The organism is Streptomyces sp. NPDC038200 (assembly GCF_055600785.1).
Map to the genome: position 1 here is coordinate 115,343 of NZ_JBVJYH010000011.1, position 113,402 is coordinate 228,744.

98 protein-coding genes, 2 tRNA genes and 3 pseudogenes (1 of these 103 cut by a window edge) are annotated in these 113,402 nt (G+C 70.8%); 65 read left to right on the plus strand and 38 right to left on the minus strand.

The genetic code is table 11. The annotated features are described in order from the left end of the window. Positions 1–549 precede the first annotated feature (549 nt). Positions 550–1,776 carry a PIN domain-containing protein gene (locus ACZ7KF_RS23085; RefSeq protein ID WP_471078071.1) on the plus strand — a complete coding sequence of 409 codons (1,227 nt, stop codon included), beginning with the start codon at positions 550–552 and terminating at the stop codon, positions 1,774–1,776. Between the two features lie 409 nt (positions 1,777–2,185). Here ACZ7KF_RS23085 and ACZ7KF_RS23090 read toward each other — a convergent pair whose 3' ends face one another. Together ACZ7KF_RS23090 and ACZ7KF_RS23095 are read right to left on the minus strand one after the other, a co-directional pair. Continuing rightward, positions 2,186–3,157 carry a BsuBI/PstI family type II restriction endonuclease gene (locus ACZ7KF_RS23090; RefSeq protein ID WP_471078074.1) on the minus strand — a complete coding sequence of 324 codons (972 nt, stop codon included), beginning with the start codon at positions 3,155–3,157 and terminating at the stop codon, positions 2,186–2,188. Continuing rightward, positions 3,154–4,614 (minus strand): HsdM family class I SAM-dependent methyltransferase, encoded by a 1,461-nt coding sequence (locus tag ACZ7KF_RS23095; protein ID WP_471078077.1) that lies wholly within the window; start codon positions 4,612–4,614, stop codon positions 3,154–3,156. Before ACZ7KF_RS23095 ends, ACZ7KF_RS23090 begins: the two co-directional genes overlap by 4 nt. Positions 4,615–5,383: 769 nt before the next feature. Between ACZ7KF_RS23095 and ACZ7KF_RS23100 the strand changes: the two genes are divergently transcribed. The 14 genes from ACZ7KF_RS23100 (at position 5,384) to ACZ7KF_RS23165 (ending at position 16,654) form a co-directional block, all read left to right on the plus strand. Further along, entirely contained in the window at positions 5,384–7,087 is a 1,704-nt protein-coding gene (locus ACZ7KF_RS23100; protein WP_471078079.1) for a PIN-like domain-containing protein, read from the plus strand. 225 nt (positions 7,088–7,312) lie between these two features. Next, complete coding sequence (locus ACZ7KF_RS23105; RefSeq protein ID WP_471078082.1) at positions 7,313–8,164, plus strand: helix-turn-helix domain-containing protein; 852 nt, start codon at positions 7,313–7,315, stop codon at positions 8,162–8,164. A 93-nt stretch (positions 8,165–8,257) separates the two neighbouring features. Beyond that, positions 8,258–8,647, plus strand: coding sequence for an ATP-binding protein (locus ACZ7KF_RS23110; protein WP_471078085.1), 390 nt, complete (start codon positions 8,258–8,260; stop codon positions 8,645–8,647). Between the two features lie 178 nt (positions 8,648–8,825). Further along, positions 8,826–9,677, plus strand: a complete 852-nt coding sequence (locus ACZ7KF_RS23115; RefSeq protein ID WP_471078088.1) for a sigma factor-like helix-turn-helix DNA-binding protein — start codon at positions 8,826–8,828, stop codon at positions 9,675–9,677. Then, positions 9,674–10,495 (plus strand): integrase, encoded by an 822-nt coding sequence (locus tag ACZ7KF_RS23120; RefSeq protein WP_471078090.1) that lies wholly within the window; start codon positions 9,674–9,676, stop codon positions 10,493–10,495. Before ACZ7KF_RS23115 ends, ACZ7KF_RS23120 begins: the two co-directional genes overlap by 4 nt. A gap of 178 nt (positions 10,496–10,673) precedes the next feature. Then, on the plus strand, positions 10,674–11,021 hold the full coding sequence (locus ACZ7KF_RS23125; protein ID WP_471078094.1) for an SCO3933 family regulatory protein: 348 nt from the start codon (positions 10,674–10,676) through the stop codon (positions 11,019–11,021). A 5-nt stretch (positions 11,022–11,026) separates the two neighbouring features. Next, complete coding sequence (locus ACZ7KF_RS23130; RefSeq protein WP_471078097.1) at positions 11,027–12,394, plus strand: FtsK/SpoIIIE domain-containing protein; 1,368 nt, start codon at positions 11,027–11,029, stop codon at positions 12,392–12,394. Positions 12,395–12,481: 87 nt separating this feature from the next. After that, positions 12,482–13,177 (plus strand): DUF2637 domain-containing protein, encoded by a 696-nt coding sequence (locus tag ACZ7KF_RS23135; protein ID WP_471078101.1) that lies wholly within the window; start codon positions 12,482–12,484, stop codon positions 13,175–13,177. A 13-nt stretch (positions 13,178–13,190) separates the two neighbouring features. Then, the gene (locus ACZ7KF_RS23140; RefSeq protein WP_391973099.1) at positions 13,191–13,370 is read left to right on the plus strand and encodes a mobile element transfer protein; all 180 of its coding nucleotides are present in this window, start codon (positions 13,191–13,193) and stop codon (positions 13,368–13,370) included. A 14-nt stretch (positions 13,371–13,384) separates the two neighbouring features. Continuing rightward, positions 13,385–13,540, plus strand: coding sequence for a hypothetical protein (locus tag ACZ7KF_RS23145; RefSeq protein WP_471078104.1), 156 nt, complete (start codon positions 13,385–13,387; stop codon positions 13,538–13,540). A gap of 20 nt (positions 13,541–13,560) precedes the next feature. Beyond that, positions 13,561–13,866, plus strand: coding sequence for a SpdD-like protein (locus ACZ7KF_RS23150; protein WP_471078106.1), 306 nt, complete (start codon positions 13,561–13,563; stop codon positions 13,864–13,866). 97 nt (positions 13,867–13,963) lie between these two features. Next, the gene (locus ACZ7KF_RS23155) at positions 13,964–15,313 is read left to right on the plus strand and encodes a replication initiator (protein WP_471078109.1); all 1,350 of its coding nucleotides are present in this window, start codon (positions 13,964–13,966) and stop codon (positions 15,311–15,313) included. After that, positions 15,303–15,485: a helix-turn-helix domain-containing protein gene (locus ACZ7KF_RS23160; protein WP_471078112.1), complete on the plus strand. Its 183-nt coding sequence runs from the start codon at positions 15,303–15,305 to the stop codon at positions 15,483–15,485. Before ACZ7KF_RS23155 ends, ACZ7KF_RS23160 begins: the two co-directional genes overlap by 11 nt. Then, positions 15,485–16,654: a site-specific integrase gene (locus ACZ7KF_RS23165; protein ID WP_471078115.1), complete on the plus strand. Its 1,170-nt coding sequence runs from the start codon at positions 15,485–15,487 to the stop codon at positions 16,652–16,654. The genes ACZ7KF_RS23160 and ACZ7KF_RS23165 overlap by 1 nt, the downstream gene beginning before the upstream one ends. 97 nt (positions 16,655–16,751) lie before the next feature. Here the strand turns inward: ACZ7KF_RS23165 and ACZ7KF_RS23170 are convergent. The 3 genes from ACZ7KF_RS23170 to ACZ7KF_RS23180 form a co-directional block, all read right to left on the minus strand. Beyond that, a tRNA-Pro gene (locus ACZ7KF_RS23170) sits at positions 16,752–16,825 on the minus strand. 66 nt (positions 16,826–16,891) lie between these two features. Next, entirely contained in the window at positions 16,892–17,650 is a 759-nt protein-coding gene (locus ACZ7KF_RS23175; protein WP_471078118.1) for a Pr6Pr family membrane protein, read from the minus strand. A gap of 272 nt (positions 17,651–17,922) precedes the next feature. Continuing rightward, entirely contained in the window at positions 17,923–18,849 is a 927-nt protein-coding gene (locus ACZ7KF_RS23180; RefSeq protein ID WP_471078121.1) for a metallophosphoesterase, read from the minus strand. 94 nt (positions 18,850–18,943) lie between these two features. On the opposite strand from ACZ7KF_RS23180, the gene ACZ7KF_RS23185 reads away from it, so the two are divergent. After that, the gene (locus ACZ7KF_RS23185; protein WP_471078124.1) at positions 18,944–19,411 is read left to right on the plus strand and encodes a GatB/YqeY domain-containing protein; all 468 of its coding nucleotides are present in this window, start codon (positions 18,944–18,946) and stop codon (positions 19,409–19,411) included. Positions 19,412–19,796: 385 nt separating this feature from the next. On the opposite strand, the gene ACZ7KF_RS23190 is transcribed toward ACZ7KF_RS23185, so the two are convergent. Beyond that, entirely contained in the window at positions 19,797–22,151 is a 2,355-nt protein-coding gene (locus ACZ7KF_RS23190) for a transglycosylase domain-containing protein (RefSeq protein WP_471078128.1), read from the minus strand. A gap of 560 nt (positions 22,152–22,711) precedes the next feature. Between ACZ7KF_RS23190 and wblA the strand changes: the two genes are divergently transcribed. Then, positions 22,712–23,050: a transcriptional regulator WblA gene (wblA, locus tag ACZ7KF_RS23195; protein ID WP_201841212.1), complete on the plus strand. Its 339-nt coding sequence runs from the start codon at positions 22,712–22,714 to the stop codon at positions 23,048–23,050. Positions 23,051–23,307: 257 nt separating this feature from the next. Here the strand turns inward: wblA and bagB are convergent, their stop codons facing one another. Continuing rightward, positions 23,308–24,717, minus strand: coding sequence for an ATPase BagB (bagB, locus tag ACZ7KF_RS23200; RefSeq protein WP_471078130.1), 1,410 nt, complete (start codon positions 24,715–24,717; stop codon positions 23,308–23,310). Then, positions 24,714–25,691 (minus strand): ATPase BagA, encoded by a 978-nt coding sequence (gene bagA / locus ACZ7KF_RS23205; protein ID WP_471078133.1) that lies wholly within the window; start codon positions 25,689–25,691, stop codon positions 24,714–24,716. The genes bagB and bagA overlap by 4 nt, the downstream gene beginning before the upstream one ends. Before the next feature lie 106 nt (positions 25,692–25,797). Between bagA and ACZ7KF_RS23210 the strand changes: the two genes are divergently transcribed. The 4 genes from ACZ7KF_RS23210 (at position 25,798) to ACZ7KF_RS23225 (ending at position 28,277) form a co-directional block, all read left to right on the plus strand. Further along, the gene (locus tag ACZ7KF_RS23210; protein ID WP_009189813.1) at positions 25,798–25,956 is read left to right on the plus strand and encodes a DUF4177 domain-containing protein; all 159 of its coding nucleotides are present in this window, start codon (positions 25,798–25,800) and stop codon (positions 25,954–25,956) included. Then, positions 25,953–26,417, plus strand: a complete 465-nt coding sequence (locus ACZ7KF_RS23215; RefSeq protein ID WP_471078136.1) for a RidA family protein — start codon at positions 25,953–25,955, stop codon at positions 26,415–26,417. Before ACZ7KF_RS23210 ends, ACZ7KF_RS23215 begins: the two co-directional genes overlap by 4 nt. Before the next feature lie 67 nt (positions 26,418–26,484). After that, a complete protein-coding gene (locus ACZ7KF_RS23220) occupies positions 26,485–27,450 on the plus strand; it encodes an NUDIX hydrolase (RefSeq protein WP_471078139.1) in 966 nt (321 codons plus the stop codon). Then, positions 27,447–28,277 carry an MBL fold metallo-hydrolase gene (locus ACZ7KF_RS23225; protein ID WP_471078143.1) on the plus strand — a complete coding sequence of 277 codons (831 nt, stop codon included), beginning with the start codon at positions 27,447–27,449 and terminating at the stop codon, positions 28,275–28,277. Before ACZ7KF_RS23220 ends, ACZ7KF_RS23225 begins: the two co-directional genes overlap by 4 nt. Before the next feature lie 77 nt (positions 28,278–28,354). Here the strand turns inward: ACZ7KF_RS23225 and ACZ7KF_RS23230 are convergent, their stop codons facing one another. Together ACZ7KF_RS23230 and ACZ7KF_RS23235 are read right to left on the minus strand one after the other, a co-directional pair. Continuing rightward, positions 28,355–29,176: a nucleotidyltransferase domain-containing protein gene (locus ACZ7KF_RS23230; protein WP_471078146.1), complete on the minus strand. Its 822-nt coding sequence runs from the start codon at positions 29,174–29,176 to the stop codon at positions 28,355–28,357. Positions 29,177–29,385: 209 nt separating this feature from the next. Next, positions 29,386–30,060 (minus strand): Crp/Fnr family transcriptional regulator, encoded by a 675-nt coding sequence (locus ACZ7KF_RS23235; RefSeq protein ID WP_014674022.1) that lies wholly within the window; start codon positions 30,058–30,060, stop codon positions 29,386–29,388. Between the two features lie 251 nt (positions 30,061–30,311). Between ACZ7KF_RS23235 and nth the strand changes: the two genes are divergently transcribed. From nth to ACZ7KF_RS23250, 3 genes are all read left to right on the plus strand, one after another. Beyond that, positions 30,312–31,403, plus strand: a complete 1,092-nt coding sequence (gene nth / locus ACZ7KF_RS23240; protein ID WP_471078464.1) for an endonuclease III — start codon at positions 30,312–30,314, stop codon at positions 31,401–31,403. A gap of 55 nt (positions 31,404–31,458) precedes the next feature. After that, positions 31,459–32,154: an NUDIX hydrolase gene (locus tag ACZ7KF_RS23245; RefSeq protein ID WP_471078149.1), complete on the plus strand. Its 696-nt coding sequence runs from the start codon at positions 31,459–31,461 to the stop codon at positions 32,152–32,154. Between the two features lie 116 nt (positions 32,155–32,270). Then, a complete protein-coding gene (locus ACZ7KF_RS23250) occupies positions 32,271–33,470 on the plus strand; it encodes a MarP family serine protease (RefSeq protein WP_471078152.1) in 1,200 nt (399 codons plus the stop codon). A 15-nt stretch (positions 33,471–33,485) separates the two neighbouring features. Here ACZ7KF_RS23250 and ACZ7KF_RS23255 read toward each other — a convergent pair whose 3' ends face one another. The 6 genes from ACZ7KF_RS23255 to ACZ7KF_RS23280 all read right to left on the minus strand — a co-directional run bounded on the left by ACZ7KF_RS23255 (position 33,486) and on the right by ACZ7KF_RS23280 (position 41,388). Beyond that, on the minus strand, positions 33,486–33,665 hold the full coding sequence (locus ACZ7KF_RS23255; protein ID WP_471078155.1) for a hypothetical protein: 180 nt from the start codon (positions 33,663–33,665) through the stop codon (positions 33,486–33,488). Positions 33,666–33,804: 139 nt separating this feature from the next. Further along, a complete protein-coding gene (locus ACZ7KF_RS23260) occupies positions 33,805–34,740 on the minus strand; it encodes an alpha/beta fold hydrolase (protein ID WP_471078158.1) in 936 nt (311 codons plus the stop codon). Beyond that, complete coding sequence (locus ACZ7KF_RS23265) at positions 34,737–35,225, minus strand: phage holin family protein (protein ID WP_471078161.1); 489 nt, start codon at positions 35,223–35,225, stop codon at positions 34,737–34,739. The genes ACZ7KF_RS23260 and ACZ7KF_RS23265 overlap by 4 nt, the downstream gene beginning before the upstream one ends. Positions 35,226–35,349: 124 nt before the next feature. Continuing rightward, on the minus strand, positions 35,350–36,786 hold the full coding sequence (nhaA, locus tag ACZ7KF_RS23270; protein WP_471078164.1) for a Na+/H+ antiporter NhaA: 1,437 nt from the start codon (positions 36,784–36,786) through the stop codon (positions 35,350–35,352). A 187-nt stretch (positions 36,787–36,973) separates the two neighbouring features. Beyond that, a complete protein-coding gene (acs, locus tag ACZ7KF_RS23275) occupies positions 36,974–38,929 on the minus strand; it encodes an acetate--CoA ligase (RefSeq protein WP_471078167.1) in 1,956 nt (651 codons plus the stop codon). Between the two features lie 92 nt (positions 38,930–39,021). Next, positions 39,022–41,388, minus strand: coding sequence for a SulP family inorganic anion transporter (locus tag ACZ7KF_RS23280; protein ID WP_471078170.1), 2,367 nt, complete (start codon positions 41,386–41,388; stop codon positions 39,022–39,024). A gap of 336 nt (positions 41,389–41,724) precedes the next feature. Here ACZ7KF_RS23280 and ACZ7KF_RS23285 point away from each other — a divergent pair, with 336 nt between their 5' ends. Beyond that, positions 41,725–42,990, plus strand: coding sequence for a polysaccharide deacetylase family protein (locus ACZ7KF_RS23285; RefSeq protein WP_471078173.1), 1,266 nt, complete (start codon positions 41,725–41,727; stop codon positions 42,988–42,990). A gap of 3 nt (positions 42,991–42,993) precedes the next feature. Here ACZ7KF_RS23285 and ACZ7KF_RS23290 read toward each other — a convergent pair whose 3' ends face one another. Then, positions 42,994–43,974, minus strand: coding sequence for an ATP-binding protein (locus ACZ7KF_RS23290; protein WP_471078175.1), 981 nt, complete (start codon positions 43,972–43,974; stop codon positions 42,994–42,996). A gap of 100 nt (positions 43,975–44,074) precedes the next feature. Between ACZ7KF_RS23290 and ACZ7KF_RS23295 the strand changes: the two genes are divergently transcribed. Continuing rightward, positions 44,075–44,899: a Fic family protein gene (locus tag ACZ7KF_RS23295; protein WP_471078178.1), complete on the plus strand. Its 825-nt coding sequence runs from the start codon at positions 44,075–44,077 to the stop codon at positions 44,897–44,899. A gap of 344 nt (positions 44,900–45,243) precedes the next feature. Here ACZ7KF_RS23295 and ACZ7KF_RS23300 read toward each other — a convergent pair whose 3' ends face one another. After that, a complete protein-coding gene (locus ACZ7KF_RS23300) occupies positions 45,244–46,074 on the minus strand; it encodes an HAD family hydrolase (RefSeq protein ID WP_471078181.1) in 831 nt (276 codons plus the stop codon). A 594-nt stretch (positions 46,075–46,668) separates the two neighbouring features. On the opposite strand from ACZ7KF_RS23300, the gene ssd reads away from it, so the two are divergent. From ssd to ACZ7KF_RS23335, 7 genes are all read left to right on the plus strand, one after another. Further along, a complete protein-coding gene (gene ssd / locus ACZ7KF_RS23305; RefSeq protein ID WP_471078184.1) occupies positions 46,669–47,775 on the plus strand; it encodes a septum site-determining protein Ssd in 1,107 nt (368 codons plus the stop codon). Next, positions 47,772–48,998 carry a TadA family conjugal transfer-associated ATPase gene (locus ACZ7KF_RS23310; protein ID WP_471078187.1) on the plus strand — a complete coding sequence of 409 codons (1,227 nt, stop codon included), beginning with the start codon at positions 47,772–47,774 and terminating at the stop codon, positions 48,996–48,998. Before ssd ends, ACZ7KF_RS23310 begins: the two co-directional genes overlap by 4 nt. 7 nt (positions 48,999–49,005) lie before the next feature. Next, positions 49,006–49,851 carry a type II secretion system F family protein gene (locus tag ACZ7KF_RS23315; RefSeq protein WP_471078467.1) on the plus strand — a complete coding sequence of 282 codons (846 nt, stop codon included), beginning with the start codon at positions 49,006–49,008 and terminating at the stop codon, positions 49,849–49,851. A 133-nt stretch (positions 49,852–49,984) separates the two neighbouring features. After that, complete coding sequence (locus ACZ7KF_RS23320; protein ID WP_471078190.1) at positions 49,985–50,764, plus strand: type II secretion system F family protein; 780 nt, start codon at positions 49,985–49,987, stop codon at positions 50,762–50,764. 80 nt (positions 50,765–50,844) lie between these two features. Further along, the gene (locus tag ACZ7KF_RS23325) at positions 50,845–51,045 is read left to right on the plus strand and encodes a DUF4244 domain-containing protein (protein WP_471078193.1); all 201 of its coding nucleotides are present in this window, start codon (positions 50,845–50,847) and stop codon (positions 51,043–51,045) included. A gap of 22 nt (positions 51,046–51,067) precedes the next feature. Continuing rightward, positions 51,068–51,418, plus strand: a complete 351-nt coding sequence (locus ACZ7KF_RS23330) for a TadE family type IV pilus minor pilin (protein WP_471078196.1) — start codon at positions 51,068–51,070, stop codon at positions 51,416–51,418. A 68-nt stretch (positions 51,419–51,486) separates the two neighbouring features. Next, a complete protein-coding gene (locus ACZ7KF_RS23335; RefSeq protein WP_471078470.1) occupies positions 51,487–51,936 on the plus strand; it encodes an Rv3654c family TadE-like protein in 450 nt (149 codons plus the stop codon). A gap of 147 nt (positions 51,937–52,083) precedes the next feature. On the opposite strand, the gene ACZ7KF_RS23340 is transcribed toward ACZ7KF_RS23335, so the two are convergent. Further along, positions 52,084–54,666, minus strand: a complete 2,583-nt coding sequence (locus ACZ7KF_RS23340; protein WP_471078199.1) for a DEAD/DEAH box helicase — start codon at positions 54,664–54,666, stop codon at positions 52,084–52,086. Between the two features lie 81 nt (positions 54,667–54,747). On the opposite strand from ACZ7KF_RS23340, the gene bldG reads away from it, so the two are divergent. From bldG to ACZ7KF_RS23395, 11 genes are all read left to right on the plus strand, one after another. Beyond that, the gene (bldG, locus tag ACZ7KF_RS23345) at positions 54,748–55,089 is read left to right on the plus strand and encodes an anti-sigma factor antagonist BldG (RefSeq protein WP_010986038.1); all 342 of its coding nucleotides are present in this window, start codon (positions 54,748–54,750) and stop codon (positions 55,087–55,089) included. A 214-nt stretch (positions 55,090–55,303) separates the two neighbouring features. Further along, on the plus strand, positions 55,304–55,738 hold the full coding sequence (locus ACZ7KF_RS23350; RefSeq protein WP_471078202.1) for an ATP-binding protein: 435 nt from the start codon (positions 55,304–55,306) through the stop codon (positions 55,736–55,738). A 498-nt stretch (positions 55,739–56,236) separates the two neighbouring features. After that, on the plus strand, positions 56,237–58,645 hold the full coding sequence (locus ACZ7KF_RS23355) for a sodium-translocating pyrophosphatase (protein WP_471078205.1): 2,409 nt from the start codon (positions 56,237–56,239) through the stop codon (positions 58,643–58,645). Positions 58,646–58,859: 214 nt separating this feature from the next. Beyond that, entirely contained in the window at positions 58,860–59,474 is a 615-nt protein-coding gene (locus tag ACZ7KF_RS23360) for a small secreted protein (protein ID WP_471078208.1), read from the plus strand. A gap of 250 nt (positions 59,475–59,724) precedes the next feature. Beyond that, positions 59,725–61,245, plus strand: coding sequence for a DUF7059 domain-containing protein (locus ACZ7KF_RS23365; protein ID WP_471078211.1), 1,521 nt, complete (start codon positions 59,725–59,727; stop codon positions 61,243–61,245). A 389-nt stretch (positions 61,246–61,634) separates the two neighbouring features. After that, positions 61,635–61,832, plus strand: coding sequence for a hypothetical protein (locus tag ACZ7KF_RS23370; RefSeq protein ID WP_471078214.1), 198 nt, complete (start codon positions 61,635–61,637; stop codon positions 61,830–61,832). Positions 61,833–62,089: 257 nt separating this feature from the next. Beyond that, positions 62,090–64,924 (plus strand): type I DNA topoisomerase, encoded by a 2,835-nt coding sequence (gene topA / locus ACZ7KF_RS23375; RefSeq protein WP_471078217.1) that lies wholly within the window; start codon positions 62,090–62,092, stop codon positions 64,922–64,924. 212 nt (positions 64,925–65,136) lie between these two features. Further along, on the plus strand, positions 65,137–68,583 hold the full coding sequence (tmk, locus tag ACZ7KF_RS23380) for a dTMP kinase (protein ID WP_471078220.1): 3,447 nt from the start codon (positions 65,137–65,139) through the stop codon (positions 68,581–68,583). A 360-nt stretch (positions 68,584–68,943) separates the two neighbouring features. Beyond that, positions 68,944–70,149, plus strand: coding sequence for a DNA polymerase III subunit delta' (locus ACZ7KF_RS23385; protein ID WP_471078223.1), 1,206 nt, complete (start codon positions 68,944–68,946; stop codon positions 70,147–70,149). Positions 70,150–70,336: 187 nt separating this feature from the next. Continuing rightward, complete coding sequence (locus ACZ7KF_RS23390) at positions 70,337–71,947, plus strand: alpha/beta hydrolase (protein ID WP_471078225.1); 1,611 nt, start codon at positions 70,337–70,339, stop codon at positions 71,945–71,947. Positions 71,948–72,055: 108 nt separating this feature from the next. After that, positions 72,056–72,132 (plus strand) — tRNA-Thr (locus ACZ7KF_RS23395). A 44-nt stretch (positions 72,133–72,176) separates the two neighbouring features. Here ACZ7KF_RS23395 and ACZ7KF_RS23400 read toward each other — a convergent pair. Beyond that, positions 72,177–72,323: pseudogene (locus ACZ7KF_RS23400) on the minus strand (tyrosine-type recombinase/integrase); the annotation flags it as partial. 359 nt (positions 72,324–72,682) lie between these two features. On the opposite strand from ACZ7KF_RS23400, the gene ACZ7KF_RS23405 reads away from it, so the two are divergent. The 3 genes from ACZ7KF_RS23405 to ACZ7KF_RS23415 all read left to right on the plus strand — a co-directional run bounded on the left by ACZ7KF_RS23405 (position 72,683) and on the right by ACZ7KF_RS23415 (position 75,424). Continuing rightward, a complete protein-coding gene (locus ACZ7KF_RS23405) occupies positions 72,683–73,102 on the plus strand; it encodes a hypothetical protein (protein ID WP_471078228.1) in 420 nt (139 codons plus the stop codon). A gap of 218 nt (positions 73,103–73,320) precedes the next feature. After that, positions 73,321–74,133 carry a DUF5819 family protein gene (locus tag ACZ7KF_RS23410; protein WP_471078230.1) on the plus strand — a complete coding sequence of 271 codons (813 nt, stop codon included), beginning with the start codon at positions 73,321–73,323 and terminating at the stop codon, positions 74,131–74,133. A 1-nt stretch (position 74,134) separates the two neighbouring features. Then, positions 74,135–75,424, plus strand: a complete 1,290-nt coding sequence (locus tag ACZ7KF_RS23415; RefSeq protein WP_471078233.1) for an HTTM domain-containing protein — start codon at positions 74,135–74,137, stop codon at positions 75,422–75,424. Positions 75,425–75,566: 142 nt separating this feature from the next. Here the strand turns inward: ACZ7KF_RS23415 and ACZ7KF_RS23420 are convergent, their stop codons facing one another. Both ACZ7KF_RS23420 and ACZ7KF_RS23425 read right to left on the minus strand, forming a co-directional pair. Next, a complete protein-coding gene (locus ACZ7KF_RS23420) occupies positions 75,567–76,970 on the minus strand; it encodes an isopeptide-forming domain-containing fimbrial protein (protein ID WP_471078236.1) in 1,404 nt (467 codons plus the stop codon). A 495-nt stretch (positions 76,971–77,465) separates the two neighbouring features. Next, positions 77,466–78,194, minus strand: a complete 729-nt coding sequence (locus ACZ7KF_RS23425) for a hypothetical protein (RefSeq protein WP_471078239.1) — start codon at positions 78,192–78,194, stop codon at positions 77,466–77,468. Between the two features lie 584 nt (positions 78,195–78,778). On the opposite strand from ACZ7KF_RS23425, the gene ACZ7KF_RS23430 reads away from it, so the two are divergent. Together ACZ7KF_RS23430 and ACZ7KF_RS23435 are read left to right on the plus strand one after the other, a co-directional pair. After that, on the plus strand, positions 78,779–79,708 hold the full coding sequence (locus tag ACZ7KF_RS23430; RefSeq protein ID WP_471078473.1) for a glycosyltransferase family 2 protein: 930 nt from the start codon (positions 78,779–78,781) through the stop codon (positions 79,706–79,708). 613 nt (positions 79,709–80,321) lie between these two features. Continuing rightward, positions 80,322–83,978 (plus strand): AfsR/SARP family transcriptional regulator, encoded by a 3,657-nt coding sequence (locus ACZ7KF_RS23435; protein WP_471078476.1) that lies wholly within the window; start codon positions 80,322–80,324, stop codon positions 83,976–83,978. A gap of 61 nt (positions 83,979–84,039) precedes the next feature. On the opposite strand, the gene ACZ7KF_RS23440 is transcribed toward ACZ7KF_RS23435, so the two are convergent. The 3 genes from ACZ7KF_RS23440 to ACZ7KF_RS23450 form a co-directional block, all read right to left on the minus strand. Continuing rightward, positions 84,040–85,731 (minus strand): bifunctional 3'-5' exonuclease/DNA polymerase, encoded by a 1,692-nt coding sequence (locus ACZ7KF_RS23440; RefSeq protein WP_471078242.1) that lies wholly within the window; start codon positions 85,729–85,731, stop codon positions 84,040–84,042. 246 nt (positions 85,732–85,977) lie between these two features. Then, positions 85,978–86,739 carry a Clp protease N-terminal domain-containing protein gene (locus ACZ7KF_RS23445; RefSeq protein ID WP_471078245.1) on the minus strand — a complete coding sequence of 254 codons (762 nt, stop codon included), beginning with the start codon at positions 86,737–86,739 and terminating at the stop codon, positions 85,978–85,980. A 103-nt stretch (positions 86,740–86,842) separates the two neighbouring features. Next, positions 86,843–87,469, minus strand: coding sequence for a LysE family translocator (locus ACZ7KF_RS23450; RefSeq protein WP_471078248.1), 627 nt, complete (start codon positions 87,467–87,469; stop codon positions 86,843–86,845). A gap of 156 nt (positions 87,470–87,625) precedes the next feature. Between ACZ7KF_RS23450 and ACZ7KF_RS23455 the strand changes: the two genes are divergently transcribed. After that, positions 87,626–88,735: a DUF2786 domain-containing protein gene (locus tag ACZ7KF_RS23455; RefSeq protein ID WP_471078251.1), complete on the plus strand. Its 1,110-nt coding sequence runs from the start codon at positions 87,626–87,628 to the stop codon at positions 88,733–88,735. 3 nt (positions 88,736–88,738) lie between these two features. On the opposite strand, the gene ACZ7KF_RS23460 is transcribed toward ACZ7KF_RS23455, so the two are convergent. The 4 genes and pseudogenes from ACZ7KF_RS23460 to ACZ7KF_RS23475 form a co-directional block, all read right to left on the minus strand. Further along, positions 88,739–89,254 carry a DUF4232 domain-containing protein gene (locus tag ACZ7KF_RS23460; RefSeq protein WP_471078254.1) on the minus strand — a complete coding sequence of 172 codons (516 nt, stop codon included), beginning with the start codon at positions 89,252–89,254 and terminating at the stop codon, positions 88,739–88,741. A gap of 250 nt (positions 89,255–89,504) precedes the next feature. After that, the gene (locus tag ACZ7KF_RS23465) at positions 89,505–89,960 is read right to left on the minus strand and encodes a hypothetical protein (protein ID WP_471078256.1); all 456 of its coding nucleotides are present in this window, start codon (positions 89,958–89,960) and stop codon (positions 89,505–89,507) included. A gap of 102 nt (positions 89,961–90,062) precedes the next feature. Then, positions 90,063–90,374: a 30S ribosomal protein S14 gene (gene rpsN, locus ACZ7KF_RS23470; protein ID WP_471078260.1), complete on the minus strand. Its 312-nt coding sequence runs from the start codon at positions 90,372–90,374 to the stop codon at positions 90,063–90,065. Beyond that, positions 90,374–90,502: pseudogene (locus ACZ7KF_RS23475) on the minus strand (50S ribosomal protein L28); the annotation flags it as partial. The pseudogene ACZ7KF_RS23475 and the gene rpsN, both read right to left, overlap by 1 nt. Here ACZ7KF_RS23475 and ACZ7KF_RS23480 point away from each other — a divergent pair. The 3 genes and pseudogenes from ACZ7KF_RS23480 to ACZ7KF_RS23490 form a co-directional block, all read left to right on the plus strand. Next, positions 90,448–90,639: pseudogene (locus tag ACZ7KF_RS23480) on the plus strand (cobalamin biosynthesis protein CobW); the annotation flags it as partial. The pseudogenes ACZ7KF_RS23475 and ACZ7KF_RS23480 sit on opposite strands and share 55 nt — an antisense overlap. Beyond that, positions 90,639–90,896 (plus strand): 30S ribosomal protein S18, encoded by a 258-nt coding sequence (rpsR, locus tag ACZ7KF_RS23485; RefSeq protein ID WP_471078263.1) that lies wholly within the window; start codon positions 90,639–90,641, stop codon positions 90,894–90,896. The pseudogene ACZ7KF_RS23480 and the gene rpsR, both read left to right, overlap by 1 nt. Positions 90,897–91,335: 439 nt before the next feature. Further along, the gene (locus ACZ7KF_RS23490; RefSeq protein WP_420803409.1) at positions 91,336–91,605 is read left to right on the plus strand and encodes a DUF397 domain-containing protein; all 270 of its coding nucleotides are present in this window, start codon (positions 91,336–91,338) and stop codon (positions 91,603–91,605) included. 107 nt (positions 91,606–91,712) lie between these two features. Here the strand turns inward: ACZ7KF_RS23490 and ACZ7KF_RS23495 are convergent, their stop codons facing one another. Then, positions 91,713–92,189 (minus strand): ATP-binding protein, encoded by a 477-nt coding sequence (locus ACZ7KF_RS23495; RefSeq protein ID WP_471078267.1) that lies wholly within the window; start codon positions 92,187–92,189, stop codon positions 91,713–91,715. A gap of 366 nt (positions 92,190–92,555) precedes the next feature. Between ACZ7KF_RS23495 and ACZ7KF_RS23500 the strand changes: the two genes are divergently transcribed. The 4 genes from ACZ7KF_RS23500 (at position 92,556) to ACZ7KF_RS23515 (ending at position 96,301) form a co-directional block, all read left to right on the plus strand. Further along, entirely contained in the window at positions 92,556–93,380 is an 825-nt protein-coding gene (locus ACZ7KF_RS23500) for a helix-turn-helix domain-containing protein (protein ID WP_471078479.1), read from the plus strand. Positions 93,381–93,449: 69 nt separating this feature from the next. Beyond that, positions 93,450–94,910 carry an aldehyde dehydrogenase family protein gene (locus ACZ7KF_RS23505; protein WP_471078270.1) on the plus strand — a complete coding sequence of 487 codons (1,461 nt, stop codon included), beginning with the start codon at positions 93,450–93,452 and terminating at the stop codon, positions 94,908–94,910. Positions 94,911–95,088: 178 nt separating this feature from the next. After that, the gene (locus ACZ7KF_RS23510; protein WP_471078273.1) at positions 95,089–95,637 is read left to right on the plus strand and encodes a DinB family protein; all 549 of its coding nucleotides are present in this window, start codon (positions 95,089–95,091) and stop codon (positions 95,635–95,637) included. Between the two features lie 22 nt (positions 95,638–95,659). After that, positions 95,660–96,301, plus strand: a complete 642-nt coding sequence (locus tag ACZ7KF_RS23515; protein ID WP_471078276.1) for a PadR family transcriptional regulator — start codon at positions 95,660–95,662, stop codon at positions 96,299–96,301. Here ACZ7KF_RS23515 and ACZ7KF_RS23520 read toward each other — a convergent pair. Next, on the minus strand, positions 96,298–97,704 hold the full coding sequence (locus ACZ7KF_RS23520) for a glutamate decarboxylase (RefSeq protein ID WP_471078279.1): 1,407 nt from the start codon (positions 97,702–97,704) through the stop codon (positions 96,298–96,300). The genes ACZ7KF_RS23515 and ACZ7KF_RS23520 overlap by 4 nt on opposite strands. Positions 97,705–97,732: 28 nt before the next feature. Continuing rightward, a complete protein-coding gene (locus tag ACZ7KF_RS23525; RefSeq protein ID WP_471078282.1) occupies positions 97,733–99,019 on the minus strand; it encodes an ion channel protein in 1,287 nt (428 codons plus the stop codon). Positions 99,020–99,129: 110 nt separating this feature from the next. Between ACZ7KF_RS23525 and ACZ7KF_RS23530 the strand changes: the two genes are divergently transcribed. Both ACZ7KF_RS23530 and ACZ7KF_RS23535 read left to right on the plus strand, forming a co-directional pair. Continuing rightward, positions 99,130–99,894: a MerR family transcriptional regulator gene (locus ACZ7KF_RS23530; RefSeq protein ID WP_471078285.1), complete on the plus strand. Its 765-nt coding sequence runs from the start codon at positions 99,130–99,132 to the stop codon at positions 99,892–99,894. 212 nt (positions 99,895–100,106) lie between these two features. Further along, positions 100,107–101,192 carry a DedA family protein gene (locus ACZ7KF_RS23535; protein WP_471078288.1) on the plus strand — a complete coding sequence of 362 codons (1,086 nt, stop codon included), beginning with the start codon at positions 100,107–100,109 and terminating at the stop codon, positions 101,190–101,192. Positions 101,193–101,232: 40 nt separating this feature from the next. Here the strand turns inward: ACZ7KF_RS23535 and ACZ7KF_RS23540 are convergent, their stop codons facing one another. Both ACZ7KF_RS23540 and ACZ7KF_RS23545 read right to left on the minus strand, forming a co-directional pair. Further along, complete coding sequence (locus ACZ7KF_RS23540) at positions 101,233–102,888, minus strand: threonine/serine exporter family protein (RefSeq protein ID WP_471078291.1); 1,656 nt, start codon at positions 102,886–102,888, stop codon at positions 101,233–101,235. Between the two features lie 134 nt (positions 102,889–103,022). Further along, positions 103,023–103,514 (minus strand): inorganic diphosphatase, encoded by a 492-nt coding sequence (locus ACZ7KF_RS23545; RefSeq protein ID WP_046730908.1) that lies wholly within the window; start codon positions 103,512–103,514, stop codon positions 103,023–103,025. Between the two features lie 124 nt (positions 103,515–103,638). Between ACZ7KF_RS23545 and dacB the strand changes: the two genes are divergently transcribed. The 6 genes from dacB to folE all read left to right on the plus strand — a co-directional run bounded on the left by dacB (position 103,639) and on the right by folE (position 111,271). Further along, the gene (gene dacB, locus ACZ7KF_RS23550) at positions 103,639–105,219 is read left to right on the plus strand and encodes a D-alanyl-D-alanine carboxypeptidase/D-alanyl-D-alanine endopeptidase (protein WP_471078294.1); all 1,581 of its coding nucleotides are present in this window, start codon (positions 103,639–103,641) and stop codon (positions 105,217–105,219) included. A gap of 76 nt (positions 105,220–105,295) precedes the next feature. Beyond that, a complete protein-coding gene (locus ACZ7KF_RS23555; protein WP_471078297.1) occupies positions 105,296–106,429 on the plus strand; it encodes a zinc-dependent metalloprotease in 1,134 nt (377 codons plus the stop codon). 191 nt (positions 106,430–106,620) lie between these two features. Next, positions 106,621–107,628: a tRNA lysidine(34) synthetase TilS gene (gene tilS / locus ACZ7KF_RS23560; RefSeq protein WP_471078300.1), complete on the plus strand. Its 1,008-nt coding sequence runs from the start codon at positions 106,621–106,623 to the stop codon at positions 107,626–107,628. Between the two features lie 112 nt (positions 107,629–107,740). Then, positions 107,741–108,301 carry a hypoxanthine phosphoribosyltransferase gene (gene hpt / locus ACZ7KF_RS23565; protein WP_471078303.1) on the plus strand — a complete coding sequence of 187 codons (561 nt, stop codon included), beginning with the start codon at positions 107,741–107,743 and terminating at the stop codon, positions 108,299–108,301. 195 nt (positions 108,302–108,496) lie between these two features. Further along, a complete protein-coding gene (gene ftsH / locus ACZ7KF_RS23570) occupies positions 108,497–110,536 on the plus strand; it encodes an ATP-dependent zinc metalloprotease FtsH (protein ID WP_471078306.1) in 2,040 nt (679 codons plus the stop codon). A 129-nt stretch (positions 110,537–110,665) separates the two neighbouring features. After that, positions 110,666–111,271 carry a GTP cyclohydrolase I FolE gene (gene folE, locus ACZ7KF_RS23575; RefSeq protein WP_471078309.1) on the plus strand — a complete coding sequence of 202 codons (606 nt, stop codon included), beginning with the start codon at positions 110,666–110,668 and terminating at the stop codon, positions 111,269–111,271. A 25-nt stretch (positions 111,272–111,296) separates the two neighbouring features. Here folE and ACZ7KF_RS23580 read toward each other — a convergent pair whose 3' ends face one another. From ACZ7KF_RS23580 to ACZ7KF_RS23595, 4 genes are all read right to left on the minus strand, one after another. Then, positions 111,297–111,785, minus strand: a complete 489-nt coding sequence (locus ACZ7KF_RS23580; protein ID WP_471078312.1) for a DUF3180 domain-containing protein — start codon at positions 111,783–111,785, stop codon at positions 111,297–111,299. 73 nt (positions 111,786–111,858) lie between these two features. Next, positions 111,859–112,470 (minus strand): 2-amino-4-hydroxy-6-hydroxymethyldihydropteridine diphosphokinase, encoded by a 612-nt coding sequence (gene folK, locus ACZ7KF_RS23585; protein ID WP_471078315.1) that lies wholly within the window; start codon positions 112,468–112,470, stop codon positions 111,859–111,861. Continuing rightward, on the minus strand, positions 112,467–112,826 hold the full coding sequence (gene folB / locus ACZ7KF_RS23590; RefSeq protein WP_225824906.1) for a dihydroneopterin aldolase: 360 nt from the start codon (positions 112,824–112,826) through the stop codon (positions 112,467–112,469). Before folB ends, folK begins: the two co-directional genes overlap by 4 nt. Before the next feature lie 225 nt (positions 112,827–113,051). Further along, positions 113,052–113,402, minus strand: the 3' portion of a protein-coding gene (locus tag ACZ7KF_RS23595; protein WP_471078318.1) for a nuclear transport factor 2 family protein. It continues 186 nt past the right edge of the window; only the last 351 of its 537 coding nucleotides appear in the window; the start codon falls outside the window, past its right edge; it ends in the stop codon at positions 113,052–113,054.

A 113,402-nucleotide genomic window follows, 5' to 3' on the forward strand; every position in this document is an offset into this window, starting at 1 on the left:
AACCACACTTGCCCTGCTTCCACTCACCCACGGTCCTTCCCCCTCCCGCTGGTCCGTCTTGAGTTCGGGCATCCAGCCTGGAGCACTTTTCCTAGGCAGGGCAGGGCGCATGGCCGATGACATCAGGCGACCTGGGCGCACGCCGGTCAGCACGTCGAACCTCACAGGTCTGCTACTGACCACCGCTTTAGGAGAGAGGCTGGGTGATCTTGCGCCTGAACTGCGACTTCTCTGGCCAAGGCCGCAGGCGGGTACGCGACCGCGGGTCACCGGTGCTGACCGTGGCTGACCCCTGCATCTGGCACGGTTGTGGCACGAACCACAGCCGACGACAGGCAGCTACGACAGGGGCGCGCCGACGGACTACGCGCGCGTGTGCCTCGCTGCTCCCCGTCGGCCTCAGCCACGATGCCGGCGCCGTTTTCTAGACCCGCGGTGTCATCGAGCAAGGGCTGCCGAGACGAGGGCTGCGGGGGAGAAAACTCCTGCACGCCGCACTCGCCTCTCTGGGACCCTTGATCGGAACCAGCACCGGGGAGGGGAAGCCGCGTGATTATCTTGGATACCAACATCCTTTGGGGCATGTCGCTGCGAGATAGCAGCGCTGAGCTGCTGCGTGCGATCAGTGCGTCCAACGTGGAGCGTGTGGCCGTACCGGGGCTCGTGATGGAGGAGCTGGCAGCGAAGCAGGCGCTGGCTTACCAGGAGAAGTACGAAGCGGCAGATAAAGCTCTGCGAGACCTTAAGCGGGCCACGCCATGGGGTGGCGTGCAAGGACCCGGAAAACATGACCTTGAGCGAGTGCGCGCGCACTGGCGGCAAGAGTATGGACACCTCGTGGACATCCTCCCGATGAAGGAGGGCGCCTACCGCGAGGGCGCCTACCGCGAGGCTAACCAGATCGCCCCCTGCAGAACTGTCCGCAGCAACGGCAAGAACTACAAGATCGGCGCACGCGACGCAGCAATCTGGCTGACCGCCATCGACTACGCCGAGAACCACGACGACGAGTTGGTTTACTTCGTTAGCGGGAATACGACCGACTTCGGAGATGGAACGTATTTGCCGGACGCGATGTTCGGCGACATCGTCAACTTCGCGGACCGGTTCGAGGTCCTGACGTCTTTGGACGAGGTGATCTCAAGGTTCACGAAGCCAGCCGAGGCCGATGCCGAACAGGTGGAGGATGTCCTTCGTACACCCAGCAGCTTGGCGGCAGTTACGGAGTACGCGGCGTCTACGACGGCGTTCACGCACCCGTTCATGTGCAACACGGCTCCTCACCGTAGTGCCGGCATAGGATCCGACTCCATCGCGGACCAGTGGCTTGGCCCTCCGTCAGTCGCACTCGACTCCGTGCGGGACGTCAGCGCCCACCGCATCGGCAGCCACGTGTGGTGCACGGCTACGGTTCGATGGTTGCTCCACGGCTTCGGGGCGCTCTACCGCTCACCGGACTACGCCGTAATCGGCGTAGCGTGGGAAACGCGAGTGCTCCTCTCTCCCACGGATGCTGAGCCTAAGCTCACGTTCCTTCGTCATACAGGGCCGAGGCTTCTGCGCCCTGACGACGTTGCCCGCCTTCCCTCTCTCTGGGCGGAGGTATCGGACTCGGAAGCCGGCGAACCTGGGCCGGAGAAATCGGAACTTCTGCTGCAACTACTGGCCAGCGATGCAGGCGCGCGCAGTTTGCGGGAGTTGCAGCTCAAGCGCTGGATGTGGGACTGGCACACCACCTGGCGAGGCCAGGGCCGCCATAACCCCTCCGCAGAGTGAAGGGTGCCCTGCCGCTAGTGCGGCAGGGCTTGTACGGCAAGGCGTTGCAGACAGTTCGGCGGACGTGAATGAGCGCAGAGCGAGGAATGCCGCCAGCGTGCACAGCCTTTCGGTCACGCCCGGCCAAGCGTGGTGCCACGGGCCAATCAACCCGAATACGGCGGGTGCACTGCCACAGTCGGTGCGAATCCGCTGACATCGACGTCGCCGTCAGTGGTTGCCGTGCCCGGGGCACCGCCGCACCGACTGGCGTCACCCCCAGCGAGCTGGTGCTCTGCTTTTGCTGCAGCGTCCACGGCACCGGAGGGCCCTTGAGTCTGATGCAATGCCGCTGGTCGGGCCTCGCGGATGCTCAGTTTTCTAGGAGTCGTCCACAGGTAGTCTACGGAAGCCCGACCACTGCTTTAGGTCACCCTTCGTAAGGGCCTAGGAAGCGCGAGCCGTTTAGGTGAATCAGATGACCAGGATTGTCCGATACCCATGCCTCAGTCTCCCAAGCGAGCTCGGGGAGCCACTGGCGCATCGCCTCACGGTTTTCGAAGCAATTTACAAAAACAAGCCCCGCTACAGGGGTCGCAAAAAGTTCTCGTAGGGTACGGTGGCGCTCGTCATCGAACGGACCCTTGCTTTTTACAGCTTCCATAAGGAAGAGCCACTTACGTGCTTCGTCGTGAAGGACGAGATCTGGCATTCGCCCATGGGGATCGAAAGTTAGCCCAAGCGTCTGCTCGAAGATCCTTTTCTCGAAGAGGGTGTGCTTCCCTCGGGTGTCCCCGAGGTAGAGCACTTTCGCGCCGGGCGCAAAACGCGGCACAAACTCCTCGACCATTTTTTTCAGCAACGGATTTTGCCCAGCGGGAGAGAGTAGGAACTCACCCCCGTCAGGAAGATCAACAGAGATCATCGCGGCGTGGAGGGCTTCCGCTCGCGCTCTAACTGCCTCCGATGCTTTATCAAGAAAGTTCATAAGAGTGTTCTCGAAAGCGTCCGTGCCATACGACCGGACTGCTTGAACTGCCTCATCGGACAGGCAATACTCGTTCAGCTGCGAGTTTGTGGCGATATTCAAGTTATCTGGGTTGAGGATCGCGAATCCGTTATCGACCCACTGGCGTAGGGTCTTCTTACGGAAATCTTCCCGGCTACCGGTGGCGTAAGGCTTGGCCCAATGCGCGCCAGACCAGTCCATTATCTTCTGCACGCCAAGACGCGGGGTGGTCGAGTCGGCCCAGTGGTCTCCAGGCTTCAGGCCGGCAAGAGCGAGCAGCGTCACGGCGCTACGGACGTTGTGTCGCTGTGCGTCGAACCCGAAGTTTTTCAGCAGCGCCCGTGCGGTGTCGATGGCCGCTATCGTGTCGTCGATGTCGTTGCTGGTGGTCACGCGGTGGAGTCTGGCATCTCCGAGAAGAGTTTGGCTACCACGGCATCCAACGCCTCCTGGTCGGGCAGGCCGTCGGGCGCAGTCTTGGCGAGAAGAATTAGGTCCTCGCGGGAGGGGAACGGGAGTCGGCGTAGGTCGCCCGCGTTGACCTGAGTGTGGCCCGAGAATGCTCGGAAGTAATGATCCAATACAGTCGAGTTTAGCCAAAGCATGAGACCGCGGGCGAGGTTCCTCTCAAGCGGTTTATTTGATTCATGTAGATAGTTCGTCTTGTTATCGAATGCGACCTTACTGGGCCCATCCCAAAGAGCAGCAATGACGCGTCGGCGGTCCTCCTTCGCAGTTTGACGCTTCACGACAACATACGGACCTTGAGGGAGGAGTTGGCGGATTGCAGCGTCGTCGACGGCGATGAATCCCTGGGGTTTCCTCGCGTTCGCTTGCGGCCATTCGACCCCACCGGAACGAACGTTCGACTGGTAAATCATTGGAGTGACGCCGGGGATACTAAGATTATCGGTCAGGTATTGGCGGTTTCGAAAATCGACTACCTTTCCCGTACTGACGCCGATGCCGAGGTCGGCCAGAGTGAATCTCGCTGCCGAGGGGACCGATACACCGTCGGCGAAGTGTACGATTTTTTCATCGTCTTCAGCTTGGACGATCGTGGAGAATGGCACGGAGCGCTTGATAGGCTCTTCCCCGTGCGCAATCGATTTCGAGAGGATCACATTGGAAACTTGAGGCCTCAAAGTAAAGGCAACAATGACGTTTTCCTGCTTTACTTTCGTATCCGCGAATACCTTGGTGCGGCTTTCGAATTCGTGGAGCACGTCAAGACTGGCGGTCGACAATAGCCAACGGCGGAATAGACGATAATAGGGCCCGCTTGCCCATGAGCGGGGAACGATAAAAACTCCCTGCCCGTCCTTCTTAAGTGAAGCGACTGCCCGCGCCCAGAAGGCAACGTAGACGTTTGGAGTGTCGACGGCGCGCGCTGCCGTTGCAAGCCTTGTGGGCGAATCTGAGGCGAGCTTTCCGTATGGCGGATTGGCGATCACGAGGTCGAACGGACCGTCCAATTTGGCACCTTCGCCAAGCAGGTAGTCACCCTGGACCAGGTCGTAGGAGATACCGTAGGCGGCCTGGCACTCCTCGAGAGTGGCGCGCAGGTAAGGCGTGAGGAAAGGGTCGGTTTCCACGGCCACGACGTGCACCGCAACGTCGGGGCGCTCGGTATGCAGTCGATCGACGATGGCGGCGCTCAGAGACCCCGTACCAGCTCCTGGATCGAGTACTCGGACCGTGCCACTGAGGTCGTCGACTCGAAGCATTGAAGCCATCAGCGTGGCCGCTTCCACGGGAGTGAAGAACTGCCCTAGCACCGCTTGCGTACTCGGGTCTAGTTCGCCGAGAGCAGCTTGGCGCCGGGTCTCAGTGTTGGCGATCGGATCCACGCAGAGAGACTAACGGCTCAAGCACGGTGCCTGAGCCCTCAGCTTGGGAAGCCGAGGCGATCTAGAGCTTGCCGCGGAGCTGACCTGCGTCGGCAGGACGTCGCCCGACTGTGACACATCCGCTGCTTCCCCGGTGTTCCCCATGGTTCCCCGCACGATCTGGCACGCGTGTGGCACGACTACTTGGTTGGGGCAGGCAGCCCTGGGCGCCAGGCGCTTAGAAGATGCGGGCAAAACCTTGGACCTTCCGCATGGTCGGCATCGTGGCCGTGACCGACTGCCGGTGGCCACCGCCGTCCGCCGTCGTTGCCGTCAGCACTGCCGTTGACGCGTACGGCTCGGAGGCGTCCAGTGGTGCGGCCTGCACTCGGCTGCCGATGGGTGCCTCCGACATGCCCGCTCGAACCTCAGCCGACGACAGCCAGCCACGACGGAGAGTGCGCCGACCACGGGCGGGTGTGTCTCGCGGTACCACGGGCGGCATCAGCCACGCTGTCGGGTCTGTCGTCGACCAGAGCACCTAACGCCGGCAGACCCGTACGGATAGTGCGGGGTCGTTTCCTTGTAGAGCGCTGGGGTGGACCTGTTGCGCGTCGGCGTTTACCCGTGAGTACTCGCTGCATCTAGCGCGGGTAGCGCTAACCCCGACTCCTTCATTCGAACTTCTATGACGGAGGCTGGGCTCACCGACCTCAGTCAGCCGTAGTCACCTGCTGCGAGAGTCTGCAATCCCCTGCCTTGTCGGTCACTGCGGCGCTAGGATGCCGCCGTGGCAGACGAAGAGACGAGTGAAGTCCGAAGCTTCGAAGACTCGGGCGAGCGCGGAATATTCGATGGGTTCTCAGGCTACACGACCCCAACTGAAGATGACTGGAAGCGTGTTCTGAGTGATGGGCTGATAGTTGTAGACACTAATGTCCTGCTGAACCTCTATCGGTACAACCAGGATGCACGGAGCTCTCTTCTAGCTACACTGCAGGCATTTAATACGCGCCTTTGGGTGCCGCATCAGGTAATGGACGAGTTTTGGCGCAATCGCGAGAGTGCCCTTGAGGATCCAGAAAGGCAGCTTCAGCAGTCCATCTCTGCTCTCAGGTCCGGCCTAGAGAAGCCCATTTCTGATTTGCGTCACTGGGTAAACCGAGTCTCCTTGGATCGGCCAAGCGCAATCGAGCTTGAATCGAAACTGACGAACGCGCTCGAAGATGTAATCGGCAGCATGGAGGCCGTGGTTGACAGTAGCGGAACTGAGATGGAGGCTGATACGTCAAAAGATGCAGTAGTAGCAAATCTTACCGCCCTGCTGCAAGGAAAAGTCGGCGAACCTCTCGACATGGAGGATCACGAGGCTGCGATAATCGAAGGAAAGCGACGCATTGAGAAAGAGGTGCCACCCGGTTATAAGGACAAAAAGAAACAATCGCGAGGCGATGATACGGAGGTGGGTGACTATCTTGTATGGCTTCAACTGATACGTGAGGCAAAACAGAGAGCCAAAGATGTTCTTTTGGTGACCGGCGATACAAAGGAAGACTGGTGGCGCACTCGAAACCGGATCCCTTTGGGGCCTCGTAACGAACTCGCCGAAGAGCTGCTCCGAGAGGCTGGCGTCCGGCTATACATGCTGAAGCCGGATCGTCTACTTACCTACGCCCGAGACTTCCTGCATGTCGCCGTTAGCGAGGACTCGGTGCAAAACGTGGAAATGGTAAGCGCTCAGTCGGAAACCGACGAACTGTTTCAGCATTTGGGGCGATTGGCGGAATCGAATGCCGCCCATGCTGTCGTCAGCACCTGGGTTGAGGTTGAAAAGGCGCTGCGAAGAATGTACCCGAACGATTCATTGCAGCATCGCCGGACCACGGCGATGCACGTGATCGGGGAGTTGGCGAACCAAGGGCTCATCTCTCAAGAAATGGCGCGATCCGCCAAAGAGTTGAATCAAATTAGAAATCTCACCGCACATACAGGGGAGTCAGATCTAACGCGAGAAGGCGCGCTTGCGTTCGTTTCTGCGGCCAAAAATCTCATAGAAGCTTTGGCTGTGGCGTCCACTCCTGCAGCGCAAGGGTTGCGGCTTGAGCAAGCAGTAATTGAGCTAATTCGCACCGCCGGATTCAATATCACATCTGCGGATCTTATGCCTGACCGAGGTTACAGTTTTCGTGTTGCGCATCGATCCCGGCCGGAGTCGTTCGTTGCGATCCAGGTTAAGTATTATTCGAGCGGTCTGTTCAGTGTAAAGGATCTCCAGCGGCAGCAAAAGGAACTATCCTTGATATCAGGCGATGTGACCTCCATGCTTGTGGTGACTAATGCCGCCCTTGCGGGTCCCGTGCAAGAATTCAATGCCTCCGCAATTGGCGAAAGCCCATTCGCACTGGGAGGGCGTCGGTATATGGAGGTTGTGCAGTGGAGAAACTCGGAAGATGATCACCTCGTGGTGCGCGCTCTGATGAGGGCAATGATTTAAAGATCAATGCGTCCAGGTGATGACTGTGGTGGGCGCGGCACGGGCGCCGGCCGGGCTGGAGCGGGGCGGAGACAGGAGCGCAGGCGCGGCCGGGGGCCGGGCCGCGCGCGGGGAGCGGAGCGAGCCGCCTTGAACCAGTAGAGAAAGTTTGAATCATGCTCGGGTTGCTGATCGTTGTGGCTGGCAGTACCGGCGCCTGTCGACTAGTGGTGTAGAACCCTGGGCATGGGGAGTGAGCGGCGGGAGCTGATGAAGTCGCTGGGAGCGCGTCTTCGTGTGCTTCGTGCGAAGGCAGGTGTGACCGGTGCTGTGCTGGCGCAGCGTGCCGGTGTGGGGCAGCCGACCGTGTCCAAGGTCGAGACCGGTCGTATGGTTCCCAGCCTGGACGTGCTCGACAGGCTGTCCCGGGCTCTCGGCTTGGACGAGTCGACCAGTCGCGAGCTACGTGACCTCCTGGCCGCCGTAATGGCAGCCACCGACTCTGGTTCGACCGCGGATGACTCAACGGGGGCCGGTGCGACGGTTGATGAAGCGGTCCGGTCCGCGCGGCTGGTGCGCTCCTTCCAGTGCGTCGTCCTGCCGGCCATGTTGCAGAGCGCGGAGTACGCCCGGCACGTCTTCGAGAGTGCACCCCGGTCGACGCCCGAGGCTATTGGTCGGGCTGTCGCCGCCCGCGTGGACCGGCAGAGCGTGTTGTACGAGCCGGGGCGTGAATCGGTGTTCGTGCTCACGGAGGCCGTGTTGCGGACCTGGCCGGGCACCCCGGCACTGATGCTCGCTCAGTTGGACCGGCTCCTAGCCGTCGAGAGTCTGAGCACGGTACGGCTCGGGGTCATCCCCTGGCGCCGCCCTGTGCCGGTTTTGCCGCGCCATGGCTTCACCCTGTGTGACCAGGGGGCGGTCGTAGTCGAGACGTTCGACAGCGAACGCGTGTCCAACGATGCCGCAGAACTGGCCGCCTACCAGGAGACCTTCGCTCGCTTCGAGCGTGCTGCGGTCTTCGGCGATGAGGTGCGGGAGCTGCTGTTGCGCTTGATGAAGGAGTTCCGCGACTTGGGAGACACCCTCACCCCTTAGAGGAATAATTCCTCAAGATGCCTAGCTGATGTCATGTGATGGGAATACTCTGCCGTTGCGCTGTCTAGTCCCCTAGACGAACGGAGGAGTCCCATGCTCATCAAGTGGTGCCGTGCCTTCCCTGGCCTGCCGGAAGAGGTGCCTCACGCCCGACACTTCGTCGCCTCCCTGCTGACCGATCGTGGGCCGGTGGAAGACGCCGTGCTTGTCGTGAGTGAGCTGGCGACCAACGCCCTGCGGCACACGCGAAGCGGCTCCGCCGGTGGCTCCTTCTTCGTAGTCGTCGGGCTCAGTGACGATCTCGTGCGGATCGAAGTGGTCGACCAAGGCGGCGAACTCGTGCCTCATCTGTGCCACGCCACCAGCCGTGAAGAGGGGGGCCGCGGGCTGCGACTCATCGCGGCCTTCTCCAAGAACTGGGGTTACACGGTCCGGCCCGACGGGCGTTCCGTGTGGGCCGAGCTGGCGCGAGCGAGTGCGTGAACGCGTCAGCTCTCATGAGTTCGGTGGGCCCCTTCGCTGGTGGTGACGAGTGAGTCCGCGGGGTGTGCCTCGGCGGAGGTCCCGTTTTTATGTGATCGGAGTGCGTTCCGGGCGGCGCCTGCCGCCCATACCGTCTAGGGCCCTAGACTCCTGGGTACTGCTGCTGGGAGGTGAGGTCATGTCGGACGAACTGCAACGGATCATGGCGATTGACGATCCGTATCTGCTCCTGCGCGAGGTCACGACCCGGTTGGCGGACGCACAGCAGGAGGTGACCGAGTTGGCCCGCCTTCGCCGGCGGGTGGTGCAAGACCTGCATGCGCAAGGGCTGTCGTACGCACAGATCGCCGCAAAGGCGGGCCTGAGCCGCGGCCGGATCCACCAGATCCGGCACACCGGCCCTGCGCCGGAAGGGGCCTTCCTCGGTCGGGGTGCCGTCACTGTTGCCACACCGCTGCGGCGCGACGACGAGCGCGGTCGCACGGTCGTCGCCGTGGATGACGTCAGTTCCGGCAAGCGGCTGGAGGAGCTGGCGCGGACGTACGGGCTCGACGTCACCTCGGAGCACGTGCCGGTGAGTGGTGAGATCGACCTCAACCGCGACGGTCTGATCGTCGTCTGCGGTCCGCGCATGTCCCAGGCGATGTGGGACACGTATGCCCAGGACCCCGTGTTGCAGTGGCAGCGTGCGGAAGACGGGCCTTGGACGGTGGTGGACCGGCAGACCGGTACCGTGCACCGCTCCGGTCAGGACAGCGATCCGGCCCGGCCGTACGACGTCGGATACCTCGGCCGCCTCTCGCGCCCGGATGGAAACGGCTCGCTGCTCGCCATTGCCGGTATCCACACCCAGGGTTCCCTCGGTGTCGTGCAGATGCTCGCTAACGACCTGAACACTCTGTGGGGGCAGGTCGGCGATCACCAGTTCTCCACGCTGGTGGGTGTCGAGTACGACCCGGAGACCAGCGAACCGCAGTCCGTAGAACTGCTCTGCCCCCTGTACCGGCACGATGAGGAAGCGGCGGCGTGAGAATCGACCTCGCCACGCTGTCGGCCGACCCCGGTCGCGAAAACGAGGACTTCGCCGCCGCCGCTCCTGGCGCGGCCGTACTGCTCGACGGTGCCGGCGTCGCCGGGGCCGAGACCGGGTGCACACACGGGGTCGCCTGGTTCTCCGGGACGTTGGGCGGCCTGCTGTTGCGCAGCATCACCGCGCACCCCGCCCGGTCCCTCGCCGAGTGCCTCGCCGACTCGATTCGCCTCGTCCGATCCCTGCACGAGGACAGCTGCGACCTGGCTTATCGAGCCAGTCCGACCAGTACCGTCGTCGCCACGCGGGTCGGCCTCGGGGAACTGGAATACCTCGTCCTCGGTGACTCCTCCCTGCTCCTGGCGGACAAGGGCGACGGCGCGACTATCATCACCGACCGGCGCCTGGACGAGGTCGGCAAGCGGCTACGCGGACCGGTTGACGCACTGCCGACCGGCACACCCGAGCACTCCGCCGCACTCGCCGAGTATCGGGACGCCTTGACGGGGCTCCGTAACCGGCCGGACGGCTTCTGGATCGCCGGCCCCGACCCGCAGGCTGCCGAGCATGCCCTGACAGGGACGGTGCCCCTCGATTCGCTGGCGTCGGTGACGCTGCTGAGCGATGGGGCAACGCGACTTGTCGACCGCTTCGAACTCGCAGACTGGGAAGAGACGTTGGCTGTCCTGAGTACCTGCGGGCCGGATGAATTGATTCGCCGTGTTCGCGAGGCCGAGGACGGTGACCTGCACGGTCGTCGCTGGCCGCGTGGGAAGGCACACGACGACGCGACCGTCCTTCACTGGGCCTTGCTGTAGCGCGTTAGCACGAGCAGCAGCCACCCCGTATACCCCCCTAGACAGTTGATGGGTCGTCCACTACCTTTGCTGTCGACCCCCCTAGACAGTTGGGCGGTCGCCCCCTGGGTTGTCTAGGGGGGTATTCAGTCCGTTCGGCGTCGATGTCGAGGGCGCCAGACAACTCAGTGAGGTACTGATGCGAGTCATTCCCGTAGACACCTCGGCCGCCACGCTGCTCGTCACCAAGCTGCCCGAGGTGAAGGTCAGGGACCGGCAGACGGGCGAGGTCGCCGTGGACCCGGTGACCAATCAGCGGCTCATGACGCTGGAGCTGGTGTTCATCGCGGCCGGCGGTTCGGACATGATCAAGGTCACCGTCCCGGAGCAGGGCATCGGGGACGGTCTGGTCATGGGAGCGCCGGTCATCCTGTCGGGACTGGTGGCCCGGCCCTGGGAGAGCGAGTTCGGTGGGCGGACCCGTCACGGCATCGCCTATCGGGCCGACGCCGTCATGGTCAACGCGCCGGTCGGGGCGCAGGGTTGATCGCTATGGCCGACACAGTGCGAGTGCTGTTACCGGTCCTGCTGGTCCTGGTCGTGCTCCTGGTGGTGCGTCGCCGCATGCCGGTGGTGTTCTGGTGGCTGGTCGGATATCCGATCGTCGCGCTGCGCTTGCTCATCTCGTACCGGGCGACGATGGACGCGTGTGGCCTGACGGTCCCGGCCTCGGCCGTCCGCCGGGCCACTGCCCGGATGATGGGACGGCAGGCGGCGCCCGTACCGCCCCGGCGGACGTTCCCACTGCCGACCGGGTCCGGCCTCGTGATGCGGCTGCGTATGGCGACAGGACAGGCACCCGAGGACTTCACTGCCTCGGCCGATCGGCTGCGGCACGCCTGGGGAGCCCATGCCGTGTACGTGCGCCCCACGAAACCGGGATGGCTCGAAGTGCGGCTGGTCGGCTGGGACGTGCTCGCCGAGGTACGCCCCGCCCGCCGTCGGGTGTCGGCCGGCCCCCTCTGTCTGCCCTTGGCCCTACGAGAGGACGGCCGTTGGCACGTACGCGACTTCCGCGCCGTGCCGCACGAACTGATCCTGGGCGCTACACAGTCCGGCAAGTCCGTGTACCTGCGCAACCTGCTGTGCGGACTGGCCCGGCAACGGGTCGTGCTCGTCGGCATCGACTGCAAATGGGGCGTTGAACTGGCTCCATTTGCACCCCGGTTGTCAGCGCTCGCCGACGACCCGGACCGCGCGAACGAACTCCTGGACGTGTTGGTGGAAGAGATGGAGGCACGGTTCCGACTCATCGGCCTCAGTGGCGGGGCTGGTCCGGACACCGTCCTCACCTCGGACGTGTGGGGGCTGCCGGAAACGGTGCGGCCGGTGCCGGTCGTGGTCGTCGTCGACGAGGTGGCGGAACTCTTCCTCGCCGCGAACAAGGATGACGAGAAGCGGCGGGACGCCATGGTCACCAAGCTCATCCGCCTCGCCCAGCTCGGCCGTGCGGCCGGTATCTACCTTGAAGTCTGTGGGCAGCGCTTCGGAGCCGAACTCGGCAAGGGCGCGACCATGCTGCGAGCTCAGCTGACCGGCCGCGTCTGCCACCGCGTCAACGACGAAGCCTCGGCGAACATGGCGCTGGCCGACATCTCGCCTGAGGCTGCGCTGGCCGCCACTTCCATCCCTGCCGAACGGCCTGGTATCGCGGTCGTCGGCGACTCCTCCGGTGGCTGGTCCCGCGTCCGCTCGCCCCATCTCACCCTCGCCGACGCGGCGGTCGTCTGCCGCGACACCTCGGCCCTGGTCCCGGAACTGCCCCGGCTCGACTCCTTCCGGCCCGCCGTTGCCGTCGAATCCGCCGGACCGTCTTCCGCCACCGCTGTCGCGCCCACCGCGCGTCCGGTGACCGAGTAGCCCGCTCCATCACCTCACGGCCGGCGTGACCGCCTCGCGCCATGTCCCTACCCCTCCCATGCCCAAAGCAGGAAGGAACCGGAGCCGATGCGTGCCCACCTGGTCCGCGTGGACGCCGTTGTCGTCCAAGCAGTCATCGCGGGCGCCCTGTCCTTCTCCCACCTGCACGACCTCGCCGCGGCGGCCGGACAGGGCGGCTGGAAGGCTTGGGCCTATCCCGTCAGCGTGGACCTGCTGCTCGTCGCCGCTTGGCGACGGATGCGCCAGTTGCAGCGAGCGGGGCAGGTAGCCGGCAGCCCGCGGCTGTGGTTCTTGGTGGCACTGGCCGCATCTCTCGGCGCCAACGTCGCCACCGCCGGGCTCCTCGACCTGGACCACGTCCCCGCGTCGCTCCGCGTCGTCGTCGCGGGCTGGCCCGCCATCGCCTTCTTCGGCGGCACCCTCCTGGCCCACACACCGCACGGCCAAGACACGTCGGCGGTCCCGGAAGCGCCCGCGGCTGACCCTCCCCAGGGCCAGGCCAGCTCACCGGCCGCCGTCGATGCTCCCGTGCCGGATGCACTACCGGCACCGGCTCCCGAGCCCGCCGCCCCTGAGCCGGAAACCGTCCCGGCTCCGCCGCCCAGCTCCGCCGTGGCGCTGCCTCCCGTCCTCATCGACCGTGTCCGGGCCCTGGTCGACGAACACCGCTTGGCCACCGGCCGCCCCGCCGACCCCGACGCCGTCCGCGCCCGGCTCGGCCTGCCCCCGTCCATGACCGCCTCCGTCGCCGCCCACCTGTGAGAGGAGCACCGCCATGAACCGCCGTTTCCGCAACGTCCGCCGTATCGGCCCCGTGAACGTGGCCTCCTACGTCGATCGGGGCAGGCATCGCCACCTGGCCGCCTGCACCGCGCCCCGCTGCGACTTCTCGGCCGAGTACGACTCCCGCGCCGCCGCCGAACTCGCCGCCCGCACCCACCGCTGCTCGGCCTGACAGGAGACCACCCCATGGACGTTCCGCTCTGGCTCGCCCTGCTCGTCGTCGGCGTCCTCGGCGTCAAGCTCATCCGCCCGCCCTGGTGGCTCATCGCCGTACTCCTCCTCGGCGGCTACCTCCTCGCCGACAGCCAGCTGGCCCCCGTCATCAACTCCCTCGTCAAGTAGCCCGCGAAAGGAGATCCCTCATGTTCCGGCCGAAGATCCCGACCATGCCGCAGCCGACTGGCCTGGTCACCCGTTCCACCGCCATCGAGCCGGCCACGGTCACCCCGGCCCCCTCAGCCACGCCGCCGGCCTCCCCGGCTCCAGCCGCACCTCGCCCGGCCGTCCAGCTCACCCCCGCCACCGTTCTCGCCCTGGTCGGCGGTGGCACCGCCGTGGTCCTGGTCGTCGGTGCCGTCCTCGTCTCCATGCTCCTCGCCGTCGCACTGACCGCCACCTCGGTCGCCGTCTGTGCCGTCGTCACCCGCTCTCTGCTCACCCGCCGCTGAATCGACGGCTGCTTCCGTCCGGCTTGCCGTTGCTGTCTAGCCCCCTCGACAGGCAGGCCGGGCGGCCACCCCAGACCACTCAAGGAGGAACCCGCACATGCGCCTGCCGGCTCCCCTGGGAGCCATCCGTCACCTGGCCGCCCTCGCCCGGCACGGCGACGTGAGTGCTTACGCCCGGCAGATCCAGCGTCTCGGCGGCTGTGAGCGGCCCGTCCGAATGGAGGGCCACCGGCTTGACGTCCACGCCGCCACGGGCGAGATCGTCCGCGAAGTCATCGACCGCGACCTGCCTGCCGGACAGCTCCTCATCCGCTGCAACAACCGCCGCGCCACCCGGTGCGCCGCCTGCGCCGAGACGTACCGCAAGGACACGTTCCACCTGGTCACAGCGGGTCTGAGCGGCGGCAAGGGCATTAGTCCTGCCGTCGCGCAACACCCCCGCGTGTTCGCCACGTTCACTGCCCCTTCCTTCGGCCCCGTCCACAACCGCCCCGCCGGTGGACGCTGCCGCTGCGGACGCTCCCACCCGGAGGACGACCGCGCCCTGGGCACGCCGCTGAACGCGGAGCGGTACGACTACCGGGCAGCCGTCCTCTGGAATGCCCACGCCGGTGCCCTCTGGGCCCGTTTCACCACCTACTTGCGCCAGCAGCTAGCTTCTCGCGCGGGCGTCACCCGGACCGCGCTGCGCGACTGCCTCAAGGTCTCGTACGCCAAGGTCGCCGAGTACCAGCGGCGCGGTGCCGTCCACTTCCACGCCGTCATCCGCCTCGACGGCCCGGACGGTGCCGAGTCCACCCCACCGGCCTGGGCCACGACCGAACTCCTCACCGACGCGATCCGCACTGCGACCCGTCTCGCCGAGGCACCCGGCCCCGCCCTCGACGGCCACGCCTACACCTTCCGCTTCGGTGACCAGCTCGACATCCGCCCCATCCGCTCCGCCGACTTCGCGGGCAGCTCGGAGCTGTCCAGCCGGGCCATGGCGGCCTACATCGCCAAGTACGCCACCAAGGGCGCCGAGTCCGCCGGCACCCTGGACCGTCCCGTCCGCAACCCGATCACGGACCTGATCGGCTCCGGCGTCACCGACCACGCGCGGCGGATGATCCTCACCTGCTGGCACCTCGGTGGGTTCCCCGAACTTGGAGCCCTGCGCCTGCGCAAGTGGGCTCACATGCTCGGGTTCCGCGGCCACTTCTCCACCAAGTCCCGGGCCTACTCCGTGACCCTCGGCGCCCTCCGCCAGGAACGCGTCGACCACAACGAAGCCTTGACCCGCGCACGCGCCGCCGAGGCGGGTCACCCGCTGCCCGACCCGGACACCGTCCTCGTCCTCTCCCACTGGCGCTTCGCCGGAACCGGACTGACAGACGCGGAAGCCGTCCTCTCTCCCTCTCGATCAGACGTTCTTTACGCACAAGGAGAACCCGACCGTGCACGATGACGAACTTCTGACCGTTGCCGAGGTGATGGCCCGTCTGCGGCTCGGCCGATCCAAGGTGTACGACCTGATCCGCACGCGACGCCTGCCCTCAATCACCATCGGCCGGTGCCGGCGCATCCCCGCATCCGCCCTGGGCGACTTCATCGCCGGACAGATGGAGCGAGCGGCCTGATGACCAAGCGTCGGAGCCGCGGTGACGGCGGCCTGCACTGGGACGAGAAGCGGCAACGGTGGATCGCCACGGCGAACCTGGGTTTTGATCCGAGCGGCAAGCGGATCGTGAAGCGAGGGAGCGGCAAAACCAAGACGGAGGCGAAGAACAAGCTCAAGGAGGTGTTGCGGGACCACGAAGACGGCCTTGCGATCGCACCCACCAACTACACGGTCAAGGACGCCGTGACGGACTGGTTGACGTACGGCTTGGCGGGCCTCGATCCCAGCACCGTCGACACCGTGACACTCCTGAGCGAGAAACATGTGATCTCCTCGCTCGGCGCTCGCAAGCTGCGGGAGCTGAGCGCTGAAGACGTAGATCGCTGGCTGGCCACCAAGGCGAAGACGCTCAGCACGCGCACGCTCCAGGGAATCCACTCCTGTCTCAACCGCGCGGTCAAGCGGGCCATGGCGCGGGACAAGGTGAAGCGCAACGTCGTCGAGCTGTGCTCGGTGCCTCAGGGCCAGGCGGGGCGTCCGTCCAAGGCGCTCACCTTCGCCCAGGCCGAGGCTGTGCTCAAGGGCGCCGAGGGGACCTCGATGTACGCGTACATTGTCGTCGCCCTGCTGACCGGGGCCCGCACCGAGGAGCTGCGGGCCCTTACCTGGGACCACGTCTTCCTGAAAGGCCGGCCGGACCTCGACCCGCCGCAGCCTCCGCACATCGCCGTCTGGCGGTCGGTCCGGAGGAGTGGGGACACGAAGACTCGGAAGTCCCGGCGCACGCTCGCCCTGCCGGCGCGCTGCGTGGACGCCCTCTGGCAGCAGTTCGAGGATCAGGGGTGGGATCGGCTCGCCGCTGATGAGGAGTGGGAGGAACACGGCCTGGTCTTCTCGTCGGCCGTCGGCAAGCCGCTCGATGCCGCCAACGTTCGCCGTGCCTTCCGCCAGGCGCTCAAGGGCATCGACGGGATCACCCCGGAGGAGTGGACGCCGAGGGAGCTGCGGCACAGCTTCGTGTCCCTGCTCTCCGACCGGGGTGTGCCACTGGAGGAGATCTCCCGGCTCGTCGGGCACTCGGGGACGGCCGTGACCGAGGAGGTCTACCGGAAGCAGATCCGGCCCGTGATCCAGACCGGTGCCGTGGTCATGGACGGCATCTTTGGCGCGCAAGAGCGGCGGCCGTAGACACACGGAAAGCGTTAGTCACGCAGATAGACACGCACGCAGAAACAGATCAGGCAGGTACTGAAGTCAGTACCTGCCTGATCTGCTACTTCGGCTGTCGGGGTGGCGGGATTTGAACCCACGACCTCTTCGTCCCGAACGAAGCGCGCTGCCAAGCTGCGCTACACCCCGGTGTCGCTGCTTCTCGCGGCGACGTCGTTTACTTTAGCCCACCGGTGGCTGTAGACGAAATCCGCTTTAGACGGGGTGGCGGAACGGGGTCGGGCGGGTGTGGTCCAGGGCCACCAGGAGGACGGCCAGGGCGTAGATCGCGAGGCCCAGGAGGAGGGCGTTGGCCAGGGTGCTGCGGTAGCCGTGGGCCGTCACGTCCAGGAAGGGATAGAGGTAGCGGGCCGGGTTCGAGGGGGCGAGGAAGGCGGCTCGGATGAAGGAGAAGGCCAGGTACGCCAGGGGGTAGAGGAGCCAGGACGCGGCCTGGCGGAGCCGCAGGCGTGCCGCGGGGGTGAGGAACAGCCAGTCCAGCACCACTGCCGTCGGGACCAGGACGTGGAGGACCTGGAGGACCGCCCACTGGGCGTGCCAGCGCTCCGGGGCCGTCGTCGCGCCGGTCATGGAGAACGGGGGCGTCGAGTGGTCCAGGAGCAGGTGGTAGACCAGCGCCGTGATCACGGCGTAGAGGAGCGTGGCGCCTGTCACGGCGGACGGCAGTGCGCGGCGGGCCCGCCAGGCCCTTCCCGCCGACAGGAGCATGACCAGGGCCACCAGGATGTTGGCCTGGACGCTGAAGTAGCTCAGGGCGCGGGCCGGCGTGCTGAGCAGCAGTTCCAGCGCGACGCCTCCGGCCGCCACCACGGCGATCGCCAGGCGGAGCGCCGCGGCCGTGGGACGGCGGATCGGGGCCACCACCGCCGTGGCCGGTACCGGGGCGGGCAGCAGCAGGGGCGGGCCCGGGATCGCGGGCAGGTCCGGGATGTCCCTGGGTATCGGGGCGGTCATGCCTTCACGCTAGGAGCGGGGGAGGGGCCCGGCCAGGTGGATTGCGCCGTGTGGGTTACCCCGGCTCCGGGGTTCCGGCTCCCGGTTTCCGCGGCTCCCGGTTTCGGCGGTTTCCGGTCTCCGGTCTCCGCGGCTCCCGGCTAGCCGCTTGCCGACCTCCCGGTTCGTTGTTGCCGGCCCCTGGATTCCCGGTTGTCCGGTTCCCCCCGCTTCCCCCGATTGTCCGGTTCCCCCGATTGTCCGGTTCCCCCGGTGTCCGACCCCCGCGCTCTCTACTCCCTGCCCACCAGCGTCAGCAGCGTCGCCTCCGGCGGGCAGGCGAAGCGGACCGGGGTGTAGCGGTTGGTGCCGCAGCCCGCCGACACGTGGAGGTAGGACGTACGGCCCTCCGCCGTGTGCGTGGACAGGCCCTTCACGCGGTCCGTGTCCAGGTCGCAGTTGGTGACCAGGGCGCCGTAGAAGGGGATGCAGAGCTGGCCGCCGTGCGTGTGGCCGGCCAGGATCAGGGGATAGGCGTCCGCCGTGAACGCGTCCAGCACCCGCAGGTAGGGGGCGTGGACCACGGCCAGGGAGAAGTCGTACGACTCCGACGGCCCCCCGGCCACCCGGGCGTAGCGGTCGCGCTTGATGTGCGGGTCGTCCAGGCCGGTCAGCTCGATGGAAGCGCCCTCGATCTTGAGGGCGCCCCTGGTGTTCGTCAGGTTCAGCCAGCCCGCCGCGTCGAAGCCGTCCCGCAGGTCCTCCCACGGGTTGTGGATCGCGGCCACCGCCGGCGGGTTGCCGTTCAGGCCGTGGCGTCCGCTCGCCTTCTCCAGCAGGTAGCGGGCGGGGTTGCGGAGCTTGGGGCCGTAGTAGTCGTTGGAGCCGAAGACGTACGCGCCCGGGAACTCCATCAGCGGACCCAGGGCGTCCAGCACCTCGGGGACGCCCTCCGGGTCCGACAGGTTGTCGCCCGTGTTGATCACGAAGTCGGGGCGCAGGCCCGCCAGCGACTGCAGCCAGCGCTGCTTCTTGCGCTGTCCGCTCACCATGTGGATGTCGGAGACCTGCAGCACGCGCAGCGGGCGCATGCCCGGGGGCAGGACGGGGACGGTGATCCGTCGGAGGCGGAAGGAACGGGCCTCGAAGCCCGCCGCATACACCAGGCCGGCGGCGCCGGCCGCCACGATTCCCAGGGGAACTCCGTATCGCGCGCGCATACGCCCATCGTGTCAGACCGGTTGACGACGATGAGACCGGCGGTCGGATAAATGAGCGGGCGTAGCCGACGGTGCACCTGCGACAATCGTGGTCATGACCACCACGCTCAAGTCGAAGCTGCACGACGACCTCAACGCCGCGATCAAGGAGCGCGACGAGCTCCGCTCCTCGACGCTCCGGCTGACCCTCGCCGCGATCACCAAGGAGGAGGTCGCGGGCAAGGAGAAGCGGGAGCTCTCCGACGACGAGGTCCTCAAGGTGATCACCCGTGAGGCGAAGAAGCGCCGTGAGGCGGCCGATGCCTTCGCGCAGGGTGGTCGTGCGGAGTCGGCCGAGCGGGAGAAGGCGGAGGGCGAGGTGCTCGCCGAGTACCTGCCCAAGCAGCTGTCCGACGAGGAGCTGAACGCGATCGTCGCCCAGGCCGTGGAGGAGGCGAAGGCCGCCGGTGCCGAGGGGCCGCGGGCCATGGGCGCCGTCATGAAGATCGTGAACCCGAAGGTGGCCGGCCTGGCGGAGGGCGGCCGGGTCGCCGCGGTGGTGAAGAAGCTGCTCCAGGGCTGACGCAGCCGGCTTCCCGCAGCCGCCGGCAGGGCAACGACGGAATCCAATCCGCCAGCCCCGCCAGCCCCGGCGCCCCTCGGTGCCATACGGCTGACACGGCAGTTCGGAAGCACGGCAGTACAGCCGATCCGGCTGACACGCCGACACGGCTGACAGCCCGACACGGACGGCGCGGCGGCACAGCCGATGCCGCCGGTACGTCGATCGACGGGGCCGCACCCCCTCCCGGAGGTGCGGCCCCGTCGGCGTACCGCTCTCGTGCTGTTCGCCGTACGGCTGCCGCGACTGCCGCGACTACCACGGCTGCCGCGACTACCACGGCGGCCACGGCTGCCGTGACTGACTGCCGTGGCCGCCGTGGCCGCCGTACCGCGAACGGAACCCGTCAGCCCCGGCGGCCCCCGATGCCGTGGCCGTTCCCGCCGTTCCCCTGGCCCTCGATGAAGCCCTCGGGGATGGAGAACGTCGGCGTCGGGAACGTCCCGCCGGTGTTGCCGCCGGGCGTGCCACCCGTGGTGTCGCCGCCCGTGGTGCCGCCGTCAGTGGCGCCCCCGTCGGTCAGGCCGCCGATCAGTCCCCCGATGACCCTTCCCGTCGTGTCCCCGTTGTTCCCGTCGTTGTCCCCCCGATCGCCTTTTCCCTGATCATCACCCTCGTGGGTGTCGTCGGGGATGTCGACCAGGTTGAAGTCGGGAGCGGGCTTGCCCTCCAGCGCGCCGCTCATCATGTCGCGCCAGATCGGTCCCGGGACCTCACCGCCGTAGACCTTGTCGTGCGGGACGCCGCCGATGGTGATGCTGGTCATCTTGCGCTTGTGCTGCGGGTCGCCGACCCAGACCGCGCCCGCCATGTTCGGGGTGTAGCCCACGAACCAGGCCGCGTAGCGCTCGTCCGTGGTACCCGTCTTGCCCGCGCTCGGGCGGCTGCCGAGACCGGCCTCCTGACCCGTGCCGTCCTCGACCACGCCCTTGAGCAGCGTGCTGACCGTGTCGGCGGTCTTCTCCGACATCGCCCGCGAGCAGGTCGACTTCGGCACCGCCAGGGACTTCCGCTCGCTGCCGACCTTCTGCGTGATCGACGCGATGGCGACCGGCGTGCAGTACATGCCGCGCGAGGCGAAGGCGGCGTACGCGCTCGCCATCGTCAGCGGGGACATCTCCTGGGTGCCGAGCGCGATGGAGGGCGCCTGCCGGATCTGACGGCCGTCCGCGCGCTGCACGCCCATCTTCTTGGCCATGTCGACGACCGGGCAGATGCCGATGTCGCTGATCAGCTGCACGTAGTAGGTGTTGACCGACTTCGCGGTCGCCTCCTTCATGCCGTACGGGCCGTGCTCCTCCTCGTTCTCGTTGGTCAGCTTGGTGGGCTTGCGGGGGTCGTCGCGCCACACCTTGCCGTCGCACGCGGACACCGGGCTCGGGTACGTCATCTCGTACGGCGACGAGTACTCCTGGGTCGGGGGCTTCCCGCCCTCGATGGCCGCCGCGGCGACGATCGGCTTGAACGTCGAACCGGGCTGGTAGCCGACGCCGCCACCCATGTCGTGGTTGACGGACAGGTTGATCGTCGTCTCGTCGTTCCGGATGTTGACGCCGTACGGGCGGGACTGGCCCATGGCGAGGATCTTGCCGGTGCCGGGCTCGACGATGGTCGCGGCGGTCGCCACGGCGTCGCTCTTGTAGACGTGGTCCTTGATGGACTCCTGCGCGGACTGCTGCGCCTGCGGGTCGAGCGTCGTACGGATCGTCAGGCCGCCGCGGTTCCAGAGCTTGGCCCGCTTCTCCTTGGTCTCGCCGAAGACCGGGTCGGTGAGGACGACCTGGCGGACGTAGTCACAGAAGAAGCCGGCGCCCTTCGCCGCGGTGATGCAGCCGTTCTTGGGGCGGCTGGTGTGCAGGCCGAGCGGCTTCTCCTTGGCCTGGTCGGCCTCCTTCTGGGAGATGTCGCCGACCTCCGCCATGCGCTGCAGGACGGTGTTGCGCCGCTTGGTGGCCTCCGCCTCGTCGTTGACCGGGTCGTAACGGCTCGGGGACTGCACGATGCCGGCCAGCAGCGCCGCTTCCTGCACGTTCAGGTCCTTGGCGTGCTTGGAGAAGTACCGCTGGGCGGCGGCCTCGACGCCGTAGGCCTGCTCGCCGAAGAAGGTGATGTTCAGATAGTTCTCGAGGATCTTCTTCTTGCCGAGCTTGTCCTCGATCTGGATCGCGTACTTCAGCTCGCGGATCTTGCGGCCCAGGGTCTGCTGGGTGGCCTCGGCGACCTTGGTCGGGTCGTCGCCGGCCTCCTCGATGAAGTAGTTCTTCACCAGCTGCTGGGTGAGCGTGGAGGCACCCTGGGCGACCCCGCCCGACTGCGCGTTCTTGTTCAGGGCGCGCAGCACGCCCTTGAGGTCGACGGCGCCGTGCTTGTAGAAGCGCGAGTCCTCGATCGCGACGATCGCCTTCTGCATGTACGGCGAGATGTCCTTGAGGTCCACCACCGTACGGTCACGGGAGTAGACGGTCGCGATCTGATGGCCCTGGTCGTCCAGGATCGTCGTGCGCTGGCTCAGCTGCGGACTCTTCAGGTTGGCCGGGATCTCGTCGAAGCCCTTGACCGAGCCCTTGGCCGCGAGGCCCAGCGCGCCGGCCGCGGGCAGCGCGATGCCCGCCATCACGGCTCCGGCGAGCACACTGACACCGAGGAACTTGGCGGCCTGCTGCATGGGCGACAGACCGCCGCCCGAGCGCTTCTTTGGCATGGGGGCAGCCTAATCCGTACTGTTGAGCGTTCCGAGGGAGCGACCGCTTCTCGGGATGTTCCGGGTGCCGGATCGTGACGTACCGCCCGAGCGGGCACCGGTGTGCGCCGGTCCGCGCCATGGCACGGTACGTCGGGGTGTCTACCTTCCCAATCGCCGGACACGCGCACAGGCCTTGGCCTAAGCTGCTCTCAACTGTCACAGCAATGCGGTCATGCATCAATACGTCCGGCGGCCCCGAATCGTTCCGGATGTAGCCCGAAATTCTCCGGGAGCGTGCCCGTTCCCTGGGGGAGACGAGCCCGGATCCGCCGTGTGTGCCACCTGGTGCCCGGTGTGACGCACCACAACCGTCCCGGTATGCCGGGATGATCACGCATGTCGCCAGCTCACTCCCGCGGGTGATCTGCCGCTTACCCATAGTCCGTTCGGGCCATTCAAGATTGGGCCCGAAGGGGGTGTTGCGCTGTCCCCACCTTCCGTAACGTCCTCAACTGGCGGCGGTGAATATGCCGCTGCCGCCGTGGGGGAGCCTCGATTCGGGAGAGGACGGCGCCGGTATGGGCTGGGTAACCGACTGGAGTGCGCAGGCTGCCTGCCGCACTACCGATCCGGATGAACTGTTCGTTCAGGGAGCAGCGCAGAACAGGGCCAAGGCGGTGTGCACCGGATGTCCGGTACGCACCGAGTGCCTGGCGGACGCGCTGGACAATCGCGTCGAGTTCGGCGTGTGGGGAGGCATGACGGAGCGGGAGCGCCGCGCACTGCTGCGCCGGCGTCCCACCGTGACCTCGTGGCGCAGATTGCTGGAAACCGCCCGCTCGGAGTACGAGCGCGGCGTTGGGATCGTGCCCCTCGACAGCGACGAGGTGTACGAGAACTACGCGGCGGTGAGCTGAGGGCACCCCCCTCCGGCGCACCCCAGGGGCACACTCCAGGGGCGCACCGCTGCGGTCTGGCCCGCCTCGTCACGGCCCGGCCGCCTCACTCCTGGCAGACGTCCCGCGCCTTGGTGCGGCGCCCGCCGAGTGTGTGGCCAGGACCGCGTGGGGCCATGGCTGCGTGTGCCGTGCGTCACGTGCGTGTCCACGTGCGCTCTGTACCTGCCTCTGCGTGCTGTCGTGCGGTGTGCTGCCGTGTGCTGCCGTGTGCGCGCCTACGGGTGCTCCGGTCGCCCGGCCGCCAGCCGGTCCCCGATGTCGCGCAGGCCCGTGAGGTCGTGGACGTCGCCGGGCAGTGCGGGCACTTCGACCACCGCCACCTCGGGATGGCGGGCGGTGAAGCGGTCGCGCGTGCGCTGCTCACGGGAGAGCAACTGCATGCGGTCGGCGTGCAGTCTCAGCAGTCCCGCGGTGAGCCGGTCGACGGAGTGCTCCGGGTCGGCGGGGGAGCCTTCTTCGGGAGCAGTGGGCGCGGTCTCGGATGCGGGAGGTTGTGAACTGCCGTACGTGTCGGGAGAGTTACGAAGTCCAGCTTTCCCGTCCCCCTGATCCACAATGCGGGGGTCCTCAAGATTTTCCGCGGCGGCGAGCGCCCGCTCGGCGGACAGCCGACCGGCGCCGCTGCCATGAACCCGGTTCAGCACCAGGCCCACCAGGGGCATCTTCTCCGCGGCCAGCCGCTCCACGAAGTACGCCGCCTCGCGCAACGCGTCCCGCTCGGGAGCCGCCACCACCAGGAACGCCGTGCCGGGAGCCTGGAGCAGCTTGTAGGTGGCGTCCGCGCGCGTACGGAAGCCGCCGAAGGTGGTGTCCATCGCGGCCACGAACGTCTGCACGTCCTTCAGCAGCTGACCGCCCAGCAGCTTGCCCAGGGTGCCGGTCATCATCGACATGCCGACGTTGAGGAAGGCCATCCCCGCGCGACCGCCGAGCTTGGCCGGAGCGGTCAGCAGGCGGATGAGCCGGCCGTCCAGGAAGGAACCGAGCCGCTTGGGCGCGTCCAGGAAGTCCAGCGCCGAACGGGACGGCGGGGTGTCGACCACGATCAGGTCCCACTCGTCCCGCGCCCGCAGCTGGCCCAGCTTCTCCATGGCCATGTACTCCTGCGTGCCCGCGAAGCCCGCCGAGAGCGACTGGTAGAAGGGATTCGCCAGGATCGCCGCGGCCCGCTCCCGGTCGGCGTGCGCCTCCACGACCTCGTCGAAGGTGCGCTTCATGTCGAGCATCATGGCGTGCAGCTCGCCGTCGCCCTCGGTGCCCTTCACCCGCCGCGGGACGTTGTCGAGGGAGTCGATGCCCATCGACTGGGCCAGCCTCCTGGCCGGGTCGATGGTCAGCACGACCACCTTGCGGCCCCGTTCGGCCGCCCGCAGCCCGAGGGCCGCCGCGGTCGTCGTCTTGCCGACCCCGCCCGAGCCGCAGCACACCACGATCCGGGTCTTCGGGTCGTCCAGCAGCGGATCGACGTCGAGCACGCGCGCGGGGGACAGCCGCCGGGGGGCCGTCTCCTGCGCCTCGCCCGTCTTCCGCCCGCCGCCCGTCTTCCGCCCGTCCGCGGTCCTCGGGGCTTCGGGGGCTTCCGGTTCCGCGGGGGCCTCCCGCGCCTCTGCTCGGTCCGGACTCATGACAACCCCTGCTTTCGCAGCTCGGTGGCGAGTTCGTACAGGCCCGCGAGGTCCATGCCCTCGGCGAACAACGGCAGTTCGTGCAGCGGCAGGTCCAGCTCGCCGAGGACCGCGCGCTGCTCCTGCTCCAGCGCGTACCGCTCGGCGTACTCCGCGGCCTGGTCCAGCAGCGGATCCACCAGCTTCTCGGCGTTCCCGCCCCGCCGGGCCCCGCCCAGTCCGGCCGCCGAGAGGGCCTGTGCGACCGAGGAACGCTCCACGGTCCGTACGAGTTCCAGATCGGCCGCGTCCAACACCTCGGGCCGGACCATGTTCACGATGACGCGGCCCACCGGCAGCCGCGCCGCGCGGAGTTCCGCGATGCCGTCGGCGGTCTCCTGGACCGGCATCTCCTCCAGCAGCGCCACCAGGTGCACCGCCGTCTCCGGTGACTTCAGCACCCGCATGACGGCCTGCGCCTGATTGTGTATCGGGCCGATCTTCGCGAGGCCCGCCACCTCGTCGTTGACATTGAGGAAACGGGTGATGCGGCCGGTCGGCGGCGCGTCCATGACGACGTAGTCGTACACGAACCGTCCGGATTTGTCCTTTCGGCGCACGGCCTCGCACGCCTTGCCGGTCAGCAAGACGTCTCTGAGGCCGGGCGCGACCGTGGTGGCGAAATCGATCGCGCCGAGCTTCTTCAAGGCCCGGCCCGCCCCGCCGAGCTTGTAGAACATCTGGAGATAGTCCAGAAGGGCCAGTTCCGGATCGATGGCGAGGGCATACACCTCACCGCCGCCCGGAGCGACCGCGATCTTCCGCTCTTCATAGGGCAACGCCTCCGTCTCGAAGAGCTGTGCGATGCCCTGCCGGCCCTCGACCTCCACGAGAAGCGTCCGCTTCCCCTCGGTCGCGAGGGCCAGCGCGAGTGCGGCGGCGACCGTCGTCTTTCCGGTCCCGCCCTTGCCGCTGACGACCTGGAGCCTGCTCACGTCTTCGAGACTAACCAGTCCGGCCGACGATCACGCGGGAGGCTGTGGATAACGGCCGCCCCGACCGTCGGCCTGTCCCGTGCGTCACAGCGGCTACAGTCGGCCCATGACCAAGTGGGAATACGCAACCGTGCCGCTGCTCGTCCATGCCACGAAGCAGATTCTGGACACCTGGGGCGAGGACGGCTGGGAGCTCGTCCAGGTCGTGCCCGGGCCCAACCCCGAGCAGCTCGTGGCCTACCTGAAGCGGGAGAAGCAGGCATGAGCGCGGTGGAGGCCAAGCTGGCCGAACTGGGCCTGACCCTGCCGGACGTCGTACCGCCGCTGGCCGCGTACCAGCCGGCCGTACGGTCCGGCGTGTACGTCTACACCGCGGGCCAGCTGCCGATGGTGGAGGGCAAGCTGCCGGTCACCGGCAAGGTGGGCGCCGAGGTCACGCCGGAGGAGGCCAAGGACCTGGCCCGCACCTGCGCGCTGAACGCGCTCGCGGCCGTCAAGTCCGTCGTCGGTGACCTGGACCGCATCGCGCGTGTCGTGAAGGTCGTCGGTTTCGTCGCCTCGGCGTCCGACTTCACCGGGCAGCCCGGCGTCATCAACGGCGCCAGCGAGCTGCTCGCCGAGGCCCTCGGCGAGAAGGGCGTGCACGCCCGCAGCGCGGTCGGTGTCGCGGTGCTGCCGCTGGACGCGCCGGTCGAGGTCGAGATCCAGGTGGAACTCGCCCACTAGACCACCGGGGTCCCGCTGACCTCGGGCACCTCTCGAACATTCGCCCTATACGGGATAGCCTCCGGCCATGGCGAACGGTCAGTGGTACCCCCCGGAGTGGCCCGACCGCATCCGCGCGCTCGCGGACGGCACGCTCACCCCGGTGTCCCCCCGGCGCGCGGCCACGGTGCTTCTCCTGAAGGACACACCGGCCGGGCCGGCCGTCCACATGCTGCGCAGACGCGCCTCCATGGCCTTCGCCGGAGGCGCGTACGCGTATCCCGGGGGCGGGGTCGACCCACGGGACGACGACCGGCAGATCCGCTGGGCGGGTCCCCCGCGCGCGTGGTGGGCGCAGCGGCTCGGCGTCGACGAGAGCGGTGCCCAGGCCGTCGTCTGCGCGGCCGTGCGCGAGACGTACGAGGAGGCGGGCGTCCTGCTCGCCGGTCCGGACGCGGACTCGGTCGTCGGCGACACCACCGGCGACGACTGGGAGGCCGACCGCGCCGCCCTGGTCGCGCGCGAACTGTCCTTCGCCGAGTTCCTCGACCGGCGCGGCCTGGTGCTGCGCTCGGACCTGCTGGGCGCCTGGACCCGCTGGATCACCCCCGAGTTCGAGTCCCGCCGCTACGACACCTGGTTCTTCGTGGCCGTCCTCCCCGAGGGGCAGCGCACCCGGAACGCCTCCACGGAGGCCGACCGCACGGTGTGGATCCGGCCCGAGGAGGCCGCGGCCGGATACGACAAGGGCGAGCTGCTGATGATGCCGCCCACCATCGCCACCCTGCGCCAGCTGCTCCGGTACGGCACCGCCGGCGAGACGCTGGCCGCGGCGCCCGCGCGCGACATGACGCCGGTGCTGGCGAAAGCCCGCCTCCAGGACGGCGAGATCGTCCTGTCCTGGCCCGGGCACGACGAGTTCACCAAGCACATTCCGACGTCGGGGCCGGCGACGGCCCCCACGGCCCCCGCAGCTCCGTCGGCCGCTCCGGCGGGCAACCCGTCGCACACCCCGACGACCACCCCGTCGACCACCGGTGGAGGCCCCGCATGACCGACGCAGCAGCCCTGCCGGGCCAGCCCCGGGGCGGGGTCCTCTCGGGGCCGGCCACCGAACGGGCGGTCAACGTCCTCGCGCCCAACGCCTCCGCGATGACCCTGGACGGCACCAACACCTGGATCGTCGCCGAGCCCGACTCCGACCTGGCCGTGGTGATCGACCCCGGGCCGCTGGACGACGGCCACCTGCGCAACGTCGTGGACACGGCGGAGAAGGCCGGCCGGCGCATAGCCCTGACCCTGCTCACCCACGGCCACGCCGACCATGCCGAGGGCGCCGCCCGGTTCGCCGAACTGACCGCCACGCGCGTGCGTGCCCTCGACCCCGCGCTGCGGCTCGGCGACGAGGGCCTGGCCGCCGGGGACGTGATCGCCGTCGGCGGCCTGGAGCTGAGGGTCGTACCGACCCCCGGGCACACCGCGGACTCGCTGTCCTTCCATCTCCCGGCCGACCGGGCCGTGCTGACCGGTGACACCGTCCTGGGGCGGGGCACGACCGTCGTGGCGCACCCCGACGGCCGGCTCGGCGAGTATCTGGACTCCCTGCGGCGGCTGAGGTCCCTGACGGTGGACGACGGCGTGCACACCGTCCTGCCTGGGCACGGGCCGGTCCTGGAGGACGCCCAGGGCGCCGTCGAGTTCTACCTCGCCCACCGGGCCCACCGGCTCGCCCAGGTGGAGACCGCCGTCGAGAACGGCTACCGCCGCCCGGCCGAGGTCGTCGCCCACGTGTACGCCGACGTGGACCGCTCGCTGTGGCCGGCGGCGGAACTCTCGGTCCGGGCCCAGCTGGACTACCTGAGCGAGCACGGGCTGATCTAGGGTCTTTCGTTTGGATCAGGCCGGATCAGGGAGCGGTGCCAGGGCCCGCGAGCCCGGCATGATCCAAACGGGAGGCCCTAGTCCGGGCGGGGCGCCTTGATGCCGTGCACGCGCGCGTACTCGCCGGCGAGCCAGGGACCGAGGTCGTCCACGTACGACCGCAGGAGCGCCGGGTCGCCGACGGGTTCGCAGCCGTACTCCGCCGCCGTGCGCATCTGTGCGGCCCGCTCGGGGTAGTACGCGCCGAACACCCCGGCCATCTCCCGCAGATCGCTGGTCCAGCCCCGCCAGCGGGGCATGACGAGGGTGAACCCCGTGCGCACCAGGTGCCGGGACATGAAGCGCACGAGCGGCCTGCGGGCCTCCTCGCTGTCCTCCGCCCCCTCGATCCGCTCCCGCCAGCGCGGCAGCCACCGGGCGAGGTCGCCGTTGGTCTCGCGGGCGAGCAGGGAGTCGGGGCGGTAGCGGGGCAGGGACGCGGCGAGGTCGTCGCCGAGCAGCGGGGTGCACAGGCAGGCGACGAACCACGCCAGGTCGTACCGCTCCAGCTCGCTCAGCAGCCGCTCCCGGCCGTGGAGAAGCGTGCCGACGCCGTCGATCTGCGGGAACCGCGCGTCCATCGCCGCACCGAGGGCCCGTACGGTGTTCCGGTCGCCGTCGGTCGGCTCCTCGCGCAGCACGACGAACAGGTCCAGGTCGCTGCGCCCCACGCGCGCGGTGCCGCGGGGGATCGAGCCGTAGAGGTACGCGCTGTGCAGCCGTGCCCCGAAGGCGTCCGGGAGCCGGTCGCGGGCGGCGGCCACGACCGGGCGGAAGGCGTCGGGCACGCGCGCGAGGGAGCCCTCGCGGGCGAGGAAGCCCTGGGCGTCGAGGCCGGGACGGTGAGCGGTTTCGCGCATGCGCCCACTGTGCCGCGCCCACCCGCCCCGAGCAGCCGATTTCCGACGCCGGGGCAGCTTCCCGAGGGGCGTTCGGCGCTTGCGCCGGGGCCGCTCACCGAGGCGGCCGGCCTTGGCGCCGGGGCCCGCTCCCGGGGACGGTCAGCCGTCGCGCCGGGGCGACTCCGGGGGGCGGTCAGCCGTCGCGCCGGGGCGGTTCCGGGGGGCGGTCAGCGCGACCTCTTGGCCAGCCGCTCCACGTCCAGCAGGATCACGGCCCGTGCCTCCAGGCGGAGCCATCCGCGCTGGGCGAAGTCGGCGAGGGCCTTGTTCACGGTCTCGCGGGAGGCGCCGACCAGCTGGGCCAGCTCCTCCTGCGTGAGGTCGTGGACGACGTGGATGCCCTCTTCGGACTGCACGCCGAAGCGGCGGGACAGGTCCAGCAGAGCGCGCGCCACGCGGCCGGGGACGTCCGAGAAGACCAGGTCGGACATCGCGTCGTTGGTCTTGCGCAGGCGGCGGGCGACGGCGCGCAGCAGGGCGCCGGCCACCTCGGGGCGGGCGTTCAGCCAGGGCTGGAGGTCGCCGTGACCGAGACCGAGCAGCTTGACCTCGGTCAGCGCGGTCGCGGTGGCCGTACGGGGGCCCGGGTCGAACAGCGACAGTTCGCCGATCAGTTCGCCGGGGCCGACGACGGCGAGCATGTTCTCGCGGCCGTCGGGGGAAGTGCGGTGCAGCTTCACCTTGCCCTCGGTGACGACGTACAGCCGGTCCCCGGGGTCGCCCTCGTGGAAGAGGGAGTCGCCGCGTGCCAGGGTCACCTCACTCATGGAGGCGCGAAGCTCCGCGGCCTGCTCGTCGTCGAGAGCCGCGAAGAGCGGGTTGCGCCGCAGAACGTCGTCCACGAGTTCTCTCCTTGTCGACCTGCTCAGGGGATCTTGCTCCCCCATGTGCCAGGGGACCGTGTTCCCCATTTTGCCGGACGGTCCAAACAGTGTGATCTGTCACAAGGATGCCGCACAGGTGTCCCGGGGTAAGCGTCAGGGGTCCAATCGGGGACCGCTTCGCGGGGTCCGGAGCGGATGCGAGTGCCGGGCTTTAGGCTGGCCGGGTGTCCAAATCGCCGGTGAGAGCACAGGACAAGGGGGCTGGGCGGGTGGTTGTACGTCGCGATTCCGCTGTGGGCGAACGCGGATCCGAAGGAAGTAATAAAACGGGCAAATCATCTAAAAGGGATACCTCGGGGGGAGGGGCGGCTTCGAAGAAGGACGGGCCCGCGAAGAAGGCCGCTTCCGCCGAGAGGCCCGCGCCCGCCGAGCAGGCCGCACCCGCCGGTAAGACGGTGAAGAAGGCGGCCGAAAAGGCCGCGAAGAAGGCGGCGCCCGCCAGGAGAGCCGTGACCACGGCCGCGTCCGTCGAGAAGCCCGCCAAGAAGGCCGCGCCCGTCAGGAAGACCGCCGTCAAGCCGCCGGCCGGCGAGTCACCCACCGCCCTGGTCCGCCGCGCCCGCCGCATCAACCGCGAACTGGCCGAGGTGTACCCGTACGCCCACCCCGAGCTGGACTTCGAGAACTCCTTCCAGCTGCTGGTGGCCACCGTGCTGTCGGCGCAGACCACCGACCTGCGCGTCAACCAGACCACCCCGGCGCTCTTCGCCAAGTACCCCACCCCCGAGGACCTCGCCGCCGCCAACCCGGAGGAGGTCGAGGAGATCCTGCGCCCCTGCGGATTCTTCCGCGCCAAGACCAGGTCGGTGATAGGGCTCTCCAAAGCCCTCGCCGAGGACTTCGGCGGCGAGGTGCCCGGCCGGCTGGCGGACCTGGTCAAGCTGCCCGGTGTGGGCCGCAAGACGGCCTTCGTCGTCCTCGGCAACGCCTTCGGCCGGCCCGGGATCACCGTGGACACCCACTTCCAGCGGCTGGTCCGGCGCTGGCAGTGGACCGACGAGACCGACCCCGACAAGATCGAGGCCGCCGTCGGCGCGCTCTTCCCGAAGAGCGACTGGACCGACCTGTCCCACCACGTCATCTGGCACGGCCGCCGCATCTGCCACGCCCGCAAGCCCGCCTGCGGGGCCTGCCCCATCGCCCCGCTCTGCCCGGCCTACGGCGAGGGCGAGACCGACCCGGAGAAGGCGAAGAAGCTCCTGAAGTACGAGAAGGGCGGCTTCCCGGGACAGCGGCTCAAGCCCCCGCAGTCCTATCTCGACGCGGGCGGTCGCCCGGCGCCGCCGCTGGGGGCCGCGTGACGGAACGATCTCGGGCCCCTCGGGCGTTGCAGAGGGCAGAGCGACGGGGGTGGCGATGACGAGGACAAGCGACACACAGGGCGGCCCGGTGGCGCTCAGCAAGGAAGGGCTGCCGGACTGGCTGGAGCCCGTCGCGCACGCCGCCGAGACGGTCCAGCCCCTCCAGCTGAGCCGCTTCCTGCCGCCGGAGAACGGCTCGGGGCGGCAGTCGGCCGTGCTCATCCTGTTCGGCGAGGGGGAGCGGGGCCCCGAGCTGCTGCTCATGGAGCGCGCGGGCACGCTGCGCTCGCATGCGGGCCAGCCGTCCTTCCCGGGCGGCGCGCTGGATGCGGAGGACGGCGATCCGCAGGGCGAGGGCCCTCTGCGCGCGGCGCTGCGCGAGGCCGAGGAGGAGACCGGGCTCGACCCCTCCGGCGTGCAGCTCTTCGGCGTGCTGCCGAGGCTGTACATCCCGGTCAGCGGTTTCGTGGTCACCCCCGTGCTCGGCTGGTGGCGCGAGCCCAGCCCGGTGGGGGTCGTCGACCCGAAGGAGACCGCGCGGGTCTTCACCGTCCCCGTGGCGGATCTCACGGACCCCGCCAACCGCGCCACCGCCGTCCACCCCCGAGGCCACAGCGGTCCGGCATTCCTGGTCGAATCGGCCCTGGTGTGGGGATTCACGGCCGGAGTGATCGACCGCCTGCTGCACTACGCCGGCTGGGAGCGCCCCTGGGACCGGGAGAAGCAGGTCCCGCTGGACTGGCACGCATGACAGGGTGATCCCCGTGCTGTCCTTTCCGGGGGCTGTGACGTCGGCGGCTGCGCCGCGGGCCCCCGGACCCCCGGCCGGGCCGCGGGGACCGGAGTGAGTAGGCGAGGCCTGAAGCAGTGAACGTGCTGGACATCCTGTTGCTCGTCGCGGCGGTGTGGTTCGCGGTGGTGGGCTACCGCCAGGGCTTCGTCGTCGGCATCCTGTCGGTGGTCGGCTTCCTGGGCGGCGGCCTCGTCGCCGTGTACGCGCTGCCCGTCATCTGGGCCGCCGTGACCGAGAACGCCGAGGTCAGCACCACTGCCGCCGTCGTCGCCGTGGTCGTCGTCATCGTCTGCGCCTCCGTGGGCCAGGCCCTGACCACCCACCTCGGCAACAAGCTGCGCCGCCACATCACCTGGTCCCCGGCCCGCGCCCTGGACGCCACCGGCGGCGCGCTGGTCAACGTCGTCGCGATGCTCCTGGTGGCCTGGCTGATCGGCTCCGCCCTGGCCGGTACGACCCTGCCGACGCTCGGCAAGGAGGTCCGCGGCTCCAAGGTGCTCCTCGGCGTCTCCCGGGCGCTGCCCGCGCAGGCCGACACCTGGTTCGCGGACTTCTCCTCCGTGCTCGCGCAGAACGGCTTCCCGCAGGTCTTCAGCCCGTTCGCGAACGAGCCGATCAAGGACGTCCAGCCGCCCGACCCGGCCCTCGCCCGCAGCCCGGTCGCCCTGCGCGCCCAGCGCTCCATCGTCAAGGTCACCGGCACCGCCCAGAGCTGCGGCAAGGTCCTGGAGGGCACCGGCTTCGTCTTCGCCGACCGCCGCGTGATGACCAACGCGCACGTGGTCGGCGGGGTCGACGCGCCGCGGGTGCAGATAGGCGGTCAGGGCCGCAAGTACGACGCGAAGGTCGTGCTGTACGACTGGAAGCGCGACATCGCCGTACTCGACGTACCGGACCTGAGGTCGACCGCGCTGCGGTTCACCGCCCAGGACGCGGTCGGCGGCGACGGTGCGATCGTCGCGGGCTTCCCGGAGAACGGCTCGTACGACGTGCGCGCCGCGCGCGTGCGCGGGCGCATCGCGGCCAACGGCCCGGACATCTACCACCGCGGCACGGTCCGCCGCGACGTCTACTCCCTGTACGCCACCGTGCGTCAGGGCAACTCCGGCGGCCCGCTGCTCACCCCGGACGGCAAGGTGTACGGCGTGGTGTTCGCCAAGTCCCTCGACGACGCGGACACCGGCTACGCCCTGACGGCGGACGAGATCCGGCCCGACATCGAACGGGGGCGTACGGCGAACGAGCAGGTGGGTACGGACAGCTGCGCCCTGTAGGACGGCGCGGCGGCGTCAGCCCCGTGTGTGACGCAGGCGTACCGAGACCCAGCGGGCCCGACGGCGCAGGATGCGCGGAATCCCCACCCGGAGGTCTCCTTCCGCGAGTTGCGAGGTACCTCGCTGTGGCGTGCTCAGCCCCGTGCTCGAGCGGCGGTTGCGGGGTGCGTCACTGTAGTCGTGCGTCCAGCCCATACCCCGACGTGTGCCCCCGCCCCAAGGTCCATAATCGCCCGCGCGCCCCCCAATTGGCCTATGCGGAAGGCATGTGGCCGTTCGGGGGACAACTGTTCAGGAACCGGATACTCCACGCATCCGGGCCGTCACCGCCGGCTCACCGGTCCGGCTCGGGGTCCTTGAGCCAGTTGACCAGCTCCGTGGAGAAGGCCGCCGGGTCCTCCTCGTGCGGGAAGTGCCCGAGGCCGTCGAACAGCCGCCAGCGGTACGGCGCTTCGACGTACTCGCCCGAACCGGCCGCGCTGCGCGTCCGGGTCACCGGGTCCAGCGAGCCGTGCAGATGCAGCGTGGGCACCCGCACCGGCCGCTTCATCCTGCGGTAGAACTGCACGCCGTCCGGCCGGGCCAGCGAACGCACCAGCCAGCGGTACGGCTCGATGGAGCAGTGTGCGGTGGACGGGATGGACATGGCCCGCTGGTACGTCTCCACGGCCGCGTCCTCCGGCAGCCGGGGCCCGGACCACTCCCGGATCAGCCGGCCCACCAGCGCGCCCCCGTCGGCGGTCAGTTGACGCTCCGGAAGCCAGGGCCGCTGGAACCCCCAGATGTAGGAGTTGGCGGCCGTCTGCCGGGCGTCCCGCAGCATCGCCGCGCGCCAGCGCCGCGGGTGCGGCATGGACACCACGGCGAGGCGCCGGACCAGCTTGGGCCGCATGGCCGCCGCCGTCCACGCCAGATAGCCGCCGAGGTCGTGACCGACCAGCGCGGCGTCCGGCTCGCCGAGGGAGCGGATCACCCCGGTGACGTCCAGGGCCAGGTTGGCGGGGTCGTACCCGCGGGGCGTGCGGTCGCTGCCGCCGACGCCCCGCAGGTCCATCGCCACCGCCCGGTAGCCCGCGTCCGCGAGCGCGGCCAGCTGGTGCCGCCAGGTCCACCAGAACTGCGGGAAGCCGTGCAGGAGCAGTACCAGGGGGCCGTCACCCAGCTCGGCGATGTGGAAGCGGGCGCCGTTGGCGGCGACATCCCGGTGCGTGACCTGCCTCCCGTCCGGGAGGTCGATCCGCACGGGCGAGGGGGCGGCGGGGTCCGTCATGACGACGAGCGTGCCACAGCCTCGATGGCCGCGGGAGCCCGGTCCTCGGGCAGCTCCGGGCGCGGGTGCGGCTTGGCGTTCTGCAGGACGCTCGCCGTCTCCTTCATCGAGGCCGCCACCTTCTGCGGACCCTGGCTCTTCTTGGCCTTCTTCGCGAACGTGACGCCGATGAGCGCGAGAAGCCCGGCGACGAGCACGTTGGCCGCGAAGGACAGCAGGAAGCAGACGGCCAGGTTCCAGCCGCTCCAGGTGCGGATGCCGTAGGCCAGGGCGAAGTTGAGCATCGGCAGGGAGAACACCAGTACCGCGCCCGCCAGCGAGAAGGCGCCGCCGCTCGCCGCGCCGCGCTTCACGTCCTGCTTCAGCTGGGCCTTGGCCAGGGCGATCTCGTCGTGCACCAGCGCCGACATTTCGGTCGTCGCCGAGGCGAACAGCTGGCCGATGCTGCGTTCGGCGCCGACCGGGCTGCCGTCGGGTGCGCTCATCGCGTTCTCCCTCAGTGGTCTCTCGTGCCGCACGTGTGCCGTGCCGGAGATCCGTCGCTCGTACGGCCGTCCGGCGCAGCCGCCGTGCGCGTGCGGCCGTCTTGTTTTGTACCGTCTCGTCAGATCATGCCGGACGGTCGCCCTCCTCGCCTGCCCCGCCCGGCACTTCCGCAAGCCCGTGGCGTGCCGCGGCCGCCCGCTCGGCGGCCAGACGCCGGTGTTCCGCGGCCTTGCGCTCATGGATCTCCGCCATGCGCAGGTGGTACGCCGGGTCGTCCTGCTCGTAGACGTCCGGGACGCCGTCGAGGTCCTCGTCGCGCTCCTCGTCCTCGCACAGTCTGCGGTATCGGGCGTTGCGCAGCTTCAGCAGCACCGTCGAGCACACCGCCGCGATCAGTGATCCGGTGAGGACGGCCGCCTTCACCTCGCCGGTGAGAAGGCTCTCGCCCGCGAAGGCCAGCTCGCCGATGAGCAGCGAGACCGTGAAGCCGATCCCCGCGAGCGACGCCACCGCGAAGACGTCGGCCCATGCCAGTTCCTCGCTGAGCCGCGCCCGGGTGAAGCGGACGGTCAGCCAGGTGCCGCCGAATATGCCCACCGTCTTGCCCACGACCAGGCCGAGCACGACGCCGAGCGTCTCGGGCTGGGTGAACACGTCCCCGAGCGCCCCGCCGGATATCGGCACCCCGGCGCTGAACAGCGCGAACAGCGGTACGGCGAGCCCGGCCGACAGGGGCCGCACCAGGTGCTCGATGTGCTCGCCCGGCGAGTGCTCCTCACCCTCCCGGGTGGTGCAGCGCAGCATCAGGCCCATCGCCACGCCGGCGACGGTCGCGTGCACGCCGCTGTTGTACATCAGCGCCCACACGACGACGGCCAGCGGCAGGTACACGTACCAGCCGCGCACGCCCTTGCGCAGCAGCAGCCAGAAGACGGCGAGCCCGGCGACGGCCCCGCCCAGGGCGGCGAAGTTCAGCCGGTCGGTGAAGAAGATCGCGATGATCAGGATCGCGAACAGGTCGTCGACGACCGCGAGAGTGAGCAGGAAGGCGCGCAGGGCACTGGGCAGCGAGGTGCCGATGACCGCGAGCACGGCGAGCGCGAAGGCGATGTCGGTGGCGGTGGGCACCGCCCAGCCCTGGAGGGAACCGCCCCCGGCGACGTTGGTGAGCGCGTAGACGAGCGCCGGTACGGCCATTCCGCACAGCGCCGCCACCACGGGCAGCACGGCCGCTCTGGGGTCGCGCAGATCGCCCGCGACCAGCTCGCGCTTGAGTTCGATGCCGGCGACGAAGAAGAACACCGCGAGCAGGCCGTCGGCGGCCCAGTGGGCGACGGACAGATGCAGGCCGAGGGCGTCGGGGCCGAGGTGGAAGTGGCCGACGCTCGCGTAGCTGTGGCGCAGGGCGGGGATGTTCGCCCAGATCAGCGCGGCCACGGCGGCGAGGAGCAGCAGGACACCGCCCACGGTCTCGGTGCGCAGCGCGTCCGCGACGAAGGTCCGCTCGGGCAGGGACAGCCGGCCGAGGACCTTGCGGGGGGTGAGGCGGGGCGCGGGCACGAGATACCTCCGGAGGCAGGCGAAATGCACATGCCGACCAGACTTCCCGGCGCACCTGACGTGCCGCTCCCTACGGCACTTTGCTTAGTTTACCTAACGTGGGGTGTGCCGGGTCCGTGATCTTCACGGTAGACGCCTCGGGGGCACCCGGCACGTTCGCCGGCCGGGTGCCCCTCGGGATGCCGTTTCAGTCCTCGCTGGGCGCCGCGGGCAGCTTGGTCTGGATGAGGTCCATGACGGTGGAGTCGGTGAGCGTGGTGACGTCGCCGAGCTGGCGGTTCTCGGCGACGTCGCGCAGCAGCCGGCGCATGATCTTGCCGGAGCGGGTCTTGGGCAGCTCCGCCACCGGCAGGATCCGCTTGGGCTTGGCGATCGGGCCGAGCGTGGCGCCGACATGGTTGCGCAGCTCGCCGACGAGCGCCTCGTCCTCCGAGGCCGTGCCGCGCAGGATGACGAACGCGACGATCGCCTGACCGGTGGTCTCGTCCGCGGCGCCGACGACGGCGGCCTCGGCGACCGACGGGTGCGAGACGAGCGCGGATTCGACCTCGGTGGTGGAGATGTTGTGCCCGGAGACGAGCATGACGTCGTCCACGCGCCCGAGCAGCCAGATGTCGCCGTCGTCGTCCTTCTTCGCGCCGTCCCCGGCGAAGTACTTGCCCTCGAAGCGGGACCAGTAGGTGTCGATGAACCGCTGGTCGTCGCCCCAGATGGTGCGCAGCATCGACGGCCACGGCTCGGTCAGCACCAGGTAGCCGCCGCCGCCGTTGGGCACCTCGTTCGCCTCGTCGTCGACGACGGTGGCGCTGATGCCGGGCAGCGGGCGCTGCGCGGAGCCGGGCTTGGCCTCGGTGACGCCGGGCAGCGGCGTGATCATCATGGCGCCGGTCTCGGTCTGCCACCAGGTGTCCACCACCGGCGTGGTGTCGGCGCCGATGTGCTTGCGGTACCAGACCCAGGCCTCGGGGTTGATGGGCTCACCCACCGAGCCCAGGACCCGCAGGCTGGACAGGTCGAACTTGGCGGGGATGTCGTCGCCCCACTTCATGAACGTCCGGATCGCGGTCGGGGCGGTGTAGAGGATCGAGACCTTGTACTTCTGCACGATCTCCCAGAACCGGCCCTGGTGCGGGGTGTCCGGCGTGCCCTCGTACATCACCTGCGTACCGCCGTTGGCCAGCGGGCCGTAGACGATGTACGAGTGCCCGGTCACCCAGCCGACGTCGGCCGTGCACCAGTAGACGTCCGTCTCCGGCTTGAGGTCGAAGACCGCCCAGTGGGTGTAGGCCGCCTGGGTGAGGTAGCCGCCGGAGGTGTGCAGGATGCCCTTCGGCTTCCCCGTCGTGCCGGAGGTGTAGAGGATGAACAGGGGGTGCTCGGCCTCGAACGCCTCCGGGGTGTGCTCGGCCGACTGGCGGGCGACGATGTCGTCCCACCACACGTCCCGGCCCTCGGTCCAGGCCACGTCCTGCCCGGTGCGGCGGACCACGAGGACGTGCTCGACGTTGTCCACCTTGCCGATCGCCTCGTCCACGGCCGGCTTGAGCGCGGACGGCTTGCCGCGCCGGTAGCCGCCGTCGGCGGTGATGACGACCTTGGCGTCCGCGTCCTGGATACGGGTCGCGAGCGCGTCGGCGGAGAAGCCGCCGAAGACGACCGAGTGCGCCGCGCCGATCCGGGCCGAGGCCAGCATCGCGATCGCGGTCTCCGGGATCATCGGCATGTAGATGGCGACCCGGTCGCCCTTCCGCACGCCCAGCTCCAGCAGGGCGTTGGCGGCCCGGGAGACCTCGTCCTTCAGCTCCGCATAGGTGATCGCGCGGCTGTCGCCGGGCTCGCCCTCGAAGTGGATGGCGACACGGTCCCCGTGCCCGGCCTCCACGTGCCGGTCCACGCAGTTGTACGCGACGTTCAGCTCGCCGTCCTTGAACCACTTCGCGAACGGCGGGTTCGACCAGTCCAGCGTCTCGGTCGGTTCCTTGGCCCAGGTCAGCCGGCGGGCCTGCTCGGCCCAGAAGCCGAGCCTGTCAGCCTTGGCCTGTTCGTACGCCTCCGCGGTGACATTGGCGTGCGCGGCCAGGTCGGCGGGCGGCGCGAACCTGCGCTCTTCCTTGAGCAGGTTGGCCAGGCTCTCGTTGCTCACGACATCTCCCATTCCAAGGGTGTCCGTTGTGTCCCAGGCCACAGCTCATCAGACGCGGGGGCCCGATGACAAGGGTCGGCAGGAAAATTGGTTTAGACCTGTCTGAAGGTCGTCGGCCGCGGGTGCCCGTGTCCCCGCTCACCTCCCTCTTCACCGACCCCGAGACCTTCCGTGGCGTCCTCGAACACGGTTCCTCTTTCCGCCCCCGCGAGCAGATACGCCTGGGCCTCGCCCACGTGGAAGTACATGCCGTGCAGTTCCAGTTCCCCCCGGGCCAGCGCCCGGGCGACCGGTCCGTGCGCCCGCAGGTGCGCCAGCTGCTGGACCACGTTGGTCAGGCACAGCAGCTCCGCCGCGTCCGCGGGGGTCCGCCCGGCCAGCCGGGGCCGGTCGCGGTGGTCGCCGGCCATCCGCGCCAGACTGGGCAGCCCGTGCCGCAGCCACCGCTGCAGCGGCGTGTCCCCCCGGCCGGCCCCGGGGGTCAGCAGCGCCTGCATCGCCCCGCACCCGGAGTGCCCGCACACCGTGAGGGAGCGCACCCCGAGCACGTCCACCGCGTACTCGATGGCGGCGGCCACCGAGTCGTCGCCGTGCTCCTCGCCCGGTGGCGGCACCAGGTTGCCGACATTGCGGACGACGAACAGGTCGCCGGGACCACTGGAAGTGATCATCGACGTGACGAGCCGGGAGTCGGCGCAGGTGAGGAAGAGCTGCGCGGGCCGCTGGCCCTCCCGGGCGAGCCGCGCCAGCTCGTCCCGCACCAGCGGCGCGGTGTTCCGCTGGAACGAGCTGATGCCACGGGCCAGTTCCCGGCCGGCCTCCTGCCCCGCCGGGGCGGCCGGGATGGCGGGGGGCCCGGCGAAGGCGAAGCAGGTCTGGTGATTGCGCCAGGGGGTCCAGGGGCGGCACCGGCACTCGGCGGCCGGGGCCCGCTCGGCGGTCCGGATTCCGCCGCGCCGGCCCGCCAGCTCGGCCGTTCCGCCCCGCGCGATGTGGCTGCTGCGCCAGTCCTGCAGCGACTCGTACGCCGCGTGGTCCATGAACGATCCGTTCAACTCCACGACGGCGTGCGCGCCTTGGGGCACGAGATGCAGGGCTCTGCTGAGCCGGGGCACCGCGAGGAACGTCAGCTGGCCCCGGACGCGTACGTGGTGGACTCCCTTCTTCTCCTCGTGCGTGATGCGGGTGTGGGCGAGGCGGTGCAGGGCGAGGGCGACCGCCACGGCGATCCCGAGGAACACGCCCTGCAGGACGCCGAGGAACACCACGCCGAGTGTGGTCATGGCGTAGACCGGCACTTCGCGGTGGCGGGTCACCGTGCGGATGTGGTGCAGGGACACCATCTGGATGCCGACGGCCATCACCAGGGCGGCGAGGGAGGCGAGCGGGATCTCCTCCAGGATCGGGACCATCAGCAGCGCGGCGACCACTACGAGAACGCCGTGCAGCATCGTGGAGTTCCGGCTGACCGCACCCGCGTGCACATTCGCCGTGCTGCGCACCGCGACACCCGCGATCGGCAGCCCGCCCAGCGCCCCCGAGACGATGTTGGCGGCACCCTGGCCCAGCAGTTCCCGGTCCAGGTCGGAGCGGCCGACGCGGGACTGCGGGCCGGGGCGGGCGGCGACCAGCTTGTCCACGGCCACCGCGCCGAGCAGGGACTGCACGCTGCACACCAGGGTGGTGGTGAGTACCGCCGCCGCGATGCCGAGCGCCGGGCCGTCGGGCAGCCCGGCCAGGGCGTGGCTGTGCCAGGACGGCAGTTCCACCCGGGGCAGGCTCAGGCCGGCGACGGCCGCGGTCGCGGCGGCGCCGGTGACGGCGACGAGGGCGGCCGGCACCCGGCGCAGCAGCCGTCCGGCGCGGCCGGGCAGCCGCGGCCAGGCCAGCAGCAGGGCCAGGGTCAGCACGCTCATCGACACGGCCGCCGGGTGCAGGTCGGCCAACTGGGCGGGCAGGTCCCGCAGATTGGCGAGGACGGAACTGTCCGGGCTGCCGCCGAGGACGATGTGCAGCTGGGCGACGGCGATGGTGATGCCGATGCCGGCGAGCATGCCGTGCACCACGGCCGGGCTGACCGCGAGCGCGCCGCGCGCCACCCGCAGACAGCCGAGGCCGAGCTGGGCGAGGCCGGCCAGGACGGTGATGCCGCAGGTGGTCCGCCAGCCGTAACGGTGGATCAGGTCCGCCGTGACCACGGTGAGTCCGGCGGCGGGCCCGCTGACCTGGAGGGGGCAGCCGGCCAGCCGGCCGGCGACGATTCCGCCCACGGCGGCGGCCACGAGGCCGGCCTGGAGCGGGGCGCCGGTGGCCAGCGCGATGCCGAGGGAGAGCGGCAGGGCGATCAGGAAGACCGCGACGGCCGCGGACAGATCGGCGCTGTCGACGGGGAAGCGGCGGCGCGCGGGTGCGGGGCCGTGCGGTGGGTGCTGGGTGTGCGGGGGTGCGCAGGCTGACATGTTCCCGTCTCCTCCGGGGCGGCGCGGTCGCGGACTGGGTGGGACCCGCGGTGATGGCGGGTTGGGTCGCGGCCGTGAGTCACGGCGTGCAGCGGCGGGATGGACCAACTCTCAGTAAAAGAAACGTAATGCGACGTAAAGGCAAAGCATAGATTTCCGGGGCAAACGGGGCAGAAGATCGCCCGCAGGAGTGAAGTAATCATTTGATCGGCTTGTCGTACTAATTCCTTCTCGGTCCCGTGAGACCTTGGCCGCGCTGTCGGGACAAACCCGGCACATCACGAGAAACGGCCCTCGTCAGCGTTTGCCTGAGAGAAGGAAGAAGGTGGGCGGAACATGGCCGCCACCCAGAGGTTCGCCGCCGGCGCGATGGTCGCCGCGGCATGTGCGGCGTCGCTCGCCGGTTGCGCGACCGACTCCAACGGCAAGAAGGAAGGCGCGTCCGGTCCGGAGCAGGGGGCGCCGGCGCCGAACAGCATGCTCCGGCTCATCGGTGACGGATCCACCGCGTACACCGGATCCCAGCCGCATCTGCCCAGGCCCGAGCGGTTGAGCCCCGGTCAGAAGCCCCCTCAGTTCGTGGTGTTCTCCTGGGACGGCGCGGGCGAGGACAGCCAGAAGCTGTTCTCGCGCTTCCGCAAGGTCGCGAAGGAGAACAACGCGACCATGACGTACTTCCTCAGCGGCGTGTACATGCTGCCGGAGGAGAAGCGTGACCTCTACGAGCCGCCGCAGCATGCGCAGGGCAGCTCGGACATCGGCTTCAACGACGAGCAGGGCATCACCGACACCCTGGAGCAGGTACGGCTGGCCTGGCTGGAGGGGAACGAGATCGGCACCCACTTCAACGGCCACTTCTGCGGTCCCGACGGCGGGGTCGGGACCTGGTCGGTGGACGAGTGGAAGAGCGAGATCGCCCAGGCCAAGAAGTTCGTGAAGTCCTGGAAGAGCAACGCCGGCCTGCACCGGACGGACCCGCTGCCCTTCGACTACGACAAGGAGCTGATCGGAGCCCGCACCCCCTGTCTGGAGGGGCAGAAGAACTTCATGAAGGCCGCCCGCCAACTGGGCTTCCGCTACGACTCCAGCGGAGTCAACGACCAGGTGTGGCCCAAGAAGAAGGAGGGTCTGTGGGACCTGTCCATGCAACTGGTGCCCTTCCCGGGGCACACCTATGAGCAGCTGACCATGGACTACAACTTCATGGTCAACCAGTCCGGCACCGAGACCCAGGGCGACCCCGACAAGTTCGACTACTGGGGCGACCAGATGCGCGACGGCCTCCTCAAGGGCTTTTACCGCGCCTACGACGGCAATCGCGCGCCTCTGATCATCGGCAACCACTTCGAGTCCTGGAACGGCGGCACCTACATGCGCGCCGTCGAGGCCGTGGTGAAGGAGGTGTGCAACAAGCCCGACGTGCGCTGCGTGTCCTTCCACCAGCTGGCCGACTGGCTGGACGCCCAGGACCCGAAGACCCTGGCGAAGCTGCGCACCCTGGAGGTGGGTGAGGCGCCCCGGCAGGGCTGGGCGTCCTTCCTGTCCGGCCGTCCGGCCCCGGCGCCCAAGGGCGTGCCCGGGGCGCCGGCGGTCAGGCAGTAGGCGTCAGGCAGGCGCCGCCACGCCCTCGCCGAGCACGAAATGGGGGTCGACCTGCGCAGCCAGGTCGGCCCCGGTGCGCTCGTTGCCCCAGGACTCGGCGTTCTTCAGATGGAAGTGCACCATCTGGCGGGTGTAGCGCTCCCAGTCCCGCTGCTCGTGGGTGGCGTCGACGGTGGCCCGAAGCGTGGCCAGGGCCTGCGCGTTGGCCTCTTCCAGGTGATCGAACCGGGGCGGACGGCCCTTCTCCATGGCACGCACCCAGTCCGAGCGCCCGACCGTCACGAGCAGGTCGTCACCGACCTCCGCGCGGAGGAAGTCGATGTCGTCCGGCTCCTGGATCTTGTTGCCGACGACCTTCAGGGCGACGCCGAAGTCGCGGGCGTACTCCTTGTACTGGCGGTAGACGGAGACCCCCTTCCGGGTCGGCTCGGCGACGAGGAACGTCATGTCGAAGCGGGTGAACATGCCGGAGGCGAAGGAGTCCGAACCGGCCGTCATGTCGACCACGACGTACTCGTCGGGACCGTCGACGAGGTGGTTCAGGAACAGCTCCACCGCTCCCGTCTTGGAGTGGTAGCAGGCGACCCCCAGGTCGGCGTCCGTGAAGGGCCCGGTGACCATCAGACGGACGGCGCCGCCGTCGAGTTCCACCGGCCGCGCGCAGGCGTCGTAGACCGGGTTGGGCTCCCGCACCCGGACCAGCCGTGAGCCCTCGCCGGGCGGGGTCGTCTTGATCATCGTCGCGGCCGAGGCGATGCGCGGGTTGTTGCCGCGCAGATAGTCCTTGATCAGCGGCAGCCGTGCGCCCATGGCGGGCAGCGCCGCCGCCTCCTCCTCGCCGAGGCCGAGTGCGGGGCCGAGGTGCTGGTTGATGTCCGCGTCGATGGCGACCACCGGGGCGCCGGTGGCGACGAGGTGGCGGATGAAGAGGGAGGAGAGCGTGGTCTTGCCGCTGCCGCCCTTCCCGACGAAAGCAATTTTCATGTTCACCAAGGGTAGTCGCGTGATAGCTGTACGTGTCACGCGACGTGAAGAAGACCACTCCTTCGTGGGGTGGGGCGGCGAGGTGCGTAGGGTCGGACTCATGAGTACGACAGGCGCGACCGCCGATCCGCTCGCGGCCCTGGGCTCGCTGCCCGGTGTGCCCGATTCCGTGGAGTCCGTGCGCAAAGCCGTGGACCGGGTCTACGGGCACCGGGTCATGCGGCGCCGCAGCAACGAGATCACCTCCGAGGCGGCCCTGCGCGGCGCCCGGGGCTCGGCGGCACTGTCCGGCGCGGACTGGGCCCTGGAGGAGGTGCGGCGGCGCACCGACTTCGGCGTGGATGCCGAGGCCCGCGTCATGGGTGCCGCCCTGCGGCTCGGGGCCGAAGCGGGACAGCTGCTGTCCATCTGGCGCCAGTCGCCCCTGCGTGTACTGGCCCGGCTGCACCTGGTGGCCGCGGCCGAGGACGGTGACCGGGTCGGCAGGCCGCGCCAGGCCGGCGAGCAGGTGGACGAGCCGCTCGTCGAGCTTCCGCTGCCGGACGCCCAGGAGGTCTCCGGCCGGCTGGAAGGGCTCGCCGACCTGATCATCGCCGGCACGTCGGCGCCCGCGCTGGTGACGGCCGCGGTCGTGCACGGCGAGCTGCTCGCGCTGCGTCCCTTCGTGTCCCACAACGGCCTGGTCGCGCGCGCGGCCGAGCGGATCGTGCTGATCGGCAGCGGACTGGACCCGAAGGCGGTCTGCCCCGCCGAGGTCGGCCACGCCGAGCTGGGCCGCGCCTCCTACCTGGCCGCCCTGGACGGGTACGTCTCGGGCACCCCCGAGGGCATGGCGGCCTGGATCGCCCACTGCGGCCGGGCGGTCGAGCTGGGCGTACGCGAGTCGACCGCGGTGTGCGAGGCGCTGCAGCGCGGCGCGGCCTGAGGAGCCCGCGGAAACGGCCCCGACACGGGTTGCGGCGGTACGAGTTCTCGTACCGCCGCTGGCATGCTCACCCGGTTACCAAGCGTCCTCGATACTTGCCCATCAGGTCGGGATGCTTTGCCCGTCACCTGGTGCGGCTGGCCCGTAATCGACGGGTCGACGTCGCGTGGGTGCCCGATGTTCATGCAGGGTCCGTGGGGCCGAGTGCGTAATGACAGGGGATCCTCTCGGATGTCCTTTGGTCTCGCGGGCCTATGTTCTTTGTACCGCGGGCCGGGAGGAAGCGGAACCCCTGCCTGCACTTCTTTACTTTCAGGATCAAACGGGGTGAAACGGGGCGTCGGTCAGGCGGTGCTGCGCCGCCGGCTGGCGTACCAGACGAGCCCGGCCGTCGCCGCCGCCGCGCCTATGGCCGCTGCCGCGACCAGGGCCGGGCGCGGCGGGACGGAGAAGGTGGGCAGCCGCTTCTTCAGCGGTACGGGGCGGCGGAACTCCAGCACCGGCCACCCGCGCGCGAGTGCCTCGCGGCGCAGCGCGCGATCCGGGTTCACCGTGTGCGGGTGCCCGACGGCCCGCAGCATCGGCAGATCGGTCGCCGAGTCGCTGTAGGCGTAGCAGCGGTCGAGGTCGTAGCCCTCGGACGCGGCCAGCTCCCTGATGGCGTCGGCCTTGGTCGGGCCGTAGGCGTAGTACTCCACCTCGCCCGTGAAGCAGCCGTCCTCGCCGACGACCATGCGGGTGGCGACCACCCGGTCCGCGCCCAGCAGCTCGCCGATCGGCTCGACCACCTCCGCGCCCGAGGTGGACACGATCACCACGTCCCGGCCGGCCGCGTGATGCTCCTCGATGAGAGAGGCGGCCTCGTCGTAGATGATCGGGTCGATCAGCTCGTGCAGTGTCTCGGCGACGATCTCCCGCACCTGCTGGACGTTCCAGCCGCGGCACAGTGCGGAGAGATACTCGCGCATACGCTCCATCTGGTCGTGGTCCAGGCCGCCGGCCAGGAAGACGAACTGGGCATAGGCGGTGCGCAGCGCGGCCCTGCGGTTGATCAGGCCGCCTTGGTAGAAGGACTTGCTGAAGGTGAGCGTGCTCGACTTCGCAATGACCGTCTTGTCCAGGTCAAAGAAGGCCGCTGCGCGGGGCAAGGAGTGGTTTTCCACGTCCCTGAGCATAGGCGCCCACCATTCGGCGTAAGGTGGGGCGTGTGGGTTTGCCTGAGAGGGCTCTCGGGTACACCATGGAAGTCACGGATCGTTCGCGACCGTGCTAACCCGGCCCGACTCCTCCCCCCCCGAGTCGGCCGTGGGGACGACCCCCGCTCTCCCCCCCGGCGGGGGTCGTCGCATGTCCGGACGGCTTTTCTCCGTTCTTCTCGTTCTTCACGCGGCCGTACGGCAGGAGCCGTGCCCTCGTTGCCGCGCACTTCAGCATGCTCATGATCGGTGACGCAGGGTAACCGAGAGGCTGCTCTGTGGAAGTCGCACACGGATCAGTACACGGGTCACCGGTATGGGTGACGGAGATATTCACAGGACCGCGGTTGTCCACAGTTTTCGACCAAGATCCACATCATTTCGCGGATCGCTGCACCGTGATTCCCACGCGCTTCGGCCACGGCGAGTTCATGGCCGGTTCCGATTGCCGGATCGCGTATGGCCGGTTCCTATCGGCCGTTCATATGGAGGCCGCTCGCCGGTTCTTCACATCTTGGGGATTCGCGTGGCCGCAGGGGCTGCGCGGCCCCCGCAGCGAAAGGGGGAACACCCGTGACCGGAACCGTCACCCACGACCCGCCGCCCGGCACCGGAGACCGGCCCGGACGGCCGCTCATCGTCACCGAGGACGCCGCGCTCCTGGACGATCTGCTGCGCCTGTGCGCGGCGGCGGGCGCCACACCCGAGGTCCACCACGGCGTACCGGAAGCCGGCGACGGCTGGGCGACGGCCCCGCTCGTACTCGTCGGCGACGATGCCGCCCGCCGGGTCGCCGGAGCGGCGCGTCGGCCCGCAGTGGTGCTCGTCGGCCGCGACCAGGACGACCCGGGGGTGTGGAAACGAGCCGTGCTGATCGGCGCCGACCACGTCCTGATGCTTCCCGACGGCGAGGCGTGGCTGGTCGACCGCATCGCCGACGTCGCCGAGGGCATCGGCCGGCCGGCCCTCACCATCGGGGTGATCGGCGGCCGGGGCGGGGCCGGAGCGTCCACGCTCGCGTGCGCGCTCGCCGTCACCTCCGCGCGCGAGGGACTGCGCACCCTCCTGGTGGACGCCGATCCGCTCGGCGGCGGACTCGACGTACTCCTCGGCGGCGAGAGCACCGAAGGACTGCGCTGGCCCGCCTTCGCCGCCTCCCGCGGCCGGGTCGGAGGCGGCGCCCTGGAGGAGTCGCTGCCCGAACTGCACTCCCTGCGCGTGCTCAGCTGGGACCGCGGCGACTGCGTCGCCGTTCCGCCACCCGCCGTGCGCGCGGTGCTGGCCGCCGCCCGCCGACGCGGCGGCACGGTCGTGGTCGACCTGCCGCGCCGTCTCGACGACGGGGTCGCCGAAGCCCTCGCCCAGCTCGACCTCGCCCTGCTCGTCGTCCCGGCCGAACTGCGGGCGGTCGCCGCCGCCGGACGCGTCGCCTCCGCCGTCGGCATGGTCGTACGCGACCTGCGGGTCGTGGTCCGCGGGCCCTACGCACCCGGCCTCGACGACCACGAGGTGGCCCGGCTGCTCGGCCTGCCGCTGGCGGGCGAAGTGCCCGTCGAACCGGCCCTGGCACGCCCGCGCGGCGGCGCGAAGCCCCCCGGCGCGAGCGGACGCGGCCCGCTCGCCCGCTTCTGCACGAACTTCTGGGAGCGCGCGCTGGTCGAGGCGGGAGGCATCCGATGACCCTGCCCGGACTCGACCGGGCCGACGGGGTGGCCCTGCTCGACGGCGTCCGCCGCCGGCTCGCCGAGAGCGGCGCCGAACCCACCCCCGCGCGCGTGGCCCAGGCGCTGCGCGAACAGGGCCGGGTCCTCGGCGACGCGGAGGTCCTCGGCGCGGCCGAACACCTGCGGTCCGAACTCGTCGGTACCGGCCCCCTGCAGCCGCTGCTCGCCGACCCGGACGTCACCGACGTCCTGGTCTCCGCCCCGGACCGGGTGTGGGTCGACCGCGGCGCCGGCCTGGAACTGACCCCGGTGACCTTCCCCGACGCGGCGGCCGTACGACGCCTCGCACAGCGGCTGGCCGCCGTGGCCGGACGCCGGCTGGACGACGCCCGGCCCTGGGCGGACGCCCGGCTGCCCGACGGCACCCGGCTGCACGCGGTGCTGCCCCCCGTCGCCGTCGGCTGCACCTGCCTGGCCCTGCGGGTGGTACGGCCGCGCGCCTTCACCGTCGAGGAACTCGCCGCGGCCGGCACCGTGCCGCCCGGCGGCGACCGGATCCTGCGGGCGCTGCTCGCGGCCCGGCTGTCCTTCCTGGTGAGCGGCGGGACCGGATGCGGCAAGACGACGTTGCTGAGCACCCTGCTCGGGCTCGTGGGGCCGGGTGAACGGATCGTGCTCGCCGAGGACTCGGCCGAGCTGCGGCCGGACCACCCGCACGTCGTCCGGCTGGAGACCCGGCCTGCCAACCAGGAGGGAGCCGGCCTGGTCACGTTGGAGGACCTCGTGCGGCAGGCGCTGCGGATGCGGCCGGACCGGCTGGTCGTCGGCGAGGTGCGCGGACCCGAGGTCGTGCATCTGCTCGCGGCCCTCAACACCGGCCACGAGGGCGGCTGCTGCACGGTCCACGCCAATGCGGCGGCGGATGTACCGGCCCGGCTGGAGGCGCTGGCCACGGCCGCCGGACTGGATCGCGCCGCGCTGCACAGCCAGCTGGCGGCGGCCCTCTCGGTGGTGGTGCACCTCGTACGGGACCGGTCCGGGCGGCGCCGGATCGCCGAGGTGCATGTGCTGGAGCGGGACGCCACCGGGCTGGTGCGGACGGTACCGGCCCTGCGCTGGGGCGCGGGGGCGTTCACGCGGGAGCGGGGGTGGGCGCGGCTGCGGCAACTGCTGGGGGCGTCGGGCGAGGTCGAAGAGGTCGAAGACGAGGGGGAGAGGGGTGAGGGAAGTGGTCGGTGAGACCTCCATGGTGGCCGCGCTGGCCTGTCTCGGCGCGCTGGTCCGGCTGCTGGGCGGGCGGCACCAGGGTATGCGGCGGGCCCGGCTCCTGCTGGCCGGTGGCGGAGTGGTGGCCGGCGGGCCGCCCGTCCCGGAGCGACTCCTCGCGGAACTGCGGCGGCTGCGAGGGCGGTGGGGAGCCGAGTGGTGGGCGCTCGTCGCCGGAGCGGTGACCGCCCTGCTGGGCGCCTCGGTGATTCCGGTCGTCGCGGGGGCGGCCGGGGTGCCGGTGCTGCGCCGCGTGCGACTGGCCCGGCGGGAACGGCGCGCCCGGGAGCGGCGGGCCGACGCGGTGATCGCCCTGTGCGGAGCGCTCGCCGGAGAGGTGCGGGCAGGGCGGCAGCCGGGGGAGGCGCTGCTGCGGGCCGCGCGGGACTCCGGCGGACTCGGCGACGCCCGGGCCGCCGTGGTGGCGGCGGCACGGTTCGGCGGAGACGTGCCCGGTGCGCTCGCCGCGGCGGCACGGCCACCGGGCGCCGAGGGCCTGCTCGGACTCGCCGCGTGCTGGCGGGTGGCCGTGGACCAGGGTGCGGGACTCGCCGCCGGCCTGGACCGGCTGGACGGGGCGCTGCGCGCCGAGCGGGACCGACGAGCCGATCTGCGGGCCCAGTTGGCGGGCGCCCGGGCCACCGCGGTGCTGCTCGCCGCGCTGCCCGTCCTCGGCCTGCTCCTCGGCACGGCCATGGGCGCGGACCCGTTGCGCGTGCTGCTGCACAGCGGGGCCGGCCTCGGCTGCCTGACGGCCGGGGCGGTGTTCGAGGCGGCGGGGATGTGGTGGGCGGTGCGGATCGTGCGAAGGGCGGAGGCGGTGTGAGGGCGACGGTGGTCGGGGCGGAGTCCGAGGCGGTCGAGAGAGGACGGGTGAACCGGTGTGCGCGGGAGAGGTGTTCGTTCCGTGACGCACGGAAGAGGCAAGCGCTTCGGGAGCTGTGGGAAGGGCCGGCGTCATGAGCTCAGAAGTCGTCCACAGGCTGGGGATGGCCGGGGTCGCGGTGCTGGCCCTGGGCTGGGCCGTCCGGCGGCTTGAGCTGGCGCGACGGCGGCGACAGGCGCGACGCCGGGTGGCCGGGCTGCTGGGGCTCGAAGCGCCCGCGGGGAGAGCGCCATGGGTGATCCCGGGTGCCGTGCGGCGGTGGCTGCCACCGGCCGGGGCGGCGCTGGGTGCCTGGGTGCTGGTCGGCGGGGTCGTCGGGGCCGCGCTGGGGCTGGGGGTCGGCGTCGCGCTCCGGCGGTGGCGGGACCGGCAGGACGAAACCGGCCAGGAGCAGGTGCGCGACGCCGCCGAGGCCGCGCGTCAACTCCCCCTCGCGGCGGACCTGCTGGCCGCCTGCATCACGGCCGGCGCCGGTCCGGTGATCGCCGCCCAGGCGGTGGGGGACGCCCTGGGCGGGCCCGTCGGGCAGGCGCTGGCGCGGGGCGCGGCGGAAGTCCGGCTCGGCGGCGCACCGGCGGACGCATGGCGGAACCTGGCCGCGCTGCCCGGCGCCGGTGCCCTGGCGCGGCTGCTGGAACGGGCCGACGAGTCCGGGCTCCCCGCCGCCGGCCCGGTCACCCGGCTCGCCTCGGACGCACGCGCGGAGTGGGCCCGTACGGCGACGGCCCGCGCACATCGGGCGGCCGTGCTGATCTCCGCTCCGGTCGGCCTGTGCTTCCTGCCCGCCTTCATCGCGGTCGGGGTGCTGCCCGTCGTGATCGGCCTGGCGGGCGGAGTGGTGGGAGGGAGGTGAGGGACACGAGAGCGGACGCGCACACAGACGTCAGCTGAGCACGGAGAAAGACAACAGATCGAAGCCTTACGGGGGTTGAGATGTTCGAAAAGATCAGGAAAGTCGCGGTCCGGATGCGCCAGGCGAGTCGCCAGGACGCCGGAATGGTGACGTCCGAGTACGCCATGGGGATCATCGCGGCCGTCGGCTTCGCGGTGCTGCTCTACCAGGTCGTCACCAGCGGCCAGGTCCAGGCGGAGCTGCAGGCCATCGTGAAGAAGGCCCTCAGTGCACGGATGTGAGCGGGGCGGGGACCGCGGGTTCGTGACCGCGGAGGCGGCCGTGGTGCTGTCCGTGCTGGTGGCGTTCACGATGGCGCTGGTCTGGGCGCTGCTCATGGTGGCGGCCCGGATCGAGTGCGTGGACGCCGCCCGCGCGGGCGCCCGGGCCGCCGCCCGGCAGGACCCCGACGGCACGGTGGTGGCAGTGGCCCGGGAAGCGGCGCCGCGGGGAGCACGGGTGACCTTGGCGCGCGAGGGCGACCGGGTCCGGGTGACGGTGGTGGCCAAGCCGCCGGTACTGAGCGGTTTGCCGTTCGAGGTACGGGAGGACGCCGTGGCACTCGCCGAGGACACCGTGGGGCCGCGGGCGGGAGCGGAAGAGGCGGGGCCGTGACGCGAGGGGGTGAGCTGAACGGCGGGCGGGAACGTGCCGACAGCGGGCGACGGGGCGGCCGGGGAGCGCTGCGTGCGAAGGTCTGGCGCCGGGGGCGCGGGTGCCTCGGCCGGCCGCGGGATGCCGACCGGGGGTCCGCCACCGTCTGGAGTCTGGGGGTGATCGCCGTGCTGTGCGTGGTGTTCGGGGCCGTGCTGGCTCTCGGGCAGGCCGTCGTCGTACGGCACCGGGCGGCCGGCGGCGCGGACCTGGCGGCGCTCGCGGCGGCGGACCACTGGGCCGAGGGCGGCACGGCCGCCTGCGCCCGGGCCGAGCGGCTGGCGGCGGCCCAGGGCGTGCGGCTGGTGCGGTGCGCGATCGTGGGCGACACCTCGGAGGTGACGGCGGCCGCAGGGCGAGGGCCGTTCACGGCGGAGGTCAGGGCGAGAGCGGGACCACCGGGTCCGGTGCCGCCCCACGCCTCGGGCAGGACTCCGGCCGGCCGGTCACCGGGCCCTCCGCAGGCTCCGCGCGCGTAGGTTCCGCTGCGGGCCCCTGCTCCCTGCCCCGAGTCGGCTCCGCTGCGGGCCCCTGCCCCGGCCTGCCCCGAGCCGGCTCCTTCACGGGCCCCTGCTCCCGCGTCCCCCGCGCAGGCCCCTGCCCCGGCCTTCCGCGGGTCCGCCCGGCTACGGCTCCTCTGTCGGGACCGATGCCGATCCCGACTCCGCCGATGCCTCCGCCGACGCCTGCCCTGGCCGCTCCTCGTTCGGCTCGTGCTGCTGCCCTGGCCGCTCCTCGTTCGGCTCCTGCCCCGGCTTCTCCTCCGGCGCCCCACGCAACAGCACCGTGAGCAGCCGTACCGCCCCCCTCTTGTGCAGCGGGTCGTTGCCGTTGCCGCACTTGGGGGACTGGATGCAGGACGGGCAGCCGGCCTCGCACTCGCAGGACGCGATGGCCTCCCGGGTGGCGGCGAGCCAGGCGCGGGCGGTGTGGAAGGCGCGCTCCGCGAAGCCAGCGCCGCCGGGATGGCCGTCGTAGACGAAGACGGTCGGGAGGAGCGTGTCGGGGTGCAGGGGGACCGAGACGCCGCCGATGTCCCAGCGGTCGCAGGTCGCGAAGAGGGGCAGCATGCCGATGGAGGCGTGCTCGGCGGCGTGCAGGGCGCCGCCGAGGATCTCCGGGATGATCCGGGCCTCGTCCAGCTGGTCGTCGGTGACCGTCCACCACACCGCGCGCGTGCGCAGCGTACGAGGAGGGAGGTCGAGTTTCGTCTCGCCCAGCACTTCGCCGGTGATGAGGCGTCTGCGGAGGTAGGAGACCACCTGGTTGGTGACTTCGACGGATCCGTAGCAGAGGCGGCCGGAGCCCCACGGGATCTCGGTGTCCGTCTCCAGGACGGAGATCGCGGTGGTGTCGCGGGCGACCGTCGAGTACGGCGGGTCGGCCTGCTCGACCAGGGCCACCGAGTCCTCCAGGTCCAGGGAGCGCACCAGGTAGGTGCGGCCCTGGTGCAGGTGTACGGCGCCCTCGTGGACCGAGGAGTGCGCGGCGCCCGCGTCGACCGTGCCCAGCAGACGCCCCGTGCCGGACTCGACGACCTGCACCGGACGGCCGCCGGCGCCGCGGATGTCGGTGAGGTCGGCGGCGCGTTCCCGGCGGGTCCAGTGCCAGGCCTTCGTGCGGCGGCGGAGCAGCTTCGCGGCCTCCAGCTGCGGCAGCACATCCGCACAGGCGGGACCGAAGAGGTCCAGGTCCTCCTCGGTCAGCGGCAGCTCCGCCGCGGCGGCGCACAGGTGCGGGGCGAGGACGTAGGGATTGTCGGGGTCGAGGACCGTCGATTCCACCGGTTGGTCGAACAGAGCCTCGGGATGGTGGACGAGGAAGGTGTCCAGCGGGTCGTCGCGGGCCACGAGGACCGCGAGGGCGCCCTGGCCGGAGCGGCCCGCACGGCCCGCCTGTTGCCACAGGGACGCGCGCGTGCCCGGGTAGCCGGAGATCACCACCGCGTCCAGGCCCGAGACGTCCACGCCCAGCTCCAGGGCCGTCGTGGCGGCCAGGCCGAGGAGTTCGCCGGAGTGCAGGGCGCGTTCCAGGGCGCGGCGCTCCTCGGGGAGGTAGCCGCCGCGGTAGGCCGCGACACGCCGGACCAGGGAGCGGTCGACGGCGGCGAGTTTCTCCTGGGCGATCACCGAGATCAGCTCGGCGCCGCGCCGGGAGCGTACGAAGGCGACCGAGCGCACGCCCTGCACGGTGAGATCGGTCAGCAGGTCGGCGGTCTCGGCGGTGGCGGTCCGCCGTACGGGGGCACCCTTCTCGCCCTGCAACTCGGTGAGCGGGGGCTCCCAGAGGGCGAAGACCAGCTCCCCGCGCGGGGAGGCGTCGTCGGCGACCTCCACGACCGGCAGACCGGTCAGCCGGCGGGCGGCGACCGCGGGCTCGGCGGCGGTCGCGGAGGCCAGCAGGAACACGGGGGAGGAGCCGTAGCGGGCGCACAGACGGCGCAGTCGGCGCAGCACCTGGGCGACATGCGAGCCGAAGACGCCCCGGTAGGTGTGGCACTCGTCGATGACGACGTACCGGAGCGCCTTCAGGAAGGAGGACCAGCGCGGGTGGGAGGGAAGTATCCCGCGGTGCAGCATGTCCGGGTTGGTGAGCACGTAGTTGCCGTACTGGCGGATCCACTCGCGTTCCTCGAACGGGGTGTCGCCGTCGTACACGGCCGGGCGCACCGATGTGCCGAGCGGTTGTGAAAGTTCCTTCACGGATCGGCACTGGTCCGCCGCGAGCGCCTTCGTGGGGGCGAGGTACAGGGCGGTGGCCCCTCGGCCGTTCGGCGCCTCGGAACCATCCAGGAGAGTGGACAGTACGGGTACGAGATACGCGAGGGATTTGCCGGAGGCGGTGCCGGTGGCGACGACCACCGAGTCGCCGTCCAGCGCGTGCTCGGCGACCAGTGCCTGGTGCGCCCAGGGGTGCTCGATGCCGCACGCCTGCACGGCCGCGATCACCTCGGACCGAATCCGGTCAGGCCAGACGGCATGGCGGCCCGCGCGCGGGGGCAAGTGCTCCGTATGAGTGATGCGCGCAGCCCGGCTCGGCCCGGAAGCGAGCCGGTCCAGAACCGTGCCCGGAGACGGGCGCGACGCCGGGCGGGCCTGGGATTGATCGGATCGGTGATTCTCGGCCATTGGCACCGAGTGTGTCACTGGAGTGACGGACAATGGAGCCAAGGCGTCGTGCACGCCTGCCGGTAAGTGATTGAATGCCATCGCGGCTGGCGAAGCGTCCCGAGGGCCGCAAGCCGAGGTGCCCGAGGGGCGACCGCTCGATAGCAAGGTGCTGGAGGATCCGTGGACCTGTCCCTGTCGACCCGTACCGTCGGCGATCGTACGGTCGTCGAGGTCGGTGGCGAAATCGACGTATATACCGCGCCCAAGCTGCGCGAGCAGCTGGTCGAGCTGGTGAACGACGGGAATTTCCACCTCGTCGTCGACATGGAGGGCGTGGACTTCCTCGACTCCACCGGGCTCGGCGTGCTGGTCGGCGGCCTGAAGCGTGTTCGAGCCCATGAGGGCTCACTGCGCCTGGTCTGCAACCAGGAGCGCATTCTGAAGATCTTCCGCATCACCGGCCTCACCAAGGTGTTCCCGATCCACACCTCGGTCGAGGAAGCGGTGGCGGCCACCGACTGATCACCGACTGATCCCGGACCGGTCGCCGGCGCCGGGCCCCGCGGGGCCCGGACGTCGGCCGGTCCCGTCCGGGCCGTCGCCCGTCCCGTGCCGGGGCGGTGAGCGGTCCGGCTCCGGTCCGTCCAGGCGGCCCGGGGCGCAGCAGTACACCGGGGGGTGCGGGCGCTCGGCGGCCCCGCCCCCGACCGCACGCCCGTAGTCGCGAGGGGGATGCATGGCCACCGTCGAACTCCGCTTCAGCGCGCTGCCCGAGCACGTCCGGACCGCCCGGTTGGTGGCGGCAGCGGTGGCACGCAGGGCCGGAGTGGACGAGGCCGTCCTGGACGAGGTGCGGCTCGCCGTGGGCGAGGCGTGCTCCCGCGCCGTCGGACTGCACCAGATCAGCGGGGTCACGGCACCGGTGAAGGTGGCGCTGATCGAGGACGAGAAACAGTTCTCCATCGAGGTCGGCGACGAGGCTCCGCATGCCACCCCGGGTGGCGACACGCCCGGCGCCGCGCAGGACGGCGAGGCGGAGGTCGAGGAGGACGAGATGGGCCTCGCGGTCATCAGCGGCCTCGTCGACGACGTGGAGGTCACCACCGGGCAGAACGGCGGCCTGATCCGCATGACCTGGCCGACCACACCGCCGGCCGTAGTCCTCCCCTGACCTTTCCGCGGCGTACCACCGAGCCGGCGTACGACCGAGCAGTCTCCAGCGCGTGTCCCGACCCGCTCACGGCTTCCCGCCGACTCGCTCACGGCTTCCCGCCGACCCGCTCACGGCTTCCCGCCGACCCGCTCCGAGCCTGCCGCCGAGTGGCTCCCGAGCCGCTCCGAGCCATCTCCGAGCCTCCCGCCGAGCCGTCTCCGAGCCGGCGTGCGCACTCCCGAGGGCCCTGCTCAGCAGGGCCCTTGTCGTATTGTCCGTCCCGCACCGGAATTCGTGAAGGAATTCACGATCAATAGCCCGATAATTTGATCAAGAGTCAATGCGGTCGTCAATGCCTTTGAGGCATTACCTCTTTCGGGTTCCCTGGTGTTATCTCGATCATTTGCTGAAGAGCAGAAGAAGGCTGATTCCGCTTACCGTCCCCTGTTTAGATCACTCGCGGGTACCTACAATCCGTCCACATCTTGAGCTCAGCCCAAGCGTCAAGGAGGACGAATGGCGGGGCTTTTTACCCCACATCAGTCGGGTCACCCCACATCCCTCGCGGCTGCGGTCCTGACCGACGACAACCGGATCATCGTGGCCGCCATCGCGGCGGTCGCCCTGGCCGCGCTGGTGGTCGCGTGGATCCTGGTGCGCCAGGTGCTGGCGGCGGGCGAGGGAACCGACAGCATGAAACGGATCGCCGAGGCGGTCCAGGAAGGAGCCAAGGCGTATCTCGCCAGGCAGTTGCGCACGCTCGGCGTATTCGCCGTCGTCGTCTTCTTCCTGCTCTTGCTGCTGCCCGCGGACGACTGGAATCAGCGGGCCGGCCGCTCGGTGTTCTTCCTGATCGGAGCGGTTTTCTCGGCGACCACCGGCTATATCGGCATGTGGCTCGCCGTGCGCAGCAACGTACGGGTCGCCGCGGCGGCCCGGGAAGCGACTCCGGGACCGGGTGAACCGGCAAAGGATCTCACTACCGTTTCGCACACCGCGATGAAGATCGCATTTCGCACGGGCGGCGTCGTCGGCATGTTCACGGTGGGTCTCGGCCTGCTGGGCGCCTCCTGTGTGGTGCTGGTGTACGCGGCCGACGCGCCGAAGGTGCTGGAGGGCTTCGGCCTCGGCGCCGCCCTGATCGCGATGTTCATGCGCGTGGGCGGCGGCATCTTCACCAAGGCCGCCGACGTCGGCGCCGACCTGGTCGGCAAGGTCGAACAGGGCATTCCGGAGGACGACCCGCGCAATGCCGCGACCATCGCCGACAACGTGGGCGACAACGTCGGCGACTGCGCGGGCATGGCGGCCGACCTCTTCGAGTCGTACGCCGTCACCCTGGTGGCCGCGCTGATCCTCGGCAAGGCCGCCTTCGGCGACTCCGGACTGGCCTTCCCGCTGCTGGTGCCCGCCATCGGCGTGCTCACGGCGATGATCGGCATCTTCGCGGTCGCCCCCCGGCGTGCCGACCGCAGCGGTATGACCGCGATCAACCGAGGGTTCTTCATCTCGGCGGTGATCTCACTGGTGCTGGTCGCGGTCGCGGTCTTCGTCTACCTGCCGTCGAAGTACTCCGACCTCGACGGCGTCACCGACGCCGCGATCAGGGGCAAGGAGGGCGACCCGCGCATCCTCGCACTGGTGGCGGTGGCCATCGGCATCCTGCTCGCCGCCGTCATCCAGCAGCTGACCGGCTACTTCACCGAGACCAACCGCCGCCCGGTGCGGGACATCGGCAAGACCTCCCTCACCGGCCCGGCCACCGTCGTGCTGTCCGGCATCTCGGTGGGTCTGGAGTCCGCCGTCTACACCGCTCTGCTCATCGGGCTCGGCGTGTACGGCGCGTTCCTGCTCGGCGGTACGTCGATCATGCTGGCACTGTTCGCGGTCGCACTGGCCGGCACCGGTCTGCTCACCACGGTCGGCGTGATCGTCGCCATGGACACCTTCGGTCCCGTCTCCGACAACGCGCAGGGCATCGCGGAGATGTCCGGCGACGTCGAGGGCGCGGGCGCGCAGGTGCTCACCAACCTGGACGCGGTCGGCAACACCACCAAGGCCATCACCAAGGGCATCGCCATCGCCACCGCCGTCCTCGCCGCGTCGGCGCTGTTCGGGTCGTACCGCGACGCGATCACCACCAACGTGCAGGACGTCGGCGCCAAGCTGAGCGGGCCGGGCTCGCCGCTGAGCCTGTCGATGGACATCTCGCAGCCCAACAACCTCGTCGGCCTCATCGCGGGCGCGGCGGTCGTCTTCCTCTTCTCCGGACTGGCCATCAACGCGGTGTCGCGGTCGGCGGGTTCGGTGGTGTTCGAGGTGCGGCGGCAGTTCCGTGAGAAGCCCGGGATCATGGACTTCACGGAGAAGCCCGAGTACGGCAAGGTCGTCGACATCTGCACCAAGGACGCCTTGCGGGAGCTGGCCACGCCCGGTCTGCTCGCCGTGCTGGCGCCCATCTTCATCGGTTTCACCCTCGGTGTCGGTGCGCTCGGCTCCTATCTCGCGGGTGCCATCGGGGCGGGCACGTTGATGGCGGTGTTCCTGGCCAACTCCGGTGGTGCCTGGGACAACGCCAAGAAGCTGGTGGAGGACGGCCACCACGGCGGCAAGGGCAGCGAGGCCCACGCGGCCACGGTGATCGGCGACACGGTCGGTGACCCCTTCAAGGACACCGCCGGGCCCGCGATCAACCCGCTGCTGAAGGTCATGAACCTGGTCTCGCTGCTCATCGCGCCGGCGGTGATCAAGTTCTCCTACGGTCAGGACAAGAGCCTCGGCGTGCGGATCGGGGTCGCGGTCCTCGCGCTGCTGGTGATCGTCGTCGCCGTGTACATCTCCAAGCGGCGCGGCATCGCCGTCGGGGACGACGAGGAGACCGCCGAGCGGGTCTCCAACTCGCCCGACGCCGCGGTGGTTTCGTAGGACAGGTTCACAGGGCCTGGTCAACGGGCGGGCGGGCGGCGCGCACTGACGTGCCGCCCGCCCGCTTACGTGTGTGCGCCCGCCCACGTCGTGAGCCTTCTCTCCCGTGGTGCGAAAGCTCACAAAATCCTACTTATAGGCCGTTCGGTCGGGGGAGGGGGTGTGTCCGCCGTGTAGATTCCGGGGGCCGAGAGCCATGGAAGGGACCGATCCGGTGAACAAGAAGCTCGCGGCCGCACTGTCCGGCGGTGCGGTACTCGTGATGGCGGTGTCCGGGTGCACCAGCGGCGGCGGTGACAAGGGGCCCGACCCCAAGCTGGTGTCCTGGGCCAAGACCGTGTGCGACGCGGTGCCCTCGCAGGACGCCAAGATCAGGTCGGCCAACGCGTCGATCAAGTCCATCGCCACGGACAGCAACCTGCCGCCGAAGAGCGCCCAGAAGACCTACGCGCAGGCCTTCCAGGACACGGCCGACGGCTACAAGGCGCTCGCCGACGCCCTCGGCAAGGCGGGGGCGCCCCCCGGCATCGACGACGGCGCCAAGCGGCAGCGGGACGCCGTCAAGAGCCTCGCCGGCCTCTCCGCGTCGTACGCCGACCTGAAGAAGCAGGTCGACGGGCTCGACACCAAGGACCAGGGCAAGTTCGCCCGGGGGCTCAAGGCCGTCGCCGCCCAGTCGAAGGAAGTCGGCGAGCAGGGCGTCTCCGGCACGGCGGCGCTGAAGCGGCTGGAGCAGGACGACGTCAAGAAGGCGATGGCCGAGCAGCCCAGCTGCAAGGTCGCCGCGTCCGCGACCGCGTCCCCGAGCGCACCGGCCTCGGCCGGCTGACACCGGCGGACGACCGGCCCGGAGCCGGCTCGCGCGCGACCGTGCCGGTAGCCGGTGCCGGTCGGCCGGCATCGGCGGGCGGCCCGCGGAGCCGGCTCGTGCGTGCCCGCGCTGGGCGCGGCCGGACGGCGTCCGCGGTGGTCTGTGTGCGGCCGGCTCGTGCGTGACCGGCCGGGGAGGGGTGTCCGGCGGCGGCGGGCGGCCCGCGCGGGGTCGGTCCCAGGCTGCCGTCCCGGGCCACAATGGGGGCGTGACTGACTCCGGACCCGCTCCCCTGCCCGCTTCCGACCGGCCCGAGATCGCCGCGCGTCTGAGGGACGCGCTGCTGGCCGCGTCCTTCACCGCCGACGGGCTGCTCGACCTGCTCGGCGCCGCCGCCTACGCGGCGCTGGCCCGCAGCGAGACCGTGCCCGCCCTGCGGGCGACCCGTGGCGACACGCCGCTGGAGACGCTCGTACGGCTCTTCCTGCTCCAGCAGCCGGTGTCCCACGCGCGCGTGGCGGCCGTTCTCCCGGTCGAGGAGGCCCTGGAGGCCGGCTGGCTCACACGCGTGCGCGGCGACGAGGTGGCCGCCACCGTGGACGTACGGCCGTACGGCGGTCCCGGCGGCGAGGACTGGTTCATCGTCTCCGACCTCGGCTGCGCGGTCGGCGGCGCGGGCGGCATCGGGCAGCGCGACGAGGGCGTCGTCCTGGGCGTCGGCGGCGCCTCCACGACCCTGGCCGGCATCACCGTCCGCACCCCCGTCGGCTCCGCCCTGGACCTCGGCACCGGCTCCGGCATCCAGGCGCTGCACGCCGCCCAGCACGCCACGCGCGTGACGGCGACCGACCTCAACCCGCGCGCGCTGCATGTCACGGCGCTCACGCTGGCGCTCTCCGGCGCGCCCGCCGCCGAGCTGCGCGAGGGTTCGCTCTTCGAGCCGGTCCGGGACGACGAGACGTTCGACCTGATCGTGTCCAACCCGCCGTTCGTGATCTCCCCGCGGGCCCGGCTGACGTACCGGGACGGTGGCATGGGCGGGGACGATCTGTGCCGCTCGCTCGTTCAGGAGGCGGGGGAACGGCTGAACGAGGGCGGGTTCGCGCAGTTCCTCGCGAACTGGCAGCACGTGGCGGGGGAGGACTGGCAGGACCGACTCAGGTCGTGGGTGCCGCGCGGGTGCGATGCCTGGATCGTGCAGCGCGAGGTGCAGGACGTCACGCAGTACGCCGAGCTGTGGCTCAGGGACGCCGGTGACCACCGCGAGGACCCGGCGGACTACCAGGCGCGCTACGACGCCTGGCTCGACGAGTTCGAGGCGCGCAAGGTCAAGGCGATCGGCTTCGGCTGGATCACCCTGCGCAGGACCGGTTCCGCGGAGCCGGTCGTCACCGTGGAGGAGTGGCCGCACCCGGTCGAGCAGCCGCTCGGGGAGACGATCCGGGCGCACTTCGAACGTCTCGACTATCTCCGGGAGCACGACGACGCGGCGCTGCTGGACAGTCACTTCAAGCTCGTCGCCGAAGTGGTCCAGGAGCAGGTCGGGCTGCCCGGCGCCGAGGATCCGGAGCATGTGGTGCTGCGCCAGCACCGCGGGATGCGCCGGGCGACGAAGGTGGACACGGTCGGTGCCGGGTTCGCCGGCGTGTGCGACGGCACGCTGAGCGCGGGCCGCATCCTGGACGCCATCGCGCAGCTCGTCGGCGAGGACCCGGTGCGGCTCCGCGACCGCACCCCCGCGCAGATCCGGCTGCTGGTGGAGCAGGGCTTCCTGGAGCCGACGGTCTGAGCGGACGGTCTGAGCCGACTGTCTGAGCCGCCGGTCCGAGCCGAAGGTCGGACCCGTCGGTCCGAGCCGAAGGTGTGCGCCGACGGCCCGAGCCGCCCGCTCGCGTCGCCGGGGCGAGCCGTCGGCCGGATCGTCCTCCGGCCGCGGCGGAGCGTCGTCGTATGCCAGGGGCACGGGCCCGGCGCGGGTGCCGGGAGGACGGACGGCCGACCCGCTTCCGGAAAACGGCCGGAAAAATATTGAGAAAGAGGTCCGGGCCGCCTTTGTTCGAGCATGTGTTCGACTGCACGGAGACCTTCCGTTCACCCCGTCGTCGCCCGCCCGTCTCCCGCGCGTGCCACCCTCCCGGCGCTGGGCGGAGCCGACGGCAGGGAAGGGGTGGGCGGGCGATGGAGAGCGGGCCGGCGATCTTCGCGGGAGTGGTGTTCGCCCTGTTCGGGGCCGGTCTGCTGGCATGGACGGGGACGCGTCTGCGGCGTGGGGAAGCGGTGGCCTTCGGTGTGAGTCGGATCGCATCGGCGGCCCTCGCGAGCGGGTCGGGAGTGGTCGCGCTGACCCTGGGCGTGTACTGCCTGACTCGGCTCTGAGGCCGGTCGGTGCCGTGTCCACGGGGTAAGGGGAGCGTCACGCTCCGGACAGGGGTGCGGGTGCGACCGGGCGGTCCGGGCGGCAGGAAAGGCGGTAGTCGGGTTACCGTTCGAGTGGCCGTTGTGGGCTTTTCCCGTTTGACACGGGGGCGGGATGTAGCGTCACACTCCGCAGCGTCACACGAGCCAGCAGTACGCCGCGACCCCGGGACCACGGCCTGGGGAGGCCCCAGCGTCGACCGGAGAGAAGAGCCAAGTTGTCCCCGACCAGCGAGACCGCACAGGGCGGTCGCCGACTCGTCATCGTCGAGTCGCCTGCCAAGGCGAAGACGATCAAGGGCTACCTCGGCCCCGGCTACACCGTCGAGGCGAGCGTCGGGCACATCCGCGACCTTCCCAACGGCGCCGCGGAGGTGCCGGAGAAGTACACCGGCGAGGTACGTCGCCTCGGTGTGGACGTCGAACACGACTTCGAGCCGATCTATGTCGTCAACGCCGACAAGAAGGCCCAGGTCAAGAAGCTCAAGGACCTGCTCAAGGACTCCGACGAACTCTTCCTCGCCACCGATGAGGACCGCGAGGGCGAGGCCATCGCGTGGCACCTCCTGGAGGTCCTGAAGCCCAAGGTCCCGGTCAAGCGGATGGTCTTCCACGAGATCACCAAGGACGCGATCCGCGAGGCCGTCGCCAACCCGCGCGACCTCAACCAGCGCATGGTCGACGCCCAGGAGACCCGCCGCATCCTCGACCGTCTCTACGGCTACGAGGTCTCCCCGGTGCTGTGGAAGAAGGTCATGCCCCGGCTGTCGGCCGGCCGCGTGCAGTCCGTCGCCACGCGGCTCGTCGTGGAGCGGGAGCGCGAGCGCATCGCTTTCCGTTCCGCCGAGTACTGGGACCTGACGGGCACCTTCGCGACCGGCCGCGCGGGAGACTCCTCGGACCCGTCGTCGCTCGTCGCCCGCCTGCAGACCGTCGACGGCAGGCGCGTCGCGCAGGGCCGTGACTTCGACTCCCTGGGGCGGATCAAGAGCGAGAACACCCTCCACCTCGACGAGGCGAACGCCCGCGCTCTCGCCGCCGCCCTGGAGAACACCCGCTTCTCCGTGCGCTCCGTCGAGTCCAAGCCGTACCGCCGCTCGCCGTACGCCCCGTTCCGTACGACGACGCTGCAGCAGGAGGCCAGCCGCAAGCTCGGCTTCGGCGCGAAGGCCACCATGCAGATCGCGCAGAAGCTGTACGAGAACGGCTACATCACGTACATGCGTACGGACTCCACGACGCTGAGCGAGACGGCGATCACCGCCGCCCGCACCCAGGTCACGCAGCTGTACGGGGCCGACTACCTGCCGCCGCAGCCGCGCACCTACGCGGCCAAGGTCAAGAACGCCCAGGAGGCGCACGAGGCGATCCGTCCGTCGGGTGATCGTTTCCGCACGCCCGCGGAGACCGGCCTGTCCGGCGACCAGTTCAAGCTCTACGAGCTGATCTGGAAGCGGACCGTCGCCTCCCAGATGAAGGACGCCACGGGCAACTCCGTCACCGTGAAGATCGGTGGCGCCGCCGCCGACGGCCGGGACGTCGAGTTCAGCGCCTCCGGCAAGACGATCACCTTCCACGGCTTCCTGAAGGCCTACGTCGAGGGTGCCGACGACCCGAACGCCGAGCTGGACGACCGCGAGCGCCGGCTGCCGCAGGTCGCCGAGGGCGACGCGCTGTCCGCCGAGGAGATCACGGTCGACGGCCACGCGACCAAGCCCCCGGCCCGCTACACCGAGGCCTCCCTGGTCAAGGAGCTGGAAGAGCGCGAGATCGGTCGCCCGTCGACGTACGCGTCGATCATCGGCACGATCCTGGACCGCGGTTACGTCTTCAAGAAGGGCACGGCCCTGGTGCCGTCCTTCCTGTCCTTCGCCGTGGTGAACCTCCTGGAGAAGCACTTCGGTCGGCTCGTCGACTACGACTTCACCGCCAGGATGGAAGACGACCTCGACCGCATCGCCGCGGGTGAGGCGAAGGCCGTGCCGTGGCTGAAGCGCTTCTACTTCGGCGAGGGCACCGCCACGGGCGGCGCGGCCGACGCCGGCAACGGCGACGGCGACCACCTCGGTGGCCTCAAGGAACTGGTGACCGACCTGGGCGCGATCGACGCCCGCGAGGTCTCGTCGTTCCCGGTGGGCAACGACATCGTGCTCCGCGTCGGCCGCTACGGCCCGTACATCGAGCGCGGCGAGAAGGACACCGAGCAGCACCAGCGCGCCGACATCCCGGACGACCTGGCGCCGGACGAGCTGTCCATCGAGCTGGCCGAGGAACTGCTGGCCAAGCCCAGCGGCGACTTCGAACTGGGCGCCGACCCGGAGACGGGCCACCAGATCGTCGCCAAGGACGGCCGCTACGGCCCGTACGTCACGGAGATCCTCCCCGAGGGCACCCCGAAGACCGGCAAGAACGCGGTCAAGCCGCGGACGGCCTCGCTCTTCAAGTCCATGTCGCTCGACACGGTGACGCTCGCGGACGCGCTGAAGCTGATGTCGCTGCCGCGCGTCGTGGGCACGGACGCCGACGGCGTGGAGATCACCGCGCAGAACGGCCGCTACGGCCCGTACCTGAAGAAGGGCACGGACTCGCGGTCCCTGCAGGCCGAGGACCAGATCTTCACGATCACGCTGGAGGAGGCGCAGGCGATCTACGCCCAGCCGAAGCAGCGTGGCCGGGCCGCCGCCAAGCCGCCGCTGAAGGAGCTGGGCGAGGACCCGGTCTCCGGCAAGCCGGTCGTGGTCAAGGACGGCCGCTTCGGCCCGTACGTCACCGACGGCGAGACCAACGCGACCCTCCGCTCCGGCGACAGTGTCGAAACGATCACTCCTGAGCGTGGTTTCGAGCTGCTCGCCGAGAAGCGGGCGAAGGGCCCCGCCAAGAAGACGACCGCGAAGAAGGCGGCGGCCAAGAAGACCGCTCCGGCGAAGAAGACCGCCGCCAAGAAGACGGCCGCGAAGAAGACGACGGCTGCCGCGAAGAAGACGACCGCCAAGAAGACCACCGCGAAGAAGGTGACGGCTTCGAAGACGGCGGCTTCGGGCTCGGAGGACTGACGCTTCGGGCTTGTAGGACTGAAGCTTCGGGCTCGGAGGACTGACGTTTCGGGCTCCTGGGACCGATGATTCGGGCCCGGAACGACTGTTCGGGCCCGGACGCCCGCGGCTTCGCGCAACGCACGCGCGCCCCGGCACCACTGCGGTGCCGGGGCGCGCGCACGTCCGGACACGCGAGGTGTGCTGTCAGTCGCTGCGGATAGGCTGAACGCATGACGCGAGCCGAGCAGCCGACGGCCCACCCCACAGCACCGGACGACGAACTCGTCGCGGACTCCCGCGAGCGCGCCGTCCGTTCCCTGCTGCGCCGACCGCAGCTGAGGCGCCTGTGGAGCGCGCAGCTGGTGAGTGGCGTCGGCGATGCCCTGTCCCTTCTCGTACTGGTCCTGCTGGTCCTCCAGGCGGCGATCGCCGAGGGGGCCTTCGGCGGTGGTTACCGAGGCGTGGCGTTCGCAGTGGCGACGATCTTCGGTGTGCGCATCCTCGCCACGCTGCTGTTCGGCGCCGTCCTCCTCGGCCCGCTGACCTCGCTCACCGCCCAGGAGGGCCCGCTCGACCGCCGCTGGACCATGGTCGGTGCCGACGGCCTCCGCGCCGCGCTGCTGATCGTCGCGCCCCTGTGGATCGACTGGACCCCGGACAACGCGCTCGCCGTCCTGCTGGTCACCGCCTTCGTCACCGGCGTCGCCGAGCGGCTGTGGACCGTGTGCCGGGAGAGCGCCGCCCCCGCCCTGCTGCCGGCCCCGCCCCCGGAAGGCGCGACCGTACGGCCGCTCCCGGACCACCTGGACGCCCTGCGCCGCCTCGCGCTGCGCACCGGCTTCCTCGCGGTCCCGCTGGCCGCCGCCACCCTGGCCGTCGCCTCCCTGCTGAACAACCTCCTGGGTACCGGCGTGGCCTGGTTCGACCAGCACCAGGCGGCCCTCGCGGCGTATGTGGCGGCCGGGCTGTTCGCCGCCTCCCTGTCCGTGCTGACCGTCCTGGAGCTGCCTGATACGCGCACCCCGCGCGCGCGGTCCCCGCTGGAGGGTCTGCGCCGCCCGCGCACCGGCACCGGCGTCGACAAGGGCCGTACGGGCGCCGTCCCGCTGCTCGTCCCGGCCTGTGCCGGTGTCGCCGGGGCGATCGCCGCGGCCGTCGCGGTGTGCGTACTGCACGCCAAGGACCTGGGCGGTGGCCCGGTCCTGTACGGCCTGCTGGTACTGGGTCTGACCGGCGGTGTCGCCGTCGGCATCCGGACCGCCCCCGCGCTGCTGCCCTCGCTCTCCCGGCGCCGTCTGCTGGCCCTGGCGATCGCCTTCACCGGCATCGCCCTGCTGGCCGCCGGACTGGTCCCGGACGTCACCACCGTCCTGCTGATCGTCACTCTGGCCGGCGCCGCCGCGGGCGTCGCCGCCAACACCGGGCACACCCTGCTCGACCAGGAGACCGAGGACTACCGCCGGGCGCGCACCACCGAGCACCTGCACGCCGTGGTCCGCGTCTTCATAGCGCTCGGCGCCCTGGTCGCACCCCTGGTCGCCGCGCTGATCGGCCCGCACCGGCTGGAGAACGGGAAGTTCGTCTTCGCGCACGGCGGGGCGGCCTTCACGCTGATGCTGGTCGGCGCGCTGCTGCTGCCGGTGGCCGCGCTGGTCCTCGCCAAGGTCGACGACCGGTCCGGTGTACCCCTGCGCCAAGACCTCAAGGACGCGCTGCTCGGCGGCGACGACCCGCTGCAGGCCCCCACGGCGAACGGCTTCTTCATCGCCCTGGAGGGCGGCGACGGCGCCGGCAAGTCCACCCAGGCCGAGGCCCTCGCCGAGTGGATCCGCGCCAAGGGCCACGAGGTCGTGCTCACCCGCGAGCCCGGCGCCACCCCGGTGGGCAAGCGGCTGCGCTCGATCCTGCTGGACGTGTCCTCGGCGGGGCTGTCGCACCGCGCGGAGGCGCTGCTGTACGCGGCCGACCGCGCGGAGCACGTCGACACGGTCGTACGCCCCGCCCTGGAGCGTGGCGCGGTGGTGATCTCCGACCGCTACACCGACTCCTCCGTCGCCTACCAGGGCGCCGGCCGTGATCTGTCCCCGACCGAGATCGCCCGCATCAACCGCTGGGCCACCAACGGGCTCGTCCCGCACCTCACCGTTCTGCTGGACGTCTCCCCGGCGACCGCCCGCGAGCGGTTCACCGAGGCGCCGGACCGGCTGGAGTCGGAGCCGGCGGAGTTCCACGCGCGCGTACGGTCCGGTTTCCTCACACTGGCCGCCTCCGACCCCGGCCGCTACCTGGTCGTGGACGCCGGCCAGGAACCCGAGGCCGTCACCACCGTGATCCGGCACCGGCTCGACACCGTGCTGCCGATGTCCGAGGCCGAGATCAAGGCCCAGGAAGAGGCCCGGAAGAAGGCCGAGGAGGAGGCCCGCCGCAAGGCCGAGGAAGAGGCCGCCCGCAAGGCCGAGGAGGAGCGCCTGCAGCGCGAGCGCGAGGAGCAGCTCGCCCGCCTGCGTGCCGAGGAGGAGGAGCGCAAGCGGCGCGAGCTGGAGGAGGCGCAGCGGCGCGAGGCCGAACGCCAGGCGGAGGAGGCGCGGCAGCGGGCCGAGGAAGCCCGCCGGCGCGCGGAGGAGGAGCGCCAGCGGCTGCTCGCCGAGGAGAAGGCGCGCGCCGAGGAGGAGGCCCGCCGCAAGGCCGAGGAGGAGCGGCGCCGCAAGCAGGCCGAGGAGGAGGCCCGGCTGCGCGCCGAGGAAGAGGCCCGGCAGGCTCGGCTGCGCGCCGAGGAGGACGCGCGGCGCCTGGAGGCCCAGCGCAAGGCGGAGGACGCGCTGCTGCGGGCCGAGGAAGCCCGTCGACAGGCCGCCGAGGCCGCGGCCGCGGCCGACGCCGCGGCCCGCAGGCCGAGCGCGCCCCGGCCGACGGCACCGGGCGTGGTCTCCGACGCGGCCACCGCCCCCACTCCGGCGGTGTCCCCGGGCACGTCCCGGGCCGCCGACGAGACCGTCCCGACACCGGTGGTGTCGCCGGACGCGAAGGCGCCGGGTGCGGGCAGCCGGGCCACGGACGACACGACCGTGCTGCGGCCGGTGCGCGAGGACCGCCGCGACCCCGCGTCCGACTCCGTATCCAACTCCGCGTCCGACCCCGTGTCCGACTCCGCCCGGGGCGCCCGGCGCTCCCTCGCGGACTCCGAGGTGACCACCGAGCTGCCTCAGCCGCCGGTCGCCTCCGGACCGGCGGACGAGACGGCCGTACTGCCGCCGGTGTCGGCCGACGAGACGGCCGTACTGCCGCGCGTCTCCGACGACGAGACGGCCCAGCTGCCGTCGGTGGCTCCGGGCGCGGCGGACGAGACCGCCGTACTGCCGCCCGTACGGGGTGCCGACCCGGCGGACCGGGTACCGCCCGGCTTCTTCCGGGACGAGCGGCCCGCCGCGGACCCCGACGGCTCCGAGCCGCGCACGCGTGAGATGCCCCAGCTCGACGCCGACGGCACGCCCCGCCGCCGCCCGCGCTCCGACTGGGCCGAGGAGACCCCGCTGGACGACCTGCCGTCGCTCGCCGACGAGCTGCTGGGTTCGTACGACGAGCGGGACTACGCCGACCGGGGCGACCGCGGCGACGGCGACCGCGCTGACAGCGAGCAGCCGGGCCGCAAGGGCCGTGGCCGGGGCCGACGCGGCTGACCGGCGCCTTGACGGGCAAGGGGCTCCGGAGTGGCTGACCGGCGCCCCGTACGCGGGCATGGGTGCCCTGAGCGTGGCTGACCGGCGCTTTCAGGCATGGGCAAGGGCATGGGCATGGGTGCCCCGGGGGTCGGCGCGGGCCGGTGTCCTCGGAGCGCTGATGCGCCCCAGGACACGTCGCACTTCCGGGGCGCTCCCGCGTCGCTCCGGGACGCTCCCGCGTTGCCAGGGGACCCCCGGGGCGCTCCCGAAGTCCTTCTCCTTGGTCGCTCCCGTCTCCCCCGGTGGGCCACCGTTGTCAGTGCACACCCGCACAATGGATGGCGGAACGCGCAGTGTGACGGAAGGGCGGCGTGACCCGTGACCGTGTGGGACGACCTCGTCGGGCAGGAGAAGGTGAGCGCGGTGCTCGACGGCGCCGCGCGGGACGCCGACGCCCTCGTCACGGCCGCCGCGGCGGCCGAGCCGCTGCCCGAGGCGTCGAGGATGACCCACGCCTGGCTGTTCACGGGCCCGCCCGGCGCGGGCCGGAACCAGGCGGCGCGGGCTTTCGCCGCGGCCCTGCAGTGCGTGAGCCCGGACCGCGCGCTCGGCGGCACCCCCGGCTGCGGCTTCTGCGACGGCTGCCACACCGCGCTGCTCGGCACCCACGCGGACGTCACGACCGTGGCGGCCGTCGGCTCCGAGATCCTGGTCAAGGACATGCGGGACACGGTCCGCAAGTCGTTCACCGCCCCGGCGAACGGCCGCTGGCAGATCATCCTGGTCGAGGACGCCGAGCGGCTGAACGAGAAGTCGGCCAACGCCGTCCTCAAGGCCGTCGAGGAGCCCGCCCCGCGCACGGTCTGGCTGCTCTGCGCGCCCTCCATCGAGGACGTCCTGCCGACCATCCGCTCCCGCTGCCGCCACCTGAACCTGCGCACGCCGTCCGTCGAGGCGGTCGCCGACATGCTCGTGCGGCGCGACGGCATCGAGCCCGAGGTCGCCGTGTCCGCCGCGCGCGCCACCCAGGGCCATGTGGACCGGGCCCGCCGTCTGGCCACCGACCCGGCGGCCCGTGAGCGCCGGGCCTCCGTGCTGAGGCTGCCGCTCCGGCTGGACGAGGTCGGTGCCTGCCTCAAGGCCGCCCAGGAGCTGGTCGACGCCGCCGCCGAGGATGCCAAGCAGCTCGCCGAGGAGATGGACGGCAAGGAGACCGAGGAGCTGAAGACGGCGCTCGGCGCGGCCCAGGGCGGCCGGCTGCCGCGGGGCACGGCGGGGGTGATGAAGGACCTGGAGGACATGCAGAAGCGGCGCAGAACCCGTACGCAGCGCGACAGCCTGGACGTCGCCCTCGGCGACCTCACCGCCTTCTACCGCGACGTCCTCGCCCTCCAGCTCGGCACGCGCGTGGCGCTCGCCAACGCCGACGCCGAGGACGCCCTGGAGCGGCTCGCCCGCGGCAGCACCCCGGAGTCCACCCTCCGCCGCATCGAGGCGATCTCCGCGTGCCGGGAAGCCCTGGACCGCAACGTGGCTCCGCTGCTGGCGGTGGAGGCGATGACGATGGCGCTCCGGGCGGGGTGAGCCCGCGCGGGCGCCGAACCGATCGAGGGACAGGCGCCCGAGGGGGTCCTAGGGGGAGAGGCCCGGGTGGGAGGGGCCCGAAGCTGATGGGGGACCGAAGGGGGTGGTCCCCGCGCCTGTGTCCCCCTTAGGAGGCACAAGAGCCACGGACCGCACTCAACACATCGCGCAGCGTTACGCTCGCTTGATGCACACCAGGCCATCCCCCCGCCCCCGCCGGACCCGGGGCACCCGCACCCGGACGACGGCCCGTCTCACGGCCACCTTCCTCACGGCCGCCGCCCTGCTCGTGTCCGCCTGCTCCTCCGGGACCTCGACCACGTCGGCGGGCGGGACGGTGGAGGCGGCGCTCGCCGCGCTGCCGCGTTCGACACCGTCGGCGCTGACGCCGTACTACGACCAGCGGCTGCGGTGGCGCGACTGCGGTACCGCCGGATTCCAGTGCGCGACGATGAAGGCCCCGCTGGACTACGCGAACCCGGACGCGGGCACCGTCCGGCTCGCCGTCGCCCGCAAGAAGGCCACCGGCAAGGCCAAGCCGCTCGGCTCGCTGCTGGTCAACCCGGGCGGTCCGGGCGGTTCGGCGGTCGGGTACCTCCAGCAGTTCGCGGGCATCGGCTACCCCGCGGAGGTCCGCGCCCGCTACGACATGGTGGCGGTGGATCCGCGGGGCGTCGCCCGCAGCGAGCCCGTCGAATGCCTCGACGGCCGGCAGATGGACACGTACACCCAGACGGACGTGACCCCCGACGACCAGGCGGAGCGGAAAGCGCTGGTCACGGCGGACCGGAAGTTCGCGGAGAGCTGCGGGGCCCGGTCGGCGCGGCTGCTGCGGCATGTGTCCACCGTCGAGGCGGCGCGGGACATGGACATCCTGCGGGCGGTGCTCGGGGACGGGAAGCTGCACTACGTCGGGGCGTCGTACGGCACGTTCCTCGGGGCGACGTACGCCGGACTGTTCCCCGGGCGGGTCGGCCGGATGGTCCTGGACGGGGCGATGGACCCGTCCCTGGACGCACGCAGGCTGAACCTGGACCAGACGGCGGGCTTCGAGACCGCGTTCCAGGCGTTCGCGAAGGACTGCGTACGGCACTCCGACTGTCCGCTCGGCGGGAAGGGGACGACGCCCGCGCAGGTCGGCGCCCACCTGCAGGCGTTCTTCCGCAAGCTGGACGCCCACCCCGTCCCGGCGGGCGACACGGACGGCCGCAAGCTGGGGGAGTCGCTGGCCACCACCGGGGTGATCGCGTCGATGTACGACGAGGGGTCCTGGGGGCAGTTGCGCGAGGCGCTGACCTCGGCGATGAAGGAGCGCGACGGCGCGGGCCTGCTGGCCCTCGCCGACAGCTACTACGAGCGGGACGGGAACGGCCACTACAGCAACCTGATGATGGCCAACGCCGCCGTGAACTGCCTGGACCTGCCGGCGGCCTTCTCCGGCCCCGAGGGGGTCGAGAAGGCGCTGTCCGTGTTCGAGAAGGCGTCCCCGGTCTTCGGCCCCGGCCTCGCCTGGACCGCACTGAACTGCACGTACTGGCCGGTGCGGGCCACGGGGGAGCCGCACCGCATCGAGGCGAAGGGGGCGGCTCCGATCGTGGTGGTCGGCACGGTCCGTGACCCGGCGACGCCGTACCGCTGGGCCCGTTCCCTGGCCGGGCAGCTCTCCTCGGCCCGCCTGCTGACCTACAACGGCGACGGCCACACGGCGTACGGGCGCGGCAGCGCCTGCATCGACTCGGCGATCGACACCTACCTCCTCCGGGGCACCCCGCCGGCCGCCGGAAAGCGCTGCTCGTAACCCCTGACACCCACCCCGTGCCCACCCGCTCCGGGGTGGGTACGAAGCACCCCCGGAAACTGTGTAGACTTACCGACGTTGCTGATCGCACCATGGTGCGGGCGACGCGCCGCTTTAGCTCAGATGGCCAGAGCAACGCACTCGTAATGCGTAGGTCTCGGGTTCGAATCCCGAAAGCGGCTCCATCGGAAAGACCAGCTAGGAACGTTCCTAGCTGGTCTTTCGTCGTTCAGCGCACGCGGCGACGGCGCCGGGCGCGGGCCGCACGGCTGTCGCCGGTCTCACTTCTGGTCTCAGTCGCGGGTTCCGGGCGGGGCAGGAAGGCGTCGCCCATGCGGCGCATCGCGTCCTTCGAGAGGTGCGAGCGCCCCTTCACGCCCGGCTTCCGCCGGCAGCTCGTTGACCGTCTCCGACACGATCCGCCCCAGCCCGTCCCGTTCCAGGGTCGATTCGGTATCCGCGTTGGCTGCGCGGCACAGGTCACCGCCCCCGGGCAGAACCGAGCAGACCTGGTCCATGTGTGGTCGACGGGACGGGAGCGAGGGTGAGTGGTGGGTTGCTGCAGGTCCCGTGAAGCGTGGCGCTGGTCGATATAAGCCCGAGCGGGTGAATATCTGGGCGCCATTGCGGCATTTGGGCCACCTTTCCCTGCGTGTTTCGCTACCTATGTCCTACCAAAAGGCTGCAGGATCCGGAGAGTCCTCTGATCCATCCACAGCGAAAGGTAGTTCACCGATGAAGGCTTTCCGGGGCCTCGTTGTAGGGCTTGTGACCGGCGCCCTGTCTTTGGGCGGCGTGGCGCTCGCCAATCCGTCCGTTCTCCCCGCTCACCGAGTGATCACTTCCATCACTCACTCCGTCGGCTACAGCAGCAAAGGCACGGACGCCGGGGGCGGCTCCTTGTCCCTGAACTTGGACCACAACTGCAAGGGCGGCACTTTCGGGTACTGCACCCAGAACGCGACGTTCAACCCGACGGTTACGTTGACCCTCATTCCCGTTGGCCTCATCGGGGGCTCCAACGGAACGAACAACCCGACCAATGCCAACAACGGCAACAACGGCAACAACGGCAACAATGGCAACAACGGGAACAACGGCAACAACGGCAACAACGGGAACAACGGGAACAACGGCAACAACGCGAACGGCTGACCGGGTCGCCCGACGCACGTCGGCGCCTGCGGTGTCCCTGGTCGGTAACTGCAGCCGAGTCCTCGGCCTGATGACGTAGAGGCGCCGGCAAGGGCACGGTATCCCGGCGTCACCCGGACGGGCGACGCCGGGATACCCGCGGTACGTGAAGCACCGAAGTGGCGCACGGCTCTCCGCCGATGCACATGCCGGTGAAGCCGCAGATTACGAGGATCATCATGGAGCAGTTCACGAAGACAACGGGTGACTCCGCGCCGCCCGGAAGCTCCGACCCGCTGGTGGGCCCGCCCAGGGCGTCAGAGGAGGCCGGCTCGACAGCGGAGTGGGTCGAACCGTCCGGCCTTCCCGACACGCATGCTGCCGACGACGCGCTCCCCGCCGATGGGAGCCGGCGAGATACCGCAATGCGCGTTCGGTTCACGACCTCTCTGGCGGTGTCGGCGGTGACGGGCACCGTCCTGCTCGGTGCTGTCTTGTGGCACCTCGGCATGGTGTTCCTGACTCTCGCGCCGGCCAGTTCCGTGACGAACAAATATCAACAGACACTCAACGGATACATCTATCCAGAATTCGGCCAGAACTGGCAGATGTTCGCACCCAACCCGCTGGCCCAGAATGTGTCGATCGGCGCGCGGGCCCAGACGCTTGGGCGTGACGGAACACGGCACACATGGGAATGGAACAACCTTTCCTTCCCGCACTTGGAGGCCATGAAGCACAATCTGGTTCCCAGTCATCTGGACCAGAACGTGCTGCGCCGATCCTGGGACTTCTATACGGAAACGCACGACCTGAAGGACAAGCCGACGAACGGCATGCGCAGCACACTCTCCACCGAGTACCTGACGCGGATCGCACTCGGGCATTTCGGCCGCCAGTGGAACGGCGAGCGGATCGTCCGTATCCAACTCGCCAGCCGGACCAACGCCGTCGCCCCTCCGAAGTGGACGGGACAGAAGGCGCCGAACACGACGGCCTACAGAATCCTGCCGTGGTGGCCGGTCAAGGAGAAGTTCTACAAGGAGCTGTGACGTGTACGAGAACCGCAACGCGGCGACGGTCGCCGTTCCGGCGCCCCAGTCTCCCGCGGACGGCGTCACCGCACCCCCGCTTCCACGGGCCCCGGCGTCACAGCCGTCGACGACCGAGTCTCCTGCCACTCGGGTCCCCGTGCGCGAACGCGCCGTAAAGCAGCTGTCGCGATGCAGCGCTTTCGCCGGCCGCACCCACTCCCCGTACCAGGCCGCTGTCATCCGGATCGGCTACGGGTTCTTCTTCACCTGCTACCTGCTCCGGGAGTGGCCGAACCGCCGCGTGCTGTTCGGTGACCACAACCCCTGGTCGCTGACCATGGCCAGGGCCCTTATCACCGACACCCACGCGTTCACCGTGCTCACCTGGTCGAGTGGCCGGTGGTGGTTCGAACTCGTCTATCACGGGGCGATCGCAGCCGCCGTACTGCTCATGCTGGGTTGGCGCACCCGCGCCACCTCGGTGCTCTTCCTCGTGGGAGTGCTCGCGATCGAGAACCGCAGTCCTTTCGCGGGCGACGCCGGCGACGACATCATCCGCATCATGGCGGTGTACTTGGCCTTCACTCGCTGTGGCCAGGTCTGGTCGCTGGACGCGCGCCGCCGTGGACCGCGGGCCGGCGACACACGACACGACCGGGCCGGGGCGGCGCTGTGGCTCGCGCTCGGTCCGCCGCTGCTGTGGGCTTCATGCACCCACTGGGACGGCTGGCTGGGGGTCTTCTGGGTGATGTGGGGCCTTCAGGGCCTCTGGTACGTGCTGGAGCAGTGGGCTCCTCGGCACGCGCTGCGCTCGCTGCTCGACTCGGGCGCGGCCATGCTGCACAACTGCGCGATGCTGGTCATCGCCGCTCAGGTCTGTTTCATCTACGCGTCAGCGGGCCTCTACAAGAGCCAAGGGACGAAGTGGCAGGACGGCAGCGCCGTCTACTACGCGATGCACCTGGATCTCTTCCGTCCGTGGCCGGGGCTGGCCGACCTCGTTTCGGCGAACATGCTGCTGGTCTTCCTGCTGTGCTACGGCACGGTCCTCATGCAGATCTCCTTCCCCTTCACACTCATGTACCGCAAGGTCAAGAACGCGCTGCTGGCCTTCATGATCATCGAACACGTGGGGATCGCGGTCATCCTGGGCATCCCCTTCCTGTCGCTCGCCATGATCATCAGTGACTCGGTCTTCCTGCCCACATCCCTCCTCATCTGGGCCGGCGGCCGGTCGGCGGCGCTGGCGCGGCGGATCCGCGAGCGACACCAGCGGTCCGTGGGCGGACACTGCCTCGGAGGGTCGTGAAGGTCGGAGGGCGCCGGCGGCGAGGGTAAATCGTCATGCGTAGGTCTCGGGTTCGAATCCCGAAAGCGGCTCCACTGGAACCCCAGGTCAGGATGCTGGCCTGGGGTTTTCTGTTGCCCGGGGTGGGCGCGTGTCCGGGGAGCTACTGCTCGGTGGAGCAGGGGTTGCAGCAGGAGGGGGCGGGTTCGACGCAGACGGTGACCGTGTCGGTGTTGTTGGTGGTGTCGGGGTCCTTTTCGGTGCCGGTGACGGTGGCGCTGTTGCTGATCCGGCCGGCCTGGGTGGCCTTGGCCCGCAGCACGAGGGTGGCAGTGCTGTCGGCGGCCAGCTCGCCCACGGCCCACTGCCCGGTGGCCTGGTCGTAGCTCCCGGTCGTGCCGTCGGCCGACAGCAGGACGAGGCCGTCGGGGAGTCGGTCGGTGACGGTGACGCCGGTGGCGTCGTTCGGGCCGGTGTTGTGGACGGCGATGCGGTAGGTGACCGTTTGGCCGACGGTCACGGTGGTCGCGTCGGCCGCCTTCGCCACGGTCAGGTCGGCAGCCGGTTTGACCTGCGTGACCTGCTCGTTGGAGGTGGACGTCAGGGTCTCCGGCCGGTCGCCGAGCCGGTTCTCGTAGGAGGCGGTCGCGGTGTTGCTGATCTGCTTGCCGCCGGCGGCCCGATCGATGGTGACCCGGTATTCCACCGTGGTCCCCGCGGGCTGCGTCTCGGTGCTGGGCAGGCTGCCCCCTGCCACGGCGGAAGCGTTGTTGCCGAGGTGGAAGACGACCTGGTTCGCGGCGGCGTCGTAGTACGCCTGATCATCGCCCTTCACATCGCTCTTCGCCCCGGCGTTCGGGCCGTCCACGATCCGCAGGGAACCGGGCAGATACGTCGTGCCCTCCGGGACGACGTCGGTCAGGACGAGGTTCTCGGCCCCGCCACCGCCCTCGTTCTTGGCGGTGATCCGGTAGGTGACGACGTCGCCCACCTCCAGCGGACCCGCCGGAACCGCGCTCTTGGCGAGCAGCACGTAAGGAGCGGTGCCGAAGAAGATGCCGTCCAGGAAGTTGCCGGTGCCGCGGTTGCCGCCGGCGGCGGAGATGGAACGGAAGGCGAAGCGCGTCAGCGTCTGGCCCGCCGGGACGGTGTAGGTGCCGGTGTAGTAGCCCCAGGCGGTGTTGCCGTCGGTGAAGCGCCTCTGCTCCACCGCGGAGCCCGGCGCGCCGATGTCCAGCGCCATGGTGTCCTGCCCTTGCCGGCCGCGGTGATACAGCCGCCAGTACAGCTTGGTGCCGGGCGTGGTCGCCAGGTCCTGGTAGAGCGTGGAGACCTCGTTCGCGTTGAGCTCGGCGAACTGGAGACCGTCGGCTGACGGAACACCGTTGAAGCCCGATCGCCACAGCTCGACCATGTGGTCGGTGGCCGTCGTGAGCCAGCCCGGCACCCGCTTGGGCGCCTGCGTCTGCGAGGCGTCCGGCAGGATCTCGAAGTTGCTGACAGCGGGCTGTTCGAAGCTGCCGTTGACCAGGGCAACCCTGAGCGGAGCAGCAGGAGGTGTGGCCATGGTTCGTCCCCTCGCGTCGACACTGCTGAAATGCACCGCCGACGGGCCGCACTGTCGCGAGCCGGAGCGGAGCCAAAACAGTGAGTAGCGAAGCGTCCCCCCGTGAACACGTAAAGTGACGACCAGGTGGTGATCGGCCAACCCCGCGGAGCCGGTTTGCGAAATCCTTCCCCGGCGCACGGTCTCCCGCGCCGGATCGGTGCATCACTCCCGTCACACCCGCCTCAGGGCTTCCTCCCGTCCAACGGGTCATGGCCGAATGCCCCCGCCGTACCTCCTGGGCTCACCCCTGCTCAGGGTGAATCGGCGCATGCGGAGTTGACGCTTCGGGCGCGGTGACCACGCCGTACGACGGTCGGCAGGCGACGGCCCGGTATGCGACGGCCGGCAGCGGCTCGGGGTGTTCCCTGTGCGTCGGCCGGTGGCGCGCCGACCGACCGACGCGTCACGTCGTCGTACCGCTACCTGAGTGGTCCCGCTGCCCGAGCCGTTCCGCTACCCGAGAACCGAGGACGAGTCGCAGCCGAGACTCGCGCGGTCGGCGACGGCGAAGGAGATGCTTCCGGTGTTCTCCCAGAGGTTGTTGATGTTGGTGAACAGCCACCTCGTCGTGAGGCTGTGGTCAGCCGATGAGAGGGTCGCCGTCCGTCCCTCCGTCCCCGGCCTGATCCGGAACCTCACCACGGTGTCGCCCAGCTTCTGCGGCGGCGTCTCCTGGGCGCTCAGCGTCGTCCCGGCGAAACTGCCCGGCCCCGTCACCGACTCCACATCGGCCACCGCCAGGACCGATGCCAGATCGACCCGGTGGATGTGGAACTGCGCCCCCACGGGGTTGCGCGTGGTCTCGGGACGCCACCTGAAGGTGAACGTCGACCCCGGCGCGATCCGGCCGCCGAACGGGTTGGGCGACGACGACTCGTGGATCACACCCTCGCCCAGCCGGGCACCGAACACGTTTCGCCAGTAGAACCGGGGGTTGAGCCACGCGTTCCCCGGCTGGATGCACTCCAGCGCACGCGTTGCCGTGGCCTGCGCCGCCACGGCGGGCTGCCGCTGCGCTGCCGCGGCGTTTCCGGGCAGGGACGCCCCCAGCAGCATCGCCGCGACAAGCGCCCCCAGTCCCCATGTCCCCCGTGCCGCCCGCCGCATCCGCGGCACCGGCCTGGCGGCGTCCCCGCTGTCGTCGTCGCTGTGGTCCGCCGGTGTGTTTCCTGCTTCGTACACGCTTCAGCCTTTCTCTGTCTGCTGCGGATCCCGCCGGTGGCTCCGGGCCGAGTCGGCGCGAAACCACCGTCGGGACGGTCTGCCAGGAGGCGAGGGATCTGTCCTCTGGGCGTCGAGTGCACGGCCCTTGGTGAGGTCGAGGGCGGTGTCACATTTCGAAAGCTAACGCACAGTCTTTGGGTAATCACAATCTGTAACGTTCAGTTGAGTGACATGGGTGCACAGAAACGTTCACCTCTGCATTCGGGGTTTGAAAACGCACAGGTGCACCGGGTGCTGACGATGTGTCACGGGCGGTGCGAGTTGGTCCGGCCGGTCCGGTCGTCGGCATGGGGACCGCCGGTCCTCGGTCGTACTTCCGGCCGGCCGCAGACTGACGCCCGTCCGCCGGTGTGCCGACTCCGCTCGACTCCGATTCCGATTCCGCTCGATCCGCTCGATCCGCTCGGCCCCTCGGCTCCGCTCCAGCGGAGGCAAACGGGGCGACAAAGGTGGATCAAAGACGCCGCAAAGTGAATCGGCGTCAGGTGAACCAGCGGACCCGAGGCAACATCTTGGTGAACGGCGGGCAGCGCGTGGTCGGGATGCGCCGCCGCCGTCGGCCGGATGAGGTGAGGGACGTGCTGGAGCCGAGGATCGCCGTGGCCGTGGTGACCATGGGCAACCGGCCCGAGGAGGTCGACGCCCTGCTGGAGTCCGTGGCCAAGCAGGACCTCGCCCCCGCCCGCATCGTGATCGTCGGCAACGGCTGCCGGCTGCCGGAGTTCGCTCGCCGGCTCTCTCTGCCCGGCGAGGTCACCACCGTCGACGTCGAGGACAACCTCGGCTGCCCGGGCGGCCGGAACGTCGCCCTCGCCCGCCTGCGGGAGTTCGGGGACATCGACGTCGTCGTGGAGCTGGACGACGACGGGCTGCTCGTCGACCCCGACGTGCTGCGCCGGGTGCGCGACCTGTACGCCGCCGAACCCCGCCTCGGCATCGTCGGCTTCCGTATCGCCGACGAGCACGGCGAGACCCAGCAGCGGCATGTGCCCCGGGTGGGCAAGTCCGATCCACTGCGCGGCGGTTACGTCACCGGCTTCCTCGGCGGCGGGCACGCCCTGCGCATGGCGATGCTGGCCGAGACCGGGGACTGGCCCGCCGAGTTCTTCTTCGCGCACGAGGAGACCGACCTCGCCTGGCGGGCCGTGGACGCCGGCTGGAGGATCCGGTACGCCCCCGAGCTGCTCCTCCGGCATCCCAAGACCTCACCGGCCCGGCACGCCGTCTACTACCGGGTCAACGCCCGCAACCGCGTCTGGCTCGTCCGGCGCAGACTGCCGCTGCCGCTCGTCCCGGTCCACCTCGGGGCGTGGATCCTCGTCACCCTCGCCCGCACCCGCTCCCTGGCCGGGCTCAGGGCGTGGTTCGGCGGATTCGCGGAAGGGCTGCGGGAGCCGGCCGGCGAACGGCGCCCGATGCGTTGGAGAACGGTCTGGCGGCTCACCCGGCTGGGGCGCCCGCCGGTGATCTGAGAGAGGTGGCGGGGCGCGGAGGGCGCCCGTGCCCGGGGCGGGCTCCGGGCAGCAGGGTCGGGCTCGGGGCGGAAAGCCAGGAGCAGGCCATCGGGCCGGAGACGGACGGCCGGGAACAGAGCCGCGGTCCGTGCAGAGCCGCGGTCCGTGCAGAGCCGCGGTCCGTGCAGAGCCGCGGTCCGTGTGAGGCCGCGGTCCGTGTGAAGCCGTGCCGGGAACGGAAAAACGGGACGGGACCCCGGTCGTTCACCTCCGACGGCCGGGGCCCTTGTCGTCCCCGGATCCAGCCTGCGGCGACACTCCCCCGAGTAACGCGACAATACGCGCGCGCCGTCGGGCCAGATCCGATGGAATGATCACATCAGGATTCGCCAACGGATCGCTAACATGTGGCCAACGGTTCGTCGGCGGGTCGCGGATCGGCTGGCCGGAAGTCGTCCGGCGGCAACGGGAACAGCCCTGCGGGCAGGGGGATTCCGGCGCTGGACCGGTAGGCAGAAGGTGGCGGGAAACCGTTGTGGACAGGGCGGGAATGCGCCAGAGGACAGCGGGTACACACCCGCCGCGGAGCACGGTCGACCCCGGCCGTGTGGGAAGGCAGTGGAACGGCGTGATGCGGCGGTGCGAGCTGCGCTTCGGACTGCTGGGACCACCGGTCCTCTACGACCGACCGCCGTACGGGATGTCGTACGACACCTCTTCCGGAACCGTCGGCGTCTCTCCGGCGGGCGTCTCCGGTGCGCCCTCTCCCGGAGCCTCCGGTGAGTCCTCGTCCGACGACCCGGCCGAGAAAGCCGGCGACGACACCTGCGGCGACGCGTCCGGCGACGCCCTCGGAAGCGCCCCTGATCGCGTCCCCGACGGCACCCCTGACAACACCCACGACGACGGCGTCCGGGCCATCGGCAGCCCCAAAGTCCGCACTCTGCTCGCCGCTCTGCTGCTGGAGTCCGGCCGGGTCGTGTCGGTCGAGTCGCTGAAGGACGCGCTGTGGGGCGGTGCGCCGCCCGTCTCCGCGCAGGCCTCCCTGCACAACCACGTCACCCGGCTGCGTCGGCTCCTGGACGATCCCGAGCGGCTCAGGGCCGTACCGCCGGGCTATGTGCTGCGGGTCGACCACGGCGAGCTGGACGTGCACGTCTTCGACGCCCGGGTCGCCGAGGCGCGGGCCGCGCACGCCCGGCGGGACTGGTCGGTCGTCGTACGGGCCTGTGCCGCAGCGCTCGTGCTGTGGCGCGGCGCCCCGCTCAGCGGGCTCCCCGCCGACCTCGGCGGCTACGCCCTCGTGCAGCGCCTGGAGGAGGCCCGGCTGCACCTGCTCGAATGGCGCTACGAGGCCGAACTCGCCCTGGGCGGCGCACGCCTGGCCGCGCTGGTGCCCGAGCTGGCGGCCCTGGTCGCCGAGCACCCGCTGCGCGAGGCGTTCCACCGGCAGCTGATGCTCGCCCTGCACCGCACCGGCCGGCAGGCCGAGGCCCTCGCCGTCCACCGTGACCTGCGCGCCCACCTGGTGGAGGAACTCGGCATCGAACCCGGTCCGGCGATCCGCGAGGCGCATGTCGAGGTGCTGCGGGGGAGTCGCGAGGGGCAGCGGTGGACCGGGACGCACGCCGGTGCGCGACCGACCGGGCCGGACGGACCACCACCACGGGAACCCACCTCACCCGCCGGCGCTCCCGGCAGGACCAGGCTTGCCGGGGACACCGGGGACACCGGGGACAGGGACATCAGGGATACGAGGGATACGAGGGATGCCAGGGACGCCGGGGCTCCCACGGCCCCTGCGGCCCCTACGGCACCCACGCACCCTGACTCCGGGGCCACTTCCGCGTACCCCGGGGCCGCCCCCGCGCACCCTGGCCTCGGCGCCACCTCCGCGTACCCCGAGGCCGGCCCCACTTCCCCTACGGCTCCCGCACCTTCCGCGGCCACCGCACCCTCCGAGCCCGCAGCCTCCCCCGCACCCCTTGCTTCCGCACCCCCCGCCTCAGCGCCCGCCGCCTCCGCGCGGGCCGGGCGGCAGACCCCGCGTCCGGCCCAGTTGCCGGCCCCGCCCGCCCACTTCACCGGCCGTTCCGACGTGCGGCGCGAGCTGAGCCGCGCGGTGACCGAGCCACCCGCCCCGGCCCCCGCCGTCGCGGTGATCAGCGGCATGGCCGGGGTCGGCAAGAGCGCGCTGGCCCTGCACGTCGCGCATGAGTTGAGGGAACGTTTCACCGACGGTCAGCTCTACGTCAACCTGCACGGCGCCACCCCCGGCATGACCCCGCTCACCGCCGCTCAGGCGCTCACCGCCCTGCTGCGCGACCTCGGCGCCGAGCCCCGGAACATCCCCGAACACCCGGATGCCGCCGCCGCGCTGCTCCGCTCGCTGCTCGCACCCGCCCGCATCCTGCTGGTGCTGGACGACGCGGCGAACGCGGCCCAGGTACGGCCCCTGCTGCCGGCCGGGCCCGGCTGCGCGGTGATCGTCACCAGCCGCTCGCCGCTGACCGCGCTCGACGGCGCGCGCCGCTTCCCGCTCTCGCCGCTGACCGGCGAGGACAGTGCGGCTCTGCTACGCGCGGTGAGCGGGCGCCCGGGGCTGGACGCGCACCACGCGCTGGTCGAGCTGACCGGCCGGCTCCCGCTGGCGCTGCGCGTGGTCGCCGCCCGGCTCGCCGCCCGCAGTGCTCTCACCCCGGACGTCCTGGCCGGACAACTGGCGGAGACCGGAGGCCGGTTGCGCCACCTGGAGTACGACGACCTGAGTGTCCGCCGCTCCCTGGCCGTCGCCCACGACGCGCTCGCCGCCGCCGGGCGCGAGGCCGACCGGGACGCGGCCCGCGCCCTGCGCCACATCGGCGCGCTCGATCTGCCGACGTACGGCGCTCCGCTGATCGCCCGCCTCACCGGCACCGACGAGCGCCGCGCCGAGGCCGCCCTGGACCGCCTGGTCGACGTCGCCCTCCTGGAGGAGACGGCGTACGGCCGCTACACACCCCACGACCTGGTCCGCGACTTCGCCCGCGAACTGGCCGACGCCGGCCCCCGCACCGCCGCACCCACGGCCGACCCCGAGACCCCCGGCCCCACCGGCCCTGTCGACCCCACCGGCCCTGTCGACCCCACCAGTCCTGTCGACCCCGCCGATCTCACCGCGCTGCGCTGGTACGCCGCCGTGGCCGAGCGGGTGTTGACGGCGATCGTGGGGCCCGGGCTCGATCAGGACGACCGGCGGCGGCCGACCGCCGCGCACCCGGCGGAGCACGCGGCGGACGTGGCTGCTCTGGCGCACTTCGAGTCGGCCGACGAGGCCTGCGCCTGGGGCGAGACGGAGCTGGAGAACGTCGTCGCCCTGGTGGCTCGGAACGCGGACACCGGCGACACGCGCACGGCCGCCCCGCTCTCGGTGCTCGTACGGCTGCTCTTCCCTTACGTGCAGCGCAGCGGACGGGTCGCCGAGATGGAGGTGCTGGGGCAGGCCGCGCTCGCTGCGGCGCGGCGGCTCGACGACCCGGCGGCCGAGGCGTACGCGCTCGGTGACCTCGCGGGCCTGCACTTCCTGACCGGCCGGCAGAACGACGCCCTCGTCCTCACCGACCGGGCCCTGGAGATCTGGGAGCGGCTGGGCAGGGCCTCCCGCATCCGGCGCTGCCTGAACAACCGCGGGCTGCTGCTGGAGGGGCTCGGGCGGTTCGAGGAGTCGGGGGAGGCGCTGCGGCAGAGCCTCGCCTACTCGCGGCTGCTGAACGACCCCTACGGCGAGGCCGTCACCCGCAGCCACCTCGGCAACCTCTACGAGCACACCGACCCGCGCGCCGCCATCGAGCAGCACCGGCACTCGCTGGCGATCGGGGACACGATCGACGCGGTCATCGTGCGGCACTCGGCGCACTGCAACATCGGCTACGCCCATCTCACCCTCGCCGAACCGGCCGCCGCCGCCCGGCACTTCGAGGAGAGCCTGCGCATCCTCGGCGGCTACAGCGACTGGCACGGCGAGTCCCAGACCCGGCTCGGCCTGGTCCGCGCGCTGCGCCAGCTGGGGCAGACCGAGCGGGCGGCCGGTGAGTGCGCCGAGCTGCTGCGCCGGGCCGACGCCCGCGCCGACCGTTACATGGGCGGGCTGGCCCTGCACCAGCACGGGTTCCTGCTGCGCGAGCAGGGGCGCCGGGCGGAGGCGTACGCCGCGTGGCGATCGGCCCACGCGGCGCTGGACGGCACGGACGAGCAGACCGTCCTGGCGGAGCTGCGGGAGCTGCTGGACGACAGCCCGGCCTCCGAGTGAACCCGGCGGCACCCGGACCGCCGGGCGCCCCGGTCACCGTCCGATCGCCGCGTGGAGCGGCCTACTTGGCGTCCGCATAGCAGTCCACCACCGCGGTCGTGAACGGGAACCGTACCGGGGTCTCCCCGAAGGTGAGCCGGCCGGCGAGGGCGGCGGAGTCGCGGATGGCCCGGGCGACGGTGTCGGCCTCCTCCGCGGGGCAGTGCACGATCACCTCGTCGTGCTGGAAGAAGACCAGCTCGGCCGCCAGCCCCGCGCAGGCCCGGCGCAGCGCGGCGAGCAGCAGCAGGGCCCAGTCGGCGGCACTGCCCTGCACGACGAAGTTCCGCGCGAAGCGGCCCCGCGCACGGGAGTTGCCGGACGCGTACCCCGGGACCCAGCCGGTCTGGGTCTCCGGCTCCTCCTCGCCGGCGACCGGGATGCCGGCCTCCTCCCCGGCGTCCTCGCCCGATCCCGCGGCGGGCGGGCAGGTACGGCCCAGCCAGGTGCGCACAAGCCGGCCCTCCTCGCCCGCGCGGGCCGCCTCGTCGACGTAGGCGACGGCCCTGGGGAAGCGGCGGCGCAGTGCGGCGAGGTTCTTCAGGCCGTCGCCGGAGGTCTGGCCGTAGACCGCGCCGAGCACGGCGATCTTGGCCTGGTCCCGGTCGCCGGCGAAGGCGCGGTCGGAGACGGACTGGTAGAGGTCGCTCTCGCGGCCGGCCACCTCCATCAGGCCGGGGTCGCGGGAGATGGCGGCCAGCACGCGCGGCTCCATCTGGTCGGCGTCGGCCACCACCAGCCGCCAGCCGGGGTCGGCGACCACGGCCCGGCGGATCACCTTGGGGATCTGCAGCCCGCCCCCGCCGTTCGTCACCCAGCGCCCGGTGACCGTACCGCCGGCCAGGAACTCGGGGCGGAACCGGCCGTCGCGCACCCAGTCCTGAAGCCAGGACCAGCCGTGCGCCACCCAGATGCGGTACAGCTTCTTGTACTCCAGCAGCGGCTCGACCGCCGGGTGGTCGATGGACTGGATCTCCCAGCGGCGGGTGGACTTCACCTTGATTCCCGCCTGCGCGAAAGCCTTGATCACGTCGGCGGGCAGATCCGGCCGCACCCGGCGTCCGAAGGCCGCGGACACCGCGTCGGCCAGTTCGGCCAGGCGGCGGGGCTCGCCGCCGCCCGCGTACCGCTCGCCGAGGAGGGTGTGCAGGAGCTCGCGGTGGACCTCGGCGCTCCACGGCAGGCCGGCGTGGTTCAACTCGGCGGCCACCAGCATCCCGGCCGACTCGGCGGCGGTCAGCAGCCGCATCCGGTCGGGGTGGGCGGTCTTCTCGTGCCGGCGCAGCTGGTCGGCGTAGACGGCGAGCAGGTCCGGCAGGGGCAGGCGGATGCCGTCGGGCTCGAACAGCGGGGACTGGGCGCCCGGTTCGGCCGCGCGCTGCGGCGGGTCCGGCGGGACGGGGCCGCCGCGGAGGCGGGCCAGGGCGGCGGCGGCCGAGCGTGGCTCGCCGTACCGGCCTTCGTGGCCCAGCAGCAGGGTCTCGGCGTCCTCGATGTCGTAGCACCGCTCCACTCGCACCCCCGTGGCGAGCAGACGCGGGTAGACCTCGGGGGTCGACCGCCACACCCAGCGTGTCACCTCCGGGCGGCTCCGCACCGCCTCGGCGAGATCGCTCTCCCGCCGCACCGGCCCGGCGGGCAGCCCGTCCGGGCCGAGGGGGGCGACGTCCACGCCTCCGTCCTCGGCCGGTGCGAGCGCCCACCGGTCGGTCATGACTGCGAGTGTGGCAGGGGGGTCTGACAATCGCCCTGACCTGCGCCGATTCTCCCGAGAGCCCTACTCCCGAGGGCCCTACCCCCGGAAGCCCTACTCCCGGGAGTGCCACCCCCAAGAGCACCCGGGAGCGCCACCCCCTGGAGCGCCCGGGAGCGCCACCCCCCTCGGAGCGCCCCCAGGAGCGCCACCTCCCGAGAGCGCCGCCCCCCGAGCGTCGACCTCAGTGCCGTGCTCCCGCGCGGCTCACGGCTGCGTGCCCTCCTCCGTCGAGCCGCCGGCCTCGGCCTGCTGCTCCAGCAGCAGCGCCAGCGCCTTGACGAGGTACTCCTCGGTGGCCGCCTTGGTGATGCCGAGGCCGTTGAGGACGCCCTGGCCGTTCTCGTGCTCCAGCAGGGCCAGCAGGAGGTGTTCGGTGCCGATGTAGTTGTGGCCGAGCCGGAGGGCCTCGCGGAAGGTGAGTTCGAGGACCTTCTTGGCCTCCGGCCCGTACGGGACGAGGTCGGGGACGTCGTCCGCGGCGGGCGGCAGGGCCGCGGTCGCGGCCTGCCGCACGGCGTCCAGGAGGACGCCCTGCGCGGTGATCGCCTTTCCGGCCAGGCCGTCGGGCTCCGTCAGCAGGCCGAGGACCAGGTGCTCGGGGCGGCCCTCGGCGTTGCGGGCGGCCAGTGCCTCGTTGTGCGCGGCCATGACCACGTTCCGCGCGCGGGGGGTGTAGCGGCTGAAGCCCTGGCTGGGGTCGAGGTCGGCGGACTCCTTGGGCACGAACCGCTTCTGCGCCGCCTGCCGGGTCACGCCCATGCTCCGGCCGATGTCGGTCCAGGACGCGCCCGAGCGACGGGCCTGGTCGACGAAGTGGCCGATCAGATGGTCGGCCACGTCGCCGAGGTGATCGGCTGCGATCACCGCGTCCTCGAGCTGGTCGAGGGGTTCGACGTGGACCTTCTTGATGGCCTCGATGAGGTCGTCGAGGCGTACGGATGCCGTGATGTTCGGGTTGGTCGCCATAGTGTCAACCGTAGGTTGCCCCCTGGCGACTGTCAACCGATGGTTGACAGTCGCTCCCGAGCGGCCTGTCGACCGATCGTTCTCTTCGCGGCGCCTCTCCGGCCTACTTGGGCGTGGCCGCCAGCCGTACCGCGAGCCCGGCGAACACCGTCCCGCTGAAATAGTCCAGGCCCCGTGCCACCCGCCGGCTGCGCCGCAGCAGCGAGGCGAGCTTGCCGGAGAGCAGTCCCACCGAGCCGTCCACCAGGAGGCCCATCACCGTGATCGTGCAGCCCAGGACGAGGAACTGCTCCCGCACGTGCCCCAAGCCGGGGTTCACGAACTGCGGCAGGAAGGAGACGTTGAAGAGGATCACCTTCGGGTTGAGGAGATTGGTGACGGCGCCGCGCCAGAAGGCCCGCCGACGCCCCTTCGCCGGCTCCGGGTCGGCGCCGGCCGGCTCACCGTCGCCCCGGAACGCCCTGACCGCGAGGAACAGCAGATAGGCCGCGCCGGCCCAGCGCAGCACGTGGTAGAGCGCGGGCAGGGTCAGGAACAGCGCGGACAGCCCGAGCGCCGCAGCGACGGCGTGCACGAACATCGCGCAGGCCACCCCGGCGGCGGCCGTCATCCCGGTCACCGGGCCACCCCGGCCGCCCACCGCCACGATGAACATCATGTCGGGGCCAGGGGTGATGCAGAGCGCGAACGCGGCGACGAGGAACGCCGCGTAGAGAGACGGGTCCATCATGCCGCCATGCTCGGTGGCCGCCCGCGCGCGAAGGGCGGAATTCCGGGGAGTGAGACGCGCTGTGCGGGCCGGGCCGCGGACCCGCGCGCTCCCGGCTGTCCACAGGGTGTGGACAGCCGCGGCCCGCTGTCGGTGCCGCGTGGCACGATCGTCAGCGTGACCAGTGCTGCCAGTACCGTCGAGCGGGCCTTCCGGGCCGCTCTCTACGACGCCACCGACGCCGGCCTCGACACGGGAGCGTCCCTGCTCGCCGCCGACCCGGCCGCCGACGCCGAACTCGCCCGCCGCGGTGAGGACTTCGTCGCGACGGCCTGGCAGCGTGGCTGGCAGCCCGCCGATGTCGTACGCCTGGTGCGGCGCGAGCTGGAGGACGCGCACGTCCGGCTGGCCGCCGGGCTGATCCGGGCGCAGGCCGGGCGGGACCGCCCGCGCGGGCGCCGCTGGGCCGACCAGCTGGCGGCGCTGCCCGCCGGCCCCGAACGCACCGCCGACCGCTTCTCGCACGCCACGGCCGCCCTGGAGCTGTACCGCCTGCTGCTGCGCCTGCCCGCCCTGGAGCCTCTGGAGGAGGAGTCCCGCCGTGCCCCCGGCCCGGCCGCCTCCCGCATGCTCACCCGTATCCGCGCCCTGCTCGCCAAGGCGGAGGCGACCGGCTATCCGGAGGAGGCGGAGGCGCTCAGCGCCAAGGCGCAGGAGCTGATGGCCCGCCACAGCGTCGACGAGGCGCTGCTCGCCGCCGAGGCACCCGCGCCGGACGCGCCCGGTGCCTGCCGCATCGGGGTCGAGCCGCCGTACGAACAGGCCAAGGCCGTCCTGCTGGACGCGGTGGCCACGGCGAACCACTGCCGCGCGGTGTGGAACGAACCGTTCGGCTTCTCCACGGTCGTCGGCTTCGAGGCGGACCTGGCGGCGGTCGAGCTGCTCTACACCTCGCTGCTGGTGCAGGCCACGCACGCGATGACCAGGGCCGAAGCCGCCCAGCGGGCCGGTGGACGAAAGCGGACCAAGACTTTCCGGCAGTCGTTCCTCGCGGCCTACGCGCATCGCGTCGGCGACCGGCTCGCCGCTGCCGCCGAGACCCAGGTGACCCAGGACCTGCTGCCGGTGCTGGCCACGCGCGCGATAGCCGTCACCGGCCGGCTGGAGCGCATGTTCCCGGAGACCACCACGACCCGGCTGCGCGGTGTGAGCGACGCGGAGGGGTGGACCGAGGGCGCCCGTGCGGCGGACCGGGCGCAGGTGAGGGCCCGCCCGCGGCTGGAGTGAGGGTCAGTCGCCGACCTGCTGGAAGGCGCTCACGGAGGCGTCCGGCCCGCTTCCGTCGGCCTTGCCGGCGACCGGGCCGTAGGACCACGGGAAGCTCCGGCTGGTGGCGGAGCCGGGCAGACCGATCTTCACGGTCTTCGCCGCCAGGGCGTTCTTGTCGCCGTCCTTGCCGCGCACGTAGCTGATGGAGAAGGTCGCGGAGTCGCCCTTGGCGAGCTTCAGCTGCTGCGCCTTCGCGCCCTTGAGCACCGGCACGGCCTGCTCGCCGCTGCCGGTGATCAGGAAGACGCCCGCGAAGTGGTCCAGGGTGCAGGGGGCGCTCTGGTTGGTGATGCTGACCGGGATCTCGCCGGTGTCCCCGGCGGCCGGTGCCACGCTCGCCGACCCGATCTGCACGGAGACACCGCCGATCTGGCAGGCGGAGCTGCTCTTGCCGTTCTTGCCCCCGCCGCTGTCGTTGCAGGCGGTCAGCAGCAGAGCGGCGGCGAGAGCGGTGACGGTGAGCGGAATGGCGCGCATGAGCAGGTTCCCATCGAGTCGTGACGGTCTCCTCGCATCATGGCCCCTGCGTCCGGGGCGCGATCACCCGCCCCGGACGGATTCACCGCTTCAGGGGGGCCCGCATCCCTTCACGGCGCCACCGCTGCCGTCACTGCTGCACGGGTGCCGACGGCAGCTTCGAGGGTGCCGTCACCGCTGCACGGGTGCCGGCGGCAGCTTCGAGTTGCCGATACCGCTGCACGGGTGCCGTCGGCAGGTGCGGGTGCCGTCACTGCTTGACGGGGACCGTCGGCAGCCCCGACGGCAGCTTGCCGCCCTCGGCCTTGGTGTACGTCTCCTGGCCAGCCTTGCCCGACCAGGTCACCTTCAGCGTCGTGCCGTCCGCCGAGTCGACCATGCCGGTGGTCCGGTCCTTGCCGCCGTCGGGACAGGTCAGACGGATCATCTGCATGCCGTCCTCGGCGCCCGCGGTCCCCCTGCACACGGACCCCCCGGTGGTGAAGATCCCGGCCTGCTTCCCGTTGATCACCAGGGCCACGATCGTGCCGTCGGCGGTGGTGATCCAGCTGCCCTGGAGCTTGGCGGAGGCGCCGGTCACCGTCGGGGAGCCGGTGGCCGAGGAGGAGGCCCCGGACGCGCTCGGCGCGGACGAGGAGCCACCCTCGTCCCCGGAGCCGCCGCTGCACGCGGTCAGCGCCAGCGCGCCCGCCAGTCCCGCGGCCAAGGCCGCGCTCCGCACTTTCGCAGTCGCAGATGTCACCGAAGCCCCCAAGCGGTAGCGGCCGGCCGCCCTCGCCGGACGGCCCGCAGCGCAAGCTACCAGCAGTTACCAGGAGGACTTCCGAACACCGGGCAGGAATCCGCGCAGGGCCTGTTCCCGCAGACGGATCCGGGACAGGCCGAAGGCGCGCAGACAGCCGCGCGGGCGGCCGTCGACCCGGTCGCGGTCGCGGTTGCGCACGCGCGCGGCGCCGGCGTCCCGCGGCTGTCCGCGCAGCTCCCGCTGCGCGGCGAGCCGTTCGGCGTCCGAGGACGACGGCCGCCGGATGATCTCCTTCAGCTCGGCGCGCCGGGCGGCGTACCGGGCGACGATCTCCTTGCGCCGCTCGTTCTTGGCGATCTCGCTCTTCTTCGCCATCAGACCCGCACCCCCCGGGCCCGGATGCGGGCGACGGCCGCCTCGACGCCGAGCGCGTCCACCGCCTTGACGGCCCGCGCGCTCAGCCGCAGCCGGACGTACCGGCCCTCGCTCGGCAGCCCTCGTCTTCACCTCGCCCGCCCTCGACCGCGAGGGACTCACGCACCTGCTGGAGTCCTGCCTGCTCACCGACGCCGAGTACGCCGCCGGGCGGGACTCCTGGCGCAAGCTCCCGCCCGCCTTCGGCACCCTGCCGGAGATCTGATGCCGCCCGGAAGCGACCGCAAGCCCGCCCAGGACCGGCCGAACCCTCTGGACCGTGCCGGGATCACGTGCATCGACTACGAGGACGCCGACCTGCTGCGGAAGTCCGTCTCGGACCGAGGCGTGATCCGCGGCCGCCGGGTCACCCGGATCACCGCCCGGCAGCAGCGGCTGCCGGCCCGGGCCGTCGAGAACGCCCGCGAGACGGCGCTGCCGCCGAGGACTTCCGGCCCCAGGTCGGCCACCGGTACCGGATGACCCCCGTCCCGCGTCCGGGCGCCCGGTTCTCCGGCGCGTAGAGGAGCGGGCGCCCGCCTACGACACCGAGCGGATGCCGTCCCTCCGGTGGGCGGACGCCGATCCGGCCATCCCGCGGACCGGACCGTCACCTGAACGCTGGAACAGGAAGGGCGCGGTACGCGTCTCTTCCTAGTGCACGAGGGATTCGATCCGGACGACTCGGCTCGGACGAGCGCGCGAGATCATGGGCGGCGGCCGGCCGGAGCATGTCCTGCCTGCTCCGGGGCAAGGGCTGGAGCAGCTCGGGTAAAGCGGACGTCAAAGCTGTAACCGTGGGACCACCCCTCGTGCACGTGCATCTGCTCATGCATCTGCACGTGAACAGAGTTATGATCCGGGTCAGTTGACCACAGCATCTATGGCCACATCAGCCAAGTGCACCACCGGGGAGCGACCTGTGGACCGCGACGTTGACGGCGTGTACGGGGGGTACGACGTGTACAACGGCATGGCTGCCACGCAGCTGGACGGAGTGGCCTGGCAGAAGAGCAGGCACAGCAACTCGCAGGGTTCCTGCGTGGAGTTCGCGCGCTTGCCGGGCGGCGAGGTCGCCGTACGCAACTCGCGGTTCCCGGACGGGCCCGCGCTCGTCTACACGCGCGCGGAGATCGAGGCGATGCTCCTCGGCGTCAAGGACGGCGAGTTCGACCATCTGATCGTGAGCTGACCGTTCGGCCCGCGGGCCGGTCCGGGTGGTGGCAACGATGTCGGAGGGACCGGTGTGCGACGGGTTTACGCGCGTAGCCCCTGGGCGTCCGTCGTCCCGTGCCCGGATCAGCCGGCCGTGCGCAGCCGGAACAGCGCCCAGACGACCTTGCCGTCGAGCGCGCCCGCGAGCGGGTGCCAGCCCCAGCTGTCGGCGAAGGAGTCGACCAGGAACAGCCCGCGGCCCGACTCGGCGGAGAAGTCCTCCGAGTCCCGCGGGGCCGGGGATTCGTGGCTCGGGTCGCGTACCGCGCACACCAGCCGCTCGCTCCAGCGCAGCAGGTGCAGCCGCACGGGCGGCTGGCGTTGGTCGGCACCGGCCGGTTCGGCCGGTACCGCGTGGCGCAGCGCGTTGGTGACCAGCTCGGACACGACGAGACATATGTCGTCGAAACGGTCGCCGACGTCCCACTGTTCCAGGGTCTTCCGGGTGAAGCGCCGGGCCTCGCGCACCGCCTCGTAGCGGGCGGGGAGGGCGCAGGAGGCGGCATCGGACACGGCCGCGGGATCCAGCGGCGGAAGGCCCTGCCGTAACGGCTTGAGCATGGTCGATCCATTCGTCCCCATGCGAGGCACTCCCGGGAATTCGCGGTCGTTGCGATGCAGCGGTGGCGCGGCACCCATGGTTTCGGATGCGTAGAGCAGATGCAAGGGCAGATGCACGTGCACGCGACCGAAATGGCACTGCCCGTACCACTTCTTGGCCATTTTTTCTGCCATCTTCCTGACGGGTCCTGTCAGAGGTCCGGACCTCTTCCCGATCCGGACCCGGCGGAAACGGCCGAGGTCTTTCCGTTTCCGTAACCGGACGAGTACTGCGCGAAGCGTTTTAGTGGCAGACTTCGGGCCCTGAAGACGGTTGGGGAGGCGGCGAACGTGAGCGCGGGAGAGCCCGGATCGGTGGTGCGGCGGATGCTGCTCGGCTCGCAACTCAGGCGACTGCGTGAAGCGCGGGGGATCACGCGCGAGGCGGCGGGGTACTCCATCCGCGCCTCCGAGTCGAAGATCAGCCGGATGGAGCTGGGCCGGGTGAGCTTCAAGACGAGAGACGTGGAAGACCTGCTGACGCTCTACGGCATCACCGACGAGGCGGAGCGGGAGTCGCTCCTCTCCCTCGCCCGGGAGGCCAACGTGGCCGGCTGGTGGCACAGTTACACCGACGTCCTGCCCACCTGGTTCCCCACCTACGTGGGCCTGGAGGGCGCGGCCTCCCTGATCCGCGCGTACGAGGTGCAGTTCGTGCACGGCCTGCTCCAGACGGAGGAGTACGCCCGCGCGGTGGTCCGGCGCGGCATGAAGGGCGCGAGCGTCGCCGACGTCGAACGCCGGGTCGCCCTGCGCCTGGAGCGGCAGAAGTACCTGCTCGCCGACAACGCCCCCGAGTTCCACATCGTCCTGGACGAGGCCGCCCTGCGCCGCCCCTACGGGGACCGCGAGGTGATGCGCGGCCAGCTCCAGCACCTGATCGACATCTCCGAGCGGCCCAACGTACGGCTCCAGGTCATGCCGTTCAGCTTCGGCGGGCACTCCGGTGAGAGCGGCGCCTTCACCCTCCTCAGCTTCCCCGACGCGGACCTGTCGGACGTCGTCTACCTGGAGCAGCTGACCAGCGCCCTCTACCTGGACAAGCGCGAGGACGTCGCCCAGTACGAGCAGGCCCTGAAGGAACTGCAGCAGGACAGCCCGGGCCCGGACGAGAGCCGGGATCTTCTGCGAGGACTCCTCCAACTCTCTTGACGCGCACGTACGATGACGTGTGATCAGACCGTGACCGGGATCTGGCTCCGCTAGTGATTGAGGGATCACATGTCGTCCTACTTCAGCGACCTGGCCCAGCAGTACATCGACGGTGAATGGCGACCGGGTACCGGGTCCTGGGACGTCATCGACTTCAACCCCTACGACGACGAGAAGCTGGCCTCGATCACGGTGGCCACGGTCGACGAGGTGGACCAGGCGTACCGGGCCGCCGCCCGCGCCCAGAGGAAGTGGGCCGAGACCAATCCCTACGCCCGGCGTGCGGTCTTCGAGCGGGCGCTGCGTCTGATAGAGGACCGCGAGCAGGAGATAGCCGACCTGATCATCGCGGAACTGGGCGGCACGCGCGTCAAGGCCGGTTTCGAACTGCACCTCGCCAAGGAGTTCCTGCGCGAGTCGATCCACCTCGCGCTGCGCCCCGAGGGCAAGATCCTGCCTTCCCCGGCCGAGGGCAAGGAGAATCGCGTCTACCGGGTCCCGGTCGGTGTCGTGGGCGTGATCAGCCCCTTCAACTTCCCCTTCCTGCTGTCGCTGAAGTCGGTCGCCCCGGCCCTCGCGCTCGGCAACGGCGTGGTGCTCAAGCCGCACCAGAACACCCCGATCGCCGGCGGCACCCTGATCGCGAAGATCTTCGAGGACGCCGGGCTGCCCGGCGGCCTGCTCAACGTGGTCGTCACCGACATCGCCGAGATCGGCGACGCGTTCATCGAGCACCCGGTCCCGAAGGTCATCTCCTTCACCGGCTCCGACAAGATCGGCCGCCATGTCGCCACCGTGTGCGCCCGGAACTTCAAGCGCTCGGTCCTCGAACTGGGCGGCAACAGCGCGCTGGTGGTCCTGGACGACGCCGACCTCGACTACGCGGTGGACGCGGCCGTCTTCAGCCGGTTCGTGCACCAGGGCCAGGTCTGCATGGCCGCCAACCGGGTCCTGGTGGACGCCTCCGTCGCCGACGAGTTCACCGAGAAGTTCGTCGCCAAGGTGCGGACCCTGAAGGTCGGCGACCCGCGCGACCCGCAGACCGTGATCGGCCCGGTGATCAACTCCGCGCAGGCGGGCGCGATCTCCGGCGCCGTCGAGCAGGCGCTCGCCGAGGGCGCCACCGCCCTGGTGCACGGCGGTACGACCAACAACCTGGTCGAGCCCACCGTGCTGACCGGCATCCCCGCCGACTCCGCGCTGCTCCAGCAGGAGATCTTCGGCCCGGTCGTCTTCCTCGTCCCCTTCGACGGCGAGGAGGAGGCGGTCCGGATCGTCAACGACACCCCCTACGGCCTCAGCGGCGCCGTCCACACGGGCGACATCGAGCGCGGCGTGGCCTTCGCCAAGCGGATCGACACCGGCATGTTCCACGTGAACGACGGCACCGTCCACGACGAGCCGATCGTGCCCTTCGGCGGCGAGAAGCACTCCGGCCTCGGCCGACTCAACGGCGAGACGACGCTGGAGGCGTTCACCACGATCAAGTGGATCTCGGTGCAGCACGGCCGCAGCGGCTTCCCCTTCTAGCCGTTTCCCGCCGTACCGTCTCCAGCCGTTTCCCGCCGTACCGTCGGCCGGCGGTACGGCCCGGGCGTTTCTCCGCGAAGTGACGGGCCATTGAGGACAGGATCTGACCTCAATGGCCCGTAGCTTTCAGGTGTCGGGGAAACGCCCCCGGCGCACGGCCCGACGAAAGGCGGCAGCCATGGTCATGCACGTTCCGGCGGAGGCACAGGGCGACGAGCGGGGAGCGCTGCTCGCGTTCATCGACGAACAGCGTGGCGGGATCCGCCGGGCGCTGCTCGGGCTGACCGAGGAGCAGGCCCGGACCCGCCCCAGCGCCAGCGAGCTGTCCCTGGGGGGCCTGCTCAAGCACGTCGCCGAGGTGGAGCAGAGCTGGATCGCCCGCGCCAGGCAGGAGCCTCCGGCCGTGCACCGCGACGAGTCGAACTGGCACGAGACCTTCCAGCTGGTCGGCGACGAGACGGTCGCCTCGCAACTGGCGTACTGGGAACAGGTCGCCGCCGAGACGGAGAAGTTCATCCGCTCCGCACCCAGCCTGGACGACTCCTTCCCGCTGCCGCCCGACCCCTGGTTCCCGCCGGAGGGCCGTGTCTCGCTGCGCTGGCTGTGTCTGCACCTGATCCGCGAGACGGCTCGGCACGCCGGGCACGCCGACATCATCCGGGAGTCCCTGGACGGCAGGACCGCGTTCGAGCTGGTGGCCCAGGAGCAGGGCGGCTCCTGGGCGTGACCGGGGTCCTAACCTGGACCCCATGTCAGCGATCCGTCTCCTGGTGCTGGGCGCGGTCCGCCAGCACGGGCGGGCCCACGGCTACCAGGTCCGCACCGACCTGGAGTACTGGGGCGCGCACGAGTGGTCCCACGCCAAGCCGGGCTCCATCTACCACGCCCTGAAGCAGATGGCCCGGCAGGGACTGCTGCGCGCGCACGAGATCGCCCCGTCCACGGCCGGCGGCCCGCCCCGTACCGAGTACGAGGTCACCGAGCAGGGCACCGAGGAGTACTTCACGCTCCTGAGGGAGGCCCTGGTCGCCCGCGACCGGAGCATCGACATGCTCTCCGCGGCCATCGGCTTCATGGTCGACCTGGAGCGCGCCGAGGTGGTGGCCCTGCTCCGGGAGCGGCTGCGCAGGCTGGCCGAGTGGCGTGGTTCCGTCACCGAGCACTACATCCCCGAGGACGGCCCGGAGAAGCTCGGCCACATCGGGGAGATCATGAAGATGTGGGTCCATGCGGCCGACGGCGAGGCCGCCTGGACCCGGGGCCTGATCGAGCGCATCGACAACGGCGCGTACACCTTCGCGGGCGAGGGCGAACCGTTCGTCGGCGTGCTCGCCGAGGGCCGGGACAACCCGTACGCCACGGGGGAGCGGCACCCGGACGACTCGCGTTAGTGGTGGAAGCTCGTGGCCGCCTCCTTGTCCCGGGACAGCGGGTGCTGCTGCCGGCGCAGCTCCGGCAGCAACCGGGTCAGGTCGTCCATGAACAGGTCGGCCAGGTCGTGCGAGAAGCCGTTGCGGCACACGACCCGCAGCACCGACAGGTCCTCCCGGTTCGCCGGGAAGGTGTAGGCGGGCACCAGCCAGCCGCTCTCGCGCAGCCGCCGGGAGACGTCGAAGACGTCGTACGCCGTGACGCCCTCGGCCGTGGTCAGCGCGAACACGGGCAGCTCGTCCCCGCGGGTGAGGAGCCGGAAGTCGCCGAGCGCCTCGATCTTCCCGGCGAGCGAGGTCGCCACGTCCCGGGTGGACTGCTGCACCGCCCGGTAGCCCTCCCGGCCCAGCCGCAGGAACGTGTAGTACTGCGCCACCACCTGGGCGCCGGGCCGGGAGAAGTTCAGCGCGAAGGTCGGCATGTCCCCGCCCAGGTAGTTGACGCGGAAGACCAGTTCCTCCGGCAGTGCCTCCGCGTCCCGCCACAGGGCCCAGCCCACGCCCGGGTAGACCAGCCCGTACTTGTGCCCGGAGGTGTTGATGGAGGCCACCCGCGGCAGCCTGAAGTCCCACACCAGGTCCTCGTCCAGGAAGGGCGCCACCATCGCGCCGGACGCGCCGTCCACGTGCACCGGGACGTCGAGCCCGGTGCGCTCCTGGAGGGCGTCCAGGGCCGCGCACAGCTCGGCGACCGGCTCGTAGGAGCCGTCGAAGGTGGAGCCGAGGACCCCGACCACCCCGATGGTGTTCTCGTCGCACAGTTCGGCGGCGGCCTGCGGGTCCAGGTGGTAGCGGTCGCCCTCCATCGGCACCAGCCGGGCCTCCACCTCCCAGAAGTTGCAGAACTTCTCCCAGCACACCTGGACGTTGATGCCCATGACCAGATTGGGCCGCGCGCCCGGATACCGGTCCGCGTTCCGCTTCGTCCAGCGCCGCTTCAGCGCCATTCCGGCGAGCATGCACGCCTCGCTCGACCCGGTCGTGGAACAGCCCACCGCGGCCGACGGGTCGGGCGCGTTCCACAGGTCGGCGAGCATCGCCACGCAGCGCCGCTCCAGCTCGGCCGTGCGCGGGTACTCGTCCTTGTCGATCATGTTCTTGTCCCGGCACTCCGCCATCAGCACCCCGGCCTGCGGTTCCATCCAGGTGGTGACGAAGGTGGCCAGGTTCAGCCGGGAGTTGCCGTCCAGCATCAGCTCGTCGTGCACCAGCTGGTATGCCGTGGACGGGGGCAGCGGGGCGTCCGGGAGCCGGTGCGTGGGCGGGGCCTCGACCATGCCGCCGACCGGGTTGGCCTCCCCGAAGAACGGGTTGACCGACACCTTCCGTTCCTCGTGCTGCGCGGGACCTTTGTGCAGGGCCATGGGGGTGCCTCCAAGAGGGAGAGGAGAGTCAGCGGAGAGGAATGCCGTCTTTGCGCAGTTGCATCTGCGGGCGGCCCGTCACCAGCAGCCAGGCCGGCAGCGAGGCGGTGCACAGGAGGGTGAGGACGCTGGGCGAGTCGACCAGCACGGCGGCGGTGAACAGGCTCACCCAGCCCTGCCGGGTGATCGCCAGGAGCATGCCCAGGACCCCGGTGGCCACGCCCAGCGAGGGATGCACGGCCGGCACGAGCGCGTGGGCGCACAGGCCCAGGGCGGCGCCGACGAAGACCGCGGGGAAGATCCGGCCGCCCCGGAAGCCGCAGGACGCGGCGACGAGCAGCGCGGCCAGCTTGACCACGGTCATCACGGCGAACTGCCCCGCCGACCAGCCCTCCGGATCGCGGGCCAGCGCCCCGATCTCCGACAGCCCCTTGAAGAGCGTCAGATGGCCGCCCACGGCCGCCAGGGCACCCAGCAGGACTCCGCCGGCCGGAAGCATCAGCATCGGGTGCCGCAGCCGCCGGAAGCCCGCGTGGACGTAGGGGAAGGCACGGACGGCGCACATGCCGAGGAGCGCGGCCGCCGAGGCGATCACGAGCGCCGCCAGCAGGTCCCGCGCGCGCGGGTGCCCCATGGGCGGCAGGTCCAGGTCGAAGGTCGGATGGGCCACCAGGGTCGTCGTCATGGCCCCGCACGCGCCGGCGGTCAGCGGCGCGAACAGGTTGTCCCAGAGCCGGCCCTGCGTCGGCTGCCCGGCCAGTGCCTCGGAGATGACCAGTGCCGCCGCCACCGGCGTGCCGAACAGCGCGCCGATCGTCGCGGCCTCGGCCAGCACGGGCCACAGCGTGCCCGGGTGCCGGGGCAGGAAACGCCCGCCCAGCCAGGCGGCCAGGGTCACGTTCGCGGCGATGATCGGGTTCTCCGGGCCGAGGCTCGGGCCGCCGGCCAGCATCAGCCCGGTGGCCAGCACCAGGCCCGGCAGCACGGCCGGCGGCAGGACCGGGGCCTCCAGCCCGAGGGTGGCCGGGTCGGGACCGGCGTGCCCGGGGAACTTCCAGACCACCAGCCCGACGGCGACCCCGGTCGCCACGAGCATGACGAACATCCAGAGGACGGAGTAGCGCCCCACGCCGAGCGCGTCGGGCAGGGGCCCCCAGAGCACGTGCTGGAGCTGCTCCGCGGCCGTGCTCACTCCGACGAAGACCAGGCTGGCGACCACCCCCACGACGACCGCGGGCAGGATGAACGGCAGCAGAGCCCGTGCCGGGGCGGTCGGAGCGCTCCGGGGCGCCGGCTGCGTCGTCTCCTGGGCCACGGGCTCACCATAAGCGGACAAAAGGAACACAACATCCCGGCGGACCCGGCTTGCACCTCACGCCGCGTGAGGCCTCAGCGTGGACGCGTACCGACGACAAGGAGCGGAAAGTGAGCTACTCCGTGGGACAGGTCGCGGGGTTCGCCGGAGTCACGGTGCGCACCTTGCACCACTACGACGAGATCGGCCTGCTGGCCCCCGGCGAGCGGACGTACGCCGGCCACCGCCGCTACGGCGACGCCGACCTCGACCGGCTCCAGCAGATCCTGTTCTACCGGGAGCTGGGCTTTCCGCTCGACGAGATCGCGGTCCTGCTCGACGATCCGGACGCGGACCCGCGCACCCACCTGCGCCGTCAGCACGCCCTGCTGACCGACCGGATCGAGAAGCTGCAGAAGATGGCCGCGGCCGTGGAGCACGCCATGGAGGCACAGAAGTTGGGGATCAATCTGACGCCGGAGGAGAAGTTCGAGGTCTTCGGGGACCAGGATCCGGACCAGTACGCGGAGGAGGTGCAGGAGCGCTGGGGCGACACCGAGGCCTACCGGGAGTCGCAGCGCCGGACCGCCTCGTACACCAAGGAGGACTGGAAGCGGATCAACGAGGAGATGGGCGCGATCCACGGCCGGATGGCCGGTCTGCTCGCCGAGGGCGTTCCCGCCTCCTCGGAGGCGGCCATGGACGTCGCCGAGGAGCACCGGCTGTTCATCACGCGCGCGTACTACGACTGCGCGCACGCGCTGCACGCCTGCCTCGGCGAGATGTACGTCGCCGACGAGCGCTTCACCGCGATGTACGAGGTGATCCGGCCCGGCCTCGCCGTGTACATGCGGGACGCGATCGTGGCGAACACCGCCCGGCACTCCCCGTCCTGACGTCCCGGTCCGGGCCCTCGCCCGGACCGGGACCACCGGCGTCCCCCGGCCCGGTCGCGGTGTCCGGGCCCCTGAGTCACAGCTTGCTCCCAGCAGTCCCCCAGGGCGTCCTGGAGCCGACGGTGGAACCTGGGGCGGTCACATCACGTTGATAGCTTTGTGCGGCAGCCCATCGACGTACAGCCGCCTTCACCCCTCAGGAGCCCGGACCCGTGATGACACTCGCCCTCGGCCCGAGCTGGCTGGATCCCAACTATCTGCTCGACACGTACAGCATCTGGGGCCTGCTGCTCATCGTCTTCGCGGAGTCCGGCCTGCTCATCGGCTTCTTCCTGCCGGGCGACTCGCTGCTGTTCACCTGCGGCCTGCTGATCACGTCCGGGGACCTGGACTTCCCGCTGTGGGGCGCGATCGCCCTGATCTGCGTCGCCGCGATCCTCGGCGACCAGGCGGGCTACATGTTCGGCAAGAAGGTCGGTCCGTCCCTGTTCAACCGCCCGGACTCCCGCCTGTTCAAGCAGGAGAACGTCACCAAGGCGCACGAGTTCTTCGAGAAGTACGGCCCGAAGTCCCTGGTCCTGGCCCGCTTCGTGCCCATCGTGCGCACGTTCACGCCGATCATCGCGGGCGTCAGCGGCATGAAGTACCGCTCGTTCCTGGTCTTCAACGTCATCGGCGGCGTCCTGTGGGGGGCCGGTGTCACCCTGCTCGGCTCCTGGCTCGGCAACGTCGGCCTGGTCAAGAACAACATCGAGGCGATCCTCATCCTGATCGTCCTCGTCTCGGTGATCCCGATCGCGATCGAGTTCCTGCGGGCCCGCGGCAAGAACAAGAAGGCCGAGCGCACCGGGGAGCCCCTGCCGGCGGCCCCCCGGCAGCACACCCCGCAGCAGGCCCCGTACCAGCCGCAGACCCCGTACCGGCAGCCGCCGGTCATGGACGACGCGACGACCCGGCTGCGCCGCATAGAGCCGGAGCACCAGCAGCAGCCGGAGCACCAGCAGCAGCCCCAGCAGGACTGGAACCAGCAGCAGTACGGCGAGCAGCAGCAGTACGGCGAGCAGCACTACGGGGAGCAGCAGTACGGCGACCACTCGTACGGCGACCAGCAGTACCAGCAGCAGCCCTACCAGCAGCAGTACGCCCCGCAGCAGGAGCAAAAGCAGTACGCCCCGCAGCAACAGCAGCCCTACGCCCCGCGGCAACAGCAGCAGCCGTACGCGCCGCAGCGGCAGCCGTACAACGACCAGCAGCAGTACCCGTACGACTACGACCAGGGCGACCACCGCGCCCCGTGAGGCGGGGGCCGGCCGGCCCGCGCGCAGGACGCGCCGGGGGCTAGAAGCCCCTCGTCCGCTTGGCGGCCCGGCGCTTCTTGGCGGAGCCCACGCGCAGGAACAGCCGTGAGATCTCCGATCCCAGGTTGACCCCGATGGCGATGGCCATGGCCAGCGACGCGGCCTTGGCCAGCGACACCAGGCCCTTGTCCATGTCGTTCTGGGCTATGGACAGCAGCCCGAAGTACGTCGCCGAACCGGGCAGCAGCGGCCCGATCGCCGCCGTCGTGTACGGCAGCGCGGAGGCGAACCGGTACCGGGACAGCAGCTGCCCGAACAGCCCCACGAGGCCCGCCGCCACGGCCGTGGAGGCCACCGGCGAGATGTCGCCCACGTAACGCATCGCGCCGTACACCGACCAGGCGACACCCCCGTTGAGGGTCACCCAGAGCACGGTGGATCGTTCCTGCTGGAGCAGCACCGCGAAGGTCAGCGACAACAGCATCGAGGCCGCGATCTGGATCAGCGGCCGATCCGAGATGCCCAGCGTCGCGTCCGGGTTCAGCTTGCCGCCCACCTTCACCCCGAAGTACAGGACGACCAGCACCCCGACGACGATGCCGACGAAGAAGTACATGACCTCCAGCAGACGGGCGGAGGCGGTGATGTAGAAGCCGGTCAGCCCGTCCTGCACGCCCGCCACCAGCGCCCGTCCGGGCAGCAGCGCGAACAGCCCACCGGTGACGACGGCGGCTCCCTTCACGTCCACGTGCGCCAGCGTCAGCGCCACTCCGATCGCCGCGGGCGGCATCGCGGCCACCGTGAACTGGTAGAACTCCGGCAGCCCGCGCCCCGCGCACAGCCAGGCCAGCCGGTCGCCGAGCATCGCGCCCAGCGCCGCCGCCACGAACACGATCACGTCACCGCCGACCAGCACCGAGGCCGCACCCGCGAGCAGCCCGCTCGCCAGGGTCAGCGCCCAGCCGGGGTACGGGTGCCGGTTGCGGCGGATCTCCGCCAGCCGCCGGTAGGCCTCCTCCAGGGAGACATGGGTCTCCGGGTCCGTGAGGTCGTCCACGAGCCGGAAGACGGCCGCCAGGCGCGTGTAGTCGGTGCCCCGCCGCCGGACCGTGCGGGACGACGTCACCGGGTCCTCCACCAGGGACGGCTGGTGCGAGATCGACAGCAGCGTGAAGGTGACGTTCGGCTCGCACCGGTCCAGGCCGTAGGACCGGCACACCGCGAACATCGCGGCCTCCACGTCCTCCGCGCCCTCACCGCCGGCCAGCAGCAGCTCGCCGATACGCAGGGTCAGGTCGAGCACGCGCGGGACGGCCGGGCCGCCCTCCTCCTCGCGCTGCACCGGCTCCGGCGCCGGCCGCTCGGCCACCGGCATGCGCAGCATGGTGCGCATCCGGTCCTGCCAGGGCGCGTCCTTGACCAGGCTGACCAGCGGCACCCCGGTCGCGGGCGTGAACGCCACCAGACCGTCCTGCGCGCTGTAGGTCTTCGGCGCGGTGAACGCCGACCCCTCCGGCTCCGCGCTCGGCGGCTGGGGCGTCTCCAGCCCCGCCGGCACCGCGAACTCCGAGGTGGTCTCCGCCTCGCCCCCGGCCCGGGGGACGTCCAGACCCTCCGGAATGGCGAACTCGGACGTGATCTCCGGGTCGTACCGCGCCTCGTCCGACCGGGGCTTGCGGTCCTCCGCCTCCGTCACCTCGCACCGCTCCCTGGAATGACACCTTCCGTCAGCATCAGTATGCGCACACGTACCCAGCCGGGCCGCATGTGTGCGCACATGCGAACGGGCCGCACGCGTGCGCGTGCGGCCCGTCGCCGGGAGCGGAAGGCTCAGTGGCCGCCCTGCTCCTTGAAGCGCTTGTACGAACGCTCGATCTCCACCTCGGCGTCCGTCCGGCCCACCCAGTTGGCACCCTCGACCGACTTGCCGGGCTCCAGGTCCTTGTACACCTCGAAGAAGTGCTGGATCTCCAGGCGGTCGAACTCCGACACGTGGTGGATGTCGCGCAGGTGCTCCACACGCGGGTCCGTGGCCGGGACGCACAGCAGCTTGTCGTCGCCGCCCGCCTCGTCCGTCATCCGGAACATGCCGATCGCACGGCACTTGATGAGGCAGCCCGGGAAGGTCGGCTCGTCCAGGATGACGAGCGCGTCCAGCGGGTCACCGTCCTCGCCGAGGGTGTTCTCGACGAAGCCGTAGTCGGTCGGGTAGGCGGTCGAGGTGAAGAGGCGACGGTCCAGGCGGATCCGACCGGTCTCGTGGTCCACCTCGTACTTGTTCCGCGAACCCTTCGGGATCTCGATCGTGACGTCGAACTCCACCGGTGGCTCCTCCATGATCAACACATAGTTCTGGTGGTTAAGTGTCCCTCACGCAGGTGTGTGATCGCGAAAGGGGCTGGTGGTCGTGCCAGAGCTGAGGCCTTGGCGAGCCGCGGGACCGCAGGTGCAGCGGATCGCGAACGCCGTACGACCGCGTCTGGCGAGCGCGGTGACGGCAGCCGGGCCGCGGATCGCGCGGCTGGCGAAGGCCGTGCGAGTCGGACCGGCGCACCTCCCCCGTCTCCCCCGTCCGCGGACCGTCAGGACCTGGCAGTACACCGCGGGCGCCGCCACGGCCGGTCTGGTGCTGGCCGCCGGAGCGGTGACCTTGGCCGGTCCCTGGGACGCCACCGGTCAGCGTACGGCCGAGCGGGACCGGGCCGCCGCCCTGGAGCGGTCAGGTGGCGCAGATCACGGCCGCTCCGGCACGGCCGTGACCGCGTCCCCGGCCGCGCCGAGCGCCGAGCCCGTCCTGACGGGCCTGGGCGGCACCACCGGCGCCGTGGGCACCAAGAAGACCGCCCCGGACGGAAAAGCCCTCTCGGACGTCCTGGGGCCCCTCCTCGACGCCCCGGAGCTGGGCGGCAGCCACGCGGCGGCCGTCGTCGACGTCGCGACCGGCGAGCACCTGTACGACGACGACGCGGGCAAGGCCCTCACCCCCGCCTCCACCACCAAGATCGCCACCGCCGTCGCCGCCCTGTCCGCCCTCGGCCCCGACCACCGCCTCACCACCCGCACCGCCCTGGAACCCGACACCCGGGAACTCGTCCTCGTCGGCGGCGGCGACCCCACCCTGACCGCGCACACCAGGACCGGCGGCTGGGCCGGCCTGCGCGCCCTGGCGGCCGACACCGCCACGGCCCTGGGCAAGCGGAACATCCACAAGATCACCCTGTCCTACGACGCCACCCTCTACGCCGGTCCCGCCCTGCACCCCATCGGCGTCAACGACAACCTCGCCCCGGTCAGCGCCCTCACCGTCGACGAGGGCCGCACCGACGGCTCCGCCGCCGGCCCGGCGACCCGGGTGAGCGACCCCGCGGCGGACGCGGCGGCCAAGTTCGCGGGCTTCCTGAAGGACGCCGGCGTCACGACCACGCCCCCCGGCCCCTCCAAGGCCAGCACGCGCGCGGAGACCCTCGCCACCGTCTCCTCGCCCCCGCTGTCCGCCCTGGTCGAGCGGATGCTGACGAACAGCGACAACGACATCGCGGAGGCCCTGGCCCGGCACACGGCCCTGGCGAGCGGCCGGCCCGCGAGCTTCGCCGGCGGCGCCGGCGCCGTCGCCACCCAGCTGCGGGGGCTCGGCCTGCCGATGTCCGGCGCCTCCTTCCACGACGGCAGCGGCCTCGACCGCGCCGACCGGCTGACCGCCGACCTGCTCACCGCCCTCCTGGCCAAGGCGGCCGACCCGGACCGCCCCGGCCTCCGCCCCGTCCTCACCGGCCTCCCCGTGGCCGGCTTCACCGGCACGCTCAGCAGCCGCTACACCGACGGGGCCTCCGGCGTCGTACGCGCCAAGACGGGCACCCTGACCGGCGTGAACACCCTGGCCGGCACGGTCGTGGACCAGGACGGCCACCTCCTGGCCTTCGCCTTCCTGGCCTCCGACACGACGGACGCCCTGGGGGCCCAGTCGGCCCTGGACAGGACGGCGACGGCACTGGCGGGATGCGGCTGCCGCCAGGACGCCGCCGGGTGACAGGCGCCCGTCCCCGCGCCGCCACCGGCCCCGCACGGCCTGCCCCGAGCGGGGCCGCTCACGTACGGTTGACGACATGACGAGCTTCGGTGGCACCGCATCTCCCGGGATGGTCGACTGGAACCTCGCGGTGGCGACCGCGACCCGGCTCGTACGACCCGGCCCCGACGTCAGCCGCGACGAGGCCCGCGCCGTCGTCGCGGAGCTGCGCCGGCACGCGAAGGCCGCGGAGGAGCACGTCCGGGGCTTCACGCGTATGGCCACCGAGGAGATCCACGACACCCCGGTCCTCGTCGTCGACCGCCCCGGCTGGGTCCGGGCCAACGTCGCCGGCTTCCGGGAGATCCTCAAGCCGCTCCTGGAGAAGATGCAGGCACGGCGCGGCGACAACCCGGGCAGCGCGGTCCTCGGCGCCGTCGGCGGCAAGGTCACCGGTGTGGAACTCGGCATGCTCCTGTCGTTCCTGTCCTCCCGTGTCCTCGGCCAGTACGAGACCTTCGCCCCCGCCGCCCGCGACCTCCCGGCCGGCGAGAACGGCGCCGGCCGGCTGCTGCTCGTCGCGCCCAACATCGTCCACGTGGAGCGCGAACTCGACGTCGAACCGCACGACTTCCGCCTGTGGGTGTGCCTGCACGAGGAGACCCACCGCACCCAGTTCACCGCCGTCCCCTGGCTGCGTGACCACCTGGAGGGCGAAATCCAGTCGTTCTTGGCGGAGACCGACGTCGACCCGATGACCTTCCTGGAGCGCATGCGGGAAGCCGCCCAGTCGCTGGTCGGCGGCCGTCCCGAGGGTGAGGAGGAGGACGGCGGACGCTCCTTCGTGGAGCTGGTGCAGACCCCCGCCCAGCGGGAGATCCTGGGGCGGCTCACCGCCGTCATGTCCTTGCTGGAGGGCCACGCCGACTACGTCATGGACGGCGTCGGGCCGAGCGTCGTGCCGACGGTCGCCGAGATCCGTGAGAAGTTCCAGCAGCGCCGCGCGAAGGGCGCCTCCCGTCTGGACCTCGCCCTGCGCAAGCTGCTGGGTCTGGATGCAAAACTGAGGCAGTACCGGGACGGCGAGCGGTTCGTGCGGGCCGTCGTCGACCAGGTCGGCGTCGACGGCTTCAACCGCGTGTGGACCTCACCCAACACCCTGCCCACCAAGGCGGAGATCGCCAAACCGGCGGACTGGGTCGCACGGGTGCACCGCAAGGCCGAGTCGTGAACGACGCGGGGAAGGCGTGAAGCGAATCCGGCCGACGGCAGGCGAACGCCCCTTCAATCACCCGTCCGAGGGACCGTGAGCCATGCGTAGGCGTGCAATGCTCGGGGAACGGCCTGCTTCTGTCACCATCTACACACTCTGAGTGACCGGCTCGGGCTCACCCCCCGAAAACTTCATGAAGGGAACCGGACATGGGTCCCCATCCTGCGGTCGCGGCGATACGCCTGGCGGTCCGCCGCGTACTCCACGACATCCTGAACGGCCATCCGACGGCCGAGCGGCCTCCCTCCCCGCTCGTCCTCGTCGCGTGTTCCGGCGGCGCCGACTCCATGGCGCTCGCCTCCGCCCTCGCCTTCGAGGCCCCCAGGCTCGGCATCCGCGCCGGCGGGGTCACCGTCGACCACGGCCTCCAGAGCGGCTCCGACCTCCGCGCCGACGAGGTCGTCCTGCGCCTGCGCCAACTGGGCCTCGACCCGGTCGAGTCCGTCGCCGTGACCGTCGGCCGCGAGGGAGGCCCCGAAGCCGCCGCCCGCGACGCCCGCTATGCCGCCCTGGACGCCCTCGCCGAACGCCACGGCGCCACCGCGGTCCTGCTCGGCCACACCCGCGACGACCAGGCCGAAACCGTCCTGCTGGGCCTCGCCCGCGGCTCCGGGATCCGCTCCCTGTCCGGCATGGCCGCGGTCTCGGGGGCCGGCGGCCGCTACCGGCGGCCCTTCCTCCACCTCGACCGGCAGACCGCCCGCAAGGCCTGCATGGTCCAGTCCCTGCCCGTCTGGGACGACCCGCACAACGCCGACCCGGCCTACACGCGCTCCCGGCTCCGGCACGAGGGCCTGCCCGCCCTGGAGAAAGCCCTCGGCAAGGGCGTCGTCGAGGCGCTCGCGCGCACCGCCCAGCTCTCCCGCGACGACGCCGACGCCCTGGACGCCTGGGCCAGGCAGGCCGAGGCCTCCGTCAAGGACGCCACCGGGCTGCTGGAGTGCGCCAAGCTGTACGCCCTCCCGCCCGCCGTACGCCGCCGCATCCTGCGCCGCGCGGCCATCGAGGCCGGCGCTCCGGCCGGCGCGCTGTTCGCCCGTCACATCGAGGAAGTCGACCGCCTGATCACGGGCTGGCGCGGCCAGGGAGTCATCAATCTCCCGGGCAAAGTCGTCGCCCAGCGGCAGGGTGGCAGACTGGTGATTCGGCAAGGCTGATTTCCGACCTCTCCCGGAGGGATCCTCCGGCGGGCCGGGCAGCCGTGGGCCGTGGATGCGGCCGAAGCCGGTGGCCGCACACGCGGCCGTAAGTGCGGGACGACCGAAAGTGATGCGGGTGGACGCGAAAGACATGGGTGCCGACCTCCAGCAGGTGCTCATCACCAAGGAAGAGATCGACGCGAAGCTGGCCGAGCTGGCCGCGAAGATCGACGCGGAGTACGCGGGCAAGGACCTGCTGATCGTCGGTGTCCTCAAGGGCGCGGTCATGGTCATGGCGGACCTGGCCCGAGCGCTGTCCACCCCCGTCACCATGGACTGGATGGCCGTGTCCTCCTACGGCGCGGGCACCCAGTCCTCCGGTGTCGTGCGGATCCTCAAGGACCTGGACACCGACATCAAGGGCAGGCACGTCCTGATCGTCGAGGACATCATCGACTCCGGTCTGACCCTGTCCTGGCTGATCAACAACCTCGGCTCCCGCGAGCCCGCCACCCTCAAGGTGTGCACGCTGCTGCGCAAGCCGGACGCCGCCAAGGTCGCCATCGACGTGGAGTGGGTCGGTTTCGACATCCCGAACGAGTTCGTCGTCGGCTACGGCCTCGACTACGCGGAGAAGTACCGCAACCTGCCGTTCGTCGGTACGCTCGCGCCTCACGTCTACGGCGGCTGAGCCAGTCGGCCCAAGTCCGGCCGGACGATCGGGAACCCCAGCGGGGTCCGCGCCGTTGAAGCATGCAGAGACGGGTTTCCCAGCCGTCGAAACAGCTCCGTGCGGCTTCGCGCCACAATGCTGGGGTACCGTCAGAAGAACTGTCTTATCAAACTCACTATGGCAGGAGGGACGGGGCGACACCGCTCCGTATGGATGGACGTGAAGCGATACTTCCGTGGGCCGGTCATGTGGATCGTGCTGGCCGTCCTTGCCGTGGTCGTGTTGATGCAGGTCGTCGGCTCGTCCGGCGGCTACAAGACGGTGGACACCGGCCAGGTCGTGGCGGCGATCAACGACAACAAGGTCGAGTCGGCCAAGCTCACCACCGGTGACGAACAGAGCATCAAGGTCACACTCAAGGACGGCTACAAGGTCGAGGGCAGCTCCAAGATCCAGGCGAGCTACATCGGCGACCAGGGTGTGCAGCTCGCCGGCACGCTGCAGGCCAAGTTCCAGGAAAAGCAGATCACGGACGGCTACACGGTCTCGCCGTCCAAGCAGAACCCGTTCGTCGGCGTCCTGCTCTCCCTGCTGCCCTTCGTCCTGATCGTGGTCGTCTTCCTGTTCCTGATGAATCAGATGCAGGGTGGCGGCTCCCGGGTCATGAACTTCGGCAAGTCCAAGGCGAAGCTCATCACCAAGGACACCCCGAAGACCACTTTCACCGACGTCGCCGGCTGCGACGAGGCCGTCGAGGAACTCCAGGAGATCAAGGAGTTCCTGCAGGAGCCGGCCAAGTTCCAGGCCGTCGGCGCCAAGATCCCCAAGGGCGTGCTGCTCTACGGCCGCCCGGGTACCGGCAAGACCCTGCTCGCTCGCGCGGTCGCAGGCGAAGCCGGTGTCCCGTTCTACTCGATCTCCGGTTCCGACTTCGTCGAGATGTTCGTCGGTGTCGGTGCCTCCCGTGTCCGTGACCTGTTCGAGCAGGCCAAGGCGAACGCCCCGGCGATCGTCTTCGTGGACGAGATCGACGCGGTCGGCCGCCACCGCGGCGCCGGCCTCGGCGGTGGTCACGACGAGCGCGAGCAGACCCTGAACCAGCTGCTCGTCGAGATGGACGGCTTCGACGTCAAGGGCGGCGTCATCCTGATCGCCGCCACGAACCGTCCGGACATCCTCGACCCGGCGCTGCTGCGCCCCGGCCGCTTCGACCGGCAGATCGCGGTCGACCCGCCGGACCTGCAGGGCCGCCTGGAGATCCTCAAGGTCCACCAGAAGGGCAAGCCGGTCGCGCCCGACGTCGACCTGTCCGCCGTCGCCCGCCGCACCCCGGGCATGACCGGCGCCGACCTCGCCAACGTGCTGAACGAGGCCGCGCTGCTCACCGCCCGTGGCGACCAGAAGCTGATCGACAACAGGGCGCTGGACGAGGCGATCGACCGCGTGGTCGCGGGCCCGCAGAAGCGGACCCGGATCATGTCGGACAAGGAAAAGAAGATCACCGCGTACCACGAGGGCGGTCACGCCCTGGTCGCGGCGGCCTCGCCGAACGCCGACCCGGTCCACAAGATCACGATCTTGTCCCGCGGCCGTGCTCTCGGCTACACGATGGTCCTGCCGGACGAGGACAAGTACTCGACCACGCGCAACGAGATGCTCGACCAGCTCGCCTACATGCTGGGCGGCCGGGCGGCCGAGGAACTGGTCTTCCACGACCCGACCACCGGCGCCGCGAACGACATCGAGAAGGCCACCAACCTGGCCCGCGCGATGGTCACGCAGTACGGCATGACCGAGCGCCTCGGCGCGATCAAGTTCGGTGGCGACAACAGCGAGCCCTTCCTCGGCCGTGAGATGGCTCACCAGCGCGACTACTCGGAAGAGGTCGCCGCGCTGGTCGACGAAGAGGTCAAGAAGCTCATCGAGACCGCGCACAACGAGGCCTGGGAGATGCTGGTCGAGAACCGCGACGTGCTCGACAACCTCGTTCTCCAGCTGCTGGAGAAGGAGACCCTGGGCAAGGAGGAGATCGCCGAGATCTTCGCCCCCATCGTCAAGCGCCCGCCGCGGCCCGCCTGGACCGGTTCCTCGCGTCGCACCCCGTCCACCCGGCCGCCGGTGCTCTCCCCGAAGGAGCTGGCACTGACCAACGGGGCGAACGGCGCGACGGCGGCCATCAGCACGGCCAAGTCGACGGCCTCGGAGTCCGCCCCGGTGACGGAGCAGACCCCGGAGGACCGCCCCGAGAGCTGACCGCTTTCCGGCCACAGGGCCGGAATGACTGCCGCGCCCCCCAGGTTCTAGCCTGGGGGGCGCGGCATTTCGTATGTCCGCAGACGGCACGCGTGTGCGCGCGTGAAAGGCACAGGAACGAGGGACCAGATGACCGACCCGGTGACGCTGGACGGCGAGGGCTCCATCGGCGAGTTCGACGAGAAGCGCGCCGAGAACGCCGTACGCGAACTGCTGATCGCGGTCGGCGAGGACCCGGACCGCGAGGGCTTGCGGGAGACGCCGGCGCGGGTCGCGCGGGCCTACAAGGAGATCTTCGCGGGCCTGTGGCAGCGGCCCGAGGACGTCCTGACGACGACGTTCGACCTGGGGCACGACGAGATGGTCCTCGTGAAGGACATCGAGGTGTACTCGACCTGTGAACATCATCTGGTGCCGTTCCGGGGCGTCGCCCACGTCGGCTACATCCCGTCCGAGACCGGCAAGATCACCGGCCTGTCCAAGCTGGCCCGTCTCGTGGACGTCTACGCCCGACGGCCGCAGGTGCAGGAACGCCTCACCACGCAGATCGCGGACTCCCTGATGGAGATCCTGGAGCCGCGGGGCGTCATCGTGGTCATAGAGTGCGAGCACATGTGCATGTCCATGCGCGGCATCCGCAAGCCGGGCGCGAAGACCATAACGTCCGCCGTGCGGGGTCAGCTGCGGGACGCGGCGACGCGCAACGAGGCGATGAGCCTCATCATGGCGCGCTGACCACGCCGGTGAGCGGGGCCGGAGGTCAGGCCACCGGCTCCGCTCCCGTGTGGTTCTGGTCGTCGTCCTCCGGGAGCTTGCAGACCCGCTCCAGGAACAGGGCCGCCGCTATCACGCCGAGGCCGGCCAGGACCGAGAATCCGGCGTAGATCGCCTGGTCCCGGCGGGCCGGGAAGTCCAGCAGCTCCAGCAGGAAGACGCCCGTGCCGCCGTACATGCCGGCGACGAGGGCCGCGACCAGGGCGCTGGCCTGGCCGAAGACGACCGCACGGGCGGCCATCAGCGGGTCGACGCCCTTGGCGCCGGGCCGGCGCTCGCGCTGGGCCTTGAGGCGGGCGCGCAGCGAGAGCGCCGTCGACAGCAGGACCACCGCGATCAGCGCGAGGACGATGGGGGCGGCCAGGGGGACGCTGGGAAGGGTCCCGGCCGAGTTCCAGAGGCGGGCGCCCGCCCAGGACAGGACGCCGGCCACGACGAACACGCCTGCCAGCACCCTGATGCGCAGCTCTCTCACGGTGTCCCTTCAGTTCCCCCGGACCGTCCCGGACGGTGGCCGTCTTGGTCTTGAACCGTCTCGACCTTAACGACTACTCGGGCAGCCGGAGTTCCAGGTCCGCGCGGTGTGCCACACCTTCACGGGTGATGACCGACAGCAGCTCGGACACCGTGCCACGGCCGGGAAGCTGTGCCTGCGGGTCCACGTCGTGCCAGGGCGCGAGCACGAAGGCCCGCTCGTGGGCCCGAGGATGGGGCAGGGTGAGCTGCGGGTCGTCCGAAGTGACGCCGGCGTAGGCGACGATGTCGACGTCCAGCGTGCGCGGTCCCCAGCGCTCGTCCCGGACGCGGTGGAAGGCCTCCTCGACGGCGTGCGCCCGCTCCAGCAGGGAGGCCGGGGGCAGGGTCGTCTTGAGGACCACGACCGCGTTGAAGTACGAGGGCTGGCTGCCGGGCGTCACGCCCCACGGCTCGGTCTCGTACACCGGGGAGACGGCCTTCACGCGGACGCCGGGAGTGTCCTCCAGGGCGTCGACGGCGCCCTGGAGGGTCTCCAGGCGGTTGCCGAGGTTGGAGCCGATGGAGATCACGGCCCATTTGGGGTTGCTCAGCGTCGTGTCGGCGGCGTCCACCTGCTCGACGACCGAGGCGGGCACCGGCTGGACGGTCGGGTCGCTGTGACCCTGGCGGAAAGGTCGGGTCATACTCGGCTCCGGGTGATGGTGACGGTCACGTCGTCGAAGGGGACGGTGATCGGCGCGTCCGGTTTGTGGACGCAGACCTCGACCTCCTGCACCCCCTCGTGCTTCAGGCAGGTGTCGGCGATCCGCTGGGCGAGGGTCTCGATGAGGTCGACGGGCTCGCCCTCGACCACGGCGACGACCTCCTCGGCCACGATGCCGTAGTGCACGGTCTTCGCCAGGTCGTCGTCGGCCGCGGCCGGTCGGGTGTCCAGGCCGAGGACGAGGTCCACGATGAAGGTCTGCCCCTCCTCGCGCTCCTTGGGGAAGACACCGTGGTGCCCGCGGGCCTTGAGGCCGCGCAGCGCGACACGATCCACGCGAATCACTCCTGCAATCGTCGGGAACGACCGGCACGTACCGCGTGCGGGCGGCACACCGGTCTCTGACGAATCTACCTGCGGGCACCGACAAAGCCGGGCTGCGGGGGCGCGGACCCGCGCCGGTGCCTGGAGGGTTCACCGGTTGTTTCCCCCGGGGAACCCGGCCCTGTCATGGACTGGTAGCCGCTACTACCCGGAGGTAGGTGATTCCAACCACTTCTGTCAGGTGAGGGGGTCGTCGTCCGGGTTGACGCCGTTCACGCCGGTGTCCGCGTCGTCGCCGTCCTCGCTCTCGGCCAGCACGGGGGAGGCGTGGTGCGACCAGAGCTTCCAGCCGGAGGGCGTGCGCCGGAACACGTTCGTGGCGACGACGAGCTGGCCGACCAGCGGCCCCAGTTCGGCGCCCTCCTCCGGGGCGGGGCCGCCGCTGAGGATGTTCTCCGTGCACGTCACGAGCGCGGTGTCGCCGGTCACGGAGACGTGCACGTCGGTGAGGAAGAACTGGATGTAGTCGGTGTTGGCCATGATCAGCGCGTACGACCTGAGGACCTCGCCGCGGCCGGTGAGCACCGG

What these genes read in the sequence shown, in the direction of transcription:
- ACZ7KF_RS23105 (WP_471078082.1), top strand. Translation starts at nt 7,313, where the DNA reads ATGGGGAGTGAGCGGCGGGAGCTGATGAAGTCGCTGGGAGCGCGTCTT.
- ACZ7KF_RS23110 (WP_471078085.1), top strand. Translation starts at nt 8,258, where the DNA reads ATGCTCATCAAGTGGTGCCGTGCCTTCCCTGGCCTGCCGGAAGAGGTG.
- ACZ7KF_RS23115 (WP_471078088.1), top strand. Translation starts at nt 8,826, where the DNA reads ATGTCGGACGAACTGCAACGGATCATGGCGATTGACGATCCGTATCTG.
- ACZ7KF_RS23125 (WP_471078094.1), top strand. Translation starts at nt 10,674, where the DNA reads ATGCGAGTCATTCCCGTAGACACCTCGGCCGCCACGCTGCTCGTCACC.
- ACZ7KF_RS23130 (WP_471078097.1), top strand. Translation starts at nt 11,027, where the DNA reads ATGGCCGACACAGTGCGAGTGCTGTTACCGGTCCTGCTGGTCCTGGTC.
- ACZ7KF_RS23135 (WP_471078101.1), top strand. Translation starts at nt 12,482, where the DNA reads ATGCGTGCCCACCTGGTCCGCGTGGACGCCGTTGTCGTCCAAGCAGTC.
- ACZ7KF_RS23140 (WP_391973099.1), top strand. Translation starts at nt 13,191, where the DNA reads ATGAACCGCCGTTTCCGCAACGTCCGCCGTATCGGCCCCGTGAACGTG.
- ACZ7KF_RS23145 (WP_471078104.1), top strand. Translation starts at nt 13,385, where the DNA reads ATGGACGTTCCGCTCTGGCTCGCCCTGCTCGTCGTCGGCGTCCTCGGC.
- ACZ7KF_RS23150 (WP_471078106.1), top strand. Translation starts at nt 13,561, where the DNA reads ATGTTCCGGCCGAAGATCCCGACCATGCCGCAGCCGACTGGCCTGGTC.
- ACZ7KF_RS23155 (WP_471078109.1), top strand. Translation starts at nt 13,964, where the DNA reads ATGCGCCTGCCGGCTCCCCTGGGAGCCATCCGTCACCTGGCCGCCCTC.
- ACZ7KF_RS23165 (WP_471078115.1), top strand. Translation starts at nt 15,485, where the DNA reads ATGACCAAGCGTCGGAGCCGCGGTGACGGCGGCCTGCACTGGGACGAG.
- ACZ7KF_RS23175 (WP_471078118.1), bottom strand. Translation starts at nt 17,650, where the DNA reads ATGACCGCCCCGATACCCAGGGACATCCCGGACCTGCCCGCGATCCCG.
- ACZ7KF_RS23180 (WP_471078121.1), bottom strand. Translation starts at nt 18,849, where the DNA reads ATGCGCGCGCGATACGGAGTTCCCCTGGGAATCGTGGCGGCCGGCGCC.
- ACZ7KF_RS23185 (WP_471078124.1), top strand. Translation starts at nt 18,944, where the DNA reads ATGACCACCACGCTCAAGTCGAAGCTGCACGACGACCTCAACGCCGCG.
- ACZ7KF_RS23190 (WP_471078128.1), bottom strand. Translation starts at nt 22,151, where the DNA reads ATGCCAAAGAAGCGCTCGGGCGGCGGTCTGTCGCCCATGCAGCAGGCC.
- wblA (WP_201841212.1), top strand. Translation starts at nt 22,712, where the DNA reads ATGGGCTGGGTAACCGACTGGAGTGCGCAGGCTGCCTGCCGCACTACC.
- bagB (WP_471078130.1), bottom strand. Translation starts at nt 24,717, where the DNA reads ATGAGTCCGGACCGAGCAGAGGCGCGGGAGGCCCCCGCGGAACCGGAA.
- ACZ7KF_RS23210 (WP_009189813.1), top strand. Translation starts at nt 25,798, where the DNA reads ATGACCAAGTGGGAATACGCAACCGTGCCGCTGCTCGTCCATGCCACG.
- ACZ7KF_RS23215 (WP_471078136.1), top strand. Translation starts at nt 25,953, where the DNA reads ATGAGCGCGGTGGAGGCCAAGCTGGCCGAACTGGGCCTGACCCTGCCG.
- ACZ7KF_RS23220 (WP_471078139.1), top strand. Translation starts at nt 26,485, where the DNA reads ATGGCGAACGGTCAGTGGTACCCCCCGGAGTGGCCCGACCGCATCCGC.
- ACZ7KF_RS23225 (WP_471078143.1), top strand. Translation starts at nt 27,447, where the DNA reads ATGACCGACGCAGCAGCCCTGCCGGGCCAGCCCCGGGGCGGGGTCCTC.
- ACZ7KF_RS23230 (WP_471078146.1), bottom strand. Translation starts at nt 29,176, where the DNA reads ATGCGCGAAACCGCTCACCGTCCCGGCCTCGACGCCCAGGGCTTCCTC.
- ACZ7KF_RS23245 (WP_471078149.1), top strand. Translation starts at nt 31,459, where the DNA reads ATGACGAGGACAAGCGACACACAGGGCGGCCCGGTGGCGCTCAGCAAG.
- ACZ7KF_RS23255 (WP_471078155.1), bottom strand. Translation starts at nt 33,665, where the DNA reads ATGGGCTGGACGCACGACTACAGTGACGCACCCCGCAACCGCCGCTCG.
- ACZ7KF_RS23260 (WP_471078158.1), bottom strand. Translation starts at nt 34,740, where the DNA reads ATGACGGACCCCGCCGCCCCCTCGCCCGTGCGGATCGACCTCCCGGAC.
- ACZ7KF_RS23265 (WP_471078161.1), bottom strand. Translation starts at nt 35,225, where the DNA reads ATGAGCGCACCCGACGGCAGCCCGGTCGGCGCCGAACGCAGCATCGGC.
- ACZ7KF_RS23280 (WP_471078170.1), bottom strand. Translation starts at nt 41,388, where the DNA reads ATGTCAGCCTGCGCACCCCCGCACACCCAGCACCCACCGCACGGCCCC.
- ACZ7KF_RS23285 (WP_471078173.1), top strand. Translation starts at nt 41,725, where the DNA reads ATGGCCGCCACCCAGAGGTTCGCCGCCGGCGCGATGGTCGCCGCGGCA.
- ACZ7KF_RS23290 (WP_471078175.1), bottom strand. Translation starts at nt 43,974, where the DNA reads ATGAAAATTGCTTTCGTCGGGAAGGGCGGCAGCGGCAAGACCACGCTC.
- ACZ7KF_RS23295 (WP_471078178.1), top strand. Translation starts at nt 44,075, where the DNA reads ATGAGTACGACAGGCGCGACCGCCGATCCGCTCGCGGCCCTGGGCTCG.
- ACZ7KF_RS23300 (WP_471078181.1), bottom strand. Translation starts at nt 46,074, where the DNA reads ATGCTCAGGGACGTGGAAAACCACTCCTTGCCCCGCGCAGCGGCCTTC.
- ACZ7KF_RS23310 (WP_471078187.1), top strand. Translation starts at nt 47,772, where the DNA reads ATGACCCTGCCCGGACTCGACCGGGCCGACGGGGTGGCCCTGCTCGAC.
- ACZ7KF_RS23315 (WP_471078467.1), top strand. Translation starts at nt 49,006, where the DNA reads ATGGTGGCCGCGCTGGCCTGTCTCGGCGCGCTGGTCCGGCTGCTGGGC.
- ACZ7KF_RS23320 (WP_471078190.1), top strand. Translation starts at nt 49,985, where the DNA reads ATGAGCTCAGAAGTCGTCCACAGGCTGGGGATGGCCGGGGTCGCGGTG.
- ACZ7KF_RS23325 (WP_471078193.1), top strand. Translation starts at nt 50,845, where the DNA reads ATGTTCGAAAAGATCAGGAAAGTCGCGGTCCGGATGCGCCAGGCGAGT.
- ACZ7KF_RS23340 (WP_471078199.1), bottom strand. Translation starts at nt 54,666, where the DNA reads ATGGCATTCAATCACTTACCGGCAGGCGTGCACGACGCCTTGGCTCCA.
- ACZ7KF_RS23350 (WP_471078202.1), top strand. Translation starts at nt 55,304, where the DNA reads ATGGCCACCGTCGAACTCCGCTTCAGCGCGCTGCCCGAGCACGTCCGG.
- ACZ7KF_RS23355 (WP_471078205.1), top strand. Translation starts at nt 56,237, where the DNA reads ATGGCGGGGCTTTTTACCCCACATCAGTCGGGTCACCCCACATCCCTC.
- ACZ7KF_RS23370 (WP_471078214.1), top strand. Translation starts at nt 61,635, where the DNA reads ATGGAGAGCGGGCCGGCGATCTTCGCGGGAGTGGTGTTCGCCCTGTTC.
- tmk (WP_471078220.1), top strand. Translation starts at nt 65,137, where the DNA reads ATGACGCGAGCCGAGCAGCCGACGGCCCACCCCACAGCACCGGACGAC.
- ACZ7KF_RS23390 (WP_471078225.1), top strand. Translation starts at nt 70,337, where the DNA reads ATGCACACCAGGCCATCCCCCCGCCCCCGCCGGACCCGGGGCACCCGC.
- ACZ7KF_RS23405 (WP_471078228.1), top strand. Translation starts at nt 72,683, where the DNA reads ATGAAGGCTTTCCGGGGCCTCGTTGTAGGGCTTGTGACCGGCGCCCTG.
- ACZ7KF_RS23410 (WP_471078230.1), top strand. Translation starts at nt 73,321, where the DNA reads ATGGAGCAGTTCACGAAGACAACGGGTGACTCCGCGCCGCCCGGAAGC.
- ACZ7KF_RS23420 (WP_471078236.1), bottom strand. Translation starts at nt 76,970, where the DNA reads ATGGCCACACCTCCTGCTGCTCCGCTCAGGGTTGCCCTGGTCAACGGC.
- ACZ7KF_RS23430 (WP_471078473.1), top strand. Translation starts at nt 78,779, where the DNA reads ATGCGCCGCCGCCGTCGGCCGGATGAGGTGAGGGACGTGCTGGAGCCG.
- ACZ7KF_RS23435 (WP_471078476.1), top strand. Translation starts at nt 80,322, where the DNA reads ATGCGGCGGTGCGAGCTGCGCTTCGGACTGCTGGGACCACCGGTCCTC.
- ACZ7KF_RS23440 (WP_471078242.1), bottom strand. Translation starts at nt 85,731, where the DNA reads ATGACCGACCGGTGGGCGCTCGCACCGGCCGAGGACGGAGGCGTGGAC.
- ACZ7KF_RS23445 (WP_471078245.1), bottom strand. Translation starts at nt 86,739, where the DNA reads ATGGCGACCAACCCGAACATCACGGCATCCGTACGCCTCGACGACCTC.
- ACZ7KF_RS23450 (WP_471078248.1), bottom strand. Translation starts at nt 87,469, where the DNA reads ATGATGGACCCGTCTCTCTACGCGGCGTTCCTCGTCGCCGCGTTCGCG.
- ACZ7KF_RS23460 (WP_471078254.1), bottom strand. Translation starts at nt 89,254, where the DNA reads ATGCGCGCCATTCCGCTCACCGTCACCGCTCTCGCCGCCGCTCTGCTG.
- rpsN (WP_471078260.1), bottom strand. Translation starts at nt 90,374, where the DNA reads ATGGCGAAGAAGAGCGAGATCGCCAAGAACGAGCGGCGCAAGGAGATC.
- rpsR (WP_471078263.1), top strand. Translation starts at nt 90,639, where the DNA reads ATGCCGCCCGGAAGCGACCGCAAGCCCGCCCAGGACCGGCCGAACCCT.
- ACZ7KF_RS23495 (WP_471078267.1), bottom strand. Translation starts at nt 92,189, where the DNA reads ATGCTCAAGCCGTTACGGCAGGGCCTTCCGCCGCTGGATCCCGCGGCC.
- ACZ7KF_RS23500 (WP_471078479.1), top strand. Translation starts at nt 92,556, where the DNA reads ATGCTGCTCGGCTCGCAACTCAGGCGACTGCGTGAAGCGCGGGGGATC.
- ACZ7KF_RS23505 (WP_471078270.1), top strand. Translation starts at nt 93,450, where the DNA reads ATGTCGTCCTACTTCAGCGACCTGGCCCAGCAGTACATCGACGGTGAA.
- ACZ7KF_RS23510 (WP_471078273.1), top strand. Translation starts at nt 95,089, where the DNA reads ATGGTCATGCACGTTCCGGCGGAGGCACAGGGCGACGAGCGGGGAGCG.
- ACZ7KF_RS23515 (WP_471078276.1), top strand. Translation starts at nt 95,660, where the DNA reads ATGTCAGCGATCCGTCTCCTGGTGCTGGGCGCGGTCCGCCAGCACGGG.
- ACZ7KF_RS23520 (WP_471078279.1), bottom strand. Translation starts at nt 97,704, where the DNA reads ATGGCCCTGCACAAAGGTCCCGCGCAGCACGAGGAACGGAAGGTGTCG.
- ACZ7KF_RS23555 (WP_471078297.1), top strand. Translation starts at nt 105,296, where the DNA reads ATGACGAGCTTCGGTGGCACCGCATCTCCCGGGATGGTCGACTGGAAC.
- tilS (WP_471078300.1), top strand. Translation starts at nt 106,621, where the DNA reads ATGGGTCCCCATCCTGCGGTCGCGGCGATACGCCTGGCGGTCCGCCGC.
- hpt (WP_471078303.1), top strand. Translation starts at nt 107,741, where the DNA reads ATGCGGGTGGACGCGAAAGACATGGGTGCCGACCTCCAGCAGGTGCTC.
- ftsH (WP_471078306.1), top strand. Translation starts at nt 108,497, where the DNA reads ATGGACGTGAAGCGATACTTCCGTGGGCCGGTCATGTGGATCGTGCTG.
- folE (WP_471078309.1), top strand. Translation starts at nt 110,666, where the DNA reads ATGACCGACCCGGTGACGCTGGACGGCGAGGGCTCCATCGGCGAGTTC.
- folK (WP_471078315.1), bottom strand. Translation starts at nt 112,470, where the DNA reads ATGACCCGACCTTTCCGCCAGGGTCACAGCGACCCGACCGTCCAGCCG.